Here is a 115,343-nt window from a genome sequence, read left to right as displayed (position 1 = left end):
CTCGGCCAGGGCCACGCGTTCGTCGTTGGCGCGTCCCTCCAGCCCGCCGACGCGGATCGCGGAGAACACGAAGTCGGCGCCGCGCAGGGCGTCGTCGAGGTCGGTGGTGGCGGTCACCTCGGGCGCGTCGGCCACTCCGGCCGCCTGCTCCGCGAGGACACGGGTCACCGCCGACAGGCGCCCGGCGTCCAGATCGTGCAGGACGACATGGGTGACGCGGCCCTCGGCGTGGTCCTGGAGGAGCGCTCCGTACACCAGCGGCACGCGGAATCCTCCGCCGCCCAGAATCGTCAGCTTCACCGGGTTCCTCCGATACGGCGGGCCGCGTGCGGCCTGTGGCGGGAACCGAACACGCGCCACCTCCTTGAGCGTGCTTCAGGACCCCGGGCTGGTGCCAGCCCGGCTGGTGTCGAGGATGGGGGACCTTGCTGTGCACCGAACGGCGGGGCGGCCTGAGCCGGCGGTCCTCCCGCCCCGGCCGGGGGTGGGTTCAAGCTTGCCCCTTTCCCGTCACGACCACCTCGACGCCCGCCTCCTGCAAGGAGGCCCGCGTCGCGGCGTCGACCGGCTCGTTCGTCACCACCGCGTCCAGTTCCTCGGGACCGCAGACCTTCGCCATCCCGTGCCCCGGGAACTTCGCCGCGTCGGCGAGCAGCACCACCTTCTCGCCGGCCTTGATCATGGCGCGCTTGACCGGCACCTCCACGACCGTCGTGTCCATGACCTGGCCGCCGGGCCGCACCCCGCTGGTGCCGAGGAAGAGCCAGTCGGCGTGCAGCTGGCGCAGGTTGTCCTCGGTGAGGAAGCCGACCAGGGAGCGGTACTCGCGGCGGACCATGCCGCCGAGCAGGACCAGCTCGATGCCCTCGTCGTCGGCGAGTTCCTCGTAGACCACCAGGTTGCTGGTGATCACGGTGAGCCGGCGGCCGTGCAGCTGCCGGGCCAGGCGGTAGGCCGTCGTCCCGATGTCCAGCAGCACCGACTGGCCGTCCCTGATCATCGCGGCGGCGTGTTCGGCTATGGCGTCCTTCTCGTTGACGCGCACCTCGGCGACCTCGGCGAAGGGCTGGTCGCCCTCCTCCACGACGGCGCCGCCGTGCACGCGCGTGAGCAGTCCGTCTTCTTCCAGTTTGACCAGGTCACGCCTGATAGTGGCGGGACTCACCCCCAGCTGCTCTGAGAGGTCGGTCACGGCCGCGGGCCCGCCGGCGCGCAGGGCCCGCAGGATGAGTTGGTGTCGTCGTTCTGCCAGCACGGCGTGCACATTACTCGTCATCTCCAATCATCGCCATGCTTATTTCTGCTCGGGTATTGACCAATCTCTCTGGATCAGCGCACGATTCCGGTCACCGAAATGAAGAGTTTTGACGATCTCCGTCGAAGCCGTGAGCGAGAGGACACATCCGTGGACGGTGACCGGCCCGATGTGCTGCTGACCGGCCTGCTCTTCTACGACCTCGTCCTGACGGGACTCGGCAAGCCGCCGACGCCGGGCGAGGAGATCTGGACCCGGGGTATGGGCTGCGGCCCGGGCGGCATCGCGAACCTCGCGGTGGCCGCCTCCCGCTTCGGCCTCAGGACCTCCCTGGCCACGGTGTTCGGCGACGACTTCTACGGCGCGTACTGCCGGGACGTCCTGGGCGACCAGGAAGGCGTCGACCTCTCGCTCTCCCGTACCGCGGACGGCTGGCCGACCCCGGTCACCGTCTCCGTCGCCTACGGCCACGACCGGGCCCTGCTCACCCACGGCCAGGAGCCGCCGTACTCGCAGGACGCGCTGGTGGGCGACCCGCCCGACGCGCTGAGCGCCCTGGTGCACATCGAGGCCCGGCCGCGCGAATGGCTCGCCAAGGCCGCGGCGAACGGTACGCAGATCTACGCCGACGTCGGCTGGGACCCCACCCAGAAGTGGTCGCCGGCCCTGCTGGAGCAACTGGCCCTGTGCCACGCCTTCCTCCCGAACGAGACCGAGGCGATGGCCTACACCCGCACCGACAGCGCGCTGGCCGCGCTCGGCACGCTGTCGGAGCTGGTGCCGGTCGCCGTGGTGACGCGGGGCGGGGACGGCGCCATCGCCGTCGACCAGATCACCGGCGAGTACGCCGAGGTCCCGGCCCTGGACGCCGGCGTCCTGGACGCGACGGGCGCCGGTGACGTCTTCGGCGCGAGCTTCGTCGCGGCGTCCCTCGGCGGCTGGCCGCTGGCGGAACGGCTGCGGTTCGCGGTGCTCGCGGCCGGGCTGTCCGTCGGGCACCACGGCGGCGCCCTCGCGGCCCCCGGCTGGCACGGCGTCGCACGCTGGTGGAGCTCCCTGAGCGATCCCGGGCTGCGCCGCGCCTACGGCTTCCTGGCCGACCGCATCCCGGCCGATCCCGGGCCGCCCGTGCACCACGCCCCCGTCACCCCGCCCGCCCCTGACACCCCCGTCGGTCCGCGCGCCTGAGAAGGGCCGCACCGACCCTCCCGCCCCTCTCCACGTCGAACAGGAACAACAGGAGTGACCCGTGGACCTTTCTCGTAGAGGCTTCCTCCAGGCCGCCGCGCTCACCGCGGCCGCCTCCGGTCTGACCGTCGCCTGCGGCGGCGGTTCCGGCTCGACCGGCAGCAAGAACGGCAAGAACCTCACCCTGTGGTACTGGGGAGGCGCGCTCAGCGACAAGGTGGTCGCCGATGCGAAGACGCACTTCAGCGGCCAGGTGAAGCTGACCGCCGCCTCCATCGGCGGCGACTTCAAGCAGAAGCTGACGACCACCCTCGCGGCGGGCGCATCCGTGCCCGACATCACCGGCATCAAGGGCGAGGACATGGCGTCCTTCCTGCCCAACGCGAACCGCTTCCTCGACCTGAACGACCTGGGCTTCGAGAAGCTCGCGCCGCAGTACCTGGACTGGAAGACGAAGCTCGCCCGGACCGAGGACGGCAAGCAGATCGGCTTCCCGATCGACATCGGCCCGACCGCGCTCTTCTACCGCGCGGACATGTTCGACGAGGCCGGGCTGCCCACCGACCCCGAGAAGGTCGCCGCCCGGGCCGGGACCTGGGAGGAGTACTTCGCGCTGGGCACCGAGCTGCGCGCGAAGGTGCCGGGCACCTACCTGGTCAACAACATCGGCTCGGTCTTCAATATGGCGGTCGGGCAGGGCACCGAGCGGTTCATCGACAGGGACAACCGCTTCATCGGCGACCAGGACCACATCCGCAAGGCGTGGACGACGGCGGTCCGCCCCTACACCCTCGGCCTCGACGCCAAGATCAACGACAACACCTGGAACGCCGCCGTCGGCAAGAACCTCAGCACCGAACTCGGTGCGGCCTGGCACGCCCTGGACATCGAGCAGGCGGCCCCGAAGACCAAGGGCAAGTGGCGGGTGTGTGCGATGCCCGGCGGACCGGCCAACCAGGGCGGCTCCTACCTGGCCCTGCCCAAGCAGTGCCGGAACCCCGAAGAGGCGTTCAAGATCATCAGCTGGATCCTCAGCCCGGAGAACGACGCCCGCGGCTTCGCCGACGCCGCCATCTTCCCGGCCGCGCCGGCGGCGTACGCCATGCCGGCCATGACGGGCGGCGACCCCTTCTTCGGCGGGCAGAAGGTCATCGAGGTGTTCGGCCCCGCCGCCAAGGCCATCCCGGCCGCCTACGAGGCACCCGCCGACGCCGCCGTCATGGCGCCCTTCATGACCGAGCTGTCCAGCATCGAGGCCAAGGGCAAGAAGCCCGACGCCGCCTGGAAGGACGCGGTCGCCCAGGCCCAGCAGATCGCCCGGCGACAGGGGGTGAACTGAGGTGTCCTCACCTCCGGTCACCGGTTCCGCCGCGGTGCCCCGGCACCACGGCGGGCCCGGCCCGGCCCGCTTTCGCCCGCGGCGCACGCCGCCCGCGGGCGCCGTGCGGCCAGAGCGTCGCGGGGTGCTGTCCCACTGGCGGCAGTACCTCGCGATCTCGCCCTTCTTCCTGATCTTCGGCGTCTTCTCGCTCTTCCCGGTCTTCTACTCGCTCTACCTCGCCTTCCAGCGCTGGGACGGCATGGGCACCGTGCAGTTCGTGGGACTGGACCAGTTCCGGTTCCTTCTGGACGACCCGGTCTTCTGGCTGTCGATCCGCAACACCCTGGCGATCTGGGTGCTGTCCACCGTCCCCACCCTGTTCGGCGCCCTGGTGCTGGCGACGCTGCTGCATTCGGTGCGCCGCTTCAAGGGCTTCTACCGCATCGCCCTGTACATACCGAACGTCACCTCGATCGTCGCCGTGTCGATCTTCTTCGGGGCGGTGTTCAGCAACAACTTCGGCCTGGTCAACGCGATCCTGGGCACGGTCGGCATCTCGCCGGTGCCGTGGCTGAGCAACCCGTGGCTGATCAAGCTGGTCATCGCGCTGCTGATGACCTGGATGTGGACCGGCTACAACATGATCATCTACCTGGCCGGCCTCCAGGCCATCCCCACCCAGATCTATGAGGCGGCCAGGCTGGACGGCGCCGGTCCGATCCGTACGTTCTTCCAGATCACCATGCCGATCATGCGGCCCATCATCCTGTTCACGGTGATCATCTCGACCATCAACGGCCTGCAGAGCTTCAGCGAACCCCAGGTCCTGTTCGGCAGCAACGCCGCCAACCCGAACCTCGGCGGTCCCGGCCAGGCGGGCCTGACCACGCTTCTGTACTTCTACCAGTCGGCCTTCGTCAACAACGACTACGGCTACGGCGCGGCCATCGTGTGGGCCTTCTTCGTACTGATCATGGTGCTGGTCGTCGTCAACTGGCGCGTCGTGCAGCGCGGGAGGAAGTCATGACCGCAGTGGTCCCCAGGCGGTCACGGCGTCCCAAGGGACTGACCGCGCACATCGTCCTCGTCCTGGCCGTCCTGATCTCGGTCTTCCCGTTCGCGTGGACGATCGTCATGGCGACGAACACCACCGAGGACATCTACAAGAGCCCGCCGAAACTGACCTTCGGCTCCCATCTGCTGGAGAACGTCCGGCACGTGCTCGACACCATCGACTTCTTCGGGTCGATGCTGAACACGGTCGTGGTCGCGTCCGTCACCACCGTGCTGGTCCTGTTCGTCGACTCCCTGGCGGCGTTCGTGTTCGCCAAGTTCGACTTCCCCGGCCGCAGGGTGCTGTTCGCGACGCTGGTCGGCTTCATGATGCTGCCGCTGCAGCTGGCCGTCCTCCCCCAGTTCATCCTCATGTCGGACATCGGCTGGGTCGGCACGCTCAAGGCGCTGGTCCTGCCCGCCCTCGCCAACGCCTTCGGCATCTTCTGGCTGCGCCAGTACATAGAGAACGGCGTCCCGGACGAACTCCTCGACGCCGCGCGCATCGACGGCGCGGGGTTCTTCCGCCAGTACTGGAACATCGTGCTGCCGATGATCAAACCCGCGCTCTCGTTCCTCGCCATCTACGCCTTCGTCGGCGCCTGGAACGACTACATCTGGCCGCTGGTCGTGCTCAACGACCCCGCCCACCTCACCCTCCAGGTGGCGCTGGCCCAGCTCCACGTCGGCCACACCACCGACTACAGCATGGTCATGGCCGGTGTGCTCATGGCGTCCGTGCCGCTGGTCGTGGTCTTCACGATCTTCGCCCGCGGGTTCATCGCGGGCGCCACGGAGGGGGCGGTGCAGGGCAGTTGACGCCCTGAAGGGGCTGCTCCAGGGGCGCGGGGAACTGCGCGACCAGCCACCGCGGACGCGCGCCCGGGACTCGACAGCCGGTCCCGAGCTCTTGGCCACCACACGAGAGAGGCACCCCAGTGACGGACGCCGACGCCAAGAGCCGACGCGCCAAGGTACTCGTCGTCGGCATGGACGGCCTGCGCTACGACCGGCTGACCCACTCACCGGCCAACGCCCCGGTCCTGCACGCCCTGATGGCCGAAGGCGCCGTCGGCACGAGCCTGCTGCCCTACGGCCGAGCCGACGACGGGCCCTCGGCCGGCCCGGCCTACACCGATTCCGGACCCGGCTGGTCGAGCATCCTCACCGGGGTGTGGCCCGACCGCCACGGGGTCACCGGCAACGATTTCAAAGGTGCCGACTACACCCGCTACCCCGACTTCCTGACCCGCGCCGGAACCGCCCGGCCCGGTCTGCGCACGGCGGCCGCCGTGTCCTGGCCGGCCCTGGTGCGCCGCGGCACACTCGGCCGGTCCATCGGCCGACGGGTGCGCCACAACGGTGAACGCCGGGGATACGGAACCGCGGACCGCCGCGTCGCCCGCACCGTCCTGCGCTGGCTCACCGAGGACGACCCGGACGCCCTGTTCGTGTACTTCGGCGCCACCGACGAGGCCGGCCACGCCACGGGCCCGCTCTCCCCCGCCTACGACCGGGCCCTCCTCGACCAGGACGCCCACCTCGGACGGCTGCTGGAGGCGATCGACGCCCGCCGCGCGGACCCGGGGCGCGCCGAGGAGCGCTGGACCGTGCTGGTCACCACCGACCACGGGCACCTCGACTCCGGTGGTCACGGTGGCGACTCGCGTGCCGAACGGGAGGTCTTCGTCATCCTCGCCGAGCCCGGCGGGCCCGCGGGCACCCGGCTCGACACGCCCCGCCTCATCGACATCGCCCCCACGGTCCTGGACCGTCTCGGCATCCCCCTCGACCCCGCCTGGGACCTGCAGGGCCGTGTCCTGCCCGGTCCCGCCGCACCGACTCCGGAATGGTCATGACCGACGCGCACCTCGACCCCCTGATCGCCCTCCGCCCCTGGCAGGCACCCGAGGTGACCTCCTGGGGCCGGCTGCCGATGAGCGCCGTCGACCGGCGCTCCGGAGCCGTCCCGCTCGACGGCGACTGGCGCTTCCAGCTGCTGCCCGCGCCGGACGCCCAGCCCGGGGAGGTCTGGTCGTCGTCGTACGTACCCGGCGTGTGGACCCTGCAGGGCACGGACGATCTTCCGCAGTACCTCAACGTGCGCATGCCGTTCGCCGAGTTCCCGCCGCACGTGCCCGCGGCCAACCCGACCGGGGTCTACGAGCGAGAGGTGGACGTGCCCGCCGAGTGGGCCGGGCGGCGGATCGTGCTTCAGGTCGGGGCCGCCGAGAGCGTGCTGCTGGTGCACGTGGACGGGCGGCCCGTCGGGATCTCCAAGGACTCGCACCTGGCCGCCGAGTTCGACCTCACGCCGGTGGTGCGCCCCGGGGACCGGGCCACCGTGCGCCTGACGGTCGTGAAGTGGTCGGACGCCTCGCACATCGAGGACCAGGACCAGTGGTGGCACGGCGGGATCACCCGCTCGGTGCTGCTGTACGCGACCGACCCGCTGCATCTCGCGGACGTCACCGTGCGGGCCCGGCGGGGCGGCGACCTGCTGGTGGAGTGCCGGGTGCGGGACGCGGGCGGGGCGCTGCCCGAGGGCTGGTACGTCAGCGGGGAGCTGGACGGGCAGCTGCTCACGCAGGACGCGGAGTTCGACCGGGCCAACGCCGAGGACGAGCGGGTCTCCGGCTTCCTCGGCGAGGCCCGGCTGCGCGCCGCCGTGCCGGGGGTGCGCACCTGGAACGCCGAGACGCCCGAGCTGTACGGCCTGACCGTCCGCCTGCACCGCGCCGACGGCACCGTCGCCGACACCTCACGGCACCGCGTCGGCTTCCGCGACGTCGAGATCGTCGGCCGGGACCTGCTGGTCAACGGCGAGCGGGTGTTCATCCGGGGCGTGAACCGGCACGACTTCCATCCGCTGACGGGGCGCACGGTGTCGTACGACGACATGCGCGCGGACCTCGTCCTGCTGAAGCGTTTCGGCTTCAACGCGATCCGCACCGCGCACTACCCGAACGACCCGGCCCTGTACGACCTGGCCGACGAACTCGGCTTCTACGTCGTCGACGAGGCGGACATCGAGTCCCACGACCACGCGCACGAGATCGCCGACGACCCGCGCTATCTGGGCGCGTTCGTGGACCGGGTCGCGCGGATGGTGCTGCGGGACAAGAACCACCCGTCCGTCGTCATCTGGTCGCTGGGCAACGAGTCGGACTACGGCGCGAACCACGACGCGGCGGCGGGGTGGGGGCGCCGGCACGACCCGACCCGGCCGGTGCAGTACGAGGGCGCCGCCAAGCGCGGCTGGGCGGATCCGGATCTGGCCTCCGACATCGCCTGCCCGATGTACGCGCCGCTGGAGGAATGCCTGGCGCACGCCCTGTCCGGCACGCAGACCAAGCCGCTCATCCAGTGCGAGTACTCGCACGCCATGGGCAACAGCAACGGCACGCTGGCGGACCATTGGGCGGCCATCGAGGCCACCCCGGGTCTTCAGGGCGGGTTCATCTGGGAGTTCTGGGACCACGGCATCCTCCAGCGTGTGAACGACGGCAGACCGGCCGGGCGTGGGGGCGCCGGGCTCTATGACAACGGTGTCGCCGCGCCCGGGCATCGCTGGGCCTACGGCGGCGACTTCGGGGAGACGGACCACGACGGCGCCTTCATCGCCGACGGTGTCGTCTTCCCCGACCGGACCCCCAAGCCGGTGATGTTCGAGCACCGCGAGATCGCCGCGCCGGTGCGCATCGCCTGCTTCCGGCACGAGGGCGTCGTGCTGGCCAACCACCAGCACTTCCGGGGCCTGGACTGGCTGTCCGGCGAGTGGGAGCTGTCCCTCGCCGACGGCACCACACGTACGGCGCCCGCCGAGCTGCCCGGGCTCAGGCCGGGTGAGACGGCCGCGGTGCCGCTGCCGTTCGAGCTGCCCGCGGAGGGCGGCGAGGCGTGGCTGACGCTGCGGGTCACGACGGCCGGGGACGAGCCGTGGGCGCCGCGCGGGACGGTCGTGTGCCTGCCGCAGGTGCGGCTGCGGGCAGCGCTCCCGTCGGCGCACACCCGGGTCCCGGACGGTGTGGTCGAGGTCGACGAGGAGGGGCTGCTCGTCCATCCGCTGCTGACGGCCGCGCCCGTGCTGTCGCTGTGGCGGGCGCCGACCGACAACGACGAACTGGGCGGCATGGCGGCCCGCTGGCGGGACTGGGGGCTGGAGGCGCCCGCCCGCAAGGTCGTCTCCGTGCGGCGTGACCCGGGCCGGGTGGCCGTGGTGTCCGAATACGTCTGCGCGGGCGGGACCGTCCGGCACGAGCAGGCGCTGACGGCCATGGACGGCGGGCTCATCGTCGACGAGAGCGCCGAACTGCCCGAGGCGCTGCACGACGTGGCCCGGGTGGGGACCGTGTTCGAGACGGTCCCCGGGCTGAACCTGCTGGAGTGGTTCGGGCAGGGCCCCTGGGAGTCGTATCCGGACCGGGCCGCCGGCGCGCCCGTCGGCCACCACTGCCTCCCGGTGGACGAGCTGTTCACGCCCTATCTGCGGCCGCAGGAGAGCGGCGGGCGGCACGGCGTACGGCGGTTCACGCTGTCCGCGCCGGACGCCACCGGGCTCGCGGTGCGGCTGGACCGCCCCCGGCAGGTCTCCGTGACCCGGCACCGCGCGGCCGGTCTCGCCGCCGTCGCACACCATGACGAACTGGTGCCGCGGGCCGGGTGCGTGGTGCACATCGACGCGGCGCACCGCGGGCTCGGCACGGCGTCGTGCGGGCCCGACACCTTCGCTTCCTACCTCGTCGCGGCAGGCGTGCATCGCTGGAGCTGGTCGCTGCGCGTTCTCTGAGTTCTCCCCTCTCCCGATCACCGTCTCAGTCACCTCCTGGAGCACCCGTGTGCACTTCGCATGACCACGACCTGGGCGAGGCGCCCCAGGCCGGTGCCGGAAGACGCGGTTTCCTCCGCGCCACCGCCCTGCTCGGCGTGACCGCCGCCGTGACCGCGCTGCCGGCCGTCACCGCCGGGGCGGCGGCCTCGGCGTGGCGCCCCGATCCCGACAGGCGCCGCTTCACGCTCGCGGTGATGCCGGACACGCAGTACCTCTTCGACGGCCCGAGCATCGACAAGGCGCCGGTCGAGGCCTCGCTGCGCTATCTGCTGGAGCACGGCCGGGAGGAGAACATCGTCTTCCTGTCCCACCTCGGCGACCTCACGCAGAACGGCGTGCAGGAGGAGTTCGCGGCGATCGGCGAGGCGTTCCGGCTGCTGGACCGGCGGGGCGTCGGCTACAGCGTCCTGGCCGGCAACCACGACGTGAAATCGTCGACGACCGACCAGCGCGGCGCGACACCGTACCTGGACGCCTTCGGGCCGCAGCGGTTCGCGGGGCAGCGGACGTTCGGCGGGGCCTCCCCGGACGGTTACAACACCGTCCACCGGTTCACCGCGGGCGGCCGCGAGTGGCTGGTGCTGGCCCTGGACTGGCGGCTGTCGCCGCAGGGCTACGCGTGGGCGAAGGACGTCCTGGCGAAGCATCCGAAGACGCCGGTGATCCTCACGACGCACGAACTGGTCATGGCGGACGACACCTTGTCGGACTACGGGCAGCAGCTGTGGGACCGGCTGATCGAGGACCACGACCAGATCTTCCTGGCGCTCGGCGGGCACTACTGGCCCGCCGGCCGCGCGACGCGGAAGAACGCGGCCGGGCACGATGTCCATCTGCATCTGACGAACTACCAGAACCGGTACTTCGGCGGCGCGGCCATGATCCGTCTGTACCGGTTCGACCTGGACCGCGGGGTCATCGACGTGGAGACGCTCTCGCCGTGGATCCTGGGCCGGGCCGCGAAGGGGCTCAACGAGCTGGAGCGGCAGGAGATGGAACTGAGCGGCGACGCCGACCGGTTCTCCGTCGAGATCGACTTCGAGCGGCGCTTCGCCGGATTCGCGCCCGTGCCCGCCCGTGCGGCCCGGCCCGTCTCGAAGCTGCTCGTCCCGGGCACGATGGCGTACTGGCGCTTCGACAAGCCCGTGGACGGCACGGCCGGCACGGTCCGTGACCTGTCCGGGCGGGGCAACGACCTCTCCCTCGTGTCGGTCGGCGGCGGCGCGCTGGGCTGGTCGGCCGACCACCACCCCGACCAGCCGGGCCACGGCAGCCTGGAGTTCCAGGGCCTGAAGTCCCCGCTGAAGGGCGCGTATCTGAAGACGGTCGACGGCGCCCCGCTCAACTCGGTGACGTTCCAGGACGGTTACACCATCGAAGCCTTCTATCGGCTCCCCGCCGACTGGGACCCGGACCACAACGCCTGGTCGGGTCTGGTCTCCCGCACGGGCACGGGCGGTGCCGCCGGGAAGACCGCCGACGACCCGGACGAGCCGCTGGCCACGCTGTCGCTGTCCAACGACCGGGAACCGCAGTGGGCGATGCGCCCGCTCAACCAGCAGGGCATCGCCACCAACTGGGGCCAGGAGACGCCGCTGGAGACCTGGTGGCACCTCGCGGTCGTCAACGACGGCAGACACACCACGCTGTACGTCGAGGGCTGCCCGGTGCTCCGCAACCCCAAGGCCCCCTCCGTCGGCATCACCTCCGTGGGGCTGCCGTGGCTGCTGGGCGGCTACGAGTACGGCGGGAAGATCGACCAGATCTTCCACGGCCGGCTCGGCGACGTCCGGATCGTCGCCAGGGCGCTGCCCGTCACCTCTTTCATGAGCCACTGACCTCACAGAACGCCGAGGATCCGTCATGACCGAGCAGCAACTGCCCGCCTGGGCCGACCCGTCCGTCTCCCCCGCCGCCCTCGATCCGCAGGGCGTGTCCCGCCGCGGGCTCCTGCGCCGCGCGGGCCTGTTCGGCGCGGCGTTCGTCCTGGGCCCGGCGGCGACCCCAACCCTGGCCGCCGACGGCAGCGGCACACGGCTGGGCGGCGAGGACCCCCGCCTCGTCTACCTCGTCGGCGACCACCACATCCACTCCGTCTACAGCCACGACGCCAAGTACACCTTCTCCCAGCTGGCCGCCCAGGGCGCGAAGTACGGCCTGGACTGGATGGTGTTCACCGAACACTCCAACTTCGGGCACGCCGACTTCGGGGCCGCGCTGGAGCACCGGGAGATCCTCGACGCGCGGGCGGAGAACCCGCGTCAGCTGATCTTCCAGGGCCTGGAGTGGTACATCCCGGCGGCCGAGCACTGCACGGTGTTCACCGCGCCCGGCCCGCACGAGGTCGACGTGCTGACCCGCTTCGAGAGCGCCTACGACGGCAAGCTCCTCGCCTACGACAAGGGCGGCGCCGCCGACGCGGACACCGCCCGCAACGAGGCGCACGCGGTGAAAGCGATCAAGTGGCTGGCCGAGCAGCGGCGTTCGGGCTACGTCGACGACGTGCTGGTACTGGCCAACCATCCGATGCGCCTGGGCATCGACTCCCCGCACGAGATGCGCAACTGGCGGGACGCGGCGCCCGGGATCGTGATCGGCATGGAGGGCGCGCCGGGCGCCCAGGGCGCCGCCATCCCCGGCTGGCGCGGCGCCACGTCCATCCGCGGAGAGTACGAGAACAAGCCGTCCGCGCAGTCCTGGCCGGGCTATCCGGCGGACGCCTACCTGACCTACGGCGGCTTCGACTGGGCGACCGCGACCGTCGGCGGACTGTGGGACTCGATGCTGGCCGAGGGCCGGCTGTTCTCGGTCACCACCAACTCCGACGCCCACCGGATCGTCTTCGACACCTGGAAGAACGGCGACTGGCAGCCCGGGCAGACCTTCGACAGCACCGGCAGGCTGCCCGACCCGGTGAACACCGACACCCCGCAGCCGGGCAGCGACTTCTGGCCCGGCCAGTTCAGCCGCACCCACGTGGGCGTGATGCGCTACGGCTACCGCGCGGTCATGGCGGGGATGCGCGCGGGCAGGGTGTGGCTGGACCACGGGCATCTGCTCGACGGGCTGGAGGTGCGCCTGACCCGCGACTGCGACCGGGGCCGGGGCGTGACGCTCGGCGGCCGGCTGCGGGTCCGCAAGGGTGAGAGGCTCACCCTGAACGTCACGGTGACGACCGCCTCCCGGCCCAACCCGCAGGGGATCCTGCCCCAGCTGGCGCATGTGGACGTCATCCGCGGCGCGGTGCGCGGCCCGGTCACCGACCGCGACACCTGGAAGGCCCCGGACACGCGGGTCGTGCGGACGCAGGACGTCTCCGGCCGCAAGGGCACCTACACCCTGCGCATCCCGCTGACCGCGGGCGAGGAGTCCTTCTACGTCCGGCTGCGCGGCAGCGACGGCAACCGGAACGGCACCGGGTACCTCGGCGCCTCGGTCGATCCGCACGGGCCGGTCCCGCACGCGCCCGGGGACGGCGACCCGTGGGCGGACACGTGGTTCTACTCCAACCCCGTGTTCGTCGACGTCGAGGGGGCCTGATCCCCGGGTACCAGCAGGTCACGGACTGATCGGGCGGAGGTACGGTGGGCCGCGTGACCGGTGAAGAGTCGCTGCGGCCCCAGTCCCTCATGCTGACGTTCCTGGGCGACCAGGTGCTCGGCCGTGACGTGTGCGTGTACTCCGGCAGCGTCATCGACGTGTTCGCCCGCGCCGGGATCGGCGAGCAGGCCACCCGCTCGACACTGACCCGCATGGTGGGCCGTGACCTGCTGCGCCGCCAGCGTGAGGGCCGCCGCATGTACTTCGGGCTCACCGAGCGCTCGGAGGCGGTGCTGCACGACGGCGCGCAGCGGATCTGGCAGACGGGTGCCGTCAACCGGCGGTGGGACGGCACCTGGACGCTGCTCGGCTTCTCCCTGCCGGAGTCCTGGCAGCGTCAGCGCCACGACCTGCGCTCCCAGCTGACCTGGAGCGGCTTCGGCCCGCTCTTCAACGGCCTGTGGATCGCCCCGGCCGAGGTCGACGTGTCGGCCCTGGTGGCCGAGCTCGGTCTGTCGGCCCACGTCAAGGTCTTCCGGGCGCACGCCGACACCGGCATGGACATCGGCCGGATGATCGAGGAGACCTGGGAGCTGTCCGAACTGGCCGACCGCTACCAGGGGTTCGCGGGGCGCTGGCAGCACTGGGAGGACGACCTGCCGGACGCCGACGACGCCCTCGTGCTGCGCCTGCGCCTCCAGACGGAGTGGCTGCAGATCGTCCGCCGCGACCCACGGCTGCCGGTCGAGCACCTGCCCGCCGACTGGCCGGCCGAACCGGCCGAGAAGACGTTCCGGACCGTGCACGAACGGCTCTCCCCCCTCGCCGAGGAGGCCTCGGAACGCCTTCTGGACCTGGTGCCGGCCCGCCAGTCCGGATGATCTGCGCCTGGTGGACCGGGCAGGCTCAGGCGTAGAACCGCGACAGGCTCTGCAGCACCGCGGCCGGCTTGGTGGCGCCCTCGATCTCGATGGCGCCCTCGACGGTGATCTGCACGCCGCCCGGTACCTCCTCGACCTCGGCGAGTTTCGCCGTCAGGCGGATGCGGGAGCCCACCTTCACGGGGGACGGGAAACGCACCTTGTTGAGGCCGTAGTTGACCTTCGTCGTCACGCCCTGGACGTCCAGGAGCTCGGTGAACAGCGGGATGAAGAGGGAGAGCGTGAGGTAGCCGTGCGCGATGGGGGCGCCGAAGGGGCCGTCCTTGGCGCGCTCGGGGTCCACGTGGATCCACTGGTGGTCGCCCGTGGCGTCGGCGAAGGTGTCGATACGCTCCTGCGTCACCTCGATCCACTCGCTGGTGCCGAGGTCGCTGCCGGCCAGCTTCTTCAGTTCGTCGAGGCCGTTGACGGTGAGGCTCATGCGGATCCTTCCTGGGTGCCGTAGCGCGTACGGACACGGGACTTGAGGAGTTTTCCGGAGGCGGTGCGCGGGAGTTCGTCCGCGAGGACCACCGACTTCGGGATCTTGTACTTGGCGAGGCGGCCGGCCAGTGACGCGAGCACCTCGTCGGGGTCGAGGTCGGCGCCCTCGCGGGGCACGACAACGGCGCGCGGCACCTCGCCCCACTTGTCGTCCGGCACCCCGATCACCGCGCACTCGACGATGTCCGGGTGGGCGAGGAGCTGGTCCTCGATCTCGGCGGGGTAGATGTTCTCGCCGCCGGAGATGATCATGTCCTTGATGCGGTCGACGATGTGGACGTAGCCGTCCTCGTCGATCTGGGCGGCGTCGCCGCTGCGGAACCAGCCGTCCGCGAAGGACGCGGCCGTCTCCTCGGGCAGCCCCCAGTAGCCGGGCATGACGTGCGGACCGCGCACCACGACCTCGCCCACCTCGCCCACGCCGGCCGGTGCCAGGTCGGGCCGGACGACGCGGACGTCGCTGAAGAAGTGCGGCACGCCCGCCGATCCCGCCTTGCTCACGGCGTGCTCGGCGTCCAGGAACAGCGTGCCGGGGGCGGCCTCGGTCATGCCGTAGCCCTGGAGGAAGGTCAGGCCGCGTTCCTGGTAGGCGGCGATGAGCGGGGTGGGGACCGGGGAGCCGCCACAGGTGAGGATGCGGAGCGAGGAGAGGTCGGCCCGCGGCCAGCGCGGGTGCCTGGCCACCTGGTCGAACATCGTGGGCACGCCGAACATGAAGGTGATCCGGTGCCGTTCGATGAGGTCGAAGGTGGCGTCCGGGTCGAAGGCGTCGACCAGGACGCAGGTGCCGCCCTTCAGCAGCACCGGCAGGGTCAGCATGTTCAGGCCCGCCGTGTGGAACAGCGGGGCGGAGACCAGGGCGCGTTCGTCGGCGATCAGGTCGGTGTCGACGAGGACGTTGACCGCGTTCCAGGTGAGGTTGCCGTGGGTGAGCATGGCGCCCTTGGGACGGCCGGTCGTGCCCGAGGTGTACATGATGATGCAGGTGTCGTCGGCGCCGACCGGTTCGTCGACCGGCTCCTCGGACGCCTCGGCGAGGGCCGCCTCGTACTCGCCGCCGACCTCCAGGTAGACGCGTACGTCGGTGCTGCCGGGCAGGCCCGCGACCAGACCGGCGTAGGACGGGCCGTAGACGAGGGCACGGGCGCCGGAGTCGGCGAGCTGGTAGGCGATCTCGGGCCCGGCGAGGCGGATGTTGAGGGGGACGAAGACCGCGCCGAGCGTGCCGGCCGCGAACAGGGTCTCCAGGTAGGAGGGGTGGTTCGGGCCGAGGTAGGCGATGCGGTCACCGCGGCGCACGCCCCGGGCGCGCAGGGCGTGGGCCAGGCGGCTGGTGCGGGTGTGGAGCGTGCCGTAGTCGGTGGCGTCCTCGCCGTGGATCAGGGCGGTGCGGTGCGGGGTCTTGCGGGCCCGGCGTGCGGGCCATGACCCCAGTCCCTCGTTGCGCATGTCACGCCCCTTACGGTTTCGTCAGCCCGAGCAGGCGGGCCGCGTTCTCCTTGAGGATCTTCGGCCGCACCTCGTCCTTGATCGTCAGCTTGCCGAAGTCGGCGAGCCACCGGTCGGGGGTGAGGACGGGGAAGTCGGAGCCGAAGAGGACCTTGTCCTTCAGCAGCGTGTTGGCGTACTGCACGAGCTGCGGCGGGAAGTACTTCGGCGACCAGCCGGACAGGTCGATGTGCACGCCCGGCTTGTGCGTGGCGACGGCCAGGGCCTCGTCCTGCCAGGGGAAGGACGGGTGGGCCAGGATGATCTTCAGATGCGGGAAGTCGGCCGCGACGTCGTCCACGTGGAGCGGGTTGGAGTACTTCAGCCTGATCCCGCCCCCGCCGGGGACTCCGGCGCCGATGCCCGTCTGGCCGGTGTGGAAGAGGGCGATCGTGCCCGTCTCCTCGATCACCTCGTACAGGTCGTACGCCACCGAGCGGTCGTTGGGGAAGAAGCCCTGGATGCTGGGGTGGAACTTGAAGCCCTTCACCCCGTACTCCTCGACCAGCCGCCTCGCCTGCCTGACGCCCGCCTTGCCCCGGAAGGGGTCGATGGAGGCGAAGGGGATGAGGACGTCGGCGTTGGCGGCGGCCGCCTCGGCGACCTCCTCGTTCGGCACGGGCGGGGTGCCGGTCGCGGACTCGGCGTCCACCGTGAAGATCACGGCGGCCATGTTCCGTTCGCGGTAGTAGGCCGCCGTCTCCTGAAGGGTCGGCTTCCGCTTGCCCTCGACCTTGAAGTAGGCGGAGGAGGCGTCGTGCAGGTCGTCGTCCAGGGAGGAGTGGCCCTTGGAGGACACCTCGGCGTGGGTGTGGACGTCGATCGCGACCAGGTCGTCGACGTTCATCGAGGGGTCCATCACGCCTCCGGGAACTTCGGCGCCGGGATGCCGACCGACTGGAGCTCGGCACCGACCGAGGTGGGCCAGGCGTCGGCCAGGGCTGCGGGGGTCCAGCCGCCGTCGGCGTAGGCCGCCCTGATCTCCTGCGGATGCGACCAGAGTGCCACCTTGTCGCCGCCGATGCCGATGGCCTGGCCGGTGACGCCGCGGGCGGCCTCGGAGGCGAGGAACGGGACCAGGGCCGCGCAGTCCTCGGGGGTGCCGAAGCCCTCGCCCTTGCGCAGGAAGTCCGGCAGCGGCTCGCCGCCGCGCATGGCCTCGATGTACGGGGCGAAGGCCGGGATGGTCTCGGTCATCGCGGTGGCGGCGACCGGCACGATGGCGTTGACCGTGATGCCCGCGCGGCCCAGCTCCATCGACCAGGTGCGGGCCATCGCCGCGATGCCCGCCTTGGCGGCGGCGTAGTTCGTCTGGCCGAAGTTGCCGCGCTGGCCGGCCGGGGAGCCGACCAGGATCAGCGAGCCGCCCTCGCCCTGCTCGCGCATCCGGACGGCGGCGGCGCGGGCGCAGGTGAAGGTGCCCTTGAGGTGGGTGGTGAGCACCGCGTCGAAGTCCTCGTCGGTCATCTTCCACAGGACCTTGTCGCGCAGGATGCCCGCGTTGGTGACGAGGACGTCCAGCCGGCCGAACTCCTCGACCGCGCGGTTCACCAGCCGCTCGGCGGCCTCGGTGGTGCCGACCGGGACGACCTCGGCGACGGCCTTGCCGCCCGCTTCCGCGATGGACTTCACGGCCGCCTCGGCCACGGCCTCGTCGACGTCGTTGACGACCACGGAGGCGCCGTGGGCGGCCAGGGCGTGGGCATAGGCGAGGCCGAGGCCCCGGCCACTGCCGGTGACGACGGCGGCCTTGCCGGAGAGATCGATGCTGGGCACGGGCGGGTCCCTTCACGAGCTGATGCGGGTGGTGCGGCTTCGAGATCGAAGCTAAGAGCAATAATTGTTGCCGTCAATAGTTGTTCGCGACCTGCCGGTGCGGGATGCTGGAATCACCGGCAAGCAGCACCGAGCACAGGGAGCCCGCCATCACACGCCAGAACGTCACCGCGAAGCCCATCGACGCCCACGAGCCGTGGATGCGCGGACTGCACGCCGACACGGGCTACCTCCTGTACCGGCTGGGCCTGCGCTCGGGGCAGCTCTTCAACGCCTGCCTCCAGGAGTCGGGTCTGCGCCTGCGCCACTACGCCGTGCTGCGCTACCTCGCCACCACGGACGGCGCCCTGCAGCGCGAGCTGAGCGCGCGGCTCGGCTACGACCCGAGCGCGATCGTCGGCCTGGTCGACGACCTGGAGAAACTGGGCTTCGCCGAGCGCCGCCCCTCCCCCGACGACCGCCGCAGCCGGATCGTCGTCCTGACCGAGAGCGGCAGCGGCTTCCTGCGCGACACCGACGAGGCCGGCCTGCGGGTGACCGGCGAACTGCTGGGCCCGCTGGACCCGGCCGAGCGGGAGACCCTGCACGCGCTGCTGTTGCGCATCGCCGAGGACGGCCTGAACTGATGTTGTGCAAATGATTGACGGCTGCACGATGGATGCATAACTTCACGGACCAACCGCGCCCCGTCCCCAGGGAGCCCACCGTGCAGCCATCCCCGCCCGTCCCCCAAGCCTCCTCCGATTCAAGGCAGTTGCGCCGCGTCGCCGTCTCCGGCCTGCTCGGCACCACCGTCGAGTTCTACGACTTTCTCGTCTACGGCACGGTCGCCGCGCTCGTCTTCGGCGAACTGTTCTTCCCGCGGGCCGACCCGGCGGTCGGCACCATCGCGGCGTTCGGCACCTTCGCCGCGGGCTATCTCGCCCGTCCGCTCGGCGGCATCGTCTTCGGGCACTTCGGCGACCGGATCGGCCGCAAGTCGATGATGCTGCTGACCATGGTCCTGATGGGGACCGGCAGCTTCCTCATCGGCCTGCTGCCGACGTACGACACCATCGGCGTCTGGGCCCCGGTGCTGCTGGTCGTCCTGCGCGTGGTGCAGGGCATCGCGATCGGCGGCGAGTGGGGCGGCGCGATGCTGATGGTCGTCGAGCACGCCGAACACGCGCGGGGTTCCCGGCGCGGCCTGTGGTCCAGCTTCACCCAGCTCGGCGCCCCGCTCGGTTCCGTGCTGTCGGCCGGTGTGGTCACCCTGGTCGCCACCCTGCCGGACGAGCAGTTCCGCTCCTGGGGCTGGCGGGTGCCGTTCCTGCTGAGCATCGTGCTGCTGGGCGTCGGCCTGTTCGTGCGGCTGAAAGTCGCCGAGAGCCCGCTGTTCACGCAGGTCAAGCGGGACCCGGTGGCCCGGCCGCCGATCGTGGAGGTGCTGCGCCGCCCGAAGCCGGTGCTGCTGGCCGCCTGCGTCGGCATCGGCGCGTTCACCGCGCAGTCCCTGCTGACGAGCTTCATGATCTCCTACGCCGTCGACGAGGGGTACACCCGCCCGCAGGTGCTGACCGCGGTCACCGTCGCCTCCTGCGTGGCCCTCGTCGTACTGCCCGCCGCGTCCGTTCTGTCGGACCGGGTCGGCCGCCGGCCCGTCGTGCTGGCCGGTGCCGTCGCCTCGGCGGCACTCGCCTTCCCGGTGCTGGCCCTGGTCGACTCCGGCTCCCCCGGCCTGCTGATCCTCGCCCTGGCACTCGGCCACGGCGTCGCCCAGTCCACGATGTACGGGCCTCTGGGCGCGCTGCTCACCGAGATGTTCGGCACCCGCGTCCGCTACACCGGCGCCTCCCTCGGCTACCAGGGCGCGACCCTGATCGGCGCCGGGTTCTCCCCGCTCATCGCCGGCAGTCTCCTGGCCTCCTTCGGCGGCGGCAGCACTCCGGTGTCGCTGCTGCTGTGCGCCGGCGCGGCCGTCACCGCGGTCACCGTGTGGCGGCTGCGCGAGACGCACACGGACGCGCTGGACTCCCCCGCCGCCGCCCCCGCCCTGGAAGGAACCCCGCGTTGAGGATCCGCCTCGCCTTGCTGACGACCGCCTGCCTGTCCCTGGCAGCGACCGCCCTGCCCGCGCAGGCCGCCACCGCGGACACCCATCTGGAGGGCCGGCTCCCGTCCGGCGCCGCCTACGTGATGGACGTCCCCGCGTCCTTCAACGGCACGGTCCTGCTCTACAGCCACGGCTACACCCCGGCCGGAGCCCCCAACCCGGCCCAGAACACCCCCGGTCCGGCCGCCCGCGACACCCTGCTGGCCGAGGGTTACGCCCTGATCGGCTCCTCGTACGCGACGAACGGCTGGGCGATCACGGAGGCGGTGCCCGACCAGCTCGCCACGCTGGACCTGTTCACCCAGAAGTTCGGCTCGGCCCGGCGGACGCTGGCCTGGGGCACCTCCTACGGCGGCTTCGTCACCAGCGTGCTCGCCGAGCGGCACGCCGGCCGGTTCGACGGTTCACTGTCGATGTGCGGACTGGTGCAGGGCGGTGCCGCCAACTGGAACAGCACCCTGGACCCGGTGTTCGCGCTGCGCACGCTGCTCGCCCCGGACTCCGGCGTGCGGCTCGCGGGGTTCGCCGACCAGGCCGAGGCGGTCGCCGCCGGCAAGGCGCTCACGTCGAAGGTGGACGCGGCCCAGCGGAGCCCAGGAGGCCGGGCGCGGATCGCCCTGGCCGCCGCGCTGCACAACATCCCCGGCTACAACGACCCTTCGCAGACGCGCCCGGGGCCCACGGACTTCGAGACGGCCCAGGCCAACCAGTACGCCGCCGTCCGTGGCCTGCTCCAGCTGCCCGCGTTCAGCTGGCGGCAGGAGGCCGAGAGCCGGGCGGGCGGCAACCCGTCCTGGAACACGGGCGTCGACTACCGCTCGATGCTCGCACGCTCCCCGCTGTACAAAGAGGTGACGGAGCTCTACAAGGAGGCGGGACTGTCCTTGCGCACCGACCTCTCGGCCCTGGACCGGGCGCCCCGGATCGCCGCCGACCCGTCGGCGGTGCGGTGGATGCGCAACACCAGCGTGCTCTCAGGCCGCCTCACCGACCCCCAGCTGAACATCCACACGACCGGTGACGCCCTGATCCCGGTGCAGTCGGAGAGCGCCTACCGGCGGGCCGCCACGGCGGCGGGATCCGCCGGGCTCCTCCGCCAGGCCTACGTCGACCGCCCGGGCCACTGCACCTTCACCCCGGGCGAGACACTGGCCGCCCTGCACACCCTGGAGCACCGCCTGGACACCGGCCGCTGGGACACCTCGCCGGGTGCCCTCAACTCCCGTGCGGAGGCGGCGGACCCGACGGCGGAGCCCCGCTACCTTCCGTACCGCCCGGCCGCCTACCCCCGCCCCTACGATCTAGGGGGCTCCTGATGGATTTCCGCGGCGTCACGGCGTCCGGCACGCCCGCTCGCCGCACGCCGCAAACGGACAGGTGGCTCCGCCGCATGACCGTTCACAGCGCACGCCGGTCGCACGCACCGGACGCCGCTCCTTCTTCCACGGAAACCCATCAGAAACCCCCTGCCCACCCGGGAGACGCCCGGCCATGACCGCCCCCACCGCGCCCGACCGCCTGCTGTCCGTGCTCGCGGCCTTCGACCACGAGCATCCGGCGCTGTGCCTGACGGACATCAGCCGGCGGGCCGGGCTGAGCCTGACCACCGCGCACCGGCTGGTGGGCGCGCTCACCGAGTGGGGCGCCCTGGAGCGGGACGAGTCCGGCGTCTACCACGTCGGACTGCGGCTGTGGGAGCTCGCCGCGCTGGCCCCGCGCGGCCTCGCCCTGCGGCAGATCGCGCTGCCGTACCTGGAGGACCTGTACGAGGCGACGCACGAGAACGTGCAGCTGGCCGTGCGGGACGGCCGGGACGTCGTCTACATCGAGTGGCTGTCGGGGCGGTCGGCGGTCGGCGTGCACATCCGCATCGGCGCCCGCTGGCCGCTGCACGCCACCGGGGTCGGGCTCGCCCTGCTGGCCCACGGCGACCCGGTCTTCCGGAAGGAGTACTGCGAGGGCGAACTCGCGTCCTTCACCCCGTACACCATCACCGAACCGGAGCGGCTGCGGCGGGTGCTGGCCGAGGTACGCAGGTCGGGGGTGGCGGTGAGCGACCGCCAGGTCACGGAGGACGCCCTGTCGGTGGCCGCGCCGGTGCGCGGCGCGGACGGCACCGTGACCGCCGCCGTGTCGATCGTGGTGCCCCACGCGGACGCCCAGGTGCCGGTCCTGGGCCCGGCGGTGCGGATGGCGGCGCGCGGGATCTCGCGGGCGCTGGGGTGGCAGCCCTGAGCGCTCAGGCCGCCCGGGCCGGGGTCATGGCCCAGCGGATGGTCCGGGTCAGGGCCCGGCCGGTGGGGCGTACCGCGAGGTCCTCGACGACCGGCACCCGGGGCAGCCACAGCATCCCGCGCGCCCAGGGCGGGAGCAGGGTGACGGCGTTCGCGGCCAGCCCGCCGTAGAAGGGCCGCACGGCCAGCGGCAGCGGGGGCTGGAACAGCAGGAAGCGGGCGGCTGCCCGGGCCTCGGGTGTGGCCCGCAGCTCGGGGCGGTAGGCGCTCAGGCGCTCCGCCAGTCCGCCACGATCGCGGGGTGGGTCGGTCACCCCCAGGGCCTCGGCGACGCGCGCGGTGTCGGTGACGTAGGCGTCGTAGCCGGCGGCGTCCAGGGGCCGGGCACCGTAGCGTTCGTGGGCCCGCAGGAAGCTGTCCGTCTCGGCGGCGTGCACCCAGCCGAGCAGATGCGGGTCGGCCGCGTGGTACGGCACACCGTCGGCCGTCGTGCCGCGGATCCGGGCGTGGATGCCGCGCACGTGGTCGACGGCCTGCTGGGCGTCCGCGGCGGTGCCGTACGTCGTCACCGCCAGGAAGGTGCTGGTGCGCTGCAACCGGCCCCACGGGTCGCCACGGAAGCCGGAGTGCCCGGCGACGGCCGCCATCGCGAGCGGATGCAGCGACTGCAGCAGCAGGGCGGTCAGCCCGCCGATGAACATCGAGGCGTCGCCGTGGACCGTGCGGATCGGGCGGTCCGGCTCGAACCAGCGCGGCCCCGGCGTGTGGTGGATCCGGGCACGGGTCGCGGGTCCGCCGGGGCCCGCGACCCGGCGGAACAGGGCCTGGCCCAGCTGTTCACGGACTCCGGTCAGCACGGTCGGCCTCCCTTCTCCTGCTGACCAGTGTCCGCCATGTCCGTGCCCGCCCGGGCCTGCCGGACCGCCTTCGTCAGGAGCCCGGCCCCGCCGCGGCACGGTCGGCCAGGCCACCGGCGCCGAGCGGCCCGGTGTAGCGGACCGGGCCCGAGGCCTCCAGGCGGGGCAGTTCGCGGCGTGCCACGCGCAGGACCACCGGGGGCATGGCCGGGCGTATCGGCTGCGCCAGCCGCAGCCACGCCGGTGCGTACACGGCCGTACGACGGCGCTCCATGCCCCTGACCAGGCGGGCGACGACCGTCTCCACCGGGTACACGCGGCGGGCCGGCGGGGGCATGTGCCTGCGCAGCTCCCGCAGGACGGCGTACCGGTCGGCGTCGCGGATCATGTCGGTGTCCGTCCAGTTGAGGTAGGCGATACCCACCCCGACCCCCCGGTGCGCGACCTCCGCCCGCAACGAGTGCGCGAAGGCCTCGACCCCCGCCTTGGATGCGCAGTAGGCGCTCATGAGCGGGGCGGCGCCGATCGAGGCCAGTGAGGCGACCTGGAGGAAGTAGCCCGCCGTGCCGATCAGGTCCGGCAGGAACGCCCGGGCTGTCTGGGCGCTGCCGGTGAGGTTGACGTCGATCACACGGCGCCAGGCGGCCGGGTCCGAGGCGAGCAGGGAGCCGCCCTCGGCGATGCCGGCGTTCGCCACCACGGCCGAGGGACGGCCGAGCCGGGCCCGCACGGTGGTCACCGCCGCCTCCAGCGCGGAGAGGTCGGTGACGTCGGCCTCCAGCGCGAGGGCCGGGCCGGGCAGCGAGGCGGCCACCGCGTCCAGGACGGGCTTCTCGTGGCCGACGAGAGCCACCCGGGCCCCGCGCCGGGCGGCCTCACGGGCCAGTGCCGCGCCCACGCCGCGGGCGGCTCCGGTGATGACGACGGTGCGCTCGGCGAGCGGGCTGCTGTTCATGGGCTGCACTTCCTTCCGGAGTCGGCCCCTTCCCGGCGGGGCCGGGTCAGCGTCTGGCTCCGGTGCGGTCGCGGTGTGCGAGGAGCCGCTGGGCGCGGGCCAGACCGGGGGGCCGGTTGCGGCGCAGGGCGGCCCGGGCGGCGTTGGCTCCGGGAGCACCGTGCACCCCGCCGCCGGGGTGGGCTCCGGAGGAGGCGAGGTACAGGCCGGGCAGCGGGGTCTCCGGGCGGCCGGTGCCGGGCAGGGGGCGGAAGACGAGCTGCTGGTGCATCGCGGTGGTGCCCCCGTTGATGGCGCCCCCCGCGAGGTTGCCGTCGAGCGCCTCCAGCGTCGGGGGCGCCAGGATGCGGCGGCCTCGGACGAGGGAGCGGAAGCCGGGCGCGAAGCGCTCCACCTGGCGTTCGACGCGGTCGGCCATGAGCTCCTGGTCCTTGGTGTCCCAGCGGCCGGTGATGCCCTCGTCTGCGGCGTCGGCGCGGATCTCGTGCGGGATGTGCGTGTAGGCCCAGGCCGATTCGGTGCCCTGGGGCGAGCGGGTGGCGTCGGAGGTGGTCATCTGGCCGAAGATCAGGAACGGCCGGTCCGGGACCTGCCGCATGGCGATCTGCGCGGTGAAGCGGGTCAGCTCGTCCATGCCGTCGGCGAGGTGCACGGTGCCGGCCCGGGATGCCTGCTCGGCCTGCCAGGGCACCGGGCCGTCGAGCGCCCAGTCGACCTTGAACGTGGCGAAGTCCCACTGGAAGCGCCGCAGGTCGTCCAGGAGCTGCGCGGGCAGGTGCTCGGGGTCGAGTAGCTCGCCGTACAGGGCGGGCACCGACACGTCGGCCAGCACCGCACGGCGGGCCGGCACCGCGTCCCCGCCCGCCGTGCGGACGCCGACGGCCCGCCCGCCGCGGACGACGACGTGCTCGACGCGCTGCCCGCAGCGCACCCGCCCGCCCCGGGTCTCCAGCCGCCGGACCAGGGCGGAGGTGAGCGCGCCGGAGCCGCCGACCGGGACCGGGAAGCCGTAGGTCTGGCCCAGCATGGCCATCAGCCAGCCGAAGCCGCCGCTGCCCGCCGACTCGGGGGCGAGGTCCGCGTGCAGGGCGTTGCCGGCCAGCAGCAGGCGGCCGCCCTGGCCGCGGAACTCCTCCTCTCCGAGGCGCCGCACCGGCAGCACCAGGGAGCGGGCCATGCGCAGCCCGCCCGCCGCCCGCAGCCGCAGCGCCAGCCGCGCCGTGGCGCGCACGGGCGGGAACGGGGTGAACAGGGCCTCCAGAAGGCCGGGGCGCAGGTTCTGCCACACGTCGTGCAGCCGCCGCCAAGCCGCTCCGTCGCCCGGCTCGAAGGTGTCGAGGGACGCGGCGGTGGTGCCGATGTTCCGGTCCAGGACGGCGCAGCTGCCGTCGGTGAGGGGGTGGGCCAGCACACCGGGGGCGTGGCTCCAGCGCAGTCCGTGCTCCTCGGGGTGGAGCGCGGCCAGGACGGGCGAGGCGGCCGCGAGGGGGTAGAAGGAGCTGAAGAGGTCGTTGACGAAGGCGGGGTCGACGCCCCGGTCGTGGCGGACGGCGCCGCCAGGTTCGGGCTGCTCCTCCAGCACCTCGACGCTCCATCCGGCGTCCGCGAGGACATTGGCGGCGACCAGTCCGTTGGGGCCCGCGCCGATCACCACGGCGTCAGGCACGGTCGGCTCCGTCCGCCTCGGATCCCACGGTCACCTGGCCCAGAGGGCGACGGCGGCCGCTGCCCGGGGTCTGTGAATCGGACTCGCAGAGCTTGGTCAGGCGGGCCAGCATCGTGCGGTGGCGCAGCTGGATCAGCGCTTCGAAGCCGACGTTGTGCAGCCGGCCGCCCGCGCCCCGCAGGGGATGCTCGTCCACGATCACCAGGCAGTGCTCGCCCCAGGGCCGCAGCTCGATGGCGATGCGTGCCGTGCCCAGCACACCGGCGTGGGCCTCCAGCTCCAGCACGCGGCCTTCCTCGCAGTGGCGGACGACCGTCTCGTTGACGAGCCGCAGGGGTCCGAGCCGGACCTCATAGCGGATGGCCGCGCCGGTGCGGGGCCACTGTCCGCGCACGGGGTGGGACCCGGAGGTCCCCACCACCCACTCCGCGTAGCGGTGGCCGTCGGCGAGGACGTCCCACACGGCGCCCGGACCGACTCGGATCAGGTGATGGCGTTTGGCCACGGATGCCTCCTGCTGCCTCGACCGGTAGTCCGTCGTCCACCCCGAGTGCCCCGCGACCCCGTGTTCAACAGCGCGGAGTGCCGAAGGCCCGGCCGGACAACCGTCGCGGCCCGCCGTGCGTCGGACTCTGCGGGGTGCCCGGCGGCACACGCGGCGAGGGGAGCCGGCGATGACACGGCCGGGCGGGGCGCGGTGGCGGCTGCTGGTGCTGCTGGTCCTCGCGGGGGCTGCCGGACTCGTCTTCGCCTGGGCCGAACCTCCGGAGTGGACCATGGGTGTGGCTGTCGTCCTGATGCTGATGGTCGACGACGTGCTGCGTCACTGGGCGAAGAAGCGCGAAGCGGGTCCCGGCGAACCAGCTGAGAGCGCTCTCGCAGGTACCCGCCTCCCGCACGCCGCCACCCCTAGCTCCCGCGCAGCTCACCGGGCGTTCAAGCTGTGCACACACCACAACCCCAGCACTTTTCCTGGCTTTACCTCTTGACGCCCCGGACGGCGTGGAGCACATTGACGACACTTTGAGAGCGCTCTCACCCCCTTCCCCGAGAGGCCCCACATGAGCGGAACCTCAAGCACCCTCCGCAGACCCCGTCCCTTCCGACGGGCCTTCGTCGCCGTCGTCAGCACCCTCGGCCTCGCGGCGGCCGCCTCAGCGGTCGCCACCCCGTCCGCGAACGCCTCCGCGCCTCCACCCCCGTCGGGCTGGACGCAGCTGTTCGTGGACGACTTCAACGGCGCCGCCGGCTCCGGCGTCAACACCTCCGACTGGCGGTACGCGACCGGCAAGGGCTATCCCGGCGGTCCCGCCAACTGGGGCACCGGCGAGATCGAGACGATGACGAACAGCACGGCCAACGTCTCGCTCGACGGCAACGGCAACCTCCGGATCACGCCCCGGCGGGACGCCGCCGGCAACTGGACCTCCGGCCGCATCGAGACCAACCGCACGGACTTCCAGCCCCCGGCCGGCGGCAAGCTCCGCGTCGAGTCGCGCATCCAGGTGCCGAACGTCACCGGGGCGGCCGCCAAGGGCTACTGGCCGGCGTTCTGGATGCTGGGGGCGCCGTACCGCGGCAACTACTGGAACTGGCCGGCGGTCGGCGAGCTGGACATCATGGAGAACACCCAGGGCATGAACACGGTGTTCGCGACGATGCACTGCGGCACCTCCCCGGGCGGCCCCTGCAACGAGACCAGTGGCATCGGCGGTTCGACCACCTGTCAGGGCACCTCCTGCCAGGCCGGCTTCCACACCTACCGGATGGAGTGGGACCGCTCCACGAGCGTCGAGGAGATCCGCTTCTACCTCGACGGCGTCAACTTCCACACCGTGCGCGCCAACCAGGTCGACGCGACGACCTGGAAGAACGCCACCGACCACGGCTTCTTCATCATCCTGAACGTCGCGATGGGCGGCGGCTTCCCCGACGCGTTCGGCGGCGGCCCGGACGCCGGGACGCAGCCGGGTCACGCGATGGTCGTCGACTACGTGCAGGTGCTGTCGTCCGGCGGCGGCACCACACCCCCGCCGACCGGGAACCGCGACGCCTACTCCGCCATCCAGGCCGAGTCCTACGACGGCCAGTCCGGCGTGATCACCGAGACGACGGCCGACTCCGGCGGCGGCCAGAACGTCGGCTCGCTGGCCAATGGCGACTGGCTGCACTTCAAGGGCGTGAACTTCGGTTCCTCGGCGGCCCGGCAGTTCAGCGCCCGGGTCGCGAGCGGAGCGGCGGGAGGCGTCAGCGGGCTGGTCGAGGTGCGGCTGGACAGCCGCAGCAACGCGCCCGTCGGGAGCTTCGCGGTGGGCAGCACCGGGGGCTGGCAGTCATGGCGGACCGTCCCGGCGAACATCAGTGGCGTGACCGGCACGCACGACGTGTATCTGACCTTCACCAGCGGGCAGCCGGCGGACTTCGTGAACGTCAACTGGTTCACCTTCGGGCACTGAGAACGCGCGAAGAGGGGCTCCACGCGCGCGTGGGGCCCCTTTTCACCGCCCTCAGCGCAGCTCCGCCCGGAAGGCCGCCGGGGTCTGGTCCGTGTGCATGTGGAAGAACTTGGAGAAGTTGGCGGCCTCGGGGAAGCCGACCGCCGCGCCGACGCGGCCGATCGGCAGTTCGGTGTGGGCGAGGAGCCGTTTGGCCTCCAGGACGACGCGCTTGTCGATGAAGGCCTTGGGGGTCTCGCCGGTCGCGGCGCGCACCGCGCGGACCAGCGTGCGGCGGGAGTAGCCGAGCGCGTCGGCGTAGGCGCTGACGCTGTGGTTGGTGGCGAAGTCCCGCTCCACGGCGTCCCGGAAGAGGGTGAAGGTGGAGTCGGTCCGCCGGGGCAGGGCCGGGGCCGAACTCGCCGCGAGATGGGCGAGCCGCAGCAGGAACGCCGTCAGCGTGTGGCGCAGGACGGCGGTGTGCAGGCTCAGCGGGAGGGTGGCCGCGTCCTCGTACTCACGCCGCACTTGTGCGAGCGCGGCTTGCAGACCGGCGAGTTGGGCCGCGTCGGGGCGCAGCAGCGGCGGCAGGTCGTAGCGGTAGAGGCCGGTGGCCTCCACGGTCGAGCGGGGCAGGAAGCCGGGTTGCATGGTCAGCGCGGTTCCGCGGTACTCGCCGGTGCGCGAGAAGCGGTGGACCTGCCCCGGGCGGATCCACAGCAGGTCCCCGGCCGTGGCCTCGTACTCGGTGAAGTCGACCATGTGCCGGACCGGGCCCGCGCCGAACAGCATCACGACATGGAAGTCGATGCGGTGCACACGCTCCAGGGGGGCGTCGGCGTGCCAGGTGCGGCCGGTCCCCATCGGCCCGACCTGCATGCCGACACCGCCGACGCTCAGCTCGACCGGGAAGGGGAACGTATCGATCCCGTCGCCGCCTTGGATGCTTCTGTCCGCCATGTCCGCCTCGCGCTGCCCGCCGGTGTCCCACTTTCACCACAGGCTGGCACACGCCGACCTTCCGCCGTAAAAGTCAGACTTTTAGTTTTGAACGCGTCAGACCAGCCACTCCGCTCCGATCGAGGACTTCTTGAAGATGAGCACGCAGACAGCGGACAGTTTCGAATGGACCGAACTCGACCGGCGTGCCGTCGACACCGCCCGTCTCCTCGCGGCCGATGCCGTACAGCGGGTGGGCAACGGACACCCCGGTACCGCGATGAGCCTCGCACCGGCCGCCTACACGATCTTTCAGAAGGTGATGCGGCACGATCCCGCCGATCCCGAGTGGGCCGGCCGTGACCGCTTCGTCCTGTCCCCCGGTCACACCTCGCTGACTCTCTACACGCAGCTCTACCTCGCGGGCTACGAGCTGGGCCTGGACGACCTGAAGGCCTTCCGCACGCGCGGCTCCAAGACGCCGGGCCACCCCGAGTACGGGCACACCGCGGGGGTGGAGACCACCACGGGCCCGCTCGGCCAGGGCGTCGCGAACGCCGTCGGCATGGCGATGGCCGCCCGTTACGAGCGCGGCCTGTTCGACCCGGACGCCCCGGAGGGCGACTCCCCCTTCGACCACACGATCTGGGCGATCGTCTCCGACGGCGACCTCCAGGAGGGCGTCTCCGCGGAGGCCTCCTCGCTCGCCGGCCACCAGAAGCTCGACAACCTGGTCTTCCTCTACGACGACAACCACATCTCCATCGAGGGCGACACCGCGACCGCCTTCTCCGAGGACGTGCTGAAGCGCTACGAGGCCTACGGCTGGCACGTGCAGCGGATCGAGCCGCAGGAGGACGGTGACGTCGACGTGCGGGCGCTGTACGCGGCCCTGAGGGCGGCTCAGGCGGAGACCGAGCGCCCCTCGATCATCGCGATGCGCACGATCATCGCCTGGCCGGCCCCGAACGCGCGCAACACCGAGGCCTCCCACGGCTCGGCGCTCGGCGAGGACGAGGTCGCCGCCACCAAGCGCCTCCTCGGCTTCGACCCGGAGCGGTCCTTCGAGGTCGCCGACGAGGTGCTGACCCACACCCGCCGGGCCCTGGACCGGGGCGCCGAGGCGCACACCGCCTGGGACAAGCGGATCGCCGCTTGGCGGGGCGACAACCCGGAGCGGGCCGCCACGTTCGACCGGGTCAGCAAGGGCGAGCTGCCCGAGGGCTGGCAGGACGCCCTGCCGGTGTTCGAGCCCGGCAAGGCGGTGGCCACCCGTGCCGCCTCCGGCAAGGTCCTCCAGGCGCTCGGCCCGGTCGTGCCCGAGCTGTGGGGCGGTTCCGCCGATCTGGCCGGCTCGAACAACACCACCATCGACAAGACCAGTTCGTTCCTCCCGAAGGGCAACCCGCTGCCGGAGGCCGACCCGTACGGCCGCACCGTCCACTTCGGCATCCGCGAGTTCTCCATGGCCGCGGAGATGAACGGCATCGCGCTGCACGGCAACACCCGGATCTACGGCGGCACGTTCCTGGTCTTCTCCGACTACATGCGCAACGCGGTGCGGATGTCCGCCCTGATGCAGCTGCCGGTGACGTACGTGTGGACGCACGACTCCATCGGCCTCGGCGAGGACGGCCCGACCCACCAGCCGGTCGAGCACCTGGCCGCGCTGCGGGCCATCCCGGGCCTGAACGTCGTACGCCCGGCCGACGCCAACGAGACCGCGGTCGTCTGGGCCGAGATCCTCGAGCGCCACAGCACCGCCCCGGCTCCGCACGGCCTCGCGCTCACCCGTCAGGGCGTGCCCACGTACGAGCCGGACTCGGACGCGGCGCGCGGCGGTTACGTGAGGTTCGAGGCGGAGGGCGGCGTGCCTCAGGTGATCCTGATCGCGACCGGTTCCGAGGTGCACGTCGCCGCCGGGGCGCGCGAGCTGCTCCAGGGCGCCGGTGTGCCCACCCGCGTGGTGTCGATGCCGTCCGTGGAGTGGTTCGAGGAGCAGCCGCGCTCCTACCGCGACAGCGTGCTCCCGCCGTCGGTGAGGGCCCGGGTCGCCGTCGAGGCCGGCATCGGCCTGACCTGGCACCGGTTCGTCGGGGACGCGGGACGCATCGTCTCCCTGGAGCACTTCGGCGCCTCCGCCGACGCGAAGACCCTGTTCGCCGAGTACGGCTTCACCCCCGAGAACGTCGTCGCCGCCGCGCGGGAATCCCTCGCCGCCGCCCGCGGCTGATCCGACCGCCCGAAAGAAGATGATCACTGTGACCGAAGCGACCGCGACCGCGGGAGCACTGAAGCGCCTGTCCGACGAGGGCGTGTCGATCTGGCTCGACGACCTGTCGCGCCGGCGGATCGAGTCCGGCGGCCTGGCCGGGCTCGTCGCCACGAGGAACGTCGTCGGCGTCACCACCAACCCGTCCATCTTCCAGGCCGCCATCGGCTCGGGGGTGGGCTACGAGGAGCAGCTCGCCGACCTGGCGGTGCGCGGTGTCACCGTCGACGAGGCCGTCCGGATGATGACGACCTCCGACGTCCGGTCCGCCGCCGACGTGCTGCGGCCGGTGTACGAGGCGAGTGGCGGCCAGGACGGCCGGGTTTCCATCGAGGTCGACCCGCGCCTCGCCCACGACACGGCGGCGACCGTCGCCGAGGCCCGGCAGCTGGCCTGGCTGGTGGACCGCCCGAACGTGATGATCAAGATCCCGGCGACGAAGGCGGGCCTGCCGGCGATCACGGAAGTGATCGGAGCGGGTATCAGTGTCAATGTGACGCTGATCTTCTCCCTGGAGCGCTACCGCGAGGTGATGGACGCCTACCTCGCCGGCCTGGAGAAGGCGCGGGCGGCCGGGCTCGGCCTGTCGGGCATTCACTCGGTCGCGTCGTTCTTCGTCTCCCGCGTGGACTCCGAGATCGACAAGCGGCTGACGCTGCTGGGCACGGACGAGGCCCTCGCCCTGAAGGGCCGGGCGGCCCTCGCCAACGCCCGGCTCGCCTACGAGGCGTACGAACAGGCCTTCGACGGGGAGCGCTGGCAGGCCCTGGAAGGCGCCGGAGCCAACCGGCAGCGCCCCCTTTGGGCCTCCACCGGTGTGAAGGACCCCGCCTACAAGGACACCCTGTACGTGGACGAACTGGTGGCCCCCGGCACGGTCAACACCATGCCGGAGGCCACGCTGAACGCCGTCGCCGACCACGGCGACGTCCGGGGCGACACCGTCACCGGCGGCTACGACCGGGCCCGCGCGGACCTGGCGGCCGTCGAACGGCTCGGCATTGCATACGACGAGGTGGTGCGGCAACTGGAGGACGAGGGCGTTGCCAAGTTCGAGGCGGCCTGGCAGGACCTGCTGGACGCGGTCACCAAGTCCTTGAACAACAAGGGAGTTGACGCGGAATGAGCGAGGGCATCGAGGGCATCCCCCAGACGGCCGAACAGGAGACCAAGGGAACCAAGGAGGACAAGGAGGCCCGGGCTGCGCAGGAGGCGGCCGGGGTCGAGCAGACCGGGGTGAGCGGCACGGCGGAGGCCGCCCCGTCCACGGACCGCGCCGACACCGGCACCGGCACCGACACCGACACCGACTTCGTCAACCCGCTGCGCGACCCGCAGGACCGTCGGCTGCCCAGGATCGCGGGCCCCTCCGGGCTGGTCATCTTCGGCGTCACCGGCGACCTGTCCCGCAAGAAGCTGATGCCGGCCGTGTACGACCTGGCCAACCGCGGCCTGCTGCCGCCGGGCTTCTCCCTGGTGGGCTTCGCCCGCCGGGACTGGGAGGACCAGGACTTCGCGCAGGTGGTGCACGACGCGGTCCGTGAGCACGCCCGCACCCCGTTCCGCGAGGAGGTCTGGCAGCAGCTCGCCGAGGGCATGCGGTTCATCCCGGGCGACTTCGACGACGACACGGCGTTCAAGCAGCTGCGCTCCGCCGTCGAAGAGCTGGACGCCTCGCGGGGCACCAGCGGCAACTACGCCTTCTACCTCTCGGTGCCGCCGAAGTTCTTCCCGAAGGTCGTCCAGCAGCTGAAGAAGCACAAGCTGGCGAGCGCCCCCGAGGGTTCCTGGCGCCGCGCGGTCATCGAGAAGCCGTTCGGGCACGATCTGCGGTCGGCCGAGGAACTCAACCGCATCGTGCACGAGGTGTTCGATCCGGAGCAGGTCTTCCGCATCGACCACTACCTGGGCAAGGAGACCGTCCAGAACCTGCTGGCCCTGCGCTTCGCCAACCAGATGTTCGAGCCGATCTGGAACCGGTCCTTCGTGGACCACGTGCAGATCACCATGGCCGAGGACATCGGCATCGGCGGCAGGGCCGGGTACTACGACGGCATCGGCGCCGCCCGTGACGTCATCCAGAACCACCTGCTCCAGCTGATGGCGCTCACCGCGATGGAGGAACCGGCCGCCTTCGACGCCGCCGCGCTGCTCGCCGAGAAGCTGAAGGTCCTCAAGGCCGTGCGGCTGCCGCAGGACCTGGGGCAGGGCACCGTGCGCGGGCAGTACGCGGCGGCCTGGCAGGGCGGCACGAAGGTGCGCGGCTATCTGGAGGAGGACGGCATCGACCAGTCGTCCACCACCGACACGTACGCCGCGGTCCGGCTCCAGGTGGACAACCGCCGCTGGGCCGGCGTCCCGTTCTACCTGCGCACCGGCAAGCGCCTCGGCCGCCGGGTGACGGAGATCGCGGTGGTCTTCCAGCGGGCCCCGCACTCCCCCTTCGACTCCACCGCGACCGAGGAGCTGGGCTCCAACGCCATCGTCATCCGCGTCCAGCCGGATGAGGGCATGACGGTCCGCTTCGGCTCCAAGGTGCCGGGTACGTCGATGGAGATCCGGGACGTCACGATGGACTTCGCCTACGGCGAGTCGTTCACCGAGTCGAGCCCCGAGGCGTACGAACGGCTGATCCTCGACGTCCTCCTGGGCGACGCCAACCTGTTCCCCCGTCACCAGGAAGTGGAAGAGTCCTGGAAGATCCTCGACCCGATCGAGCAGTACTGGGCCACGCACGGCCGGCCCGCGCAGTACGCCTCGGGCAGCTGGGGACCCGAGGAAGCCGACGAGATGCTCGCACGAGACGGACGGAGCTGGCGCAGGCCATGAAGATCGACCTGACCGACACCACGGCAAGCAAGATCAACAAGGCGCTGGTGCAGGGGCGCCGTGCCATCGGCACGCCTGCCGTGGGCATGGTCCTGACGATGGTGATCGTCACGGACGAGGAGAACGCCTACGACGCGATCAAGGCGGCCGAGGAGGCCTCGCACGAGCACCCCTCGCGCACCCTGGTCGTCATCAAGCGGCACGCCCGCACCCCGCGCGACCGCCAGTCCTCCCGCCTGGACGCCGAGGTCCGGGTGGGCGCCGACGCGGGCACCGGCGAGACGGTGATCCTGCGGACCTACGGCGAGGTGTCCGAGCACGCCGATTCGGTGGTGCTGCCGCTGCTGCTGCCGGACGCGCCGGTGGTGGTGTGGTGGCCGGTGGACGCCCCCGAGGTGCCTTCCAAGGACCCGCTCGGGGCGCTGGCCCAGCGGCGGATCACCGACCTGTACGCCGTCGAGAACCCCCTGGAGACGCTCCAGGCCCGGGTCCGCGCCTACGCGCCCGGTGACACCGACCTCGCCTGGACCCGGCTGACGCCCTGGCGTTCGATGCTGGCGGCGGCGCTGGACCAGGCCCGGGCGCGGATCACCTCGGCGGCGGTGGAGGCCGAGGCCGAGAACCCGGCCGCCGAGCTGCTGGCCCGCTGGCTGGAGGCGCGGCTGCACGTCCGGGTGGACCGCGTGGTCACCGCCGGGCCGGTGGTGACGGCCGTGCGCCTGGGCACGGAGAACGGGGAGATCGTCATCGACCGCCCGGAAGGACCGCTCGCCACACTGACCCTGCCGGGCCAGCCGTCGCGCACTCTCGCGCTGAAGGTCCGTGCCACCTCCGAACTCATCGCCGAGGAGCTGCGGCGCCTCGACGCGGACGAGATGTACGCCATCGCCCTGAACGGCGCGGCGACCGAGGAGACCCCTGCCCATGTCTGACTCCCCCGCCGGAACCCCCCGGCTCACCCTGCGGCCCGAGTGGACCGCCCTGGAGGACCACCGCAAGGACGCCCTGCCGCAGCCCGGTCTGCGTGAGCTGTTCGCGGCGGACCCCGGGCGTGCCGAGCGTTACGTCGTACACGTGGGCGACCTGCGGATCGACTACTCCAAGCACCTCGTCACCGACGAGACGCTGGCCCTGCTGCAGGAGCTGGCCGCCGCGGCCGACGTGTCCGGACTGCGCGACGCCATGTTCCGCGGCGAGAAGATCAACGTCACCGAGGACCGGGCCGTGCTGCACACCGCGCTGCGCGCCCCGCGGGACGCGGTGATCGAGGTCGACGGCGAGAACGTCGTGCCCGACGTGCACGCCGTGCTCGACAAGATGGCCGCCTTCGCGGACCGGGTGCGCTCCGGCGAGTGGACCGGCCACACCGGCAAGCGGATCCGCAACGTCGTCAACATCGGCATCGGCGGCTCCGACCTCGGCCCGGCGATGGCCTACGAGGCGCTGCGGCCCTTCACGGACCGGGAGCTGACGTTCCGTTTCGTGTCGAACGTGGACGGCTCCGACCTGCACGAGGCGGTGCGGGACCTGGATCCGGCGGAGACGCTGTTCATCGTCGCGTCCAAGACCTTCACCACGATCGAGACGATCACGAACGCCACGTCCGCGCGCTCCTGGCTGCTGGACGGGCTCGGGGGCGACGAGAAGGCGGTGGCGAAGCACTTCGTCGCCCTGTCGACCAACGCGGAGAAGGTCGCCGGCTTCGGCATCGACGTCGACAATATGTTCGAGTTCTGGGACTGGGTCGGCGGCCGCTACTCGTACGACTCCGCGATCGGCCTGTCCCTGATGATCGCGATCGGCCCGGACCGCTTCCGGGAGATGCTCGACGGCTTCCGCATCGTCGACGAGCACTTCCGCAACGCCCCGGCGGAGGCCAACGCCCCGCTCATCATGGGCCTGCTGGGCATCTGGTACGGCAACTTCCACGACGCCCAGTCGCACGCCGTGCTGCCGTACAGCCACTACCTGTCCAAGTTCACCGCCTACCTCCAGCAGCTCGACATGGAGTCCAACGGCAAGTCGGTGGACCGCGAGGGGAACCCGGTGGACTGGCAGACCGGGCCGGTCGTGTGGGGCACGCCCGGCACCAACGGGCAGCACGCCTACTACCAGCTCATCCACCAGGGCACGAAGCTCATCCCGGCGGACTTCATCGGCTTCGCCCGGCCGGTCGACGAGCTGAGCGACGAACTGAAGGCCCAGCACGACCTGCTGATGGCCAATCTGTTCGCACAGGGGCAGGCGCTCGCCTTCGGCAAGACCGCCGAGGAGGTGCGGGCCGAGGGCGTGCCCGAGGAGCAGGTGCCGCACCGCACGTTCCGCGGCAACCACCCGACCACGACGATCCTCGCCACCGCACTGACCCCGTCGGTCCTCGGCCAGCTGGTCGCCCTCTACGAGCACAAGGTGTTCGTACAGGGCGCCGTGTGGAACATCGACTCCTTCGACCAGTGGGGCGTCGAGCTCGGCAAGGTCCTCGCCAAGCGCGTCGAGCCCGCCCTGACCGAGGGCGCTGACGTCCCCGGTCTCGACCCGTCCACGGCCGCGCTGGTGGCCGCCTACCGCACTCTTCGGGAAGTGAACTGACATGCAGATCGGTCTTGTGGGTCTCGGCAAGATGGGCGGCAACATGCGCGAGCGCCTGCGCAACGCCGGCCACACCGTCATCGGCTACGACACCAACCCGGACAAGTCCGACGTCGCCAGCCTGGCCGACCTCGTCAACCAGCTGGAGGCGCCGCGCACGGTCTGGGTCATGGTCCCGGCCGGCGACCCCACCCAGCACGTCATCGACCGTCTGGCGGACCTCCTCAAGCCCTACGACACGGTGGTCGACGGCGGCAACTCCCGCTGGACGGACGACGAGAAGCACGCCGAGGAGCTGAGCAAGCGCGGCATCGGATTCGTCGACGCGGGCGTCTCCGGCGGCGTGTGGGGCCTGAAGAACGGCTACGCCCTGATGGTCGGCGGAGAGAAGGAGTACGTCGACCGGCTCCGGCCGATCTTCGAGGCGCTCAAGCCGGAAGGCCCGTACGGCTTCGTCCACGCGGGCAGCGTGGGCGCCGGGCACTTCGCGAAGATGGTCCACAACGGCATCGAGTACGCGATGATGCAGGCCTACGCCGAGGGCTGGGAGCTGCTGGAGGCCGTGGACTCGGTGGACAACGTCCGCGAGGTGTTCCGCTCCTGGCAGGACGGCACCGTCATCCGCTCGTGGCTGCTGGACCTCGCGGTCAACGCCCTCGACGAGGACGAGCACCTGGAGGGCCTGCGGGGCTACGCCCAGGACTCCGGCGAGGGACGCTGGACCGTGGAGGCCGCGATCGACAACTCCGTGCCGCTGCCCGCCATCACCGCCTCCCTGTTCTCCCGGTTCGCCTCCCGGCAGGACGACTCGCCGCAGATGAAGATGATCGCGGCGCTGCGCAACCAGTTCGGCGGACACGCCGTCGAGTCCGCGAAGAAGGCGTAGGACGTGGGAGATCTGCTGTTGGTCCGCCACGGCGAAACGGAGTGGAGCCGGAGCGGACAGCACACCAGCTTCACGGACCTGCCCCTCACACCGCACGGTGAGAAGCAGGCCATGTCCCTCGCCCCGCTCCTGGCGGGCCGTACCTTCGCGCTGGTCCTCACCAGCCCGCTCGCCCGCGCGGTGCGCACCGCCGAGCTCGCGGGCCTGACCGGGACCGTGCGGGACGCGGACCTGCACGAGTGGTACTACGGCGCCTACGAGGGCGTCACCACCGAGGAGATACACCGCACCCGGCCCGACTGGGACCTGTGGACCGACGGGGGGCCGCCCGGCCCCGACGGCCGGCCCGGCGAGTCCCCCGAGGAGGTGGGCGAACGCGCCGACCGAGTGCTGGCCCGGGCGGAGAGGTCGCTGCCCGAGGGCGATGTGATGCTGGTGGCGCACGGGCACTTCCTCCGCGTCCTGACGGCCCGCCGGCTGGGCCTGCCCCCGGCGCGGGGGCAGTTGTTCCGGCTGGAGACCGGCACGGTCAGCCGGCTGTCGACCGAGCACGGCCGGCCCGTGATCGCGGAGTGGAACTCCAGGGCGTAACGAGCCCCGGCCGGAGGTGAGTTGACAGCCTCCGGCCGGGCGCGTCAGAGTCCCCGCTGATGGAGATCACCGACATGACACCCGCCGAGGAGCGGGTGTGGCGTGCCTTTCCGCGCGGGCAGGACGTGGACTTCCGCAGCCCGGCCGGCGAGGACCCGGCGCGGGGCGCGGACTGGGGCCCCGAACGGACCGTGCGCGCGTCCGTGGTGCGGGCCCTGCTGCTGAACTCCCCGCAGGAGGACGGGGAGACCGCCTCCCTCCGCTTGGCGGGCGCCCGGATCACCGGGGTGCTGAACCTCCAGTACAGCGACATCGACCACGCCGTGCGGCTCAGTGACTGCTTCTTCGAGGACGTGCCCGTCCTGTACGCGGCCCGGCTGCGCCAGCTGAATCTGCGCCGGTCCGTACTGCCCGGCCTGGACGCCGCCACCCTGCGCGTGGACGGCGTCCTGCGCCTGTCGGACTGCCTCTTCGACGGGCCCGTCAAGCTCGGCGGCGCGCAGCTCTCCGGCGCCCTGTTCCTGGACGGGGCCGACATCGGCGAGCCGCCCCCGGGCCAGCCCGCGCTCCAGCTCAATCACGTCACCATCGGGGACGGCCTGTCCGCCCCGGGCCTGCGGACCCGCGGCGAAGTGCGGCTGACGGGCGCCTCGGTCGCCGGGACGATCGACTTCAACGAGACGCGGCTGGAGGCCGGGGCCGGAGAGATCGTCCTGGACGCGGAGACGCTCACGGCGGAGGGCGACGTCCTCCTGCGCAGCGCGTCCGTGCTCGGCTGGATCGGCCTGCGCGGCGCCCGCGTCGCGGGACGGCTCAACCTGTCGCACGCCCGCCTGGTGAACCCCGGGGGCCCGGCGCTGCGCGCCGGAAGCTGTGTCATCGGGGAACTCTGGCTGCGGGAGAGCCCTCCGTTGGAGGGCACGCTCAATCTGCGCCGCGCCCAGGTGGACGTCCTGTGGCTGGAGCCGGAGGTGATCCCGGAGAGGGTCCTGCTCGACGGCCTCGTCTACACCTCGCTCACCCCGCACGTGCCCGCCGGGCGGCGCCTGACGATGCTGGAGCGGGACGGCGACGGCTATGTCCCGCACGCCTACGAGCAGTTGACCGCCGCTTACCGGAGGATCGGCGACGACCACGCCGCCCGGCTCGTCCAGCTCGCCAAGCAGCGCCGCCACCGCGGCACCCTGCCCTGGTACGGCCGGCTGTGGGGCTATGTGCAGGACGCCACCGTCGGCTACGGCTTCCGCCCGCTGCGGGCGGCGGGCTGGCTGATGTCGCTGCTCGTGATCGGCTCCCTCGCCTTCGCGCTGCACCCTCCCCGGCCGCTGAAGGCGGACGAGGCCCCGCAGTTCAACCCGGTGTTCTACACGCTCGACCTGCTCCTGCCCGTGATCTCCTTCGGGCAGGAGGGCGCGTTCGCGCCCGCCGACCGGTACCAGTGGCTCTCCTACGCCCTGGTCGTCACGGGCTGGACGCTGGCCACCACCGTCGTCACCGGCATCACCCGGACCGTCAGCCGCCAGTGAGCGCCCGCACCGCGTGCTGCGCGGCCAGCCGCACCGGGGCGTTGGCGGCGCCGTAGCCCCGGTAGCCGCCGTCGCGCTGGACCAGTTCGAAGAAGACCCGGCCGACGGTGCGGGTGTAGCAGTGGCGGAAGACGCCGTGCGCGTCGCGGTCGTAGAGGATGCCGAGGTCGAGGTAGGTCTCCAGCTCGCCGTCGGCGAACTCGAAGCGGGCGGCGAGGTCGTCGTAGTAGTTCGCCGGGACCGGCAGCGGACTGCCGCCCGCGTCCCGGAAGCGGCGGGCCGCGGCGACCACGTCGTCGGTGGCCAGGGCGATGTGCTGGGCGTGGACGGTGTCGTCCGTGGGCGCGGCGCCGACGGTGAGGGCGATCCGGACGCTGCCGCCGGGATCGGTGACGGCACGGCTGCGCATCAGGCCGTAGGGGTCGGCGACGTCCACACTCTCCTGGGCGTGCAGGCCGAGCACCCCGCGGTGGAAGAGGGCCGCCTCGTCGAACTGGTGCCAGGGCTGGGTGAGGGCGAGGTGGTCGATGCCCCGGATGCCCTCCTGCCCCGGGGGCCGGCCCGTGTCCTCGAAGTCGGCCCGCCAGCCGGGCCGTTCCGGGCGATCGTCGGCGCAGAAGAACAGCTCCGTGCCGTCGGGGGCGGCGACCGCGTCCAGCGGGGCGTCCTGCGGCGCGCGGCGCCGCGGCAGTACGGGCGCGAGCAGCGCCTCGGCCCGCCGGGCCGCCGCGGCCGGGTCCGGTGACTCCAGGCCGATCGCGGCGAGCCGGGCGCCCTCCCGGCGGACGGCGGGCCCGGTATTGACCAGGATCCGGGCGTCGCCCTGCTCCCACAGGCCGACGGGTTTGCCGCGGTGGCGTGCGGTGCGGGTGAAGCCCAGGGCACCGAGCAGCGCGGCCAGGGGTTCGGCGTCGGGCGTGACCAGTTCGGCGAAGGCGACGCCGGTGGGGACGACGGGGCCGGGCAGGGACGCCTCGCCCACCTCCTCCTGGAGGAGCAGCAGGGAACGCCGGGCGTCGACGGCGGTCGGTCCGGCCTCGGACTGCCGGAACACGTCGTTGAAGACCTCCAGGGACAGCGGGCCGTCGTAGCCGGTGGCCAGCACGTGCCGCACCAGTCCCGCGACGTCGAAGCCGCCCTGTCCGGGGAAGCAGCGGTAGTGGCGGCTCCACTGCAGCACGTCCATGGCGAGCAGCGGGGCGTCGGCGAGCTGGAGGAAGAAGATCTTCTCGCCGGGGATGTCCTCGATGCCTTGTGTGCCGGTGCCGCGGGAGAGGATGTGGAAGCTGTCCAGGCAGGTGCCGAGCGCCGGGTGCCCGGCCGTCTCGACGATGCGCCAGGCGTGGTCGTAGGTGCTGACGTGCCGGCCCCAGGCGAGGGCCTCGTAGGCCACCCGGACACCGGACTCCCGGGCCGCGTCGGCGAGCCGGCTCAGCTGCTCGGCGGCGAGGGCGTCGTCGTCCACCGCCTGCGGGGAGACGCTGGAGCAGACGAGGACCGTGTCGGCGCCGAGCCGGCGCATCAGCTCGAACTTGTGCCGGGCCCGCCGCAGGTTCCGGGCGAACTCGGCCTCGGGGACGGCCTCGATGTCCCGCATCGGCTGGTAGAGGTCGATCCGCAGACCGAGGTCGGCGCAGCGGGTGCGGACGTCCTCGGGGGTGAGGGGGCTGGCCAGCAGGTCGTTCTCGAAGATCTCCACCCCGTCGAAGCCGGCCCGGGCGGCGGCGTCGAGTTTCTCGGTGAGGGAGCCGCTGAGGGAGACGGTGGCGATGGACGTACGCAACGGCGGTACCTCTCTCTAGTTCGAAGCCCCGACGGCGCCGGCCAGTTCGGTCAGATCCGTCAGCATCCGCGCGGCGTCGGGTTCCCGGCCGGTGAACAGGCGGAACGCGTCGGCGGCCTGGAAAGCGGCCATGCCGCCGCCGTCGAGGGTGGCGCAGCCCAGGGCCCGGGCGGTGCGCAGCAGCTCGGTCTCCAGCGGCCGGTAGACCACCTCGGCGACCCACAGACCGGAGTGGAGCAGCTCGGCGGGCAGGGGCAGGCCGGGGTGGGCCGCCATGCCGGTGGGCGTGGCGTGGACGATGCCGTCGGCGTGCGCGAGCAGCTCGGTCCGCCGTTCCGGGGGCGCGGCGACGGCGCGTCCTTCCCCGAAGGCGCGGTTGAGGGAACCGGCCAGGGCGGCGGCCCGCTCGGGCAGGGCGTCGACGAGCGTGACGCGCTCGGCGCCGAGGGTGAGCGTGGCGTGGGCGACGGCCGCGCCCGCACCGCCGGCGCCCAGCTGCACGACCCGTTCCAGTGGTGCGTCGGGCAGTCCGCGCGCGAAGGAGGCGGCGAAGCCGGTGACGTCCGTGTTGTGGCCGACCGCGCGGCCGTCCTCGAAGACGACGGTGTTGACCGCGCCCAGCGCCTCGGCCTGCGGGGCGAGCGCGTCCAGGTGCTCGATGACGAGCTGTTTGCAGGGGTGCGTGATGTTGAGCCCGTCGAAGCCCAGGTCGCGGGCGGCCCCCAGCAGATCGCCCACCGCCTCGGGCGGCACCCCGAGGGCGTCGATGTCGATCAGCCGGTACACCAGGCGCAGGCCCTGCCGGCCGGCCTCCCGCTCGTGCAGGGCCGGACTGAGCGACGGGCCGATGCCGGAACCGATCAGCCCGACGAGATACGACCTGTGGGGCACGCGCGCCTCCTGAGGGGCTCACTAATGTACGAACCAGTACGTTAGCTATATCAGCCGGAGACGGGCCCGGGAAGACCCCCGCGGCCGGGCGGGCCCCTGCTTCTAGAATCACCGGCACCGGCCCCTCCGCCCTAAGGAACCTGATGACCAGCGTCGAAGAACCGGCACGGCCTGGCGAGCGCATCCGTGACGCGGCCCGCACCCGGGCAGAGATCCTCGACGTCGCCACCCAGGAGTTCGCGCGGGCCGGCTACGACGGGGCCCGGGTGGACGAGATCGCCGCCCGCACCCGCACCACCAAGCGGATGATCTACTACTACTTCGGCGGTAAGGAGCAGCTGTTCACGGCCGTGCTGGAGCGCGCGTACGGCGTGATCCGGGAGGCCGAGCAGCAGCTCGACGTCGACCATCTGGACCCGGTGGCGGCCATCCGGCGCCTGGCGGAGCTGACCTTCGACCACCACGAGCAGCACCCCGACTTCATCCGCCTGGTCAGCATCGAGAACATCCACGAGGCGCACCACATCGCGGCCTCCGAGAAGCTCGCAAAGATCGGCTCCCCCGCCCTGGACGTGATCCGCCGGATCCTGGCGTCGGGCCAGGAGTCGGGCCTGTTCACGGCAGACGTCGACGCGGTCGACCTGCACGCGATGATCTCCTCGTTCTGCTTCTTCCGGGTCTCCAACCGGCACACCTTCGGCGCGCTGTTCGGCCGCGACCTCCTCGACCGGGCGCAGCGCGCGCACTACCGCGCCATGCTGGGCGACATGGTGATCGCGTACCTGACGGCGGAACGGACGACGGACTGAACGCGCGCAGCGCGACCCCTTGACACCGGCGGCACTCCGGCGCAGCATCACTGGCCATCCCCTGTTAACTACCCAGTGGGTTAATTAGCCGCGATCCGGCACACCCCCCTCTGCTCTCCGTTCATCTCACTCCGCCCAGGGTGGAGCCCGCCAAGGAGCCGCCGTGTCCGTCCCCGCCATGCCCTCAGGGTCCGCCGCCCCGCCCGGCCAGCCCAGGAAAGCCGCGACCGCCGCCTGGATCGGCAGTGCCCTGGAGTACTACGACTTCTTCATCTACGGCAGCGCCGCCGCGCTGATCTTCCCGGAGGTGTTCTTCGACGAGTCCGACCCGGCCACGGCGACCCTGCTGTCGCTGGCCACGTTCGGTGTCGCGTACGCCGCCCGCCCCGTCGGCGCGTTGGTACTCGGGCACTTCGGGGACAAGCTCGGCCGCAAGAAGATCATGGTCTTCACGCTGATGCTGATGGGCCTGTCGACGTTCCTCATCGGCTGTCTGCCGACCCGGGACCAGGTCGGCGGCCTCGCCCCGGTCCTGCTGGTGCTGTGCCGGGTGCTGCAGGGCATCTCGGCGGCCGGAGAGCAGGCCAGCGCCAACTCCATGACGCTGGAACACGCGCCACCGGGCCGGCGCGGCTTCTTCACCAGCTTCACCCTCAGCGGCACCCAGGGCGGCCAGCTGCTGGCCACGCTCGTCTTCATCCCGGTCGCCGCGATGCCCGAGGACCAGTTGCTGTCGTGGGGCTGGCGGCTGCCGTTCTGGCTGAGCGTCGCGGTCGCCGTCGTCGGCTGGATCATCCGCCGCAAGCTGGACGAGACACCGGCCTTCGCCCAGCAGGCCGCGGCGGAGGGTGTGGCCAGGATGCCGCTCGTGGTCCTGCTCCGCGAGCACTGGGCGGACGTGCTGCGGGTGATCGCGGCTGCCCTGGTCGCCTCGGTCAGCACGATCTTCACGGTGTGGGCGCTGGCCTACGCCACGAGCGACGCGGTCGGCATGTCGCGTACGGCCATGCTGTGGGTGGGCGCCCTGGCCAATGTCGTCGCGCTCGCCGCGATCCCGCTGTGGGCGACGCTGTCCGACCGGATCGGGCGCCGCCCGGTGTTCCTGATCGGCGCCGTCGGCAGCGCGGTGACGATGTTCCTGTACCTGTGGGCGGTCTCCACGGGCTCCTACCCGCTGACGTTCCTGACGGGCATCGTCTGCTTCGGTGTGGTCTACAGCGCCGCGAACGGTGTGTGGCCCGCCTTCTACGGCGAGATGTTCACGACCCGGGTGCGGTTGTCCGGCGTGGCCGTCGGCACGCAGATCGGCTTCGCGGCGGCCGGGTTCGCGGTGACGTTCGCGGCGCAGATCGCGGGGCCGGGCGGCGACGACTGGTCGGCGGTGGCCCTGTTCACGGCGGCGTTGTGCGTGCCGCCCGTGATCGCGGCGGTGTCGGCGCGGGAGACCCACCGGGTCCCGACGGAGTCACTGGGGGAACGCGCCGAACCCGGGGCTGTGCAGCCGGAGAGGGTGACGGCCTGACGCCACCGCTCCCCCCGGTTGCTGTCGAGGCCCGGCGGTGGGTGCTCCTCGGGTGCGGGTGCGTGGGGGCTGGTCGCGCCGTTCCCCGCGCCCCTGAGGAGCCTTGCCCCGGGCCTCGATGCGTTCAGCCACAGGACGCCGAGCCGAACCCTCCGTCCCGGAGCCCTCGCTCACGTGTCCCCCCACGATCACGAACCGTTCCTGCACCACGATGGGGGTCTGAGGCGGCCCGGGCGGGGTATGCCGGATCTCATCTCGACCAGCGCGACGGGAGAAGGTCCATGGCACAGCTGCGACAAGAGATCGATCCGGGTGAGGCCGGGCTGGATCCGCAGGTGCTGGGCCGCCTGGACCGGCACTTCGCCCGGCTGGTCGACGACGGGCGTCTGCCGGGCTTCCTCGTCTCCGTCGCCCGGGCCGGGCGCGTCGCGCATCTCGCCACGCACGGCCTGCGCGACATCGCGGCCGGGCTCCCGGTGGAGCCCGACACGCTGTGGCGGGTCTACTCCATGACGAAGCCGGTCACCGCGGTCGCCGCGCTGCTGCTGGTGGAGGAGGGCCGGCTCTCGCTGGACGACCCCGTCGCCGACCACCTGCCCGCCTTCGCCGCCCCGCGGGTCTACGTCGGCGGCTCCGGAGCGGGCGTCGAGACCCGCCCCGCCGAAGGCCCGATACTCGTCCGGCATCTGATGACCCACACCGCGGGTCTGACCTTCGGCTTCTACCACACCCACCCCGTCGACGCCCTGTACCGCGCGGCCGGCCTGGAGTCGTCGGTGCCGCCGGGCGCGGACCTGGCCGAGACCATCGAGGTGTACGCGAGCCTGCCGCTGCAGTTCGAGCCGGGCACCGAGTGGAACTACTCGGTGGCGAGCAACGTCCTGGGCCGGATCATCGAGGTCGTCTCAGGGCAGCCGCTCGACGCGTTCTGCGCCGAGCGGATCTTCACACCGCTCGGCATGACGGACGCGGGCTTCCACGTCACGCCGGCCCAGGCGCCCCGCCTGTCCGAGATGTACGGGGAGAGGGAGGGCGGTGGCATCGAGCCGACGCCGGGGCTCCCGCTGCACGGCCGGCCGCGGTTCCTGTCGGGCAGCGGCGGCATGGTGTGCTCGGCCCACGACTACCACCGCTTCATGGAGTTGCTGCGCCGCCGCGGCGAACTCGACGGCGTGCGGCTGCTCGCCCCGCGGACCATGGAGCTCATGACCCGCAACCACCTGCCCGGCGGCGCCGACCTGCGGGCCTTCGGCAGCCGTCCCGCCCACGACGAGCCCGGCAACGAGGGGCTCGGCTTCGGCTTCAACTGCTCCGTGGTGATCGACCCGTCCCGCACCCTGGTGCCGTCCGGGCCCGGCGCCTTCGGCTGGAGCGGCGTGGCCACGACGACGTTCTGGGTGGACCCGGGCCGCGACCTGACGGTGCAGTTCATGACACAGGTGCGGCCCAGGACCTCCCACTCTGTCTTCAAGGACCTGAAGCGGCTGGTTCACGAGGCCCTCTCGGACTGATGCCCGCTACTGGTCGACGCGCAGGGTGAACTCCACGCCGTCCCGGGCGAGTTCCCGCAGCCACTGCCCGGAGCGGGCGGCCGTTTCGGCTGCGCGGTTCAGGCCCGGCGGCAGGGAGCCGTCCAGGACGTGCCGGACGCCCAGCGCGAGGGTCCGCGAGACGCATCGGGCCATCGCGCTCTCCTCGGCGTCGCCCACCAGGTCGAGGAGGTAACCGCCCTGCCACGACCGCCCCGACGGGGCGCGCACGTCCAGCGAGACGGCCAGGACGACCCGGTCGTGGTCGTCGTCCGTGGTGGGGTGGGCGGCGGCCAGTTCACGTGCGAGGGCGGCGATGCGCCCGTCGTCGCCGGCCTTGAGCTCCTCGAAGACGCCGTCCCAGGCGCGCAGCCAGCCCTCGAGACGCAGCGTGCCGCGCACGAACGTCCGGGGCGTCCAGGCGTCCGGCAGCCCGTACTGCGCGACGAAGGGGACGCTGTCGCGGTTGGGGTAGACCTCGAAGGTCTCCCCGTCGACGACATGCCGCCGGGTGGCCTCCCAGGGCCGCTCGGCGAGCGTCTGCGCACCGCCCTCGATGTAGCGGGCCGGGGAACGCAGGGCGCCCAGGACACCCGCGGGTGCCCAGCTGAAGCGGTACGTGAAGTCGTTCGGAACGGCGGGGACTCCGCCGCAGTACGACGTGAGGGTGTACGAGGCGGGCGTCTCGTCGCCGATCGCCTCACGGGCCCGGGCGACCAGGTCATGGGCGAACAGGTGGTCGATGCCCGGGTCGAGCCCGGCCTCGGTGAGGACGACGAGCCCGGCCCGCTCAGCGGCCGGCACCTGCTCCAGCACCGCGTCCGACACATAGCTGGAGCAGGCGAAGTGCGCCCCCTGCCGTACGCACTCGGCGAGCAGCGGGGCGTGCTCCGGCGCGGGCAGCATCGACACGACGACGTCGCCCGGCGCGAGTTCGGAGGCGAGCGCGGGCAGCGTGTACGCGCGGGGTTCGGCCCGGCCGGTGAGACCCAGCCTGCCGAGGGCGTCTGCGGCACGGGCCTCGGTGCGGTGCCAGAGCCGGACGCGCTCGGCGGTGTCGCACAGCGCGGCGAGGCCGCTGCCCGTGGACAGTCCGGCGCCGATCCAGTGGACGGTGCCGCTCGCCGCCGCCGGTTCAGTGGTCATGGGGCTCCCCCTTGTCGAGGCCGAGTGCACGGGACGCGTCACGGAACCGGTCCAGGCAGCGCCCCCACGCTCCGGAGACGCCGAAGTCGAGCAGGTGGGGCAGCAGGGCGGCCGAGAAGTCGGCGCTGGACTCCAGCGGCAGCAGGGAGGGCAGGTTGTCGATGGCGACGAGGTCGAGCGGGGGCTCGTCGCGCAGTCGGCGAACCGGCTCGTCCCAGTCGGTGGTCTCGTCGTACACCGGAAGGACGTTGAGCGGGGAACCGACGTCGCAGGTCACGTCGCACAGGGTCCGCAGGCGGCGGTCGGGGGTGTCGAGGTCCTGCTCACGGAGGAAGGGCGGGACGGGGGTGGTGGCGAGCACCGCGTTCACCATCACGTCGTGCCGCAGCAGCGCGCGACGGTCCAGGTCCCGGGTCTCGGCGAGGTCCCAGCAGGTGGGGTCGACGCCGGCGGTGGCGAAGGCCGCGCGGGCGCCGCGGCCGCTGCGGCCCAGGGCGCCGATGACGAGGCCGGTGAACTCGGCGTCGTCTGCGGCGGGTTGCAGCGTCGCGTCCAGGTCTTCCTTGGTGGTCGGCGTCAGCGGTGCCCGCAGCCGGCCCCGGTGCCGGAGCACGGCCAGGGCGGCGCCGAGATAGCCGGCCCAGAAGCCGAAGGCGGCGAGGCGCCTCCCGGTGTCGTCCACCAGGTACTCCAGGTCGAACAGCGCCCCGCCTCCGGCGGCGAACCGGCCCAGCAGCTCCGCCGCTCCCGGCTGGCCCTTGTAGGCGTGGCCGAAGAAGACGTGCCGGTGCGTCAGCCCGGCGGGTTCCCCGGGCAGTTCCTTCAGGCCGAGCACGACGGCGTCCCGGGGCGCCGTCGCCCAGGAGCCCGCGGGGGCGACACGGCAGCCGGCCGCCTCGTACTCCTCGATCGGGAAGACCCGCTGCGGGGACTCCTCGACGGTCAGTTCCACTCCGTGCCCGACGAGCCGCCGGGCGTCGTCGGGCACGATCGGAGTGCGTCGCTCGGTCGTTCGGGCCTCGTGGCGCAGCCACAGATGGAGCTCGGTCATACCAGGTGGGCCTCCGGCGTGAGGCGTCGGCCGCCGAGGGCCGACGCTTCTGGGGCGGACGTCCACGAAGCGTACGCGGCCCGCCTGCGGGTCGCGCACGGATTCGCCCAGGTCACGTCGGGGAGCCCGGACCGGGCCGAGGTGGTCAGGAGGAGCTGACCACCGCGTCCAGGTGCGGCAGGTGATGGTCGAGGCGCTCCCGCTTGGTGCGCAGGTAGGTGATGTTGTTCTCGCACGGCGGGATCAGCAGCGGGACCTGCTCGGCGACCTCGATGCCGTGGTCCACCAGCGCCTCGCGCTTGCGCGGGTTGTTGGACATCAGGCGCACCGACCGCACGCCGAGGTCCTCCAGGATCCGGGCGGCGACACCGTAGTCACGGGCGTCGACCGGCAGGCCGAGGGCGAGGTTGGCCTCGACGGTGTCGAGCCCCTCCGCCTGCAGGGCCATCGCGCGCAGCTTGGCGAGCAGGCCGATGCCGCGGCCTTCATGCCCTCTGAGGTAGACCACGATGCCCGCGCCCTCGGTGACGACCGCGCGCAGGGCGGCGTCGAGCTGGTCGCCGCACTCGCAGTGCTGGGAGCCGAAGGCGTCGCCCGTCAGGCACTCCGAGTGCAGTCGGATGAGGACGTCGTCCGTGCCGATCTCGCCATGGACCAGCGCGACCTGTTCGTCGCCGCGGTCGTGGTCCATGTAGCCGATCGCCTGGAATTTCCCGTACACGGTGGGCAAGGGGGCATTCACGACGCGTTCCACGCCGGTCCGCTGCGGTGCCTTCTTGCCGAGTACGCCAATGTTGTCTGTCATGATTCTCGAGTTCCTAAGCAGAGACGAAAGGCCGTGACGTTATGAGTGATCTGGTGCCGGCGGACACCACGGAAGACGTACGGACGCGAGCTGCCGGCGTCTCACGGCAGGTCGCGGTGCTTCCCGTGGGGAGCTTCGAACAGCACGGCGCGTATCTTCCGTTGGCGACCGACACACTCGTCGCCTGTGCCGTCGCGCGGGAGATAGCCGGCGCGTACCCGGTGCACCTCCTTCCTCCGGTGACGATCTCGTGCTCGCACGAGCACGCGGCCTGGCCGGGGACCGTCAGCATCTCCTCGGTGACCCTTCATGCGGTGGTACGGGACATTGCGGCTTCGCTGCGCCGGTCCGGGGTCGACGCCCTGGTGGTGGTCAACGGGCACGGCGGCAACTACGTGCTGGGCAACGTGGTCCAGGAGTCCTCCGCGCGCGGCGAGCGGATGGCGCTCTTCCCGGCCGCGGAGGACTGGGAGGCGGCGCGCGAGCGGGCGGGAGTGGTCACCTCGCTGCTCACCGACATGCACGCGGGGGAAATAGAGACCTCCATCCTTCTGCACGCTCATCCCGAAATGCTCCGACCCGGTTATGAGACCACTGATTTCGTCGCTGACGACCGGCGTCATCTGCTCACCCTCGGCATGTCCGGCTATACCGATTCCGGTGTCATCGGTCGTCCTTCGCTGGGTTCGGCGGTAAAGGGGAAGGAACTCCTGGCGAGCCTGGCGGATTCCTTCGGGGCGTATTTCTCGATGCTGACCTCCGACGCGTAGTCACCCTGCGGCGCGGGAGCGGGTTCCTGGGCCTGTGCGGAGGCCCGGGACCCGGCCCGCAGGCCCGTGTACCAGCGCGCGACGAGCACGATCAGGCCGGGCAGGCTGGCCACGAGGCTGAGCACCCCGTAGACGACCGCCACGGCCAGCCCCCGGCCCGCGCCGAGCCCCGCGGCGCCGAACGCCCAGGCGGTGACGCCCTCTCTGGGCCCCCAGCCGCCGACGTTCAGCGGCAGGCCCATCGCCAGCAGGGCGAGCACCGCGAGGGGCAGCAGGACGGCCACGGAGGCGGCGGTCCCGGCGACACGGGCGGCGAGTACGAACATCGCGACGTAACCTGCCAGCACCACCGCGGAGGAGACAACCACTCCGGGCCCGTTCCGGCGCGACAGCAGCCCTTCGCGGGCCTCGGCGAGGACCGCGCGCAGCCTGCGGCCGCGGGGGGAGGGCGCCGGGCGGTTCATGCGCAGGGCGAGGACGACGGCGAGTGCGCCCAGGGCGGCCAGGACCGCGAGCGGGGCGATGTGCCGGGCCTCGTCCAGCACCGGGGACGGCATGACCAGCAGGACGACGGCGCCGACCGCGAACAACGCGATCTGCCCGGCGGTCCGTTCGAGGACGACGGCCTTCACGCCCCGCCGCAGGTCCCCCTCGCTCTGCCCGTGCCGCACGGCCCGGTGCACATCGCCGAGGACGCCGCCGGGCAGGGCCGCGTTCAGGAACAGCGCGCGGTAGTAGTCGGCGACCGCCGGCCCGAACGGCAGCCGGATCCTGAGCCCCCGGGCGACGATGGCCCACCGCCACGCGCTGCACACGGTGGTGACGAGCCCGATGCCGAGCGCGAGCAGCAGTGACACGCCGTCGATCCGCCGCAGCCCGTCCAGGAAGACTCCGGTACCGAGCCGCCAGAACAGCACCGCCAGGATGGCGATTCCGGCGACGGTGCCGAGATGCGTACGGACCGCGGGAGTGGCGAGCCGGGCGAGGGCGGTACGGATGGCTCCGCGCGGAGTGGGAGCGGGGTTGTCCGTGCCGGGGTCCTCCGTGCCGGTGCCGACCGGGCCGCCGCTGCCCCTGTCGGTAGCGGTCGGGCCCGTGCTGTCGGTGTCGGTGCAGGTCGTGCCGACGCCGTTCAGGGCGGTGCCGATAGAGCCGACGCCGTTCAGGCCGTTCAGGCCGTTCACGCCGTCCAGGCCGTCCAGGCCCTCCAGGCCGGTGGCCGGTGGTGGGACTTCGGTCGGCCGGGCCGGGCCGGACGGGGTCGAGGCGGCGGGGGCGCTGCTGCCGCCCACGGCCGGACGCGGCACGGCCGTGCCCGCCCGGGCCGTGCCCGCCGCACCGGACACCGGCACCGCGCGGGTGCCGCTGCCGGTCGCGGGACGGTTCTCGGCGGGCGTGGTGCGCGGGCGCGTTCCCGTCGCCTGGGGGGTCATGACGCTCCGCCCACCGGGCGGGTCAGGGCCAGGAGGTCGACGTGGTGGACGGTGACGCGCAACTCGCCCGCGGCCAGGGCCGCCAGCCGCTTGGTCAGGTAGACGTCGGCTTCGGCCCGCAGCTCGGGGCGCTCCTCGACGGCGGCGCCGACCCAGCCGCGCAGCCACTGCTCGGTGAGCGCGGCCTGCTCGGGGCCGAGCCGCCAAGGGCTCGGGTGCAGCCGTACGGTCGCGCCGTGCTCGGAGAACGCCTCGGCCGCCGCCGTGACCGCGTCGGGGCCGAGCAGGCCGTCGCGGCGCTGGTGGTCGTTGAACGCCTGGGCGAGCTCCGCGTCCAGCGGGTGCGACGGGGTCAGTTCCACGCGCCCGGCGACGGACAGCGTCAGCAGGGCGGGGCAGCCGGCTCCGGCGCACGCGGCGGCGAAGGTGTCGATCTCCTCGCGGGTGAGGACGTCCAGCAGGGCGGACGCCGTGACCAGGGACGCGCCCTGCAGGGCGTCCGGGGTGAGACGGGCGATGTCACCGCGCCGCGTCTCCACGGAGACCCGGCTGCCGTCGGCGGCCGAGCGCGGGGAGGCGACGGCGGCGAAGTGCAGCAGGTAGGGGTCGCGGTCGTGCAGGATCCAGTGCTGGGCGCCGTCCAGGCGGGGCGCTAGCCAGCGGCCCATGGAGCCGGTGCCGCAGCCCAGGTCGTGGATGACGATGCCCGACCTGCCCGGCAGGTTGGCGAGCCGGATCCGCAGCGGGTCGAGCAGGTCGTGCGCCCGCGCTGCCGCATCGGCCGGCTCCCGCAGTTCCAGCCACTCGGGCGCGTAGCGGGGCGGATCGTCCGGGTCCGCTTCGCGCAGTTTGACGGTCGGCCGCGAGCCGGGCTTGCCGCTGGGCCCTGCACCGGGGATGACGCCTCCGGGGGCCTGCCCCGGACCGAACTCGATGCTGGAGCCCAGGCCCGGAATCATGCCGTCCGTCACTCCCGTGACCTCCCTCGGCCCGGGCTGGGCCGGAATCGCCCCGCCCTGCTGGGTCGTCGTCGCCGGGTTCGTCATGCTGACCTCCGGGGTTCGGTCGGGAGCCGGCGCAGCACCGCCGCCAGGCTCTGTGCGGTCGTCGCCCAGCCGTCGAGGGCGGCGCGGCGGCTGCGGGCGGCGGCCTTCAGCCGGCGTCGCACGTCCGCCTCGCCGAACCAGCCGCGCAGTTCGGCGGCGATGGCCGCGGGGTTCTCCGGCGGGACGAGGATGCCGGGGACACCGCCGTCGGGCGCACGGCCGACGGCCTCCGGCAGCCCGCCGACGTCCGTGGCCATCACGGGGATGCCGCGTGCCAGGGCCTCGGTCACCGCCATGCCGTACGTCTCGGCGTAGGAGGTGAGGACCATCAGGTCGGCGGTGGCGTAGCTGGCGTCGAGCGCTGGGCCGGACTTCGGGCCGGCCAGCTCCAGCCGGTCCTGCAGGCCGTGCTCGGCGATGAGGGACCGCAGATGGGCGACGTACTCCGGGTCCTGGGTGAGCGCACCGACGCACACGCAGCTCCACGGCAGTTCGCGGACCGCGGCCAGCGCCTCCACCAGCCGGTGCTGGCCCTTGCGCGGGGTCACGGCGGCTACGCACAGCAGGCGCGACACACCGTCGGTGCCCGGCGCGAGCGGCGCGATGTCGGCGCCGGGGGCCGCGACGTGGACCCGCTCGGGCGGCAGGCCGTGGTGGGAGACCAGGCGGCGGACGGCCCAGTCGCTGGTGCCGATCACCGCCGGCACCGCCCGCAGCACCGTCCGCTCCTTGGCGTCCAGTTCGGCCGCGACCGCCGCGTCCAGTCCCGTCTCGTCGCCGAGCGGGAGATGGACGAGGACGGCCATGCTCAGCCGTTCCGCCTCGGGCACCACGATCTCCGGCACGCCGCAGGCCACCAGCCCGTCGAGCAGGACGGCGGCCCCGTCGGGCAACCCGCTCAGGGTGCGGGCGAGTTCCGTGCGGGCGTCGGCCCCCGGCCGGGGCCAGTCACCGGCCACGGCGTGCTTGGTCACCTGCCAGCCGAAGCCGGGCAGGTCCAGGCAGACCCGCCGGTCGTAGGCGTTGCCGCCGCTGGGCACCGCCGGGTCGTCGACGCCGCCCGGCAGCACGAAGTGCACGGTGCGCAGGGACATGGGGATGATCTCGGCGTTCTTCAGGGAAGCGTGCTGCACGGGAACATAATTCAGCCGCGCCGGCGCCGGACCCATGTGCTCGGGCCGCTCGATGGTCGTGTCGGTCACAACGCACGCTCGTAACTCGCCCAGGCGATGTGCGACTCGTGCAGCGTGACGGTGAGGCCCGCGATGCCCTTGGCCCCCTCGCCCAGCGCCCCCTTGTGGATGCGCTCGGCGAGCCGGTCGGCGATGACCTTGGCGAGGAACTCCGTGGAGGTGTTGACTCCGGCGAAGTCGGGCTCGTTGTCGAGGTTGCGGTAGTTCAGCTCGCTGACGACCGCGCCGAGTTCCTGGGTGGCCAGGCCGATGTCGACGACGATGTTGTCGTCGTCCAGCTGCTCGCGCCGGAAGGTGGCGTCCACGAGGAACGTGGCCCCGTGCAGGCGCTGGGCCGGTCCGAAGACGTCGCCACGGAAGCTGTGGGCGATCATGATGTGATCGCGGACGGTGATGCTGAACAACGGACGACCCTCCAGGTGCGGCGCGTCTGCTCCCCGCTCTCGGGTGCCGGGGATGCCGAGTAGTACGGCTCGTTGCCTTCCCCTGTTCAGCCTTCCGTACGTCTTTTCTCAGGTCAGGCGCTCTTGTCGTGGCGGAACTCGTACCGGATGGAACGAATCGTCAGCCGATGCGTCAATCGCTCTCGTCGTAACGGACCCGGTGGCACAGCGCGGGGACCTCGCCGGAGACCAGCTTGGGCAGCACGTCCGGCAGGTCCTCGAAGGGGGATTCGCCGGTGACGAGGGCGTCGAGCGCGGGGTCGGCGAGCAGGTCAAGGGCGACCGCGAGCCGGTCGGCGTAGGTGCGGTTGGGGCGGGCCGGGGAGACGGTGCCGACCTGGCTGCTGCGGATGACGAGCCGCCGGGAGTGGAAGGCCTCACCGAGCGGGAGGCTGACCTGCCGGTCGCCGTACCAGCTCAGTTCGAGGACGGTCCCCTCGGCGGTGAGGAGTTCCAGGGACCTGGCGAGGCCCGCTTCCGTGGCGCTGGCGTGGACGACCAGGTCGCGGTCCCCGTCGGCGTCCTCGGGGGTGGCGAAGCCGACGCCGAGCGCTTCGGCGATCTTCGCGCGGGACGGGTCGGCGTCGACCAGCTGGACGCGGACTCCGGGGAACCGGGCGAGGAGGGCGGCCACCGAGCAGCCGACCATGCCGCCGCCGACCACGGCGATCCGGTCTCCGACCAGGGGGGCGGCGTCCCAGAGGGCGTTGACGGCGGTCTCCACGGTCCCGGCGAGCACGGCCCGCTCGGCGGGCACGGTGTCCGGGACGGGGGTGACCGCGGTGGCCGGTACGACGTAGCGCGTCTGGTGCGGGTAGAGGCAGAAGACGGTGCGGCCGGTGAGTTCCCGGGGTCCTTCCTCCACCACGCCGACGTTGAGGTAGCCGTACTTGACCGGGGCCGGGAAGTCGCCCTCCTGGAACGGCGCGCGCATGGCGGTGTGCTGGCTGACAGGCACGCCGCCGCGGAAGACGAGCGTTTCGGTGCCGCGGCTCACGCCGGAGAACAGCGTGCGGACCAGCACCTCGCCCTCGCCGGGCGGGGGCAGGGTGACGTCCCGGATGCCGCCTCGCCCAGGCGAGTCGATCCAGAACGCCCGTGCGGTGTGCTTCATCGAAGTCCTCCTGAACGATCGGGAAGCTGCTTGCGTACCGAGGGGTGCACAGGCCGCGCACAAGGTAGCGGCGTTGATCGACTCTGTCACACGGCCGGAGGGTGTTCGGTGGCCCTGAACAACACTTACGACGCGAGGCTCCAGCAGGAGACCGCCCTGGGGGCGGGAGTGCAGGTCCTGCTGCTGGCCCTGATCGGCACGGCGATCGGGATGGGGCCGGCGGGATGGCTGACCGGCCTCGCGTTCGCGATCGCCACCTGGGCGGTGCTCTCGCGGGCCCTGCACCGCTCCCGGCTGCGCTCGTTCGGCGCGGCCAACCGCGTCACCCTCGGCCGGGCCACCCTCGTCGGCGGGGTCACGGCCCTGGTGGCCGACTCCTTCCAGAGCTCACCGCCCGTGTCGCTGTTCGTCGGTCTGACGGCGGTGGCGCTGATCCTCGACGGCGTCGACGGCAAGGTCGCCCGCCGCACCGGCACGTCGACGCCGCTGGGCGCGCGCTTCGACATGGAGGTCGACGCGTTCCTGATCCTGGTACTGAGCGTGTACGTGTCGATGCAACTGGGCCCGTGGGTGCTGCTGATCGGCGGCATGCGGTACGTCTTCGTCGCCGCCGCGCGGGTGTGGCCCTGGCTGACCGCCGCGCTCCCGCCGAGCACCGCCCGCAAGACCGTCGCCGCCCTCCAGGGCGTGCTCCTGCTGGTCGCGGGCGCCGATCTGCTGCCGTACGCGGGCAACTTCGGCGTGGCGGCCCTGGCCCTGGGCCTGCTGGTCTGGTCGTTCGGGCGTGACGTGCTGTGGCTGTACCGGACCTCGCGCGTCGAGGAGCCGGTGGCGCCCCGTCAGGTGCGGGAACTGGTCGCCGGCTGACGGCAGCAACGGCGGGGCGGTCAGTCGTCGAACCGGCCGCGCGCCGCCTCGATGTGGCCGAGGTACCGGTGGGTCCAGCCGCAGATCGCGTCGACCGTGGCGCGCAGGGCCCGGCCCGGCTCGGTCAGGGTGTACTCGACCCTGGGCGGCACGGTGGGGTACACCGTCCGGTCGACCAGGCCGTTGCGCTCCAGCATCCGCAGGTTCTGGGTCAGCATCTTGTGGCTGACGCCCTCGACCTCGTCGCGCAACTCGCTGAAGCGCAGGGTGCGTTCGCCGAGGGCCTCGATGATCAGAAGCGCCCACTTGTTGGCCACGTCGGAGAAGATCTCCCGCGCCAGGGAGTCCGCCCGCCGCAGGTCCGCGTTCTCGGGCAGGTCCCTCAACTGCTTGGTCACCATCTGGTTCCCCCGTTACCGAAAAGTGCGTTCTTCCAGGTCGGCGCTCACTCTCCTACGGTTTCCCAGTAACCGCAAGAGAGCGCAGATGCGCGCTCGACGGAAGGACACCGCCTGTGACCACCATCGACGTCTACGACCACGGCATCCCCGCCGAGAGCCACTTCGGCTACGCCCAGGCGATCAGGTCCGGTGACCTGATCCATGTCTCCGGACAGCTCGCGTTCGACGAGGCGGGCGGCTTCCGTCCCGAGGACGACCTCACCGCCCAACTGGAGCGGACCTACATCAACCTCGACAGGGTCCTGTCCCGCTACGGCGTGACGCGCAACCAGATCGTGTCCCAGACGCTGTACGCGGTGGACCTGGTGCGCAACGCCGAGGTCGTGGCGAAGTCGAACCGGGCGTACTTCGGCGCCCACCGCCCGGTCAGCACGGCCCTGGGCGTCACCGAACTGACGTTTCCCGGGCAGCTCATCGAGATCAGCTGCGTGATCGACACGCGGCTGCCCGCCTGAACGGGCCGGTCAGCGACGCGTCCCGGTACCGACCAGGGTCCGCTCGTACGGGTCGAGCAGCACACCCCGCACCTTGGCCGAGACGCCGGCGATGATCCGCTGGTGAGCCAGCGGCACGACCGCGTCCGTGCCGAGGATCGCCGCCTCGGCGGCCATGGCGGCGTCCTGCCGCTCACCGGTGCCGTCGGTTCCGACGGCCTCGGCGACGGCCCGGTCGGTCTTCTCGTCGCACAGCCGGGCCAGGTTGTAGCCGCCGTCGCAGGTGTAGTCGCTGCCCAGGACTCCGACGGGGTCGCCGGTGTCCAGGAGGCTGTTGCGGGCGCCGATGAACGCGTCGAACTTCCCGGCGAGCGCGTCGCTCTCCAGCCGTGAGTACTCGCGCACTTCCAGTTTCACCGCGAATCCGGCCTTCCGCAGCTGCTGTTGCACGACCTGGGCGACCTCGGGAAGCTCGGGCCGGTTGTCGTAGGTGGCCAGGGTGATCGACGTGCCGTCGGGCCGGGCGGGCTCGGCACGGCCGGCCGGCTCCACCCGCTTGCTCTCGGCCCAGGTGACGGCGGGTCCGAAGAGACCGGCGCCCGGGTCGGCGTACCCCTCGAAGACGCCTTTGACGAGGGCGGAGGGCGCGATCGCCGTGCGGGCGGCGGCGCGCAGCTCCGGGTCCTTGAAGGGCCCGGACTCCGTGTTGAGCTGCAGGCTGGTGGTCCGGGTGGTGCCGGCTTCCTTGAGCGTCGCTTTGTCGAGGGTCGCGGCCTGGGCGACGGGGATCGCCTCGGCGATGTCGACGTCACCGGTGCGGACGGCGTTGGCCCGGGCGGTGCCGTCCTTGACGAAGCGCACGTCGATACCGGTGGCGTGGGCGAGGCCGTCCCAGTAGTCGTCGTAGCGGTCGAGGGTGGCGGAGCCGCCGCCGCTGACCTCCGTGATCTCGAAAGGGCCGGTGGCGGTGCCGACCGGGGTGGGGCTGCCCTTCTTCCGGTACGCCTTCGGGGAGAGGATCGCCAGGCTCGGACCGGCCAGGCGCATGGGCAGGACGGGGTCGGGCTCCCGGGTGGTGATGCGGATGCCGCGCTCGCCGTCGGCCTTCGCGCCGAGGGTGACGCCGGCGAGGGCCGCGGGGGCGGGCTCTGCCCGGGTGGCGTGGGTGAGCGCGGCGGCCACGGCGGCAGGCGTGACGTCCGTGCCGTCCTGGAACGTGGCCTCGCGCAGGGTGAACCGCCAGGTGCGGTCGTCCTCCCGGTGCCAGGACCGGGCGAGCGCGGGGGCCGCGGCGCCGTTGGCGTCCAGGGCGGTGAGTCCCTCGGTGACGCCGAGGCGGCTGAGCAGGGTGGCGTCGGCTCCGTACGGCGAGAGATTCTCGGCGGGCGGGAAGGCGAGGGCGACGCGCAGCCGCGAGCCCGACGGCCCGCCCTGCGACGACGGCTCCCCGCCGGGGGACACGAAGCAGCCGGCCAGACACGGCGCGAGGGCGAGGGCGGCGAGAAACCGGAGGCGGCTCTTGATGCTCTGATGACGCACTTGCACAGCATATGCATCAAGCGGAACACGCCGGTCAACCGGGTGATCCACGTCGAGGACGCCTCAGATCCCGTACGGAGCAGGAGATTTGACATGGGTGCGGACCACTCCCTAAACCTATCCACATGACATCCATTTTCAAAAAGGTGGGACGATCGTGAGGGTCGCGTTCGTCGGCAAGGGCGGCAGCGGCAAGACCACGCTGTCCGCGCTCTTCTCCCGCCACCTGGCGCGCTCCGGCGCACCGGTCCTCGCCATCGACGGCGACATCAACCAGCACCTGGCCGAGGCGCTCGGCGGCTCGGAGGTTTCCGCCCCTCCCCTGGGCGCGCACGTGCCCGAGATCAAGACCCTCCTGCGGGGCGACAATCCCCGCATTCCCTCCCCCGAGGCGATGATCAAGACGACCCCGCCGGGTCGCGGGTCCCGCCTCCTGCGCCCGCTCGGCGACGACGAGCTGCACACGCGGCACGTCGGCCGGGCGGGCGGCGTCCCCCTCATGGTGACGGGCGAGTTCGACGAGTCCGACCTGGGCGTGGCCTGCTACCACTCCAAGCTGGGTGCGGTGGAGCTGTACCTCGGCCACCTGCTGGACGGCCCCGGCGAGTACGTCGTGGTCGACATGACAGCGGGCGCGGACGCCTTCGCGTCGGGCCTGTTCACCCGCTTCGACCTGACGTTCCTGGTGGCGGAACCCACCCGCAAGGGCGTCTCGGTGTACCGCCAGTACCGTGACCACGCGGAACGGTTCGGCATCCGCATCGCGGTCGTCGGCAACAAGGTGACCGGCGAGGACGACCTGCTCTTCCTCAAGGAGCAGGTGGGCGACGACCTCCTGACCCACCTGGTGCACTCCCCCTGGGTCCGCGCGGCGGAACAGGGCCGAGCAGGGTCCGGCCCGGACGCACTGGCGTCACTGGAGCCGCACAACCGCCACGCCCTCGCGATCCTGCGCGAGGCGGTCGACTCCGAGGTCCGCGACTGGAATCGGCTCCACCGCCACGCGGTCGAGTTCCACCTGCGCAACGTCCACGCCTGGGCGGACGCACGTACGGGCGGGGATCTGGCGGCGCAGGTGGACCCCGACTATGTGCCGGGCAGCGGGGCGGACGCCTGATCCAGGAAGGCCGCCAGGGCCGTCACAAACGCACCCGCCCCGTCCCGCCACGGAAAGTGCCCCGCTCGGCTCTGCACGACGAGTTCCGCCTGCGGGAACAAGGCGGCGTACTCCTTCATCACCCGCACGGGCGCGGCGATGTCGTACTCCCCGGCGAGGACGAGCACCGGTGAGGGCGACTCGGCGAGAGCGGCACGCGTGGCGCTGGGATCGAAGGCACCTTCGGAGGCGTAGCGGGCCGCGGCCTCGTCGTTGCGCTGCTGATGCTCCGCAGCGCGGAACCGGCGCGCCTCGTCGTCCCACCGGCCGAACCAGAAGGGGGCGACGGTGTCCCAGTCGGCGGGCTTCGCCCGGCCGGACGTGATCGCTTCCAGGGAAGCCTGCGCCGGTGCGAACCACGGTTCGTCCCGGCGCAGTCGGGCCGTCTCCAGCCGGTCCTCGGCGGTGACGTCGAGGCCGACGGCGAAGACGCTCGGTGTGACGACCACGAGCCGGCCCACCCGCTCCGGATGCCGGGCCGCGTACAGCACGGCCAGGTTCGCCCCGGCCGAGTGCCCGAGCAGGTCGACCCGCTCCAGGCCCAACTCCGCACGCAGCGCCTCGACGTCGCCGACCTGCCGGTCACAGCGGTATGACGCCGGGTCCCGCGGAACCGTGGAGCGGCCCGTGCCCCGGAGGTCCAGCCGGATCAGGGTACGGCGGGCCGTCAGACCGCCGAGGTCCCCCAGGTACACGGAGTCCTGCATGGGGCCACCCGGGAGGCAGACCAGGGGCGGTCCGTCTCCCGTCACGTGGTAGGCCAGGGTGGTGCCGTCGAGTGCGGTGAAGGCGGGCATGGGCGCGACCTTGTCAGGAGGTGACGTACCGGACAACGGGATTTCCGCGGGCGTCGGTCCCCGCCGACCAAGGCGTTCCACTACTCGATCCCCGTGGCGTCGAGCAGCCGGACCACGTCCTTGCGCCCGTATCCGAGCAGCCGGGCGCGGTCAGCGGCCATCAGCACGACATGCGCGACGATCTTCGCGGCGTACCCGTCCTTGCTGTCCGCGTCGAACCGTTCCTGGGGCTTCTCGACCCCCAGGCTGTTCATCACCAGCCCGTGCTCCCGGCGAACCTCCGCGACGGTACCGGCGACCGCCTCCAGGAGCGTCTTCCCAGGCCGTTCGCACTCCAGGGCGAAGCAGCCCCAGTCGACCGGCACACACCCCTCGGGCGGATGCGCCCGCAGTCCCGCGTACCTCTCGTCCTCGAAGCCGGAGGCCCGGAACTCGTCGTGCACCAAGGAGAACCTGTGAAACCCGGGCGGCACCGGGGGCGGTGGAGGCGAGTACTCCCACCCGGCGTCCTCGTACAACTGCCGCTTCACCTCTTCTTCTTCGGCATGCGTCACGGTGAAGCCGTTGGCCTCGTTGCGCCCGGTCGTCGTGCCGTCGGGGTTGCGGTGGAAGTGCAGGCCCATGGTGTGCTCCCGTCACCGTGCTGAGAATGGACGACAAGTCCCGTCACCAGGTCGAACGGCCCGCAGGCAGGGCAGGTGCCCGCTCCCCGAAGCACCATCCGATCGCGTGAAAAGGGCCGCTGCGGGAACTTCCCGGCTCAGCCGGACGAACGGTTGTTACGCTCCCCCGATGAGGATTCCGGGCCCCGCAGAGATCCGGGCGCTGCACGAGAAGTACGCGCCCACCACCGAGGCGTTCGCCCTCGTCCACACGCACTGCGAGATCGTCTGGGACATCGCCGAGCAGCTCCTGTCGGCGCCTCACCTCGCGCACCTCGACGCCGATCTGGTCCGCGCCGGCTGTCTCCTCCACGACATCGGCGTCTACCGCCTCTACGGGCACGACGGACGGCTGGACCACCGCAACTACGTCCGGCACGGCCTGCTCGGCCACGAGATCCTCGAAGCGGAGGGCTTCCCCGAAGCCCTCCGCCGCTTCTGTTCCCACCACACCGGAGTGGGACTCACGCGGCACGACATCGTGAGCCAGGGACTGCCCCTGCCTCCCGCCGACTACGTGGCGGTGACGGAAGAGGAGAGGCTCGTGATGTACGCCGACAAGTTCCACACCAAGTCCCGGCCGTCGGCATACCTCTCCCCCGAGGAATACGCCGCCCACGTCCGGCGCTTCGGCGAGGACAAGGTGACCGCATTCCAGGCGCTGCGCGCGGAGTTCGGCGACCCGGATCTCGAACGGCCGATGCCGCGCACGCCCGTCCGGCCGTGACCGTCGGAGTCGTTTCGCCGCCGTGATCAAGGACGGAAAGCGATCCCCTCCTCGCGACCGGCGACGCCCTTCCGTCGAAAGGAACACCGTGCCGTTGGTGCCGTCTCCGTCGTCGTGACGGCCGTCGAGCCCGGGTTCACCGAAACGGACGGCGTTGTCACCCGAAAGCCCTCACCCTGTGCTGTTTCATCCCCCCTCACCTCTGTGCCGCATACCGTGGACCCGCCACCCGAACACCTCTCGGCACAACGGGAAGCAGCGGTGACATGCAGGTCACGGAAGACGGAGGAAGAACGGGATGTCACAGGCCGCCGCAGGGAGCGAGCTGGACGAACGGGTGCCGGGGCGCCGGTGGACCGTGCGTCTGAACCCCGTAGGCCGAGGGAGCGCGGAGGTGCGCGTCTCGTGCAGCCGACCCGCCTGTGCCGAGCAGCGTCTGCCCTCCGCGGCGGCAGGCCGTACGGCCGCGGTCGCCCACCTGAAGGCGCACCTGCGCGCCACCCCCTCCCCCAGAGCCGATTCCTACTGCGCCTGCCTGGCCGACGGCTGCCGGGCCCACCTCCCCGGCACCGGCAGGCTTGCGCGTACCGAACAACCCTGGCGGTGCGGCGGACCGGTCGTCCTGACCGTGATCACCGACCGGGCAGGGCGCTGGTGGCAGGCCCTGGAGTGTTGTTCGAGGTGTGCCGCCGCCACTCCCGGGGCCCGGACCGCGGCCACCTCCCATCCGTCCGCGCCCCGGACCGCCGACCGCCCGGCCCCCGCAGCGGCAGGCGCCGGCGCGGACACGCCGCAGTTCTCCGACCAGCAGGCCACCACCCGGACGGGATGTCCGGCGCCCCTCCCCGTACCCGCACGGCGCCGCCGCCCGCCGGAGGCGAGGATCGCCCAGCGTGTCATTCCGCGCGACCTGCGGCCCGTGTCCCTGCGGGACGAACTCGCCGAGCTCGGTGACCTCTTCCGCGCCTACCAGAAGCGCCCCGAGCCCGACCTGGCGCTGCTGGCCGACCTCCAGGAACGTAAAGCCCTCGCCTTCCTCACCTGGTCCGACGTCAGCTGCGACGTCACCCTGCGGCTGGAAGCCCAGCGTGCCGAGCAGGCCGCCGCCGTCATCCGGCGCCAGCACCGGCACCGCACCGGCTGCGTGGCGGACGCCGACGAACCGGGCGTGGTGCGCCTGCTGACCGTACCGAAGCAGTGGGAGTACGCGCGCTCCGTCCTGGCGCACGTGGCCGGCCACGCACCGCTTCCCGGACCGGAAGCACGGCTGCTGGTGCTGCTGCTGACCCTGCGCGCCGCGCACACCGGCACCGGCAACCTCGTCGGCCAGGACGTCAACGCGCTGGGCCTGACCGACCCGGAGGACCTGGTCGAGCAGCTCACCGGCTGCGGCTGGCTGTCCCTCCCCGGCACCGTCGGCGAGCTGCTCGCCTCCCGGCCGGAGAACCCCACCCCGATCACCGTCCCCTCCCTGGTGCCCGGCGAGGACGGGACGGGCCCGTTCACGTTCGGCAGGAAGACTCGGCCCAAGCTCTCCGGCTGGGCCCGGAGAGTCGTCTCGGACAAGAAGCTCCGCAAGGCCAAGGCGCCCGCCGGCACCCGGCTGCTCGCCCTGACGCTGGCCACGTGGACGGACGGCGTGGGACGCCTCGGACCCGGCGGCCGGGGCGTCACCCTGAATGCCCTCACCACCCGGGTCCCGGTCGGCTCCGGCGAACTGCGGGACCTGATCGACCGGCTGACCGCTGCGGACTGGCTCACCGGCGCCGCCCTCACCGACACCCACCTCACCGGCCGGCTGACCGAACGCGTCCTACCCCTCACCTGCCCCCTGCTGAATTGAGCTCCGCCCTGCCCTCGTCCGCGACCGCGCCCGTGGGCAGGGCGGCCGTCGCCCCGCCCACGGGTTCACCACCACTCCGCCGAGCCCGCGGACACCTCCGCGCCGCTCAACGTTGAAGACCCAGAAATCAGGGAGTTGTCCGGCCGCGCACTGAACCCCTTCCGCACATTGCGCATCTTCAGGTGCGTAGGCGCGCGCTGACCTCGCGCGCCGATCCACAGGGGAGGGGAACCCTCATGATGAAGAACAAGCTGACCGTTGTGGCCCTTGCGGGTGTCGTCGTCGTGGGCGCTGCGGCTGCCGCCGTCCCGGCGTCGGCCGCCCCCGCCAAAGCGGAGCCGACCCGCTGTCACACCGCCGACCTGAAGGCCGGCTTCGCCACGGGGGGTGACGCGAGGCCGGAGATGGGACAGAGCGAGAAGCAGACCCAGGCGTACATCTGGTTCACCAACCAGAGCAAGCGCACCTGCACCCTGTCCGGTTTCGCCGGTGTCGACATGGTCGGTGCTCAGCAGAGCGACGGCACCTGGTCGCTGGCGCGCTCTTCCAAGGCGCCCGTGAAGATGACCCTGGAGCAGGGCGACACGGTGGACTTCAGCATCACCCTGCTCCCCGTGGCCGAGTCCACGCCGCAGAAGGAGAAGTTCGTGCCGGCGAAGTTCCTGGTCACTCCTCCGAACGAGACCAAGCACTTCACGCTGACGTGGCCGTTCGGCGGCCAGATCCTCAAGCAGGACGGCGCCACCCACCCGGCCACCTACCTCAACCCGATCGGTAGGTAACCGGTTGGACAGCTTCTGAGCTGCCTTCAGCCCGGTGGCCACCGCAGGACCCCGACATCAGTGGATGGCTCAGGGCGTGCGGTGGCCACCTCTGCTTGCCGCCCTCTGCTGAGGCCGGCCGCAACGACGTCACCGACCCACTGCGCTTGGACAGCGTCCGGGTGCGATACCTGCCGAACGCGGCGGGGGCAGGGCAAGGACGGCGTCCCATGCCGGATCTGGGCGTGAACCTGCGGATCGCTCGGCCGGGCCCGGCGCACGCCCCGGCCCGGGCGCTCAACGTCGCGTCACGGAGCAGGCGTTCGCCCACCTGTAGCGGTTCCGCCGCCTGCGGATCCGCTGATGGCATGTCTCGACACGCGACACCCAGGAGGCGATCGTCGCCTACTCCGCGCAACACAGCGCCGAAGAGCAGGCCCATCGCCTCATCGACCTCCTCATGGACGCGCTGACCAAGGACTCCCCCGCGAGCTGAACCCCGACTGCAACTGGCCGGCCGGTTCGTCGGGACAGACGCAGGACACCTGGTCGGTCGAGGTCTCGGGGCTGAACAGCGTGCGTCGAGTCGTCACCGACCTCCTCGTCCGCTCCGGGACACACGTCCACCGGCCAGAGGAATCACTCCGCGTCGCGATGCGCCACCCCGAGGGCGATGTCGCGATGCGCGTCGTGTTCGGCCAGCCGGGCGACGAGCGATGCCCGTACGTCCTCGAAGGTGTCGGACCCCAGGGGCAGACGCAGCGGCGCGTCTGCCGAGTCGACGAGGTCGATCATGGCCTGCGCGATCCTGTGCGGGTCGTTCGGCAAGGGGAAGTCGCCCGATGCGATGGCGCGCCGCACCTCGCCTGCCGGGGTGTTCACGTACTCCGGCATCACGGGTGCGGTGTCGAGAGCACCGGCGAACCCGGTCGGGGTGGCGCCGGGTTCGACAATGGTCAGGCCGATGCCGAACGGGGCGATCTCGCGAGCCACCGTCTCGCAGAAGCCCTCGATTCCCCACTTCGACGCGTGGTAGTAGCTGAAGTTCGGATAGGCCGTCTGGCCGCCGGCGGTCGACACCTGCACGATGCGTCCGTGCCCCTGCGCGCGCAGATGCGGCAGAGCTGCGCGGATGACGTGGATCGACCCGAGGAGATTGGTGTCGACCACACGTCGGATCTGCTCGTCAGTGGCCTCCTCCACGGAGGCGAAGACGCCGTAGCCGGCGTTGTTGACGACCGCGTCGATCGTGCCGAGCGCCTTGAAGGCGTCCGCTACGACTTGGTGGATCTGCTCGGTGTCAGTGACGTCGAGCCGGGCCGACCAGAGGCGCTCACCATACTGAGCACGCAGATCGTCCAGTACCTCGGGCCGACGTGCGGTGGCGGCGACCCGGTCACCGCGAGCCAGCAGCCTCTCGGTGAGCAGACGCCCGAAACCCGAGGAAGTACCGGTGATGAACCATGTGGTTGACATGGCGCTCCCTTCATCGATGACAGCCACGTCAGGAGTCCGGATGGGGGCGTGACGGCCCCAGCTGCGACCGACGCCGTGACCGCGTAGGTGACTTGCGGAACCGTTCGGCCGTTTCAGGGCGCGATGCCCACGCCCTCGATGCGGCTCCACGCCCGTTCCCGCGCCGCGGACATGGCGGGCCAGTGCAGGCCCCCGGGCCGGGGACGGACCCGGGAGGCGAGCGGGTCGGGGCCGAAAGCCGGATCGTGGAAGCAACCGCCACCGTGGGCGGTGTCGAACGCGCTGCACGAACGCGCGATCGACCTGGGAGTGGGCTTCTTCCCGGTGCGAGACCATGTGTCCAATGCCGCCAGGGAGTTGGCGTACTCCGCGTTGCTGAGCGCGCTGTGCTCGCTCTCCCTCGTGAAGGTCTGGACGAGGTTCCCGCTTCGGCCGGCGGCCTGGACCGTCGCGCGGTAGGCCGCCTCGTGCTCGACGAAGACCTGTGGGTCGTCGATCGCGTGCAGCGTGAGGACCGGCAGTGGTATCCGTCCGGTGAGGTCACTGTCGTAGGAGAGGTCGCGGCGCGCGGCGGGGTCAGCCGAGAAGCGGGCCACCCCTGCGTTGAGCGCCTTGTCGTCGTGTGAACCGTCGTAGCGGACCCCACGGTTGCTGAAGGGGTTACGGCCGTCGAGCCGCTTGTGCACGATGTCCTGGAGGAGGAAGGCCGCGTACTGCATGTTCGTGGCGAGCGAGTGTTCCGGGATGCGGGTGACGGACAGGATGTCGTCGAGGTTGCGCTGCTGTCGCGCCGTCCGGCCGGCCGGCTCGGAGTCGATGCCGGTGCACTCATGGAGTCGGGCGTGGACCTTGTCCGGTGCCATCGTGGAGTCGGCGGGCAGTCCTTGCCACAGCGGGTACTGCGTCTCGGTGGGACGGGGCAGGTTGCGGCAGTAGTACTGGTAGACCAACCGCAGGTCCACGCGCGTGTCGTAGCCGCGCGAGCCGCCGGCCAGGAAGCCGTTGGTCAGGAGCACCCCGTCGTAGGCGCCAGGCTTCCCACCGTAGGTCTCGGCGGCCTTGGCGGCGACATTGCCGCCCCAGGACTGGCCGTGGAGGTAGGTACGGTCGGGGCGGCCGAAGTGGCTGACGAACAGGCGGCGTACGTTCTCCGTGTCGGCGGCGGCCATCCTCACCCCGTAACCGCCGCGCCGGTACGAGGAACCCGCCCATGCATAGCCCTCGTCGGCCATCACCGCCCAGCGTTCCAGGTCCTCGGTGGGGGTGGACTCATCGTAGGAGAAGTCGGGACCGCCGTGGGCGTGGACGACGAGGGAACCGTTCCAGTCTTCGGGGACGGCCATGGTGTAGTAGGCGCCGTTGGCGTCCCGGCCGGTGTGGCACGTGGCCTTCTCCGCCAAGTGGCCCGGGCAGGTGGCGGCGGTGGGGTGCGGGGCGGCGGACGGGGTGGCGGGCGCGGCGCCCACGGTGCCCACGGCCGCGGCCACGGCCGCGAGCAGTGCCGTCAACTTTGCCGAGCGGCGTGCGCGGGCCCGGGGTCGGGCACGGGTAACCGGTTCGGGCACGGCAAGGGGGTTCAAGGAACTGCTCCTTCAGATGCTGGTGGGGAGGGTGAGTCTGTGAAGTGCCGCGTCCGGACGGTGTCAGGTGGCGGGCAGGGGCAGCACCGCCAACGGCACATGGTGCTGACCGGAGTGGACGTCACGGTCTCGCAGGGATGCCTGGCTGACAGGACGCGGGAAGGAGATCTTGACGACGTTCAGCGAGGGGATGCGGAACATCTGCACGTCGGCCTCGTCGATTCCGTAGAGCCGGGCGACGGTTCCCTCGTTGAGGAACGTCTCGTCGGCCGCGATGCGATAGCCGTCCGCGTCACGCAGGAACAGCTCCATGGTGACCCAGAACGGTCCGGCGTTCTTGGACCGGACCTCGTACGCCAGGTCTCCCAGGGTGGTGGGGGTGGCCTCAGCCATGGTGGGGGACTTCCTCGATCTCGGTGCGGAACATGTCGACGGGGGCGAGGGTGTCGACGACGTGGTTGAGTACGAACTCGTACGCCGGACCGCGCTCGACTTCCGCCGGTGAGGTGGCGAACGCGAGGCTCGGCAGGTGGTCCATGTCGGCCGTCGGCAGGTGCAGCATCAAGGGATTGGCGATTTTCGCGACGGCGGTGGCGGTGCTCTGGTCCGGTGCGTTGACGAGGAGCATGACTCCCACCTCGCGAGGCGGCCCCCATGCCGGATCGAGATCCCCGAGGATGGCGTTGTGCCCGTAGAGGCGCAGGTCGAAGGCGTATTTGTCCTCGCTCAGGCCGATCGTCTGTTCCACCCGCTGTGTGATCATCGTGCGCATGAGATCGGCCCAGTCGTCGATGTTCGCCAGGATGTGCGGGTCCCGGATCGCGCTGAACGACATGGTCTCGTAGCCGGTGATCCGGGCGCCTTCGAGCTTGATGGTGTGCTGGTCGGCGACCTGGAACTGCGAACCCTCGACTCGCACCGTGCGCTCGTCCAGGGCGGTGTAGACGGCGTCACGGACGTCCAGCGTCCCGTCCGGCTCCCGCATCTGAAACGGGTTCACCGTCTCGTACAGCATGTGGGCGGCCACCAGTATCGGGGTGCAGGCGACCGTCGGGTCGAGCGGCTCGATGGTGAAGCCGTCGGCGTCGATCGTGGCCAGCACCCCGCCCGCGCGCGGATCGCTGGTGCACTGCCCACCGCACTCGATGATTTTCGCTGCATGCCAGGCCGGCCCGGCGGGCATCCCCTTCATCAGCGGATGGGCGGCGGCGATGGCGGTGTCCGTGGCGCGCCCGGCGAGCACGACCTGTGCCCCGGTCTCGAGGGCAGCGACGATCGGCTCGTGCCCCATGGCTCCGACGATGTGTGTACAGCTCCGCAGCGTTTCCGGCTCCAGTTCGCCCAGTGGGGGCAGGGCGTGGATCCGCCCCTCGGCCAGGCGTTCCAGGAGTGCGCCGGTGTCCTGCTCGCTGTAGATCCGCGCCACCCGCAGCCGCAGTCCCTCGGCCGCCAGGATGTCGGCGACGATGCCGGCGACCCAGTCGACACCGGCATCGGTTCCACTGGTGCCGCACGAGCCCACGATCAGCGGAATACCGGCGCCTGCCGCGGCTTTGAGCAGGATTCGGAGGTCACGGGCGACCGCAGCCCGGGTGGTCTTGGGCTGTGACGCGCCGAGATAGTAGGGACCGGAGTCGGTGCTGCCCCCGTCGACGGAGATGACATCGGCGCCGAGCGCCAGGCCTCGCTCGATCGTGGCCTCGGGAAAGCCGGCTCCGAGCATGCCGGTCGGTGCCAGGACCTTGACCTGGTCAACCCGTTCGTTTTCCGTTTCGTTTTCCATGTTCCTCTTTCCTCTTGGTGCCGGGCGCGTGGCGGGTGGGTGTCACCCGTCGGACCGGGCGGTGGCCGTGCGGGGCAGCAGATGGGCGTTCACCGCGAAACGGGGGCGGCCCTCGAGGGCGGCCACCACCTCGGCGGCCCCTGCCAGGCCCGCGGCGGCACGGGCTTCGGCGGTCTGGCCCGCGAGATGGGAGAAGACGACGATTCCCTCGACGTCCCGCAGCGGGCTGTCGACCGGGAGCGGCTCCTCAGTCACCACGTCGAGGGCCGCCGCTGCGATCTCGCCGGTGCGCACGGCGTCGGCCAGGGCCCGTTCGTCGACGACGGCGCCCCGCGCGGTGTTGACCAGTACCGCAGTCGACTTCATCCGCCGGAAGGCGGAGGCGTCCAGGAGACCTCGTGTGCGGTCCGTCAACGCGGTGTGCACCGACACGTAGTCGGACGCCGCCAGCAGTTCGGGGAGCTCGACGAACCGCACCGACGGGTCCGGCCGTTGGTCCTCCGGCACACCGGTCGTGCAGAGCACCTTCATGCCGAAGGCCCGGGCCAGCGGCACCACGGCGCGCGCAGCCGACCCGTACCCGATCAGGCCGAGCGTGGAGCCACGCAGTTCGTGACCGTCCTCCCTCGGCCACCGGCCGGCAGCGACCCCCGCCGCGCTCTGCACCAGCCGCCGCGCGGCCGCCAGCAGCAGACCCAGGGTGTACTCGGCCACGGCGTTCGCGTTGATTCCCGGCAGGTTGCTCACCGTGATGCCGAGCCGGCCGGCGGCGGTGATGTCGATCGAGTCGTAGCCGACGCCGGTTCGCACGATGGCGCGCAGGCGAGGCGCCTCACGAAGGACCTGGGCGGTCAGGGACTCATGGCCGACGAGCGCGGCGTCGATCCCGTCGAGGGCGGCGACGAGTTGCTCGGGCCCAGGCCGTCCGATGAACGGCACGTGTACCGTCGTGTGGCCGTGCGCCCGGAGATGGTGATCGGCCTCGTCGTCGGGCCGCAGATGGTCGGTGGTGATCAGAATGCGGGGCACGGTTTCCTCGTCTCTGGCTGCGCCGGGCGCCGAATGGGCGCCGCGCTGCGTGGAGGGGCTGACTACTTCGCGAGGGTCGGGACGGCGCGCCGCTGCAGCACACCTATCCTGGCTACGACGACGATCGACAGCGCGGCGACGATGGCGATGTCCATGAGCATCAGGGGCCAGCCGCTGATGTCGACCATCCCGCCGACCACCGCCGGGCCCACGAAGCCGCCGCCGGCCCAGCCGACGGTGTACATACCGGCGTAGGTCCCGAAGACCCGCGCCGAAGGTGCCAGGTTCCACAGGACGACCACCGCGTTGACCAGGAAGCAGGCCGCGCCGGCGGCCGCGAGGCACAGGGTCACGGTGGCCCCCGTCGGCGTCTGGATGAGCGTCCCCAGGACCATGGCGCCGGCGAAGACCGACATGCCCAGGGCCATGACCCGGAGCCGTCCGTGACGCTCGGCGAGCACGGCCGCCGGGTAGGCCGCCAGGATGAAGGCGATGCCGCTGGGCAGGGTGATGCCGCCCGCGTCTCCTCGTGACATGTCCAGGGCTTCCATCCCGTACGGCGTGATCAGGGAGCGGGACGCGGCCCATGCACTGCCGAAGAGGAGGATCGCGAGGAGCAGTAGGAGCCGGCTGCGGTCGGAGTCCTTGACGATCTCGATGAAGGTGTCCCGGACCCGTGGTTCGATGCGCTCGGCATCGCCCTCCTCTTCGCACTCGGCCACCGCCGCCTGGTAGGCCGGGGACCGGTTGTCGCGCACGGTGGCCGCGAGCACCCCGATCGAGATCAGCATGATGACAGCGGGGATCGCGAAGGCCAGGCTCAGGTGGTTGTCGACCAGGAAGATGCTGATGAACGCGGCGACGATGGCCGTGACGCTCGAAGCGATCTTGACCACGGCGTTGGCCCGGCTCCGTCGCTCGGGTGCGATGAAGTCCGGTACGAGCGCCTCGGCGATCGGCTTGAAGGTGTTGGCGACGAGCGCGTACGAGAACAGCACCGCGATCAGGAGCGGCAAGGACCCCGCGCTGTGCGGGATGAGGATGAACAGCGCGGCAGCGGTCGGCATCCCGACCACCAGGTAGGGCATCCGCCGGCCCCAGGAGGTCCTCGTCCGGTCGGACCTGTTGCCGATCCACGGCTGGATGAAGATGCCGAGCAGGTTGTCCATCCCCATCAGCAGACCCACGACGGCCGCGCTGGTGAGGTGCTCCCGCAGGAGCGGCGGAACCTGGGATTCGTAGAAGTTCCAGGTCGACTCCTGTGCGAAGACCGCGAGTGCGACCAGGAACGTGATGCGCCGGGTACGCGTCGGCCGGCCTGCTGACACCGTCGTCATACGGGTCGTCCCTTCGCGCCGCCACCGTGCTGGACAGCTGCTGGACAGGTTGTGCGTGCTGGTGGCGTGGAACGTTCAGCGTCGAGTTCGTCGTGAAGGGCACCTGGGGAACCGCCGGTGCAGTCGATCCCGATCTCCTCGCCGCGAACGGTCACCGTGCAGTCGATGGGGGTGGGGTGGCCGTCGACGCCGTCCGCGTCCAGGGCTGCGCGATGGACACCGTCGGGCAGGTCTCGGACACCTGCCCGCATCGCGGCGTCGGTCACCGCGTGGACCTGGGCCGCGAACGCCTCGAAGTCCTGCTCACGGAAGTCGGTGAGAACTTCCCGGGCGCGTCGGCGGCACACGGCGTGCACCGCGGCCTGCGCCTCCAAGCCGCCCCAGACCTGGTCCGCCCGTCGCACGCTCGCCGACGGCAGGTCCTTGACCCCCGGCTCGACCCACCCGGCAGGGAACAGCCGCAGCGAAGGAATCAGGACGCCCTCGCAGAGCGGCTCGATGGCGTTCATCGAGGGCGTGCCGCCGATGCCCTGTGAGTGCGCCACGGTGCCCGCGAACGCGACGAGCCGTCCGCGGTGCAAGACCGGGGAGATCATGGCGATGTCGGGCACGTGCCCGGTGGCGATCCACGGGGCGTTCGTGATGACGCTGTCGCCGTCCTGCCAGTCGTCCGCCGGGAACCGTTCGAGGACCAGCTCGGTCAGTGAACTCATCAGGGCGGGGACGCCGGCCCGCGGCTCGGCCATCGCGCAATCCGCGCGGTCCATCAGGAAGACGGTGCAGCCGTTCGACTCCCGGGTGATCGCGGGGAACGCCGTGCCCAGCATCGTCGAGGCCGCCTCGTCGGTGGCGGCTGCGAGCCGGTCCCAGCACAGCTCAACGCCGACCGGGTCGGAGACAGATCTGGTCATAACGCCGGGATCCCTCCTTCGACCGCGCGACCGGCCGGGTCGCCGGCCGCCCCTCCCCCGCCATGGCCGGCGAGCGGCCTCGCCGCGATCCGGGCCGCGATGGCCTTCCCCAGCCCCACCGTGGTCCCCGGGCCCCCGAGGTCGGGGGTGACCACATGGGGCTGCTCGTCCAGGACGTTCTCGATCGCCGCCACGACGTGCGCGGCCGCCTGGTGCTCGCCGAGGTGGGCGAGCATCATGGCACCGCTCCAGATCTGACCGACGGGGTTGGCGACACCGAGACCGGCGATGTCCGGCGCCGAGCCGTGCACCGGCTCGAAGAGGCTGGGGAAGGAGCGGTCGGGGTTGATGTTGGCGCTGGGGGCGATGCCGATCGTTCCGGTACAGGCCGGGCCCAGGTCCGAGAGGATGTCACCGAACAGGTTGCTGGCGACGACCACGTCGTACCGGTCGGGCTGGAGGACGAACTTCGCGGACAGGATGTCGATGTGGTCCTTGTCGGCGGTCACGTCCGGGTATCGGGCGGCCATCTCGGTGGCGCGCTCGTCCCAGTAGGGCATGGAGATCGAGATCCCGTTGCTCTTCGTCGCCCAGGTCAGGTGCTTGCCCGGGCGCGACGAGGCGAGTTCGAAGGCATAGCGCAGCACGCGGTCGACGCCGGTCCGTGTCATGACCGTTTCCTGGACCACCGTCTCGCGGTCGGTGCCCTCGAAGATCCGGCCGCCGATGCTGGAGTACTCGCCTTCGGTGTTCTCCCGCACGACGTAGAAGTCGATGTCGCCCGGCCGGTGGTCACGCAGCGGACTGCGGACGCCGCGCAACAGCCGGACGGGACGCAGGTTGACGTACTGGTCGAAGCCCCGCCGCAGCTGGAGCAGGCTGCCCCACAGCGACACATGGTCCGGGACCACCTCCGGCCATCCGACCGCGCCGAAGAAGATCGCGTCGAACGCACCGAGTACGTCCCGCCAGTTCTCGGGCAGCATCGTGCCGTGGTTCAGCCAGTAGTCGGCACTGGCGAACTCGAAGTCCGTGACGTCGAGTTCGAAGCCGTGCGCCTCGGCAGCGGCTCGCAGGCACCGCAGTCCCTCCGGGACGACCTCGCGGCCGATTCCGTCACCCGGAATCGCCGCGATGCGATAGGTCTGCGGCACGACATCACTCCCCGTCCATGTGATTGATGCGCAAGTGAAGTGGCGGGCACTGCCTGCGGAGGCGTCCCGGCCACAGCGCGACTGGGTCCTACCTTGGCCAGCGGCGACAGCCGTTACAAGCCCGTAATCGGCAAGGTACGTTTTCCCCCATGGAAAGCTCTCGGCGTTCTGGCCGCCCCTGGCCCAAGAGCCGTTCAGTCGTGGATGACTTGCGGTTCTTCCACGTGGTCGCGTCGAGCGAGACGCTGACGGCCGCGTCGCGTGAACTCGGTTGCTCGCTGCCCGTCGTCAGCAAGCGCCTCAGCGCACTGGAGCACCGCCTGGACGTCCGGCTCGTGCAGCGCGGCGCCCGCCGGCTCGTGCTGACGTCGGAAGGCGAGCTGTACGCGGCGCGCGTCGAGGCGATCCTCGACCAGGTACGCGAACTGGAAGACACCATCACCGACACGGCCGGGGGGCTGCGCGGGTCGCTGGTCGTCGAAGCCACCCTGGGCCTCGGCCGTGCGCACATCGCGCCGCTGCTCGGCGAGTTCGCCGCGGCCCATCCCGAACTGCACGTCCGGATGCAGACGTCCGCGCTTCCGCTGCGGCCCCACCAGCGTGAGTTCGACGTGGCCGTCCACGTCGGCATGCCGCCCGATTCCTCACTGCGCATGAGGCGCCTTGCCAGGAACCGGCGGGTGCCCTGCGCGTCGCCGTCCTATCTCGCCAGGCACGGCACCCCGGCGGGGATCGAGGATCTGGCGCACCACGACTGCATCGTGCTGCGGGAGAACGAGAGCGATTTCGCGCTGTGGCGCTTCGGGGACGCGGACTGTCCCCGGCATGTGCGGGTGCAGGGCAGCCTGTCCAGCAACGACGGTGACGTGGTGACCGGCTGGGCGCTGGAGGGCCGTGGTGTGATCATGCGCTCCGAGTGGCACGTCGGACCACATCTGGAGCGAGGCGAGCTGGTCAGGGTCCTGCCGCACCTGCCGACACCGGCCGCCGACATCTATGCCCTGCTGGAGGAGGACGGGCACGTCCCGCGACGGGTCAGCGCACTCCTCGACCACCTCGCCGCACGGCTCCCGCTCCGGCTGGAACAGGCACAGGAGCGGCCCGCGGGGTCGCGGAGCGCCGACTAGAGCCCGGCTGCCCCAACGAGAACTACGACCTCCTCGAATGGGCAGAGAACCAGGCCGAAGACCTGGAAGACCTGTGGGAATTCGAGAAGAAGCCGACGCAACCGGAGGTCGCAGGGTCCCGGGTCATCCCATGGGCGACCACGGACAACGGAGAATGCCTCAACCGGCTTGTCCGACGCCTCTCGGCCTCGTTCCCCGTGCTGCGTTCCCCGTGCTGCACCTGAGTTCCGTCAGCTCGGTGGGAGGTTGGATCACTCTGTCGGACGGCCGGGTCACGGTGTACGGGGTGTGCCCGCCGGACAGATCGCAGCGCTGCCGGATCGAGCACTGTCTGGCGTGCTCGAAGCAGCCGGCGCCGGATCTCTGGCCGTGTCTGACGGCCCTGCGCGCGGAGCATGCCCGGGCGGCGCAGCGACGGACCGGTCCGGAACCGCCCCGCCCGCCGCAGGAGTGGCCCAACGCCGGGTAGACGCGGCTCACCCGTGTGGCGGAGCCGAGGGCGCGAAGGCCGGCCCGGGCCCTCAGAGGCCCGGGCCGGACCACTACTCCGGCGGAGTAGGCGTGTCATGGGTGCGGTACATAGCCTGGACGTCGAGCTCCAGTTGGACGGTCGGGCCGACCACGGCGATGCCCCGGGCGAGCATGGAACGCCAGTTGAGCGTGTAGTCCTCGCGGTGCAGTTCCGCCGTCGCCAGGGCCGCGCAGCGCAACTCCTGGCCGTAGCCGCCGTTCACGGTGCCGAGGTACGTCGTGTCCAGGGCCACCGAGCGGCTGACGCCGTGCATCGTGAGAGAGCCCTGCAGTGTCCACTTGCTGCCGCCCCGGTAGGCGAAGCGCGCGCTCGTGAAGTCGATGTGCGGGAAGCGCTCGACGTCGAGGAAGTCGGCGGACCGCAGGTGGTTGTCGCGGGTGCTGTTGCCGGTGGTGATGCTGGATGCGTCGATGCGGACGTGGACGCGGGAGTCGGTCATGTCCGGGGCTATCCGGATGCCGCCCTCGAAGCGTTCGAAGCGGCCGTGCACATGGGCCATGCCGACGTGCTTGGCGATGAACCGGATCGCCGTGTGCGGCGGGTCGAAGAGCCAGGTTCCGGGCGTCGGCAACTGGAGCGCCTCGGCGGGCTGCAGCCAGACGCGTTCGGTGGCCGGGGTGCCCGGGCCCGTCTCGATCGTCTCGCGGTGCGGCCGCAGGCCCTCCGCCGAGATGAGCAGGCTGTAGCGGCCGGGCGGCAGCGTCGCGAGGAAGTAGCCGTACGGGTCGGTCGTGCCGCGGGCGGCGACGCGGTGGGTGTCCAGGGCGGTGACGGTGACGTCCGCCGCGGCCAGCGGCGAGCCCATCGGGTCGACGACCTCGCGGGCGACTGCACCCGCGCCGGCGGGGAGGGGGAGGGCGAGGCCCGCCGCTGCGGCGGGGGTGCTCTTGAGCCACCGGCGCCGGAGCAGTGCGAGGGCCATGGTGGTCACCTTTCTTCGGGTGTGCGGCCGGCCGACGGCGGTTCATCGCACGCCTACGGCCGCACCTTGCTGCGGTCACACCCCCTTGTCGATCTTGACGGACCGGGCTCCGGCGCGGGTGTCTCAATACGAGACAGTCAGGACTGCCCCCTGAAGGCGTCCGCGTGTTCGGCGGCCCACTGGGCGAAGGTGCGCGCGGGGCGGCCGGTGACCTTCTCGACGGTGCCGGAGACCGTACGGCCCACCTCCGGTGTGTTCCCGTATGCCTCCAGCAGGAAGCCGATGACGTCCTCGGGGAGGCCCGCCGCCCGCCACTGCGCGAGGGCCTGCTGCTGCGTCAGCTCGATCAGGGTGACCTCCCGGCCGACGGCTGCGGCGATCGTCTTCACCTTGTCGCCGACGGTCAGCACCTCGGGGCCGGTGATCACGTACTCCTGGCCGCCGTGTCCCTCCTGCGTGAGCGCGACCGCGGCGACGGCGCCGATGTCGCCCTCGTGGACCATGGCGCTCAGCCGGTCGACGAACGGCTCTCGCACCTCGCCGGCTGCCACGATCCCGTCGGCCCACTCCAGGGCGTTGGCCATGAACTCGACCGGCATGAGCACGGTCCAGTCCACGCCGTCGTCGGCACGTACCGCGTCCTCCAGCGGGGTGGGACCGCCGCCGTGCAGCACGGTGACGCGGCGGACTCCGGCGGAGCGGGCGAGCTCCAGGAGCCGGGGGCCGGTCTCCAGCGGGCTGAAGGCCGCACCGCCGAAGGTGATCAGATGGAGGCCGGTGACACCCTCCAGGGCCGCGGCCAGGCCGTCCGGCTCGGTGAGGTCGCCCTCGACGACCTCGACACCGGCCGGAAAGGAGGCCTTCGCGGCGTCACGCGTCAGGGCACGCACCTCGTGGCCCCGGTCGAGCAGCTCGGCGACGATCTGACGGCCGACGGTTCCGGTGGCGCCGGTGACAAGAATCTTCTGCGTCTGGGTCATGTCGCGACCCTAGGAAGGCTTGCGGTCATCTTCTGTCCGTAAGTCTGAGAAGAGATGCCCCGTGTTCCCATACTGATGCGCAGGGGGTGGGCGCATTGGCGGAACGACGGCTCACGCGGCAGGACTTGGTCCGCCGTCGACGACGAAGCGGCTTCGTCGGAAGACGTGATGAGATCAGCACCTTCCGGACCAATCTCGGCCGGAATCCGGAGGCGGACGACTACCGGTTCCTCCACCATGTGCACGGCATCGCCGGTGTGGGCAAGACGTCTTTGCTGCGGCAGTGGGTCGCCATCGCCGACGAGCACGGCGCTGCCGCGGTGCACCTCGCCGATCCCGTTCACAGTGCTGTCGAGGCGATGGCGGCCATCAGCGAGCGGCTGAGCCGTCACGAGCTTCCGATGAAGAGGTTCGACAAGCGGTTGGCGCACTATCAGCAGCGGCTGCATGAGGCCCAGCAGGCGCTGAGAGCGCAGCCTCCTCAGGAGGAGAGCATCGGGGAACAGTCACCCCCGCCGTCCCTGCCCCGGACCATCGCGGCGCAGGTCGGTCTCGCGGGCCTCGGGATGGTACCCGTGGTGGGCGCGCTCGCCGGGGCGGTGGACGCGGCGCAGGTCGTCGAGGGGGCACATCGTTTGAGTTCCGCGGTCGGCGGCCGTCTGCGCTCCCCCGACGACGTGCGGCTGCTTCTGGATCCCGTCGGGGTGCTCACGCCGGTATTCCTGGCGGACCTGGCGGAGCTGGCGGAGCGGCGGCCGTGGGTCGTCCTCTTCATCGACGTGTACGAACGCACCGGCCCCGCACTGGATGCCTGGCTGCGCGACATCGCCTTCACCGATGTACACGGTGCGCTGGCGGCGAACGTGCAGATCGTGCTGGCCGGGCAGGGGCGTCTCGACACACGGTTCTGGGGCGACTGGCTGGACCTGGTCAACGACGTCAGCCTGGACGTCTTCACCGAGCAGGAGGCGCGGGCGCTCCTGGCCTTGCAAGGCATCACCGTCGAGCAAGTGGTGGAGGTGATCCTGCATCTGTCGGGCCGGCTGCCCGTTCTCGTCCACACGCTCGCGCAGGCGCGGCCTTCCGACGCGGGGGCGGTGGCTGACCCGTCCGGTACCGCGGTCGAGCGCTTCCTCAAGTGGGAGACCGACCCGGCTCGACGCACCGCTGCCCTGGCCTGCGCCCTTCCCCTTCGCTTCAACGAGGACGTCTACCGTTCCGTAGTCCCGCCGGAGGCCGTCGACCAGTATCCCTGGGTGCGCGGACTCGCCTTCGTGACCGACCGGGCCGGCCAGTGCCGGTACCACGACGTCGTCCGTACGCCCATGCTGCGTCTGCAACGGACGCAGTCACCCTCGCGCTGGCAGCAGGACCACACGTCTCTTGCCGAGCTCTACCGCTCGTGGCGAGTGCGGTGCGAGGAGGGGCTGCCCGAAGAGGACCGCTGGACCGATCCCCTGTGGCGTGACTACCGCTGCAACGAGACGTATCACCGGCTGTGCGCCGATCCCCGGCAAGCCCTTCCCGAGGCGCTGGAGGAGATCACCGAGGCATGTGAGCACGACGGAGGCGCGGTGCGCCGCTGGGCCCAGTTGTTGGCACAGGCGGCGGCGGACACGGCGGACGAAGCCCTGACCACGTGGGGGGACAGGCTGACGTCCGCTCCTGGGCAGGAAGCGTCGGCCGCGGTGGGCACGCTGGACGTTCTGCTGCGACATCCGGGGCTGCCCGCCCCCGGCCAGTTGCGGGCCAGACTCGTTCGTGGCCGGGCCCATCGCCGCGCTGAGCGATATGCCCAGGCACACGCGGACTTCGCCGCGGCTCTCACGCTGGCACCGGACCATGCGGTGGCCCACGTGGAGCGCGCCCTCACGTACCTGCTGACCGGCCGGCCGGAGCAGGCACGAGCGGACTACACACGCGCCATCGAGCTGGACCCGGAACTCGACTGGGCCTACGTCGGGCGTGCTCAGGCGCTGCGGATGCAGGGGCACGTCGCGGCGGCGCTGTCCGATCTGGACCGTGCCCTGGCGATCGACCCCGCATACGCGGCGGCCCACGCCGAACGCTCGCTGATCCTGTGGGAGACCCAGCGTCGGGACGAGGCCCTGCGGGGCATGACGCGAGCGGCACAGTACGCTCCGCCGGGCTCCTGGTACCGGCTGGCGATGCTTCAGTTCCTCGGCCAACTGGGCCGCCACACGGAGGTCGTCAAACACACCGACGGACTGCTGGCCGAGACCTTCCTTCCCTCCCCGCACCGGAGCGCACTCCTCGCCTACCGGGGCTGGGCACTGCACTGCCTGGGACGGGACGACGAGGCTCTGCCCCGGCTGGCACAGGCGACGGAGCTCGCCGAAGCACCGCCCGTCGCCTTCGCCCGCTACGGATGGGTGCTGTGGGAGGCCCACCGGCTGGAGGAGGCGGAGCAGTCGTTCAGTCGTGCCTTGGCCATGGCGCCCGACCACACATGGTGCCTCGGAGGGCGGGGCATCACCCGTCTCTACGACGGTCGCGCGGACGAGGCGATCGATGACCTCGCACGGTCGTTCGCCCTGCAGTTGGACCTCCCCGCCTCGACCGCGGAGGAACGGTGGGCGAGACCCCTCGTCGCACTCCTGCGCGAGCACATGGACACGGATCGTGCCGCCCTTGGCGCCGCGATCCGCCTTTCTGCCATCGTCTGTGTGCAACAGGAGTGGCCGGGACTGGCCCGTTCCGTCGCATCGGTACTTCTGCTGCGCCCCAGCCCGCGGCTCCTGGCGGGCGGCGTCAGGCTCATACGCCAGGTCGACGATACGGTTGCAGGCCATTCGGAAGACCGCCACGCCTGGATCATGAGACTCGCCGGGTCCGTCCTGCGTCTCATCGCCCGGCACTCCCCGGGTGGGAACGCGGCCGGCCCCACGGCGGGTCCGTAGAGCGGTTCCTGGCTAAGGGACGCTCCGTCGGGTGCGCTCCGGCGGGCCCCCTTCGTACGCGGCGAGCAGCACCCCCCGTACCCCCTCCGCCGTCACCTCCCGCGGGTTGGCGTACGGCTCGCCCGCGGCCCGGGCCGCCGCCGGGGTCACGTCGGCCTTCGCGAGGCCCAGTTCGGCGAGGGAGCGGGGGGCGCCGAGGCGGCCGGCCAGGTCCCAGAGGGCGCGGGGCACGTCGTCGGTGCCTCCGAGGGCGCGGCTCAGTACGGTCAACGCCTGCGGGGCGGCGGGGGCGTTGTGGGCGAGGGCGTGGGGCAGGACGACGGTGTGGGTCTCGGCGTGGGGCAGGCCGTAGGTGCCGCCGAGGACGTGGCACAGCTTGTGGTGCAGCCCCATCGTGGTCGTGCCGAGGCACGCGCCGCACAGCCACGCCGCGTACAGGGCCCGGCCACGTGCGTCCAGGTCCTCCGGGTCCGCGGCCAGCCGCGGCAGCGCCTCGGTCATCGCCCGGACGCCCTGCTCCGCCATGACCGAGACCAGCGGGGAGACGTCCGGGGCGTACAGCGCCTCGACGGCGTGCGCGAGCGCGTTGATCCCGCTGGTGACGGTCAGGGGGAGGGGCAGGGAGAGGGTGAGGCGGGGGTCGTAGACGACGCTGCGGGGCTGGACGACCGGGTCGCGGCCGGTGCGTTTGGCACCGTGCTCGGTCAGGCCCCACACCGGGGTCATCTCGGAGCCCGAGTACGTCGACGGCACGGCGATCAGCGGCAGTCCGGTGCGCAGGGCGATGGCCTTGCCGAGCCCGATGGCGGAGCCGCCGCCGACCGCGACGCTGCCGTCCGCACCGGCCGCCCGGACGGCAGCGACGGCCCGGTCGGCGTCCTCGACGGGCACGTGCATCCGCGCCCCGGGGTGCAGTCCGGCGCACCTGCCGCCGAGGGCGTCCGCCACCGTCCGTGCCACGGACCCGCCACGGCTGCCGCACACCACGAGCAGGCGCCTCAGGCCCAGGCGTGCCGCCTCGTCCGGGGTCGCCGTGACGGCCGCGCCGGGCCGGAAGACGACCCGCACGGGCCGGGTCTCGTACGTGAACTGCTCCTGGAACGTCATGCGGTCCGCTCCAGGACGAGGTCGAAGCTTGCGTGCCGGAAGGGGTTCGTCACGCCGAACTCCTGGGCCAGGGACGGGTCGTCGGTCTCTGTGAAGTCCTGGACCAGGCTCTGCTTGACGGCGAACACCGCGTCGGAGTCGAGGTAGTCGCCGCCGGCCACGAAGATGTGCGTGGTGACGGGCGTGTGGCCCTCGGCCTCGGCGATGAAGTGGATGTGCGCGGGGCGGTAGGGGTGCCGCCGTGTAGCGCGCAGCAACTCGCCGACCGGGCCGTCGGTCGGGATCGGATACGCCGCCGGGACGCAGGTGCGGAACCAGAAGCGGCCCTCGGCGTCTGCGGTGAACAGCCCGCGTCCGTTGCCCGCGGGCTGGACGCCGGGCTGCTGGACGTCGTAGTAGCCCTTGTCGTCGGCCTGCCAGACGTCGACGACGGCGCCGGGCAGGGGCGTGCCGTCTGCGGACCGCACCCGGCCGCTGACCACGCACCTCTCGCCGCCGCCCACCAGGTCGATGTCGTCGCCGAGCGCGCGGACCGGCGACTCGGTCAGGTGGAAGGGGCCCAGCACGGTCGACTCGGTCGCCTCCGCCGCGCGATCGCCGTTCAGGGTCTCCACCAGCATGGACAGGCCCAGGACGTCCGACAACAGGATGAACTCCTGCCGGGTGTCGGTGCAGGCCCGGCCGGTCGCCGTCAGGAAGGCGATCGCCCGCTCCCACTCCTCCCGGGTGAGCCGGGTCTCGCGTGCGAAGTCGTGCAGGTGGCGGACGAGGCCGGTGAGCAGCTCGCCCAGCCTCGGGTCCGCGGTCCCGCGCAGGCCGGCGAGGGCCTGCTCGGTGACATCGGCCCCGGTCGCGTCGGTGGTCATCCCGGCTCCTCGTCGTCGACGTCCGCTTCGTCCGGCACTTCCGAAGCAGCTTCCGGCTCTTCCGAAGCTCCCGGCTCTTCCGAGGCTTCGGACTCTTCCGAGGCTTCGGACTCTTCCGCAGCTCCCATGATGGCGCGCTCAGGCATGCCCGAGGATGCGCCGCAGCGCGTCGGTGAGCAGTTTTCCCGCGTCCTCGGCGAGCAGTTTCCCGGTGTCCGGACCGGCGCCGGCGTGCCGGAAGGCGACGAACCCGTCCGGGCGTACGAGGAGGGCGCCCGCGTCCGGGATCTCCCGCAGCCGCGCCCAGTCGCCGTACGGGTCCTCGTACGGCTGCCCGGGGCCGATCACCACCGTGGCGATCTCCACCTCCTGCGCCTCGGCCGCCCGCACCCAGGCCTCTCCCCCGATGCCGGTCAGCAGGGTGAAGCGGCCCCGGCCGATGGTGTCGAGGGTGGAGAGCGTGCGGGTGCCGGAGGTGATCCAGGCGTGGGGCAGCCGGGCGCCGGGCCGGGAGGACGACTGGTGGTACAGCTCGGGGTCCCGGGCAAAGCCGGGGTCGGGGGTGCCGTCCGGGACGATCGCGGCAGAACCGTCGGCGGGGTAGCGCTGGTTGAGGTCGACGCCGTGCGCGTTGAACTCGTAGACCTTGAAGGCGATCGCCTCGCGCAGCTTGGCCCGCTGCTTCTCGGCGGCCTCGGTGGCGTCCTTGCGGGCGGCGATGTTGGCCCACAGCTGCTCGGGGGTCTGCGGGGAGAGGCCGTCGAGGGCCTCGAAGACCGGGGCGGTCTCCCGGATGGACTGGTTGGCCCGGGTGACGATCTGCCGGCCGACCGGTGCGCGCTCGGCGGTGTAGCTGTCGAGCAGCCTGGGGTGGGCGGTGCCGTCGAGGACCAGTTTGAGCTTCCAGGCGAGGTTGTAGGCGTCCTGGATCGAGGTGTTGGAGCCGAGGCCGTTGGACGGCGGATGCCGGTGCACGGCGTCGCCCGCGCAGAAGACACGGCCGTTCGCATACGACTCGGCGTACATTTCGTTGACGGTCCACGCCGACGACGACCTGACGGTCACGGGGATGTCGTCGTCGCCGACGAGCTGCCGGACGACCGACTCGGCGTACTCGGTGGTCAGGTCGGGCGCCCCGGCGCTCACGTCGTAGCCCCAGACGATCAGCCACTCGTTCCACGGGCGCACGCAGCGCACCAGCCCCGCGCCGATGCCGCCGACCGTCGCGCCCGGGGCGAGGACCCAGTAGAGGGTGGACGGGCGGTGGGCGGTGTACTTGCTCAGGTCCGCCTCGAAGACGATGTTGATGCTGCCGGCCACACCCATCTGACCGCCCATCGGCAGCCCGGCGTCCGCGGCGACCTTCGACCGTCCGCCGTCGGCGCCGATCAGGTACTTGGCGCGGATCTCGTACGTGTCCCCGCGCAGCCGGTCGCGGACGGTGGCCGTGACGCCGTCGGCGTCCTGGGTGTGGGAGAGGTACTCGTTCTGGAAGCGGAGCCGGGTGCCGCGGGCGACGGCGGCGTTGACGAGGACGGGTTCCATGAGGTGCTGCGGCATGTCGCACATGCGGGTGGGGCTGGCGAGTTCGTGCTCGGCCTGCACGAGCGGGTCGTTGCCCCAGGAGCGCACCCGGCCCAGTTCCTCGCCCGCCAGGCTGGTGCAGAACGTCGTGTTGCCCATCAGGTGCTGCGGGGTGGCCTGGGCGACGACCTCCCGCTCCACGCCGAGGTCGCGCAGCACCTCCATGGTGCGCTGGTTGGTGATGTGCGCCCGGGGGGTGTCGGCGAGGCTCGCGTAGCGGGTCACCACGATGTTGGGGACACCGTAGGTGCTCAGGGCGAGCGCGGCCGAGGCACCGGCCGGGCCGCTGCCCACGATCAGGACGTCGGTCTCGACGACGGTGGACACGGGTGCTCCTGCGGAGGGGTCGGGCGGCGTGGAGTCATACGGTGGGGGAGTCGGATGTCCGTGATCATGGCGTGCTCCGGCGGGCCGCGGGTGTCTCATTACGAGACACCCGGTGCGGCGGGCCGTCTCCCTGCGAGTCCGCAAGTGGGGCGCGCCGTCCCTGCGAGTCCGCAAGTGGGGCGCGCCGTCCCTGCGAGTCCGCAAGTGGGGCGCGCCGTCCCTGCGAGTCCGCAAGTGGGGCGCGCCGTCCCTGCGAGTCCGCATGTGGGGCAGGCCGTCCCATCACGAGACCGTGCGGCGGGCCGTCTCCCTACGAGTCCGCAAGTGGGGCGCGCCGTCCCTGCGAGTCCGCATGTGGGGCAGGCCGTCCCATCACGAGACCGTGCGGCGGGCCGTCTTCCTCCGAGATCGCCGGTAGGGCGGGCCGTCCCATGACGGACACCGTGAGGCGGGCCGGACCCAGCAGTTGTTGCCCGTTCAACCGAACCCGCTACGGTGGTCCGTGCCGTGACCGCCACAGACCCCTCCCCCGCAGCCGCCGCCCGGCCCTCGCTGAGCGCCGCCCGCGAGCGGTTCCTGTCGGAGCGTCCGCTGCCCCCGGACGTCCCGGAGGAGGTCCTCGCGGCGTGGCGGCGGGCGCGGTTCTTCGGTGTGCCGCACGACTTGGCGGAGCCGGTGACGTCTGTGCCGCTCCCCGGGGAGTCGGTACTGCTCGATGCCGCCCGGCCGGTGCTCGACCGGATCGCCCCCGCACTGAGCCTGGACGGGTCGCTGCTCCTGCTGACCGACGAACGACTGCGCGTGCTGTGGACGGCGGGGAGCGTGCCCGGGCTGGATGGGTGCGCCGTGCTGTCGGAGCAGGAGGTCGGCAACAACAGCGCGGCCCTCGCCCTGCGCGCCCGGAGCCGGGCCGAGGTGCACGGGCCCGAGCACTTCCTCGACCGGTGGCAGGACGTGTCCGCGGTCAGCGTCCCGGTGCTCGGCCCGGAGAGCGGGCAGGTGCTGGGCACGTTGACGGTCGCGTCCCGGCTGTCCGCCGCGGGCCGGCCGCATCCACAGGCGGCGCTCGCCGAGGCGACGGTCGCCGCGGTCGAGACCGAGCTGCGGGCGCGGGCAGGGCGGGGCGAGCGGGTGCTGCTGGACGCCTACGTGCGGGCGGCGCGGGGGCAGAACCGGGCGGTGGCGGCCCTCGACGGCCGCAACCGGCTGGTCAGCGACGCGGCCCAGCGGCTGCTGACGCCCGAGGTCCTCGCGGTGCTGGAGCGTGCGGCGACCGGCGCCCGGGGCACGGACGTCACGGGCTTCGCGGAGCTGCCGGAGGGAGCCGGGTGCACCGCGCATGTCACGCCGGTACGCCTGAACGGCAGGACCCTCGGGATCGTGGCCGCACTGGACCCCCTCGACGATCCGGCGCCCCCGGCCCCGGCCTCGCCCTCGCCGGTCGCACTGACCGGCTCCTCGGTCCCCTGGCGGCACGCCGTCGGCCATGCCGTCGAACTGGCCCGCTCCCGGGAGCCCCTGCTGCTCACCGGCGAGCGCGGCACGGGCAAGTCGGCGCTGGCGCGGGAGCTGTTCGGCCCGGGCCCCGTCCAGGCCGCCGACGCGGCGCGGGACCCCGGCCTCGGCGAGGCTCTGCCCGCGTGGCAGCCCGGCCGCCCGCTCCTCCTCCGTCACGCCGAGCGCCTGGCGCAGCCCGGCGTGGCGGCGCTGAACTCCCTGCTCGACCAGCACCCGGACACCCGGCTGCTGATCACCTACACGCCCGGCGCACCGGTCGGCCCCTGCCTCGCGCGTCTGCTGGACAAACTGTCCGCCCGCTCGGTGACCCTGCCGCCGCTCCGCGAACGCACCGAGGACATACGGGAACTCCTGCCGGCCCTCGCACCCCGCACGGCGCCCGGGCAGCCGCCGCTGACCTGGACCCTGGACGCCCTGCGTGCGCTCCAGCAGTACCCCTGGCCCGGGAACGTCACCGAGCTGGCCCATGTCGTACGGGCCCTGGCGGAGCGGCGGCGGGCGACCGGGCCGGTGCGCCGGGCGGAGCTGCCGGACGCCGTCCGCGAGGGGCCGGCCGCGCGCCCGCTCAGCCCGATGGAGCACGCCGAGCGCGCCGCGATCCTGGAGGCGCTGCGCCGCCACGGCGGCAACAAGGCACGCGCGGCGGCCGCGCTGGGGATCGGCCGGGCGACGCTGTACCGCAAGCTGCGGGAGTACCGGCGCTGAGGTGCGGGAGGGATGACGCACAACAGCTCGGGCGGATCGAGAAGATCTCGACCCGCCCGAGCTGGTCTGTGTCCGAGGGGGGACTTGAACCCCCACGCCCGATAAAGGGCACTAGCACCTCAAGCTAGCGCGTCTGCCATTCCGCCACCCGGACCAGGTGTCTGCCGCCTTGCCAGGGGTGTTCCCCGCGGCGACACGGACAACAATACCAAGGTTTCGGAGTGCCTTTCACCTGCGTTTCCGTCCCCCTGGCGGGGGTCCCGGACCTCACGCTCCGATACCTCTAGGGTCGCACCATGAGTGACTGGATGGTTACGCAGAGCTCCTCGGCGGGGCGTCGCCCACGTGCGCTGTCACCGCTCAGGGAACATCTGCGGGACACGTTCTGGTTCGCCCCGACCGCTGCGATGGTGAGCGTGTTCGTGGTCTGGGTGGGGGCGCAGGCGCTCGACACGGCGATCGTCGACGCGCTCCAGGAGGACCGGGACTACGAGACGCTCGACGAGCTGCTGCGGTTCGCGGAGGACGCGAAGGCCGTGGTGAGCGCGGTCGGCTCGGCGATGATGACCTTCATCGGTGTGGTCTTCAGCATCTCGCTGGTGGCCGTGCAGATGGCGAGCGGGCAGTTCACGCCGCGCGTCGTGCGGCTCTTCGTCCGGAGCCGGATCACCAAGGCGACCTTCGCGGTGTTCCTGGCCACCTTCGTGCTGACCCTGCTGGTCCTGACGAGCTTCGACAGTGTCGAGGACCCCCGGGCCGTCACGTCGGTGCCCTTGGTGCAGTCGGTGCTCACCCTCTGCATGGTCGGGCTGAGCCTGCTGCTCTTCGTGCTGTACGTGAACTCCACGCTGAGGCTGATGCGGATCAGCCATGTGATCGCGCGGATCGCCTCGGAGTCGTTCCGGGTGATCGCCTCGACGCCCGTGCCGGCGGTCGGGCAGGAGACCCCCGGCCTGGACGCCGTGACCGCGTGGGTGCCGCACGAGGGCCGGGCCGGGGTGCTGCGGGACGTGCACGTCGCGCGGCTGGTGCGGGCGGCGCGCAGGCACGGGGTCGTGCTGCGGCTGATCCCGCGGATCGGGGACTTCGTCGTGCCGGGCATGCCCGTGCTGGCGGTCCACGGCGGCCCGGTCCCGCCGCGCCGGGTGCTGCGGTACGCGGTCTCGGTGGGGGTGGAGCGGACCTACCACCAGGATCTCGGTTTCGGGCTGCGGCAGTTGTCCGACATCGCGTTGCGCGCCCTGTCGCCCGCGATCAACGATCCGACGACCGCCGTGCAGGCGCTGGACCGTGTCGTCCAGTTCCTGGCAGCGCTGAGCCGACGGCCGCTGGACGCCGCCCTGCACCGGGACCGGGCCGGTGCGGTGCGACTCGTGCAGCCGGTGCCGGACTGGACCGAGCTGGTGGATCTCGGGTTCGCCGAGGTACGGGGATGCGCCGTCGACAGTCCGCAAATCTCCCGGCGCATGCTGGCCGGTCTCGACGACCTGCTCCTGCTCGCACCACCGGAACGCCGCGAGCCGCTGCTGCGTCATCGCGAACTGCTCCGGCAGGCCGTCGACCTGGCGGCCCCGACCGCGTCGGACCGGGACTTCGCCCTGCGCCCGGACCGGCAGGGCATCGGCTGAGCGACGCCTCGGAGCGCCGCGCCGCGTCGCGCCGCGCGCCCGGGACCGGTCCGGGGAGGCCAGGCCCGGGGGCCCGGCCGTGGAGGCCTGGCCCGCCGTGGCAGGCCGCTTACAGACAACAGGCCGCACAGATACGGCGGGCCACGCCCCGTCGGACCGCCACGGCGTCCGACGCCGGCTCCTCACAGCGAACCGCGGGGAACCGGCGCCGGACGCGCCCCCCTACGTCAGGGCAGCAACTGGTACTCCGGGAAGTTCCCCGGCAGCCGCTCCCCCTCAGGACCCCGCGTCACGGCGCGCACCAGCAGGTCACCGCCGACGAACGCGCCGCGCCACGAAGCTCCGAGCCCGCCGAACAGTTCGTCGCGGTCGCCCCGGGAGCGGGGCCTGCCGTGGCCGACCTTGAACGCGCGGATGTGCGGGGCGAGCCGGTCGTACGTCGCCCGGTCGTCCGTGGACAGCGTGGCGACCAGTGCACCGTTGGAGGCGTTCATCGCGGCCAGCAGCTCCGCCTCCGTGTCGACCAGGACGATCGTGTCGACCGGGCCGAACGGCTCCGCGTGGTGCAGCGGAGAGGACGAGGGCGGGTTGAGGAGCGTGACAGGCTGGACGTAGGCGGAGGTGTCCTGGCCGGGCAGGAAGCGGGCGTCGTCGGGCGTGGCGCGGTGCAGCGGTACGGCGCCGCGCTCGATCGCCTCGGCGACCTGGTCCTGCAGTTCCTTCGCCTTGGCCACGTTGATCACCGGCCCGAAGTCCAGCTCCGGGTGAGGGTCGTGCGGGTGCTCCACGGCGAGCGGATGCCCGACCCTGAGCGTACGCACCGCCGGGAGGTACGCCGCCAGGAACGCGTCGAACAGGTGCCGCTGGACGACGAAGCGCGGGTACGCCGTGCAGCGCTGCTTGCCGTAGTCGAAGAGCTTGGGAATCACCGCGGTGAGCGTGTCCCAGTCCGAGTAGTTCCAGATGCCCCAGGTGTTGAGTCCTTCCTGTTCGAGGACGTGTCGTTTGCCGAGGTCGGCGACGGCCGTGGCAACGTCGGCGCCGGTGTCACGGCCGCCGACGAAGGAGACGCAGCCGATCTCGGGCGCCCGCACCAGCGCCTGCGACAGCTCGCCTCCGCTGCCGCTGACGAGGGTCACGGGGATCCCCTCGCGGGCGGCGAGGGCACAGGCCAGGGTCAGACAGGCGACACCGCCGTCGGTCGGGGTCTTGGCGATGACCGCGTTACCTGCCAGTGCCTGGACCAGCACTGCGTGAACGAGCACGCTCATCGGGTAGTTCCAACTGGCGATGTTGGACACCGGGCCGTCCAGCGGGGCGCGCCCGGCGAGCATCGGTTCGATGCCGTCGACGTACCAGCGGACTCCGTCGATGGCCCGGTCGACGTCCGCCTGGGCGAGCCGCCAGGGCTTGCCGATCTCCCAGACGAGCAGCAGCGCGAGCAGACCGCGGTGTTCGGCGAGGGCGTCGAGGGTGGCCGCGACCCGGGCCCGGCGCTCCTCCAGGGGGAGGTGCCGCCAGGCGCGGTGCTGGTCGAGTGCGGCGCAGACGGCCCGGTGGGCGGTGGTTCCGTCCAGGCGTGGCGGGCCGGCGACCGGGCTGCCGTCGACGGGGCTGACGGCGGGCAGGACCCGGCCGTCGTCCTGCCAGGCGCCGTTCCAGAGGTTGAGCGCCCGGTCGTCGCGGAAGGCCTCGGGGGCGACGGCGAGACAACGCCGCCACGCGTCGGGCCAGGACGTGCCGGTCTTGAGGGTGAGGGTGGGTGCCATGCGTTGCTCCGCTCTCGGTGCACAGTCGGGGCGGGGAATTCGGCGGGGGTGGGTGGCCCGGCAATCGGCCGGGGAATCGGCGCGAGTGGGGCGGTGCCGGCCAGGGGGTCGGCGTGCGTGGGCTGGTAAGGGGCCGGGGAGTCGGCGCGGGTGGGCCGACCGGTCATCGGCCAGGGAGTCGGCGCGGGTAGGCCCACCGGTCATCGGCCAGGGAGTCGGCGCGGGTAGGCCCACCGGTCATCGGCCAGGGAGTCGGCGCGGGTAGGCCCACCGGTCATCGGCCAGGGAGTCGGCGCGGGTAGGCCCACCGGTCATCGGCCAGGGAGTCGGCGCGGGTGAACCGACCGGTAAGCGGCGGAGTCGGCGCGGCGGGCCTGCTAGCGACCTTCGAGCCGCGCGAGCACCAGCTTCGCCGTCTCGGTCGGTGTGCTGCCCACGCTCACCCCCACCGCCTCCAGGGCCTCCTTCTTCGCGGCGGCCGTGCCGGAGGAACCGGACACGATCGCGCCCGCGTGCCCCATGGTCTTGCCCTCGGGTGCGGTGAAACCGGCGATGTAGCCGACGACCGGCTTGGTGACGTGCTCACGGATGTACGCCGCCGCCCGTTCCTCCGCGTCGCCGCCGATCTCCCCGATGAGGACGATCAGTTCGGTGTCGGGGTCGTCCTGGAAGGCGGCGAGACAGTCGATGTGCGTGGTGCCGACGACGGGGTCGCCGCCGATGCCGACGCAGGTGGAGAAGCCGATGTCCCGCAGCTCGTACATGAGCTGGTACGTCAGAGTGCCCGACTTGGAGACCAGTCCGATACGGCCCGGCTTGGTGATGTCGGCCGGGATGATGCCCGCGTTGGACTGGCCGGGTGTGATGAGGCCCGGGCAGTTGGGGCCGACGATGCGGGTGCCCTTGTCCTTCGCGTAGGCGGTGAAGGCGACGGAGTCGTGGACGGGGATGCCCTCGGTGATGACGACTGCGAGGCCGATGCCGGCGTCGGCGGCCTCGACGACGGCCGCCTTGGCGAAGGCGGGCGGCACGAAGACCACGGTGACGTCCGCTCCCGTCGCACGCATGCCGTCGGCGACCGAGCCGAAGACGGGCACGGCCCGGTCGTCGAAGTCGACGGTGCGGCCCGCCTTGCGCGGGTTCACCCCGCCGACGACGTTCGTGCCGGCGGCGAGCATCCGCCGCGTGTGCTTCATGCCCTCGCCGCCGGTCATGCCCTGGACGAGGACCTTGCTCTCCTTGGTGAGGTAGATGGCCATGACGTTCCCTCTCCTCAGGCCGTGGTGGCGAGTTCGGCGGCACGGGCGGCGGCGCCGTCCATGGTGGTGACCTGCTGGACCAGCGGATGCGCGTGCTCGTCGAGAACGGCCCGGCCCCGGGCCGCGTTGTTGCCGTCCAGGCGGACGACGAGCGGCTTGGTCAGCCGGACGGTTTCCAGGGCCTGCACGATGCCGTCGGCGACCGCGTCGCAGGCGGTGATCCCGCCGAAGACGTTGACGAAGACGGATTTCACGGCCGGGTCGGAGAGGATGACCGACAGCCCGTCCGCCATCACCTGGGCGCTCGCCCCACCGCCGATGTCGAGGAAGTTGGCCGGCCGCGCGCCACACCCGGCGACCACGTCGAGGGTCGACATGACGAGGCCGGCGCCGTTGCCGATGATGCCGACCTCGCCGTCCAGCTTGACGTAGTTGAGGCCCTTCGCGGCGGCGGCCGCCTCCAGCGGGTCGTCGTGCCCGGTGTCGTCCGCGCCCCAGCGTGCCTGCCGGAAGCGCGCGTTGTCGTCGAGGGTGACCTTGCCGTCGAGCGCGAGGATCCGGCCCTGCGTCGTGCGGACGAGAGGGTTGACCTCGACGAGGAGGGCGTCCTCGCGGACCAGGACCTGCCACAGGCGGACGAGGACGTCGACGGCCTGGGGCGGCAGCCCGGCCGCGTCGGCGATCTCGGTGGCCCTGGCCGAGGTCACGCCCTCGGCCGGGTCGACGGGGATGCGGGCGACCGCCTCCGGCCTCGTGGCGGCGACCTCCTCGATCTCCATGCCGCCCTCGGCCGAGGCGATCGCGAGGAAGCGGCCCGCCGCGCGGTCGAGTACGTAGGACACGTAGAACTCGTCCGCTATGTCCACGGGTTGGGCCAGCATGACCTTGCCGACCGTGTGGCCCTTGATGTCCATGCCGAGGATCTGGCGTGCTGTCAGCTCCGCGGCGGCCGGGTCAGCTGCGAGTTTCACGCCACCGGCCTTGCCGCGTCCGCCGGTCTTCACCTGGGCTTTCACCACGACTCGCCCGCCGAGCCGGCGTGCGATCTCGCGTGCTTCCTTGGGCGAGCCGGTCACCTCGGCCGGCGGCACCAAGATGCCGTGTTCCTCGAAGAGTTCCCTTGCCTGGTGTTCGTACAGGTCCATTTCGGCTCCTGACTGCTGTGTCTTCTGGGGAACGACCCCCAGTCGCCCGAAAATGCCGCACGCCCCCTGGACACCACCCATCGGATGCGGGATAACAAGCTTCATACAGTATTCGTCGACTGTATGCAATGTACTGCGAGCCGCTCCAACCCCCTACGAAGGGACAGGACTTCGCCATGCCCGACGACACCCAGGACTTGATTTCCGGTGGTCATCTCGTAGCCAAGGCGCTGAAGGCCGAGGGAGTCGACCGCATCTACACGCTCTGCGGCGGCCACATCATCGACATCTACGACGGTTGCGTCGACGAGGGCATCGAGGTCGTCGACGTACGCCACGAGCAGGTCGCCGCCCACGCCGCCGACGGTTACGCGCGCATCACCGGCAAGCCCGGTTGCGCGGTGGTCACCGCGGGGCCGGGAACGACCGACGCCGTCACCGGTGTCGCCAACGCCTTCCGCGCAGAGTCACCGATGCTGCTGATCGGCGGCCAGGGAGCCCTCACACAGCACAAGATGGGGTCCCTCCAGGACCTGCCGCACGTCGACATGATGAACCCCATCACCAAGTTCGCGGCGACCGTGCCCGACACGGCCCGTGCCGCGGACATGGTGTCCATGGCGTTCCGCGAGTGCTTCCACGGCGCGCCCGGCCCCTCCTTCCTGGAGATCCCGCGCGACGTGCTGGACGCCAAGGTCCCCGCCGCCAAGGCGCGCGTGCCGCAGGACGGCGCCTACCGCGCCTCGACCCGCTCGGCCGGCGACCCCGAGGCGATCGAGAAGCTCGCCGACCTGCTGGTGCACGCCGAGAAGCCGGCCATCCTGCTCGGCAGCCAGGTGTGGACCACCCGGGGCACCGAGTCGGCCATCGAACTCGTCAGGACCCTCAACATCCCCGCCTACATGAACGGCGCGGGACGCGGCACCCTCCCGCCCGGCGACCCACACCACTTCCAGCTCTCGCGCCGGTACGCCTTCTCCAACGCCGACGTCATCGTCATCGTCGGTACGCCCTTCGACTTCCGCATGGGCTACGGCAAGCGGCTGTCGCCGGACGCGACCGTCGTGCAGATCGACCTCGACTACCGCACCGTCGGCAAGAACCGCGACATCGACCTCGGCATCGTGGGCGACGCCGGGCTGGTCCTGAAGTCCGTGACCGAGGCGGCCTCCGGGCGCATCAACGGCGGCGCCTCCCAGCGCAAGGAGTGGCTGGACGAGCTGCGGGCCGCCGAGCAGACCGCCCTGGAGAAGCGGCAGCCGAATCTGAAGTCCGACGCCTCACCCATCCACCCCTACCGCCTGGTCAGCGAGATCAACGACTTCCTCACCGAGGACTCCATCTACATCGGCGACGGCGGCGACATCGTCACCTTCTCCGGGCAGGTCGTCCAGCCCAAGTCGCCCGGGCACTGGATGGACCCGGGGCCCCTCGGCACGCTCGGCGTCGGCGTCCCCTTCGTGCTCGCGGCCAAGCAGGCGCGGCCCGACAAGGAGGTCGTCGCGCTCTTCGGCGACGGCGCCTTCTCCCTGACCGGCTGGGACTTCGAGACGCTCGTCCGCTACAACCTCCCGTTCGTCGGCATCGTCGGCAACAACTCCTCCATGAACCAGATCCGCTACGGCCAGGCCGCCAAGTACGGCAAGGACCGCGACCGGGTCGGCAACACCCTCGGCGACGTCCACTACGACAAGTTCGCCCAGATGCTGGGCGGTTACGGCGAGGAGGTCCGCGACCCCGCCGACATCGGCCCGGCCCTGCGGCGCGCCCGCGAGTCCGGCAAGCCGTCGCTGATCAACGTCTGGGTCGACCCCGACGCGTACGCCCCCGGAACCATGAACCAGACCATGTACAAGTGAGGTGCCCCCGATGACAGCTACCTCCACCAAGGCCCTCGAAGGCGTCCGTGTCCTGGACATGACCCACGTCCAGTCCGGGCCGTCGGCGACCCAGCTGCTCGCCTGGCTCGGCGCGGACGTCGTCAAGCTGGAGGCTCCGACCGGCGACATCACGCGCAAGCAGCTGCGTGACCTCCCGGACGTCGACTCCCTCTACTTCACGATGCTCAACTGCAACAAGCGGAGCATCACCCTCAACACCAAGACCGAGCGCGGCAAGGAGATCCTCACCGAGCTGATCCGGCGCTCCGACGTCATGGTCGAGAACTTCGGCCCGGGCGCGGTGGACCGGATGGGCTTCACCTGGGATCGCATCCAGGAGATCAATCCACGAATCGTCTACGCCTCCATCAAGGGGTTCGGCGAGGGCCCGTACACCAACTTCAAGGCGTACGAGGTCGTCGCGCAGGCCATGGGCGGGTCGATGTCGACCACCGGTTTCGAGGACGGACCGCCGCTGGCGACGGGGGCCCAGATCGGGGACTCGGGGACGGGTGTGCACGCCGTGGCGGGCATCCTCGCCGCGCTCTATCAACGGGAGCGCACCGGGCGCGGGCAGCGGGTCAACGTGGCCATGCAGCACGCCGTACTGAACCTGTGCCGGGTGAAGCTGCGGGACCAGCAGCGCCTGGCACACGGGCCGCTCGCTGAATATCCCAACGACGACTTCGGCGACGAGGTTCCCAGGTCCGGAAACGCGTCCGGCGGCGGCCAGCCGGGCTGGGCGGTCAAGTGCGCGCCGGGCGGCCCGAACGACTACGTGTATGTCATCGTGCAGCCCGTCGGCTGGCAGCCGATCAGCGAGCTCATCGGCCGGCCCGAGCTGGCCGACGACCCCGAGTGGGCGACACCCGAGGCGCGGCTGCCCAAGCTCGGCAAGATGTTCCAGCTGATCGAGGAGTGGTCCTCGACGCTGCCCAAGTGGGAGGTGCTGGAGCGGCTCAACGCGCGCAACATCCCGTGCGGGCCGATCCTGTCCACCCGGGAGATCATCGAGGACCGTTCGCTCGCCGCCAACGACATGGTCGTCACCGTCCCCCACCCCGAGCGCGGCGACTTCGTGACCGTCGGCAGCCCGCTCAAACTGTCCGACTCCCCCGTCGAGGTGACCAGCTCCCCCTTGCTCGGCGAGCACAACGAAGAGGTCTACGTCGGCGAACTCGGCCTCGGCGACGAGGAAGTGCGCCTGCTCAAGTCGAACGGAGTGATCTGACGTGATGGCGGAAGACCGGGTCCTGCGGGTGCGGTCCCTCCTGCAGTCCGTGCGGGCCGAGGGACGGACCGCGCTGACCGCGCCCGAGGGCAAGGTGATCGCCGACGCGTACGGGATCGCCGTGCCGGGCGAGGAACTGGCGACGGACGTCGACGAGGCCGTGGCGTTCGCGGCACGCTTCGGCGGGCCCGTCGTGATGAAGATCGTCTCGCCGGACATCCTGCACAAGACCGACGCCGGCGGGGTGATCGTCGGGGTCGAGGGCGCGACCGACGTACGGGCCGCCTTCCACACCATCATCGACAACGCACGCGCCTACGACGCCGATGCCCGCATCTCGGGCGTGCAGGTGCAGGAGCTGCTGCCGAAGGGGCAGGAGGTCATCGTCGGCGCGGTCACGGACCCGACGTTCGGGAAGGTGGTCGCCTTCGGGCTCGGCGGGGTGCTCGTCGAGGTCCTGAAGGACGTCACCTTCCGGCTCGCGCCGGTGACCGCCGACGAGGCGCTGTCGATGCTGGACTCGATCCGGTCGGCGGAGATCCTGCGCGGGGTGCGCGGCCAGGCGGCCGTGGACCGGTGGGCCGTCGCCGAGCAGATCCGCCGGGTCTCGCAACTCGTCGCGGACTTCCCAGAGATCGCCGAGGTGGACCTCAACCCGGTGATCGCGACGGCGGAGGGTGCCGTCGCGGCCGACATCCGGGTGATCCTCGCCGAGTCGCAGCCCGCGCCGCGCCGAAAGTACTCGCGCGACGAGATCCTCGCGTCGATGAGCCGACTGATGCAGCCGGGCTCGGTCGCCGTGATCGGCGCCTCCAACGAGCAGGGCAAGATCGGCAATTCGGTGATGCGCAACCTCATCGACGGAGGGTTCGCCGGGGAGATCCATCCGGTGAATCCCAAGGCCGATGACATTCTGGGCCGCAAGGCGTACAAGAGTGTCACGGACGTTCCCGGTGAGGTGGATGTGGCGGTCTTCGCGATTCCCGCCAAGTTCGTGGCCTCGGCCCTGGAGGAGGTGGGACGCAAGAAGATCCCGAACGCCGTGCTCATCCCCTCCGGGTTCGCGGAGACCGGCGAGCACGAACTCCAGGCGGAGATCGTGGCGATCGCCGAGCGGCACGGCGTACGGCTGCTGGGGCCGAACATCTACGGCTACTACTCCACCTGGCAGGACCTGTGCGCCACGTTCTGCACGCCGTACGACGTCAAGGGCGGGGTGGCGCTGACCTCGCAGTCGGGCGGCATCGGCATGGCCATCCTGGGCTTCGCCCGCACCACCAAGACGGGGGTGTCGGCGATCGTCGGGCTCGGCAACAAGTCGGACCTGGACGAGGACGACCTGCTGACCTGGTTCGGCGAGGACCCGCACACCGACTGCATCGCGATGCATCTGGAGGACCTCAAGGACGGCCGCGCCTTCGTGGAGGCCGCCCGGGCGACCGTGCCGAAGAAGCCGGTGGTCGTGCTGAAGGCCGGGCGGACGGCGGCGGGGGCCAAGGCGGCCGGTTCGCACACCGGGGCCCTGGCCGGCGACGACGCCGTGTACGACGACATCCTGCGGCAGGCCGGGGTGATCCGGGCGCCGGGGCTGAACGAGATGCTGGAGTACGCGCGCGCGTTGCCGGTGCTGCCCGCTCCCCAGGGCGACAACGTCGTGATCATCACGGGCGCCGGCGGCAGCGGTGTGCTGCTCTCCGACGCGGTGACCGACAACGGGCTGTCCCTGATGGAGATCCCGCCTGACCTGGACGAGGCGTTCCGGAAGTTCATCCCGCCCTTCGGGGCCGCGGGCAACCCGGTGGACATCACCGGGGGCGAGCCGCCGTCGACGTACGAGGCGACGATCCGGTTGGGTCTGGAGGACCCGCGCATCCACGCGCTCGTCCTCGGCTACTGGCACACCATCGTCACTCCTCCCATGGTCTTCGCGGAGCTCACCGCGCGCGTGGTGGCCGAGTTCCGGGAGCGCGGGATCGAGAAGCCCGTGGTGGCGTCGCTCGCGGGGGACGTGGAGGTCGAGGAGGCCTGCCAGTACCTCTTCGAGCGCGGGGTCGTGGCGTATCCGTACACGACCGAGAAGCCGGTGGCCGTGCTCGGCGCGAAGTACCGCTGGGCGCGGGAGGCGGGGCGGCTGGGGGGCGGTACATGAGGTGAGTGAGCGGGGGCCGGCCGACGGTGCGCGTCGGCCGGCCCCGGGAGCCGCACGCGCACGAAAGGCATGGGACAGGGGGCGCTGGCCAGATCTTTCGACGCAAGGGGTGCGACACGACATGACAACGACCGATCTGCCCACAACGGTTCCCTACCGGGAGGTCACCGACGCGAACGGTCGCGTCTACCGCCTCGGTGAGACCGACATCGACATCATGGGGCGCAAACGCAAGTGGATGGTGATCCTGCCCTGGATCGGCATGATGGGCATCTCCTCCGCCGAGTACGCGTTCGCGTCGGCCGAGGAGACCCTGCACACGGCGCACAGCTGGAACAGCATGCACATCTTCTGGATGATGACCGTGTGGGTCTTCTTCCAGGCGGCAGTGGCCTTCCCCGCGGGCAAACTGCGTGAGAGCGGGAAACTGCCGGCCCGCTGGGCCATGATGCTCGGCGCCGTCGGCACGCTGCTGGGCTACCTGTCCCTCGCCTTCGCGCCGCACGTGGTCTTCGCCTACATCGGCTTCAGCATGTTCAGCGGCATGGGCGCGGGCATGGTGTACGCCACCTGCGTCAACATGGTCGGCAAGTGGTACCCGGAGCGCAAGGGCGGCAAGACCGGCTTCGTCAACGGCGGTTTCGCCTACGGCTCGGTGCCCTTCGTCTTCCTCTTCAACGGCTACATGGACCTGACCAACTTCCGCTGGGTGCTGGTCGCGGTGGGTGTGTTCCTGGCCGGGATGGTCGCGTTCTCGGGCTACTTCTTCAAGGACCCGCCGAAGAACTGGTGGCCCTCCACGATCGACCCGCTGAACCCGCCGGACGACCCGCGCGCGGCCCGTTCGATGCGCATGAACCCGCCGGCGGTGCGCCAGTACTCCCCGAAGGAGGCCTGGAAGACCGGCCGGGTCGCCCTGATGTGGTTCTGCCTGGCGTGCACGTCCGGCGTGAACATCTTCGGTATCGCCTTCCAGGTGGAGATCGGCGAGGAGGCCGGGTTCGCGGGCGGGATCGTCGCCACGGCCATGTCCCTGAAGGCCATCGTCAACGGCACCGGCCGCGGTGTCATCGGCTGGCTCTCCGACCTGTACGGCCGCAAGCGGTGCCTGCTCGTCGTCTGCGTGATCCTGGGCCTGTCCCAGTACGGCATCCTCTGGTCGGCGAACGCCGAGAACCTTCCGCTGTTCCTGGTCTTCTCCTCGATCTCCGGCTTCGGCGGCGGCGCCATCTTCCCGATGTTCGCCGCGCTGACCGCCGACTACTTCGGTGAGAACAACAACGCGTCCAACTACGGCATGGTCTACAGCGCCAAGCTCGTCTCCGGCCTGGGCGCCGGCATGGGTGCCGTGGTGGTCGGTGCCTGGGGGCACTCCGGTGCCTTCATCCTGGCCGGCTCCATCTCCCTCTTCGCCGGCTGCGTGGCACTGTTCCTGACCCCGCCGGGACGCGACAAGGAAACGCACATCTCCCCCAACCCGCAACCGCTCGGCGAGGACACGACCTGACATGACGTCGGATCCGACCGCTGCACGCAGTCCTTTCGCACCGTCCGCCGCCGTACACCGTCCCCGTCGTCGAACGACCGACAGCCACCCCCTCGTCCACCGCCTCGGCAGGACGCTCGGGGTCGTCCCGGGCCGGGTGCGGCCCGCGGGCTGACGACCTCCCGAACGTGAGGAGGCCCTTCCCCGGCCGGGGAAGGGCCTCCTCACGTTCGGGAGGTCGTCAGCACTTCTCCCTCAGGGAATGCAGGTGCGCGCTGGAGCGGCGCGCGAACGTGAAGGACTCGGCCGGGTTGTCGTGCTCGGCCTGCCAGTGGTGGGCCATGCGGTGGCCGCGCAGCCGGGTCACGGCGGAGATGAACCGCTGGTAGTCGATGTCGCCGTCGCCGACGTCGGTCATGCGGTAGCCGTACGGGTTCGACGGGTCGCTCTCGCCGTCCTTCACGTGGAAGAGCGGGTAGCGGTCGGGCTGTCGCAGGACGTAGTTCAGCGGTTCGAAGGGCGCGGGCGTGCCGTCGGGCCGCGTGGAGAAGCGGAACTGGCCGACGTACGCCCAGTAGATGTCCATCTCCAGGTACACGAGGTCGGGGTCGGTCTCCTTGAGCAGGATGTCGTAGAGGCGGATCTTGGGGTTGTCGGTGGCGAAGGAGAACTCCTCGGAGTGGTTGTGCTGGTAGAACTTCATGCCCCGGGCCTTCGCCGCCGCGCCGTACGTGTTGAAGTCCTCGGCGGCGCGCTTCCAGGCGTCGACGGTCGAGCCGTAGCGGAACGGGCCGGCGGCCGTGCCGATGTGCCGGAGGCCGAGGGCCTGGGCGTCGTCGAGGACCTTGGTGAGGTTCTGGGCGAACGTGTAGGCGCCCGGGTCGGAGGAGTAGTAGCCGACGTGGCTGCCGATCGGGTTGAGGCCGTGGTTGCGGGCCAGCCGCTTGAGCTGGGCGAGGGTGATGGGGCCCGCCGAGCCCTGCGTGTAGCCGGCGAACTCGACCTCGTCGTAGCCGTATCGCTCCAGTTCGGCGAAGACGGGGCCGAAGCCGAGGGTGGAGACCTTGTCGCGCAGGCTGTACAGCTGGATGCCGAGGCGGCCGGGCGGCAGGACGGGGCGGCCCCGGCCCTTGGCGCCGGACGCGGTGCCGGTGGATGCCGTCGCGGCGGCGGCGGTCCCGGGGGCCGCGGCGCCGAGCAGGGCAGCGGCTGTGGCACCGGCGGCCACGCCGAGCATGCCTCGTCTGCTGAGGCGGTGGCCGAGTTCGGGGTCGGGCTGGGAGAAGCGGCTCATGCGTGGAACTCCTCGTGATCGCGGGGCGTTGTCAGTGGTGAGTGCTTCACTTGTGACCAGTCGGTACTGAGGGCTGTGACCTCAGGCGAGACCGGCGAGTCGGAGCAGCAGTGACTTCACATCGGTGGCCGCGACGCGGTCGCCGACAGCACGGGGGGTGGAGCAGATGAGGAGCGGACCGTCGTCGTCGCTCGCCGGAAGGCGGCCGTGGCTGCCGCGAATAGGTGAGGGGTCCAGCGGCACGACCGCCATGCGGTAGCGCATGCCGAGCTTCTTGCGCGCCAGTGCGGTGGCCGCCTTGACCTTGACATACGGGTCGAGGGGATCCATGAAGAGTTCGACCGGGTCGTAGCCGGGTTTGCGGTGGATCTCGACGAGTTGCGCGAAGTCGGGCGCGCGGTCGTCGTCGAGCCAGTAGTAGTACGTGAACCAGGCGTCGGGTTCCGCCACGGCGACGAGCTCGCCGGCGCGCGGATGGTCGAGATGATGGCTCTTCTTGCCCTCGTCGTCCAGGAGTTGAGCGATGCCGGGCAGGCCGTCGAGTGCGGCCCTGGTGGCGTCGAGGTCCTCGGGGCGGCGCACGTAGACATGGGCGATCTGGTGGTCGGCGACCGCGAAGGCGCGGGACGCCATCGGGTCGAGGTACTCCATCCCGTCCTGTGTGTGCACCTCCAGCAGACCGGCCCTGCGCAGGGCACGGTTGATGTCGACGTGCCGGTTCACACGGGTGATGCCGTACTCGGACAGTGCGACGACGGTACGGCCTTCGGCGCGGGCGTCGTCGAGCAGCGGGGCCAGGGCGGCGTCCAGGTCGGCGGCCGCCTTCAGGGAGCGCGGGTCGTCGGGGCCGAACCGCTGCAGGTCGTAGTCGAGATGAGGGAGGTAACAGAGCGTCAGGTCGGGGTGCCGGGTGCGGATGATGTGGCGGGTTGCGTCGATGATCCACCGGCTGGAGACGAGGTCGGCTCCGGGCCCCCAGAAGTGGAACAGGGGGAATGTGCCGAACATGTCGGTGAGTTCGTCGTGCAGTGCGGCCGGCCGGGTGTAGCAGTCGGGTTCCTTGCGTCCGTCGGCGTAGTAGACCGGACGGGGGGTGACGGTGATGTCGGTGTCCGCGCCCATGGCGTACCACCAGCAGATGTTCGCGACGGTGTAGCCGGGGTGGGCGCGGCGGGCGGCGTCCCAGAGCTTGTCGCCGGCCACGAGCCCGTTGTGCTGGCGCCACAGGAGGACGTCACCGAGTTCGCGGAAGTACCAGCCGTTGCCGACGATGCCGTGCTCCGAGGGCATGGTGCCGGTGAGGAACGTGGACTGGGCTGCGCAGGTGACGGCGGGCAGGACGGTGCCCAGCGGGGCGCGGGAGCCGGACTGGCCGAGCGTCTTGAGATGGGGCATGTGGTCGATGAGACGGGGGGTGAGGCCGACGACGTCGAGGACGAGGGGCGGGGTGGGGCGGTCCGTGGCGGCCGGGAGCGTGGCGGCAGGGCCCGGGTGCTCATGGGGGCCGGTGCTCATGGCAGCTCCTTCAGGCCGAGGTCGGTCAGCAGGTCGCGGGCGAGGGTGAGTTCGGCGGCGATGCCCTCGGCGAGCTGGGTGCGGCTCCTGGGGCGGGACTCGGGCGGAAGGGCCTGCCAGGTGTAGGTCTCGACCTCCAGGTGGCGGGTGAGCGGGGCCGGGCCGCCGACGAGCCGGGTCAGTGCGGATTTCAGGACCGGGAGGGTGGAGGTGAGAGGTGCGGCGGGGGCCGCGTGCAGCGGGACGTGGAAGTGGGCGCGCCAGGGTGAGGCGTCCGGCAGGGCGTGTCCGGTGAGGGCTTCGTCGAGGTCGTCCGTGGCGCGCAGACCGGCCGCCGTGGCGGTGCGGGTCTGGTGCAGGAAGCGGGGTTCGGCGAAGGCGGCGAGGGCATCGCGGCCCTCGGGGAGATGGGGGTGTTCGGCGTGCAGGGCGGCGGAGAGCTGGGATTTGACGACGCGGACGCGCGCCTCGGTGAGGGCGTCGAAGGCGGCGTGCGGGTCTTCGAAGGAGGTGGCGAGATGGCAGGTGTCGACGCAGATGCCGATACGGTCGTGGCCGATCGCGGTGAGCGGGGCGATGGCGTCGCGGGTGGTCTCGACGACGCAGCCCGGTTCCGGTTCCAGGCCGACGCGGATGGAGCGGCCGGTCAGCTCCTCTATGGCGTCGAGGCGTTCGGCGAGGGTGCGCAGGGCGGTGCGGGCGGTGTCCGCGCGCTCGTCGTCGTACGCGGTGCGCCAGGCGAGGGGCAGCGTGGAGATGGTCCCGTCGGTGACGTCGTCGGGGAGGAGCCCGGCGAGGACGCGGGCCAGGGCGCTCGTGTGGTCGAGGCGTTCCGGGTCGGCCCAGTCCGGCTTGTAGACGCGGTACTTGACCTCCTCGGCCCCGAAGCCCTCATAGGGGAAGCCGTTGAGGGTGACGACCTCAAGGCCGCGCCGGTCCAGCTCCGTGCGCAGCCTGCGCAGTGCGGAGGGGTCGGTGACGAGGGCGTGGGCGGCGTCCTTCGCCAGCCACAGCCCGATGCCGAGCCGGTCGCGGCCCAGGCGGCGGCGGACGGGTTCGCAGTGGTCACGGAGCTGGGCGAGGACGCCGTCGAGGGTTTCGGCGGGGTGGACGTTGGTGCAGTAGGCGAGGTGGACGGTGGAGCCGTCGGGGTGGCGGAAGCGCATGGTTCACGCCTCCGCGGGGGTCACGCGGGCCGGCGTGCCGGGGCCGGTGACCGGCTCGTGCGGATCCCGCGGGGCACCACGCAGGACGGAGTTGCCTTCGTGGGTGGCCTCCGTGCCGGTGACGTCCAGATTCAGGCGGCCGCTGAGCCCGTAGAAGGCGACGGGGTTGCGCCACAGCACCTGGTCGACGTCGTCCTCGTCGAAGCCCTCGGCCAGCATCAGGTCGCCGACCTTGCGGGTCTTGAGGGGGTCGCTCTTTCCCCAGTCGGCGGCGGAGTTCACCAGGACCTGTTCCGTCCCGTGGGAGCGCAGGATCGCGAGCATGCGTTCCTCGTCCATCTTGGTGTCGGGATAGACGGAGAAGCCCAGCCAGCAGCCGCTGTCCCTGGCCTCCTTGACGGTGGTCTCGTTGAGGTGGTCGACCAGGACGCGGTCCGCGGGCAAGGCGGACTCCCGGACGACGTCGAGGGTGCGACGCAGCCCGGCGAGCTTGTCGCGGTGGGGGGTGTGCACGAGGGCGGGCAGTCCGTGGTCGGCCGCGAGCTGCAATTGCGCGGCGAGGGCGGTGTCCTCCGCGGGGGTCATGGAGTCATAGCCGATCTCCCCGACCGCCACGACGTTGTCCTTGACGAGATAACGGGGCAGCTCGTCGAGGACGGGCGCGCAGCGCGGGTCGTTCGCCTCCTTGGGATTGAGGGCGATCGTGCAGTGGTGGGCGATGCCGTACTGCGCTGCGCGGAAGGGCTCCCAGCCGAGGAGCGAGTCGAAGTAGTCGCGGAAGGAGGCGGGCGAGGTCCGGGGCTGGCCCAGCCAGAAGGAAGGCTCGACGACGGCACGCACACCGGCGGCGTACATGGCCTCGTAGTCGTCGGTGGTCCGGGACGTCATGTGGATGTGGGGGTCGAAGATGCGCATCAGGATTCCTTGCCGTGGGGGTGGTCCGTGCCGGGGGCCGGGGTGACGGACTCGGTCAGGTCCAGGACGCGGTACAGGTCCTCGGGGACGGAGCGGCCGGCGGCGGTGCGTTCGGCGGCGTAGTCGGCCAGCATGCGGGCGAGTTCGCCGTCGCCGGAGGCGCGCCGGGGCAGGTCCGCCACGTGGTCGACGGGGACGCCGGTGAACAGGCACTTCAGCACGGCATGACGCCAGGCGTGGGCCGCCAGGTGCCGGGCGGCGTAGGGGCCGACGGCGGCGCTGAGGAGCCGGGTGTCGTTGGTGCGCAGGGCGTCCTCGATCAGCGGGAGGGCTCCCGGGCCGGAGACGAGGTGGGGCAGGGCGTGCAGCACGGCTCGGCGCTCGTCGGCGGTGCCCTGGAAGTACACCCGGGTCAGCGCGTCGGTGCCGGCGCGGGCCGCGTCGAGGATCAGGACCCGTGCCGCGTCGGCGTGTGCGGGACCGCAGCGTCGGCCGGCTTCGGCGAGCCGCAGCTCCCATACGGAGATGGGTCCGTGGAGGCCGGGGTGGGCGGCCGCCTCGTCGAGGGCGTGGTCGAGCCAGGTGCGGGCGGGTGGGTCCAGCTGGGTGGTGAGGTGGTGGCGGAGGTCTGTGAGCGAGGGGCGGGTGGAGGTGGAGACGGTGCCAGGGATGGGTTCGCCGGCGCGGGTTCTGGCGCTCGGAGTGTCCTGGGCGCTCTCGGTTCTCGCCGTGGGAGTGGTGCGGGGGTGGCTCATCTGCTGCTCCCTTCAGGGGCGGTGGAGGGAGCGCCGTGGGGTGGCGCGGTCTGCTGGAAGGCCTCAGCGGGACCGGACGGCACGGTGGCCGCCGTCCGCTCGGCGTGGCGGAGGAACGGCAGGGAGTGCGCGGCGTAGTGAGGGCCGGCATGGGAGTGGCGGGGCAGTTCGACGACGGTCAGGCCCTGGTAACCGGTGGTGGCGAGGGCCGCGAGGACGGGCGGGAAGTCGATCTCCCCCTCGCCGAACGGGAGGTGTTCGTGGACACCGCGCCGCATGTCCTCGATCTGGACGTGCCGCAGCCAGGGGGCGGCTGCCCGCACGCAGTCGGCGGGAGAGAGCGGTTCGAGGCACTGACAGTGGCCGATGTCCAGGGTGAGGCCGAGGGGTTCGGGGTCACCCAGGGCACGGCGGAGGTGGTGGAAGTCGGCCAGGGTGGCGAGGAGGTGGCCCGGCTCGGGTTCGACGGCGAGCGGGGTGCCTGCGGAGGCGGCGGCGTCCAGGACGGGCGCGAGGGACTCGGCGAGGCGCTTCCAAGCGGTGTCGGTGTCGGTTCCCTCCGGCACGATCCCGCTGAAGCAGTGCACCGCGTGCGCGCCGAGGTCGGCGGCGACCCGGACGGCCCGGGTGAGCAGGTCGGTGCGGCGGGCCCGGTCGTCGGGATCGGGGTCCAGTAGGGACGGGCCGTGCTTGCGGCGGGGGTCGAGCACATAGCGGGCACCCGTCTCGACGGTGACGCCCAGCCCGAGGGCGTCCAGCCGCGCTGCGACCCGTCGGGTGCGGGCGGCGAGGTCGGGGGCGAGCGGGTCGAGGTGCATGTGGTCGAGGGTCAGTCCGACGCCGTCGTAGCCGAGGTCGGCGAGGAGCGAGAGGGCGTCGTCGAGCCGGAGATCGGCGAGACCGTTGGTGCCGTAGCCGAAGCGGAGGGAAGGGAGGGTGCCCGGCGGGGCGGTAGTGGTGGCGGCATCCGGCTGCGGGCCGGCGGGGGCTGTTCGCGCAGTTCCCCGCGCCCCTTGAGGCCGGTGGGTCGAAGCGGGCGAGGCAGCAGCCCGAGCGCTGGGCTCGGAGGAGGAGGAAGCGCCCTGGGTGGGGCTGGTGGGAGAGACAGCCCGGGTTGCGTGTGAGGCCCTGGCCTCGCTGGTCTCCGACGTCCGGGCTTCGGGGCTCATGTGACGCTCACCTTCTTCGCGAACCTCGCTCCGAGCGGGGCCAGGGCCGCGATGAGGAGGGCGGTGGCGGTGCCCCGGGAGCGGGCAGCAAGGGTGGCCTGGAGGGGGATGGTGGCGCGGATGCCGGCGCCGACAGCGCGTTGGGTGAGAGGGGGTGAGGGATTCAGGGCGGCGTGGAAGTAGGGCCGGGCGGCCGTCGCCGCGTAGGCGGCTCCGAGGGCGGTGGTGAGCAGCGTCGCGGACTCCTGCCCGGGGTGCCGGGCCGGCCAACGGGGACCCGTCAGCCGCTGGGCGGTCCCAGTCTCCGGCCGGCGGCCTCTCGTCGGCGGGGCGGAGCGACGCGTCACCTGTCGGGTCAGCAGGGCCGTCGTCGCGAGGGCCGCCAAGGGGGCCAGCGGTGAGCCGCCCCGGGCCTCCTGGCGGGAGACCGTGGTGACGGCCAGGGTGTGGGTGCCGAGGAGGGCCGCTGAGGGCAGGGCCGGGCGGGCATCGCCCGTCGTGGCAGCGGCTCCCAGGAGCAGGTCGAGGCCGCGGGCGGCGCCCATGGCCACGGGTCCGGCGGGCGTGTGCTTCAGGCCGAGGTCGTACGCCCAGACGGTTGCCGCCAGGGGCGCGGCGACGGCCAGCGCGGGGCGCCCCGCACGCGCGGCCAGGGCCAGTCCGGCGCCGGTGAGGGCGCAGGCCGCCGTGAGTGCGGCGGCGGGCCGGACGCGGCCGGAGGGCAAGGGGCGGTGCGGGCGTTCGACGGCGTCGAGGTCGCGGTCAGCCCAGTCGTTGAGGGCCATGCCGGCTTCGTAGAGGCAGAGGGAGGAGCCGATGGCGAGCAGGGTGCGGGGACCGGGTGCCGAACCGGCGGCGGCCGCGCCGGCCAGGGCGTCCCCAGGGACGCTGAACAGGGCTGGCAGACGGAGGAGTTCGGCCCAGGCGCGGCGAGGCCGTGAGCGGCCTGCGCCTGGGCAGGGGGCCGTGCCGTCGGCGATGCGACCGGCGGTGCCACTGACAAGGCCACGGGCGGTAACACTGGCGACGCCACGGGCGGTAGCACCACCGCCAGCACCACCGGCGACATCGCCGCGGGCGCCACCGGCAAGGGCACCGTGGGCACCACCGACGAGGCCACCGTCGGTGTCACTGGCTACGCCGTCCTGGGACCCACTGGCGACGCCATCATGGGCCCCACGCGCGACGCCATCATGGGCCCCACGCGCGACGCCATCATGGGCCCCACGCGCGACGCCACCATGGACCCCACAGGCAATGCCTCCAGGGGCGGGGCCCCCGGACGCTCCGTCGAGGCGTCCGCGGGAGTTCCGGCGCAGTGTCACAGCGCTTCCCCCGTCTCCCTCTCCCCGGTGTCCCTCTCCCTCGTCTCCCTCTCCCCGGTGTCCGTCATCGACCGCGCGCCAAGGCCCTCTCCGTCGGCCCGCCCGAGTCTGTGCCCGAACCGGACGAGTTCCTCGTACTGCCCGGACAGTCCCGCGGGCCCCTCCCCCACCGGGTCCTTGAAGTAGAAGCCGAGCGCGCCGAGCGGACCGGACAGCCCTGCCTCGTGGGCGCGGGCGGTCAGTCGGGCCAGGTCCAGCACCAGGGGTGCCGCGAGCGCCGAGTCGCAGCCCTGCCAGGTGGTCTGGAGGACCATGCGGGTGCCGAGGAAGCCGTCGAAGGCGATGTGGTCCCAGGCGGTCTTCCAGTCGCCGAGGGCCGGGACGTCGTCGATGTGGACCTCGCCCTCGGGGACGGTGCCGAGGGTGTCGGCGAGGACGCGTTCCTTGCCGGCGTTCTTCGCCGCCGCGGCGGCCGGATCGGCGAGGGCGGCGCCGTCTCCGCCGCCGAGCAGGTTCGTGCCGGACCAGGCCCGGACCCTCAGCGCCCGCTGCGCGAACATCGGGCCCAGCACGGCTCGCAGCAGCGTCTGCCCGGTCTTGCCGTCCCGGCCGGCGTACGGCAGGCCGCTGTGCTCGGCCTCTCGGGCGGCGACGGGGTGGTGCATGCCCTCGGAGGGGGTGAAGTTGACATAGGGGCAGCCCGCGCGCAGAGCCGCCAGCGCGTACAGGGTGCTGGCCGCGAGTGCGGCGCCGGGCCCCTGGGAGGCGGGTTCGGTGGAGGCGACGTTCACGACCACGGCCCGTTCCAGTGCGTGGCGGTGCACGAAGTCGCGTATGTCGTCGGCGAAGGCCGTGATCAGTTCGGCCTCGCTCCTGGTGTCCCCCGGTGTGGGGCCGCCGGGTCTGATCTCCCGGTCGGCGATGGCCAGTTCGGCCGAGACGGCGGTGGCGACGCCCGGGGGGAGGACGCCTCCGGCGGTGAGGGTCTCGGCGCGTTTGGGCAGGGGGCAGTCGAGCGTGTCGTGACCGCCGAAGACGAGGTCGGACAGCGCGGGCAGGCCGCTGTCGGTGAACGCCGGAGTCTCGGTGACCATGCCGGTGGGCGGGTGCAGGCCCGCGGTGACGGCGGCGCACCCCGTGACGACGGTGGTGGCGACGGAGCCTCTGGCTCCGATCAGCCACACCCCCACACGCGGTCGGGAGAGGGACGCGGACATGGGCAGCCTCCTGATCGTGCGCGAGCCCTGGGGGGAGGGACGGAGACGGCGGGCGGGGGTCCGGCGTCCCCCGCCCGCCGCCGTTCACTGGCCCTGGACGGGCAGTTCCTTGAGCTGGATGTTGCGGAAGGAGACATGGTCGGCGGCGCCGTGGTTCTGCAGGCCGATGTAGCCGTCGGTCAGGCTCCGCTGGGGGGCCTTGTTGGTGAAGTCGTTGATCTTGACTCCATTGAGGAACACCTGGAGGCGTTCGCCCTGGACCTTGATCTCGTAGGAGTTCCACTGGCCGGGCGGCCGCAGAACCTGGTCACGGGCCTTGATGTCGGCCGACTTGAAGGAGTAGACGGAGCCCGTGGTGCGGTCGGCGGCGTCGGTGGCGTCGATCTGGATCTCGTAGCCCTTGTTCACCGCGGACCAGGGGTCGTCGGAGGCGGGGAAGCCCACGAAGATCCCGGAGTTGTCGTCGCCCCGCATCTTCCAGTCGAGTTTGAGCGAGTACGACTTGAGTTCCTTGGCCTGGTACCAGAGCAGTCCCATGCCGCCCTCGGACTCCATCACGCCGTCCTTGACGGTGAACTTGCCGGGTCCGGCCTGCTTCCAGCCGTCCAGGGTCCGGCCGTTGAAGATCTTCCGGTAGTCCTTGCCCGGCTTGCAGTCCGCCTTCACCTGGCCGGTGGCGTACTGGAGGCCGCCGAGCAGGTGGGCGCGGAAGGCTTCCTCGGCGTAGGACTCCTTGGTGTGGCCGCCGCCGGTGTAGAAGGAACGGCCGCCGCCGTAGCTCTGGCACCAGGCGATCGGGTGGTCGCCCTTCATGGTGCCGCCCTGGTAGGTGGTCTCGTCGAGGGTGGCGAGGACCTTGGCCTTCTCACGCGGGTTGGTGCGGTAGTTGTACCACTCGTCGGTGCGCTCCCAGGCGTCGTCCAGGTGCCCGGTGGACGGGTGGTCGTGGTCCTCGACGCGGACGGTGGCCTTCTGGATGGCCGGGTGCGAGTCGAAGTAGGCGCCGACGAGACCGCCGTAGAACTCCCAGTCGTACTCGGTGTCGGCGGCGGCGTGGATGCCCATGTAGCCGCCGCCACCCGCGACGTACTTCTCGAACGCCTGCTGCTGGTCGGCGTTCAGCACGTCACCGGTCGTGGACAGGAAGGCGACCGCGTCGTACTTGGCGAGGTTGGCCGTGGTGAACTGCCGGGGCTCCTCGGTGGCGTCGACCGTGATGCCGGCCGGGCCGCCGAGCTCCTTCAGCGCGGCGATGCCGGCCGGGATGGAGTCGTGCCGGAAGCCTGCGGTCCTGGAGAAGACCAGGACCTTCTTGCCGCCCTTGAAGGGCTCCTTGGAGAACTCGAAGTCGTCCACGTCGAACAGCGCGCCCTCGCCGCCCTTGAAGACCAGGTAGATGTCCGTGGTCTTCTTCGGCAGCGACCGCAGGGGCACGTCGACGTTCTGGAACGTCTCCCAGCCGCCGGTCGGCGGAATGTAGGCCGAGCCGTGCAGCGGCCCGTCGGGCGAGCCGGTGCGCAGCTCGACGAAGCCGCCCGCGCCGCCGGAGGAGGCCCGCACGGTCATCTTCTTCTGCCCGTCGAACCGGTAGGGGGTGAAGGAGATCCAGTCGCCGTCGTTGATGTCGCCGACGGTCTTGCCGCCGTGGGCGCCGGTCTTGGTGATGACCGACACGCCCGCCTGGGTGGTGAAATGCTCGCCCTGGCGGTGCAGCGGCTGGAGGACGGTGCGGGCCGTGCCGGTCAGCTCCTCCTGACCGTTGGCCCCGCCGTCGGTGTAGCCGGCGCCGACGACGCCGTAGATGTTGGCGTTGGGGTCGTGGCCGCCGTCACCGGGGGGCGGGGTCAGGGTGCCCTCACAGCCCATCTCGCTGGTCAGTTCGTGGGCGTGGGAGTCGTGACCCAGGCTGTAGGTGACCTTGACCTTGGAGCAGTCGACGGTCTCCTCGGGGTCGGTGACGGTCACCTTGAACGGAACGGGCTTGCCGAATTCGGCCAGGGCGCCGTTGCCCGGGATGTCGATCCTCACCTTGGGTTCGGTGTTGCCGACGACGATCCGGATGCTGGCGTTGCCGGTGTTGCCCTCGGGGTCCTTGGCGGTGAAGGTCGCGCTGTAGGTGCCGACCTTCTTGTAGCGGTGGGTGGGGTTGAGCCCCTCGCCCTTGGTACCGTCGCCGAAGTCCCAGCTGTAGGTGAGGTTCGTGGAATCGGCGTCCTTGGCGGAGGCGGTGAACTTCACCTTCAGGCCGGCCGCGCCGGACGTCTTGTCGGCGCTGACCTCGGCGATCGGCGAGAAGCCGTCCTCGGCGTTCTCGATCCGGTACAGGGCGGAGTTCTCGTCGCCCTGGAACCAGGAGACACCGTAGTCGAGGACGTAGAGCGCGCCGTCGGGGCCGAACTCCATGTCCATGATCTGGGTGCCGGTCCACGGAAAGTCGTTGATCTTCGCGACGGAGCCGTCCGCGTTCTGCTCGATGCGCTTGATCCAGCGGCGGCCGAACTCACCGGCGAAGAAGTCACCGTCGTACGCCTCGGGGAACTTCACGCTGGAGTTCAGCTCGGGGTCGTAGCGGTAGACCGGGCCGGCCATCGGGGACTCGGAGCCGCTGCCGAACTCGGGCAGGGATCCGCCGTCGTACGGGATCCAGGCGGCCTGCGCGGGCGGCAGGTCGGTGAGGCCCGTGTTGTACGGCGAGGTGTTCTTGGGGGCTGCGCAGTCGAACGGTTCGCCGGACTCCTTGGTGGCGAAGTCGTAGTCGACGTAGGCGTCGTTGTCGCCGGTGCAGAAGGGCCAGCCGAAGTTGGCGGGCTCGGTCACCTTGGCGAACTCGACCTGGCCGCCGGGGCCGCGCTTGGGGTCGGCGGCGCCGGCGTCCGGGCCGTAGTCGCCGACGTAGACGGTGCCGGTCTTGTCGTCGACGCTCATCCGGAAGGGGTTGCGGAAGCCCATCGCGTAGATCTCGGGGCGGGTCTTCTCGGTGCCCGGGGCGAAGAGGTTCCCCTCCGGGACGGTGTACGAGCCGTCCTCGGCGACCTTGATGCGGAGGATCTTGCCGCGCAGGTCGTTGGTGTTGCCCGAGCTGCGGCGGGCGTCGAAGGCCGGGTTGCGGTTCGGCCGGTCGTCGATCGGCGTGTAGCCGTCGGAGGCGAAGGGGTTGGTGTCGTCGCCGGTCGACAGGTAGAGGTTGCCGTCCGCGTCGAAGTCGATGTCACCGCCGACGTGACAGCAGATGCCCCGGGAGGCCGCGACGTCCAGGACCTTCTTCTCGCTGGACATGTTCAGCGTGCCGTTGGCATTGAGCACGAAGCGGGAGAGGCGGTTGACGCCGTCGAACTTCTTGAAGTCCTCGGCGGTCCCGGTCTCCGGGGCGTCGCCCGCGGGGGTGTCGAGCGGCGGGGCGTAGTAGAGGTAGATCGCCCGGTTGTTCTTGAAGTCCGGGTCGATGCCGACGCCCTGGAGGCCTTCCTCGTCGTGGCTGTAGACAGGGATCTTGCCGGCGACCTTGGTGACGCCGCCCTGGTCGGTGAGGCGCAGCGTGCCGTCGCGTGAGGTGTGCAGCACGCTGCGGTCCGGGAGCACGGCGAGCGACATCGGCTCGCCCGTCTCGGGCTCGCCCTTGGCGAGTGGTACCTGCTGGAACTGGCCCTCGGCTGCTGCCGGTTCGTCGTGCTCCGGGTGGCCGGGGTGGGCACCGGCGAAGGTGGCCGGGGTGCCCACGGCGAGGAGCAGGCCGGTGAACAGGGCGACGGTGGTGCGAAGTCCGGGCCGCCTGGGGGCGGCGGTGCTTCTGGATCTGGTTCTGTGCACGAAGTCCCTCCGGGAACGGGGTGGGCCGTACGGGGTGGGTGCGAAGACGTGCGGTGCGGGCGCCGGGGTGCGCCGTCACCCCGGAGGTGCATGTGTCCTGAACACATCAAGGACGGTAACCGCGTCCGTCCGGGGCGAACACCCCTTGGGACGGACTCGGCCGTACTTTCTCCCAGCACGGGACAAAGCAGGATCCGTGCAGATCGGAGAGGGGACCGGCGGTGCTGCCGGTCCCCGTCCCCGACCTGCGCCGGGAGCGTGGTTCAGCTGTTGAACGCGGCGTCGAAGGACGCGCTGGGCGGCTCGAAGTCGAAGGCCTTGAGACGGGTCAGCGCCTCGGGCGCTCCCTGGAGGCGGTCCATGCCGGCGTCCTCCCACTCGACGGAGACCGGACCCTGGTAGTCGATGGAGCGCAGCATCCGGAAGACGTCCTCCCACGGCACGTCACCGTGCCCGGCGGAGACGAAGTCCCAGCCCCGCCGCGGATCGCCCCAGGGCAGGTGGGAACCGAGCCGGCCGTTGCGTCCGTCCAGGCGCTTGCGGGCCTCCTTGCAGTCGACGTGGTAGATCCGGTCGCGGAAGTCCCAGAGGAAGCCGACCGGGTCGAGGTCCTGCCACACGAAGTGGGAGGGGTCGAAGTTGAGACCGAAGGCCGGGCGCCGGCCGACGGCGTCGAGGGCGCGCTGCGTGGTCCAGTAGTCGTAGGCGATCTCGCTCGGGTGGACCTCGTGCGCGAACCGCACGCCCTCGGCGTCGAAGACGTCCAGGATCGGGTTCCAGCGGTCGGCGAAGTCCTGGTAGCCCCGTTCGATCATCGCGTCGGGGGCGGGCGGGAACATGGCGACCAGGTGCCAGATGGCGGAGCCCGTGAACCCGATGACGGTGTTCACCCCGAGGGCGGCCGCGGCCCGGGCGGTGTCCTTCATGCGTTCGGCGGCCCGCTGCCTGACCCCTTCCGGGTCTCCGTCGCCCCACACCACGTCGGGCACGATGGCCTGGTGGCGTTCGTCGATGATGGCGTCGCAGACGGCCTGGCCGACCAGGTGGTTCGAGATCGCCCAGCACTTCAGGCCGTACTTGTCGAGCAGGGCCCGGCGACCGTCGAGGTACCCCGGGTCGGAAAGCGCCTTGTCGACTTCGAAGTGGTCTCCCCAGCAGGCGAGTTCGAGACCGTCGTAGCCGAAGTCGCGGGCCAGGCGGCAGACCTCCTCCAGGGGCAGGTCCGCCCACTGGCCGGTGAAGAGCGTGAAAGTGCGCGGCATCGAAATGTGCCTCCTCAGACCGCGATCGGCGTGTAGACGGAGTTCTTCTCGGCGCTCTCCTCCACCGCCGCGAGCACGCGCTGCACCTGCAGCCCGTCGGCGAAGGAGGGTTCGGGGCGCCGGCCCTCGGCGATGGCGTGGACGAGGTCGCGGGCCTGGTGGACGAAGGTGTGCTCGTAGCCGAGGCCGTGCCCCGGCGGCCACCAGGCCTCCAGGTAGGGGTGCTCGGGTTCGGTGACGAGGATCCGGCGGAAGCCCGCTTCCGCGCCCGGCTCGGTGGCGTCGTGGAAGGACAGCTCGTTGAGCCGCTCCAGATCGAAGGCGAGCGAGCCGCGCTCGCCGTTGAGTTCGATGCGCAGGGCGTTCTTGCGGCCGGTGGCGTAGCGGGTGGCCTCGAAGGAGGCGAGGGCGCCGGAGGGGAAGCGGGCGGTGAACAGCGCGGCGTCGTCGACGGTGACCTGGCCGGTGCCGGCGGACGTGACGGCGGACAGCCCGCTCGTCGCGCCGGTGGGCAGGGGCCGTTCCCGTACGAAGGTCTCCGTCAGCGCGGAGACACCCGCCAGCGGCTCCCCCACCAGGTACTGCGCGAGGTCGACGATGTGCGCCCCCAGGTCGCCGAGCGAGCCCGAGCCGGCCTGCTCCCTGCGCAGCCGCCAGGTCAGCGGGAACTGCGGGTCGACCAGCCAGTCCTGGAGGTACGTCACGCGCACGTGCCGCAGCCTGCCCAGGCGGCCCTCGGCGACCATGCGGCGGGCCTGGGCGGTGGCGGGCACCCGGCGGTAGTTGAAGCCGACCATGGCCACCTGGCCGCGTGCGTGCGCCTCCTCGGCCGCCAGGACCATCGAGGTGGCTTCCTCGACGGTGTTGGCGAGGGGCTTCTCGCACAGCACGTGCTTGCCCGCGGCCAGGGCGGCCAGCGCGATCTCGGCGTGGCTGTCGCCGGGGGTGCAGATGTCGACGAGGTCGACGTCGTCGCGTTCGACGAGGGCCCGCCAGTCGGTCTCGGTGGAGGCCCAGCCGTGCCGGGAGGCCGCCGCGCGGACGGCGGCGGCGTCCCGGCCGCAGATCACGGCCTGCACGGGGTTCAGCGGCAGGTCGAAGACGCGGCCCGCGGTGCGCCAGCCCTGGGAGTGGGCGGCGCCCATGAAGGCGTAGCCCACCATCCCCACGCGTAGGGGTGGCTTGCCTGCCTCGGTCCCCTCTGGCTGCTCCTGCGGCTGTCCCATACGGGTGTCCTCCTCGTCCTGGTCGGGGTGGCGCACGTGGGGGGTGCGGGGTGGCTCACTTGAAGCCGGTGGACATGTACTGGTCGACGTTGGTCTTGTCGACGACGGCCGAGTAGAGCGTGAGCGACGACGGGATCTCGAACTCGGCGAGGCCTCCGATGCCCTTGCTCTGGCCGAGGGCGCGGGCGAGGTCGATCGCGGAGGCGGCCATGGTCGGCGGGTACAGCACGGTCGCCTTGAGCACGCCGTCGTCCTGCTTGATGGCCTGGAAGGCGGAGAGCGCGCCGGCGCCGCCGACCATCAGGAAGTCGTCGCGCCCGGCCTGCTCGATGGCGCGCAGCGCCCCCACGCCCTGGTCGTCGTCGTGGTTCCACAGCGCGTCGAACTTCGGCTGGGCCTGTAGCAGTTGGGCCATCTTGGCCTGGCCGGACTCGACGGTGAACTCGGCGGCCTGGCGGGCGACCTTCTTGATGTCGGGGTAGTTCTTCAGGGCGTCGTCGAAGCCCTGGGTGCGCTGCTTGGTGAGCTCCAGGTTGTCCAGGCCGGCCAGCTCGATGACGCGGGCGCCGGACTTGCCCTTGAGCTTCTCGCCGATGTAGTGCCCGGCGTTGAGGCCCATGCCGTAGTTGTCGCCGCCGATCCAGCAGCGGTACGCCTGCGGGGTGTTGAAGATCCGGTCGAGGTTGACGACGGGGATGCCGGCGCGCATCGCCTTCAGGCCGACCTGGGTGAGGGCCTTGCCGTCGGCGGGCAGCAC

Annotated in this window: 95 protein-coding genes, 1 tRNA gene and 1 pseudogene (2 of these 97 running past the window's edge); 42 read left to right on the top strand and 55 right to left on the bottom strand. The window is 71.7% G+C overall.

Annotated features, from left to right (window positions below; all coding sequences use genetic code 11):
- Window positions 1-300, bottom strand: the 5' end (the start) of a protein-coding gene (locus A4E84_RS34235; protein ID WP_062930251.1) for a 6-phospho-beta-glucosidase. Its footprint begins 1,041 nt before the window's first position; only the first 300 of its 1,341 coding nucleotides appear in the window; the start codon lies at window positions 298-300; its stop codon lies off the left edge, out of view.
- 190 nt (window positions 301-490) lie between these two features.
- A complete protein-coding gene (locus tag A4E84_RS34230) occupies window positions 491-1,255 on the bottom strand; it encodes a DeoR/GlpR family DNA-binding transcription regulator (RefSeq protein WP_062931725.1) in 765 nt (254 codons plus the stop codon).
- 150 nt (window positions 1,256-1,405) lie between these two features.
- Here A4E84_RS34230 and A4E84_RS34225 point away from each other — a divergent pair, with 150 nt between their 5' ends.
- From A4E84_RS34225 to A4E84_RS34185, 9 genes are all read left to right on the top strand, one after another.
- On the top strand, window positions 1,406-2,443 hold the full coding sequence (locus tag A4E84_RS34225) for a carbohydrate kinase family protein (RefSeq protein ID WP_062930250.1): 1,038 nt from the start codon (window positions 1,406-1,408) through the stop codon (window positions 2,441-2,443).
- A 61-nt stretch (window positions 2,444-2,504) separates the two neighbouring features.
- Entirely contained in the window at window positions 2,505-3,782 is a 1,278-nt protein-coding gene (locus A4E84_RS34220; RefSeq protein ID WP_062930249.1) for an ABC transporter substrate-binding protein, read from the top strand.
- A gap of 124 nt (window positions 3,783-3,906) precedes the next feature.
- Window positions 3,907-4,791, top strand: coding sequence for a carbohydrate ABC transporter permease (locus tag A4E84_RS34215; protein ID WP_062930248.1), 885 nt, complete (start codon window positions 3,907-3,909; stop codon window positions 4,789-4,791).
- Window positions 4,788-5,636 carry a carbohydrate ABC transporter permease gene (locus A4E84_RS34210; protein ID WP_062930247.1) on the top strand — a complete coding sequence of 283 codons (849 nt, stop codon included), beginning with the start codon at window positions 4,788-4,790 and terminating at the stop codon, window positions 5,634-5,636. The genes A4E84_RS34215 and A4E84_RS34210 overlap by 4 nt, the downstream gene beginning before the upstream one ends.
- 119 nt (window positions 5,637-5,755) lie before the next feature.
- Window positions 5,756-6,676: an alkaline phosphatase family protein gene (locus A4E84_RS34205; RefSeq protein ID WP_261340624.1), complete on the top strand. Its 921-nt coding sequence runs from the start codon at window positions 5,756-5,758 to the stop codon at window positions 6,674-6,676.
- Window positions 6,673-9,606, top strand: a complete 2,934-nt coding sequence (locus A4E84_RS34200; RefSeq protein ID WP_062930246.1) for a glycoside hydrolase family 2 TIM barrel-domain containing protein — start codon at window positions 6,673-6,675, stop codon at window positions 9,604-9,606. The genes A4E84_RS34205 and A4E84_RS34200 overlap by 4 nt, the downstream gene beginning before the upstream one ends.
- Window positions 9,607-9,653: 47 nt before the next feature.
- Entirely contained in the window at window positions 9,654-11,486 is a 1,833-nt protein-coding gene (locus A4E84_RS34195; RefSeq protein ID WP_062930245.1) for a LamG-like jellyroll fold domain-containing protein, read from the top strand.
- A gap of 25 nt (window positions 11,487-11,511) precedes the next feature.
- Window positions 11,512-13,188: a PHP domain-containing protein gene (locus A4E84_RS34190; RefSeq protein WP_062930244.1), complete on the top strand. Its 1,677-nt coding sequence runs from the start codon at window positions 11,512-11,514 to the stop codon at window positions 13,186-13,188.
- Between the two features lie 53 nt (window positions 13,189-13,241).
- Entirely contained in the window at window positions 13,242-14,069 is an 828-nt protein-coding gene (locus tag A4E84_RS34185; protein ID WP_062931723.1) for a PaaX family transcriptional regulator, read from the top strand.
- A gap of 25 nt (window positions 14,070-14,094) precedes the next feature.
- On the opposite strand, the gene A4E84_RS34180 is transcribed toward A4E84_RS34185, so the two are convergent.
- The 4 genes from A4E84_RS34180 to A4E84_RS34165 are packed head-to-tail and all read right to left on the bottom strand — an operon-like array spanning window position 14,095 to window position 17,876.
- Window positions 14,095-14,550: a MaoC family dehydratase gene (locus A4E84_RS34180; RefSeq protein WP_062930243.1), complete on the bottom strand. Its 456-nt coding sequence runs from the start codon at window positions 14,548-14,550 to the stop codon at window positions 14,095-14,097.
- A complete protein-coding gene (locus tag A4E84_RS34175) occupies window positions 14,547-16,061 on the bottom strand; it encodes an acyl-CoA synthetase (RefSeq protein WP_062930242.1) in 1,515 nt (504 codons plus the stop codon). The genes A4E84_RS34180 and A4E84_RS34175 overlap by 4 nt, the downstream gene beginning before the upstream one ends.
- A gap of 10 nt (window positions 16,062-16,071) precedes the next feature.
- Window positions 16,072-16,947 carry an amidohydrolase family protein gene (locus A4E84_RS34170; protein WP_062931722.1) on the bottom strand — a complete coding sequence of 292 codons (876 nt, stop codon included), beginning with the start codon at window positions 16,945-16,947 and terminating at the stop codon, window positions 16,072-16,074.
- A gap of 11 nt (window positions 16,948-16,958) precedes the next feature.
- Window positions 16,959-17,876: an SDR family NAD(P)-dependent oxidoreductase gene (locus A4E84_RS34165; RefSeq protein ID WP_062930241.1), complete on the bottom strand. Its 918-nt coding sequence runs from the start codon at window positions 17,874-17,876 to the stop codon at window positions 16,959-16,961.
- Window positions 17,877-18,076: 200 nt separating this feature from the next.
- Here A4E84_RS34165 and A4E84_RS34160 point away from each other — a divergent pair, with 200 nt between their 5' ends.
- From A4E84_RS34160 to A4E84_RS34145, 4 genes are all read left to right on the top strand, one after another.
- Entirely contained in the window at window positions 18,077-18,502 is a 426-nt protein-coding gene (locus A4E84_RS34160) for a MarR family winged helix-turn-helix transcriptional regulator (RefSeq protein WP_062931721.1), read from the top strand.
- Between the two features lie 80 nt (window positions 18,503-18,582).
- On the top strand, window positions 18,583-19,929 hold the full coding sequence (locus A4E84_RS34155) for an MFS transporter (RefSeq protein WP_062930240.1): 1,347 nt from the start codon (window positions 18,583-18,585) through the stop codon (window positions 19,927-19,929).
- On the top strand, window positions 19,926-21,284 hold the full coding sequence (locus A4E84_RS34150; protein ID WP_062930239.1) for an alpha/beta hydrolase family protein: 1,359 nt from the start codon (window positions 19,926-19,928) through the stop codon (window positions 21,282-21,284). Before A4E84_RS34155 ends, A4E84_RS34150 begins: the two co-directional genes overlap by 4 nt.
- A gap of 175 nt (window positions 21,285-21,459) precedes the next feature.
- A complete protein-coding gene (locus A4E84_RS34145) occupies window positions 21,460-22,203 on the top strand; it encodes an IclR family transcriptional regulator (protein ID WP_062930238.1) in 744 nt (247 codons plus the stop codon).
- A gap of 4 nt (window positions 22,204-22,207) precedes the next feature.
- Here the strand turns inward: A4E84_RS34145 and A4E84_RS34140 are convergent, their stop codons facing one another.
- The 4 genes from A4E84_RS34140 to A4E84_RS34125 form a co-directional block, all read right to left on the bottom strand.
- Window positions 22,208-23,059: an oxygenase MpaB family protein gene (locus A4E84_RS34140; RefSeq protein ID WP_062930237.1), complete on the bottom strand. Its 852-nt coding sequence runs from the start codon at window positions 23,057-23,059 to the stop codon at window positions 22,208-22,210.
- A gap of 73 nt (window positions 23,060-23,132) precedes the next feature.
- Window positions 23,133-24,014: an SDR family oxidoreductase gene (locus tag A4E84_RS34135; protein ID WP_062930236.1), complete on the bottom strand. Its 882-nt coding sequence runs from the start codon at window positions 24,012-24,014 to the stop codon at window positions 23,133-23,135.
- A 46-nt stretch (window positions 24,015-24,060) separates the two neighbouring features.
- On the bottom strand, window positions 24,061-25,680 hold the full coding sequence (locus A4E84_RS34130; RefSeq protein ID WP_062930235.1) for a phytoene desaturase family protein: 1,620 nt from the start codon (window positions 25,678-25,680) through the stop codon (window positions 24,061-24,063).
- On the bottom strand, window positions 25,673-26,185 hold the full coding sequence (locus A4E84_RS34125) for an SRPBCC family protein (protein WP_062930234.1): 513 nt from the start codon (window positions 26,183-26,185) through the stop codon (window positions 25,673-25,675). The genes A4E84_RS34130 and A4E84_RS34125 overlap by 8 nt, the downstream gene beginning before the upstream one ends.
- A 169-nt stretch (window positions 26,186-26,354) precedes the next feature.
- On the opposite strand from A4E84_RS34125, the gene A4E84_RS34120 reads away from it, so the two are divergent.
- Both A4E84_RS34120 and A4E84_RS34115 read left to right on the top strand, forming a co-directional pair.
- Window positions 26,355-26,669, top strand: a complete 315-nt coding sequence (locus A4E84_RS34120) for a hypothetical protein (RefSeq protein WP_062930233.1) — start codon at window positions 26,355-26,357, stop codon at window positions 26,667-26,669.
- Between the two features lie 72 nt (window positions 26,670-26,741).
- Window positions 26,742-28,136, top strand: coding sequence for a glycoside hydrolase family 16 protein (locus A4E84_RS34115; RefSeq protein ID WP_062930232.1), 1,395 nt, complete (start codon window positions 26,742-26,744; stop codon window positions 28,134-28,136).
- Window positions 28,137-28,187: 51 nt separating this feature from the next.
- On the opposite strand, the gene A4E84_RS34110 is transcribed toward A4E84_RS34115, so the two are convergent.
- Window positions 28,188-29,075 (bottom strand): helix-turn-helix domain-containing protein, encoded by an 888-nt coding sequence (locus A4E84_RS34110; RefSeq protein ID WP_062930231.1) that lies wholly within the window; start codon window positions 29,073-29,075, stop codon window positions 28,188-28,190.
- A gap of 136 nt (window positions 29,076-29,211) precedes the next feature.
- Here A4E84_RS34110 and tkt point away from each other — a divergent pair, with 136 nt between their 5' ends.
- From tkt to A4E84_RS34070, 8 genes are read left to right on the top strand one after another with little or no spacing between them, the layout of a single operon-like run.
- Entirely contained in the window at window positions 29,212-31,287 is a 2,076-nt protein-coding gene (gene tkt / locus A4E84_RS34105) for a transketolase (protein ID WP_062930230.1), read from the top strand.
- Window positions 31,288-31,306: 19 nt separating this feature from the next.
- The gene (gene tal, locus A4E84_RS34100) at window positions 31,307-32,452 is read left to right on the top strand and encodes a transaldolase (protein WP_062930229.1); all 1,146 of its coding nucleotides are present in this window, start codon (window positions 31,307-31,309) and stop codon (window positions 32,450-32,452) included.
- Window positions 32,449-34,155: a glucose-6-phosphate dehydrogenase gene (gene zwf, locus A4E84_RS34095; protein ID WP_062930228.1), complete on the top strand. Its 1,707-nt coding sequence runs from the start codon at window positions 32,449-32,451 to the stop codon at window positions 34,153-34,155. Before tal ends, zwf begins: the two co-directional genes overlap by 4 nt.
- A complete protein-coding gene (gene opcA, locus A4E84_RS34090) occupies window positions 34,152-35,087 on the top strand; it encodes a glucose-6-phosphate dehydrogenase assembly protein OpcA (protein WP_062930227.1) in 936 nt (311 codons plus the stop codon). Before zwf ends, opcA begins: the two co-directional genes overlap by 4 nt.
- Window positions 35,080-36,744, top strand: a complete 1,665-nt coding sequence (gene pgi, locus A4E84_RS34085) for a glucose-6-phosphate isomerase (protein ID WP_062930226.1) — start codon at window positions 35,080-35,082, stop codon at window positions 36,742-36,744. The genes opcA and pgi overlap by 8 nt, the downstream gene beginning before the upstream one ends.
- 1 nt (window position 36,745) lies before the next feature.
- Window positions 36,746-37,630 (top strand): phosphogluconate dehydrogenase (NAD(+)-dependent, decarboxylating), encoded by an 885-nt coding sequence (gene gnd, locus A4E84_RS34080; protein ID WP_020277652.1) that lies wholly within the window; start codon window positions 36,746-36,748, stop codon window positions 37,628-37,630.
- Window positions 37,631-37,633: 3 nt separating this feature from the next.
- Window positions 37,634-38,221, top strand: a complete 588-nt coding sequence (locus A4E84_RS34075; RefSeq protein ID WP_062930225.1) for a histidine phosphatase family protein — start codon at window positions 37,634-37,636, stop codon at window positions 38,219-38,221.
- A gap of 59 nt (window positions 38,222-38,280) precedes the next feature.
- Entirely contained in the window at window positions 38,281-39,747 is a 1,467-nt protein-coding gene (locus tag A4E84_RS34070) for a hypothetical protein (protein ID WP_062930224.1), read from the top strand.
- Here the strand turns inward: A4E84_RS34070 and A4E84_RS34065 are convergent.
- Both A4E84_RS34065 and A4E84_RS34060 read right to left on the bottom strand, forming a co-directional pair.
- Complete coding sequence (locus A4E84_RS34065) at window positions 39,734-41,530, bottom strand: bifunctional sugar phosphate isomerase/epimerase/4-hydroxyphenylpyruvate dioxygenase family protein (protein ID WP_062930223.1); 1,797 nt, start codon at window positions 41,528-41,530, stop codon at window positions 39,734-39,736. The two genes, A4E84_RS34070 and A4E84_RS34065, sit on opposite strands and share 14 nt — an antisense overlap.
- Before the next feature lie 15 nt (window positions 41,531-41,545).
- Complete coding sequence (locus A4E84_RS34060; RefSeq protein ID WP_062930222.1) at window positions 41,546-42,421, bottom strand: shikimate dehydrogenase; 876 nt, start codon at window positions 42,419-42,421, stop codon at window positions 41,546-41,548.
- Window positions 42,422-42,564: 143 nt separating this feature from the next.
- Between A4E84_RS34060 and A4E84_RS34055 the strand changes: the two genes are divergently transcribed.
- From A4E84_RS34055 to A4E84_RS34045, 3 genes are all read left to right on the top strand, one after another.
- A complete protein-coding gene (locus A4E84_RS34055; protein ID WP_062930221.1) occupies window positions 42,565-43,230 on the top strand; it encodes a TetR/AcrR family transcriptional regulator in 666 nt (221 codons plus the stop codon).
- Window positions 43,231-43,393: 163 nt separating this feature from the next.
- Window positions 43,394-44,752, top strand: a complete 1,359-nt coding sequence (locus A4E84_RS34050) for an MFS transporter (protein WP_062930220.1) — start codon at window positions 43,394-43,396, stop codon at window positions 44,750-44,752.
- 281 nt (window positions 44,753-45,033) lie between these two features.
- Window positions 45,034-46,263, top strand: a complete 1,230-nt coding sequence (locus A4E84_RS34045) for a serine hydrolase domain-containing protein (RefSeq protein ID WP_062930219.1) — start codon at window positions 45,034-45,036, stop codon at window positions 46,261-46,263.
- A 6-nt stretch (window positions 46,264-46,269) separates the two neighbouring features.
- Here A4E84_RS34045 and A4E84_RS34040 read toward each other — a convergent pair whose 3' ends face one another.
- The 3 genes from A4E84_RS34040 to ribA all read right to left on the bottom strand — a co-directional run bounded on the left by A4E84_RS34040 (window position 46,270) and on the right by ribA (window position 49,283).
- Entirely contained in the window at window positions 46,270-47,427 is a 1,158-nt protein-coding gene (locus A4E84_RS34040) for a saccharopine dehydrogenase family protein (protein WP_062930218.1), read from the bottom strand.
- Window positions 47,417-48,478, bottom strand: a complete 1,062-nt coding sequence (locus A4E84_RS34035) for a saccharopine dehydrogenase (protein ID WP_062930217.1) — start codon at window positions 48,476-48,478, stop codon at window positions 47,417-47,419. Before A4E84_RS34035 ends, A4E84_RS34040 begins: the two co-directional genes overlap by 11 nt.
- Window positions 48,479-48,623: 145 nt before the next feature.
- Entirely contained in the window at window positions 48,624-49,283 is a 660-nt protein-coding gene (gene ribA / locus A4E84_RS34030; protein WP_062930216.1) for a GTP cyclohydrolase II, read from the bottom strand.
- A gap of 41 nt (window positions 49,284-49,324) precedes the next feature.
- On the opposite strand from ribA, the gene A4E84_RS41535 reads away from it, so the two are divergent.
- Window positions 49,325-50,053 (top strand): creatininase family protein, encoded by a 729-nt coding sequence (locus A4E84_RS41535; protein WP_079129220.1) that lies wholly within the window; start codon window positions 49,325-49,327, stop codon window positions 50,051-50,053.
- A 158-nt stretch (window positions 50,054-50,211) separates the two neighbouring features.
- On the opposite strand, the pseudogene A4E84_RS44900 reads toward A4E84_RS41535, so the two are convergent.
- The 5 genes and pseudogenes from A4E84_RS44900 to A4E84_RS34005 form a co-directional block, all read right to left on the bottom strand.
- Window positions 50,212-51,486: pseudogene (locus A4E84_RS44900) on the bottom strand (lysylphosphatidylglycerol synthase transmembrane domain-containing protein); the annotation flags it as partial.
- On the bottom strand, window positions 51,483-52,532 hold the full coding sequence (locus A4E84_RS34020) for a methyltransferase domain-containing protein (protein ID WP_062930215.1): 1,050 nt from the start codon (window positions 52,530-52,532) through the stop codon (window positions 51,483-51,485). The gene A4E84_RS34020 and the pseudogene A4E84_RS44900, both read right to left, overlap by 4 nt.
- The gene (locus A4E84_RS34015; RefSeq protein ID WP_062930214.1) at window positions 52,529-53,734 is read right to left on the bottom strand and encodes a glycosyltransferase family 4 protein; all 1,206 of its coding nucleotides are present in this window, start codon (window positions 53,732-53,734) and stop codon (window positions 52,529-52,531) included. Before A4E84_RS34015 ends, A4E84_RS34020 begins: the two co-directional genes overlap by 4 nt.
- Window positions 53,731-54,129 carry a 6-pyruvoyl trahydropterin synthase family protein gene (locus tag A4E84_RS34010; protein WP_062930213.1) on the bottom strand — a complete coding sequence of 133 codons (399 nt, stop codon included), beginning with the start codon at window positions 54,127-54,129 and terminating at the stop codon, window positions 53,731-53,733. The genes A4E84_RS34015 and A4E84_RS34010 overlap by 4 nt, the downstream gene beginning before the upstream one ends.
- Before the next feature lie 172 nt (window positions 54,130-54,301).
- On the bottom strand, window positions 54,302-55,282 hold the full coding sequence (locus tag A4E84_RS34005) for a zinc-dependent alcohol dehydrogenase (protein ID WP_062930212.1): 981 nt from the start codon (window positions 55,280-55,282) through the stop codon (window positions 54,302-54,304).
- A 108-nt stretch (window positions 55,283-55,390) separates the two neighbouring features.
- Between A4E84_RS34005 and A4E84_RS34000 the strand changes: the two genes are divergently transcribed.
- Window positions 55,391-56,149, top strand: a complete 759-nt coding sequence (locus A4E84_RS34000; protein ID WP_062930211.1) for a CDP-alcohol phosphatidyltransferase family protein — start codon at window positions 55,391-55,393, stop codon at window positions 56,147-56,149.
- Between the two features lie 20 nt (window positions 56,150-56,169).
- Here the strand turns inward: A4E84_RS34000 and A4E84_RS33995 are convergent, their stop codons facing one another.
- The gene (locus tag A4E84_RS33995; protein WP_062930210.1) at window positions 56,170-56,550 is read right to left on the bottom strand and encodes a winged helix-turn-helix transcriptional regulator; all 381 of its coding nucleotides are present in this window, start codon (window positions 56,548-56,550) and stop codon (window positions 56,170-56,172) included.
- Between the two features lie 113 nt (window positions 56,551-56,663).
- Here A4E84_RS33995 and A4E84_RS33990 point away from each other — a divergent pair, with 113 nt between their 5' ends.
- Window positions 56,664-57,065, top strand: coding sequence for a RidA family protein (locus tag A4E84_RS33990; RefSeq protein WP_062930209.1), 402 nt, complete (start codon window positions 56,664-56,666; stop codon window positions 57,063-57,065).
- A gap of 9 nt (window positions 57,066-57,074) precedes the next feature.
- On the opposite strand, the gene A4E84_RS33985 is transcribed toward A4E84_RS33990, so the two are convergent.
- The gene (locus A4E84_RS33985) at window positions 57,075-58,589 is read right to left on the bottom strand and encodes an ABC transporter substrate-binding protein (protein ID WP_062930208.1); all 1,515 of its coding nucleotides are present in this window, start codon (window positions 58,587-58,589) and stop codon (window positions 57,075-57,077) included.
- A gap of 151 nt (window positions 58,590-58,740) precedes the next feature.
- Here A4E84_RS33985 and A4E84_RS33980 point away from each other — a divergent pair, with 151 nt between their 5' ends.
- Window positions 58,741-59,700, top strand: coding sequence for an ATP-binding protein (locus tag A4E84_RS33980; protein WP_062930207.1), 960 nt, complete (start codon window positions 58,741-58,743; stop codon window positions 59,698-59,700).
- On the opposite strand, the gene A4E84_RS33975 is transcribed toward A4E84_RS33980, so the two are convergent.
- Window positions 59,670-60,536 carry an alpha/beta fold hydrolase gene (locus tag A4E84_RS33975; RefSeq protein WP_062930206.1) on the bottom strand — a complete coding sequence of 289 codons (867 nt, stop codon included), beginning with the start codon at window positions 60,534-60,536 and terminating at the stop codon, window positions 59,670-59,672. The genes A4E84_RS33980 and A4E84_RS33975 overlap by 31 nt on opposite strands.
- A gap of 80 nt (window positions 60,537-60,616) precedes the next feature.
- The gene (locus A4E84_RS33970) at window positions 60,617-61,159 is read right to left on the bottom strand and encodes a hypothetical protein (RefSeq protein ID WP_062930205.1); all 543 of its coding nucleotides are present in this window, start codon (window positions 61,157-61,159) and stop codon (window positions 60,617-60,619) included.
- 169 nt (window positions 61,160-61,328) lie between these two features.
- Between A4E84_RS33970 and A4E84_RS33965 the strand changes: the two genes are divergently transcribed.
- The 3 genes from A4E84_RS33965 (at window position 61,329) to A4E84_RS33955 (ending at window position 64,550) form a co-directional block, all read left to right on the top strand.
- A complete protein-coding gene (locus tag A4E84_RS33965; RefSeq protein WP_062930204.1) occupies window positions 61,329-61,925 on the top strand; it encodes an HD domain-containing protein in 597 nt (198 codons plus the stop codon).
- A gap of 298 nt (window positions 61,926-62,223) precedes the next feature.
- A complete protein-coding gene (locus A4E84_RS33960; protein ID WP_062930203.1) occupies window positions 62,224-63,768 on the top strand; it encodes a hypothetical protein in 1,545 nt (514 codons plus the stop codon).
- Between the two features lie 239 nt (window positions 63,769-64,007).
- Window positions 64,008-64,550 carry a DUF4232 domain-containing protein gene (locus A4E84_RS33955; protein ID WP_062931719.1) on the top strand — a complete coding sequence of 181 codons (543 nt, stop codon included), beginning with the start codon at window positions 64,008-64,010 and terminating at the stop codon, window positions 64,548-64,550.
- A gap of 618 nt (window positions 64,551-65,168) precedes the next feature.
- Here the strand turns inward: A4E84_RS33955 and A4E84_RS33950 are convergent.
- From A4E84_RS33950 to A4E84_RS33915, 8 genes are all read right to left on the bottom strand, one after another.
- Window positions 65,169-66,005, bottom strand: a complete 837-nt coding sequence (locus A4E84_RS33950) for an SDR family oxidoreductase (RefSeq protein ID WP_062930202.1) — start codon at window positions 66,003-66,005, stop codon at window positions 65,169-65,171.
- A gap of 113 nt (window positions 66,006-66,118) precedes the next feature.
- Window positions 66,119-67,585 carry a DUF6351 family protein gene (locus A4E84_RS33945; protein ID WP_418082237.1) on the bottom strand — a complete coding sequence of 489 codons (1,467 nt, stop codon included), beginning with the start codon at window positions 67,583-67,585 and terminating at the stop codon, window positions 66,119-66,121.
- 63 nt (window positions 67,586-67,648) lie between these two features.
- Window positions 67,649-67,978 (bottom strand): DUF4387 domain-containing protein, encoded by a 330-nt coding sequence (locus tag A4E84_RS33940; protein ID WP_062930200.1) that lies wholly within the window; start codon window positions 67,976-67,978, stop codon window positions 67,649-67,651.
- Window positions 67,971-69,368 carry an acyclic terpene utilization AtuA family protein gene (locus A4E84_RS33935; RefSeq protein ID WP_062930199.1) on the bottom strand — a complete coding sequence of 466 codons (1,398 nt, stop codon included), beginning with the start codon at window positions 69,366-69,368 and terminating at the stop codon, window positions 67,971-67,973. Before A4E84_RS33935 ends, A4E84_RS33940 begins: the two co-directional genes overlap by 8 nt.
- A 42-nt stretch (window positions 69,369-69,410) precedes the next feature.
- Window positions 69,411-70,397 carry a phosphoglycerate dehydrogenase gene (locus tag A4E84_RS33930; RefSeq protein WP_062930198.1) on the bottom strand — a complete coding sequence of 329 codons (987 nt, stop codon included), beginning with the start codon at window positions 70,395-70,397 and terminating at the stop codon, window positions 69,411-69,413.
- 62 nt (window positions 70,398-70,459) lie between these two features.
- Window positions 70,460-71,734 (bottom strand): MFS transporter, encoded by a 1,275-nt coding sequence (locus A4E84_RS33925; protein WP_062930197.1) that lies wholly within the window; start codon window positions 71,732-71,734, stop codon window positions 70,460-70,462.
- Window positions 71,731-72,645: a hydantoinase B/oxoprolinase family protein gene (locus tag A4E84_RS33920; RefSeq protein WP_062930196.1), complete on the bottom strand. Its 915-nt coding sequence runs from the start codon at window positions 72,643-72,645 to the stop codon at window positions 71,731-71,733. The genes A4E84_RS33925 and A4E84_RS33920 overlap by 4 nt, the downstream gene beginning before the upstream one ends.
- On the bottom strand, window positions 72,642-73,799 hold the full coding sequence (locus A4E84_RS33915) for a tartrate dehydrogenase (RefSeq protein ID WP_079129218.1): 1,158 nt from the start codon (window positions 73,797-73,799) through the stop codon (window positions 72,642-72,644). The genes A4E84_RS33920 and A4E84_RS33915 overlap by 4 nt, the downstream gene beginning before the upstream one ends.
- A 200-nt stretch (window positions 73,800-73,999) precedes the next feature.
- On the opposite strand from A4E84_RS33915, the gene A4E84_RS33910 reads away from it, so the two are divergent.
- Both A4E84_RS33910 and A4E84_RS44065 read left to right on the top strand, forming a co-directional pair.
- Window positions 74,000-74,926: a LysR family transcriptional regulator gene (locus A4E84_RS33910; RefSeq protein WP_237305039.1), complete on the top strand. Its 927-nt coding sequence runs from the start codon at window positions 74,000-74,002 to the stop codon at window positions 74,924-74,926.
- Window positions 74,927-74,963: 37 nt separating this feature from the next.
- Window positions 74,964-75,395 carry a DUF6083 domain-containing protein gene (locus A4E84_RS44065; protein WP_335340847.1) on the top strand — a complete coding sequence of 144 codons (432 nt, stop codon included), beginning with the start codon at window positions 74,964-74,966 and terminating at the stop codon, window positions 75,393-75,395.
- A 73-nt stretch (window positions 75,396-75,468) separates the two neighbouring features.
- On the opposite strand, the gene A4E84_RS33905 is transcribed toward A4E84_RS44065, so the two are convergent.
- On the bottom strand, window positions 75,469-76,380 hold the full coding sequence (locus tag A4E84_RS33905; protein WP_062930194.1) for a YceI family protein: 912 nt from the start codon (window positions 76,378-76,380) through the stop codon (window positions 75,469-75,471).
- Between the two features lie 137 nt (window positions 76,381-76,517).
- On the bottom strand, window positions 76,518-77,360 hold the full coding sequence (locus A4E84_RS33900; RefSeq protein WP_062930193.1) for an NmrA family NAD(P)-binding protein: 843 nt from the start codon (window positions 77,358-77,360) through the stop codon (window positions 76,518-76,520).
- A 95-nt stretch (window positions 77,361-77,455) separates the two neighbouring features.
- Between A4E84_RS33900 and A4E84_RS33895 the strand changes: the two genes are divergently transcribed.
- A complete protein-coding gene (locus A4E84_RS33895) occupies window positions 77,456-80,281 on the top strand; it encodes a tetratricopeptide repeat protein (RefSeq protein WP_062930192.1) in 2,826 nt (941 codons plus the stop codon).
- Window positions 80,282-80,293: 12 nt separating this feature from the next.
- On the opposite strand, the gene A4E84_RS33890 is transcribed toward A4E84_RS33895, so the two are convergent.
- From A4E84_RS33890 to A4E84_RS33880, 4 genes are read right to left on the bottom strand one after another with little or no spacing between them, the layout of a single operon-like run.
- Window positions 80,294-81,388, bottom strand: a complete 1,095-nt coding sequence (locus tag A4E84_RS33890) for a maleylacetate reductase (RefSeq protein ID WP_062930191.1) — start codon at window positions 81,386-81,388, stop codon at window positions 80,294-80,296.
- Window positions 81,385-82,254: a dioxygenase family protein gene (locus tag A4E84_RS33885; protein ID WP_062930190.1), complete on the bottom strand. Its 870-nt coding sequence runs from the start codon at window positions 82,252-82,254 to the stop codon at window positions 81,385-81,387. Before A4E84_RS33885 ends, A4E84_RS33890 begins: the two co-directional genes overlap by 4 nt.
- The gene (locus A4E84_RS43105) at window positions 82,251-82,400 is read right to left on the bottom strand and encodes a hypothetical protein (protein ID WP_159029646.1); all 150 of its coding nucleotides are present in this window, start codon (window positions 82,398-82,400) and stop codon (window positions 82,251-82,253) included. Before A4E84_RS43105 ends, A4E84_RS33885 begins: the two co-directional genes overlap by 4 nt.
- Window positions 82,393-84,165: an FAD-dependent oxidoreductase gene (locus A4E84_RS33880; protein ID WP_062930189.1), complete on the bottom strand. Its 1,773-nt coding sequence runs from the start codon at window positions 84,163-84,165 to the stop codon at window positions 82,393-82,395. The genes A4E84_RS43105 and A4E84_RS33880 overlap by 8 nt, the downstream gene beginning before the upstream one ends.
- A gap of 507 nt (window positions 84,166-84,672) precedes the next feature.
- Here A4E84_RS33880 and A4E84_RS33875 point away from each other — a divergent pair.
- Window positions 84,673-86,388 carry a sigma-54-dependent Fis family transcriptional regulator gene (locus A4E84_RS33875; RefSeq protein WP_062931718.1) on the top strand — a complete coding sequence of 572 codons (1,716 nt, stop codon included), beginning with the start codon at window positions 84,673-84,675 and terminating at the stop codon, window positions 86,386-86,388.
- Window positions 86,389-86,457: 69 nt separating this feature from the next.
- On the opposite strand, the gene A4E84_RS33870 is transcribed toward A4E84_RS33875, so the two are convergent.
- A tRNA-Leu gene (locus A4E84_RS33870) sits at window positions 86,458-86,542 on the bottom strand.
- A gap of 142 nt (window positions 86,543-86,684) precedes the next feature.
- Between A4E84_RS33870 and A4E84_RS33865 the strand changes: the two genes are divergently transcribed.
- Window positions 86,685-88,016 carry a DUF2254 domain-containing protein gene (locus A4E84_RS33865; RefSeq protein ID WP_062930188.1) on the top strand — a complete coding sequence of 444 codons (1,332 nt, stop codon included), beginning with the start codon at window positions 86,685-86,687 and terminating at the stop codon, window positions 88,014-88,016.
- A gap of 227 nt (window positions 88,017-88,243) precedes the next feature.
- On the opposite strand, the gene A4E84_RS33860 is transcribed toward A4E84_RS33865, so the two are convergent.
- The 3 genes from A4E84_RS33860 to sucC all read right to left on the bottom strand — a co-directional run bounded on the left by A4E84_RS33860 (window position 88,244) and on the right by sucC (window position 92,189).
- A complete protein-coding gene (locus A4E84_RS33860) occupies window positions 88,244-89,785 on the bottom strand; it encodes an aldehyde dehydrogenase family protein (RefSeq protein ID WP_062930187.1) in 1,542 nt (513 codons plus the stop codon).
- A gap of 377 nt (window positions 89,786-90,162) precedes the next feature.
- Entirely contained in the window at window positions 90,163-91,044 is an 882-nt protein-coding gene (gene sucD / locus A4E84_RS33855; RefSeq protein ID WP_062930186.1) for a succinate--CoA ligase subunit alpha, read from the bottom strand.
- Window positions 91,045-91,058: 14 nt separating this feature from the next.
- On the bottom strand, window positions 91,059-92,189 hold the full coding sequence (gene sucC, locus A4E84_RS33850; protein ID WP_062930185.1) for an ADP-forming succinate--CoA ligase subunit beta: 1,131 nt from the start codon (window positions 92,187-92,189) through the stop codon (window positions 91,059-91,061).
- Window positions 92,190-92,365: 176 nt separating this feature from the next.
- On the opposite strand from sucC, the gene A4E84_RS33845 reads away from it, so the two are divergent.
- From A4E84_RS33845 to A4E84_RS33830, 4 genes are all read left to right on the top strand, one after another.
- Window positions 92,366-94,048, top strand: a complete 1,683-nt coding sequence (locus A4E84_RS33845) for a thiamine pyrophosphate-binding protein (RefSeq protein ID WP_062930184.1) — start codon at window positions 92,366-92,368, stop codon at window positions 94,046-94,048.
- 10 nt (window positions 94,049-94,058) lie between these two features.
- Complete coding sequence (frc, locus tag A4E84_RS33840) at window positions 94,059-95,300, top strand: formyl-CoA transferase (RefSeq protein ID WP_062930183.1); 1,242 nt, start codon at window positions 94,059-94,061, stop codon at window positions 95,298-95,300.
- A gap of 4 nt (window positions 95,301-95,304) precedes the next feature.
- Complete coding sequence (locus A4E84_RS33835; RefSeq protein ID WP_062931717.1) at window positions 95,305-97,449, top strand: acetate--CoA ligase family protein; 2,145 nt, start codon at window positions 95,305-95,307, stop codon at window positions 97,447-97,449.
- 121 nt (window positions 97,450-97,570) lie between these two features.
- Window positions 97,571-98,956 (top strand): OFA family MFS transporter, encoded by a 1,386-nt coding sequence (locus A4E84_RS33830; protein WP_062930182.1) that lies wholly within the window; start codon window positions 97,571-97,573, stop codon window positions 98,954-98,956.
- Window positions 98,957-99,176: 220 nt separating this feature from the next.
- On the opposite strand, the gene A4E84_RS33825 is transcribed toward A4E84_RS33830, so the two are convergent.
- The 12 genes from A4E84_RS33825 to A4E84_RS33770 all read right to left on the bottom strand — a co-directional run.
- Window positions 99,177-100,229: a sugar phosphate isomerase/epimerase family protein gene (locus A4E84_RS33825; protein WP_062930181.1), complete on the bottom strand. Its 1,053-nt coding sequence runs from the start codon at window positions 100,227-100,229 to the stop codon at window positions 99,177-99,179.
- Between the two features lie 81 nt (window positions 100,230-100,310).
- Window positions 100,311-101,744, bottom strand: a complete 1,434-nt coding sequence (locus A4E84_RS33820; protein WP_062930180.1) for an alkaline phosphatase family protein — start codon at window positions 101,742-101,744, stop codon at window positions 100,311-100,313.
- Window positions 101,741-102,910 (bottom strand): metabolite traffic protein EboE, encoded by a 1,170-nt coding sequence (eboE, locus tag A4E84_RS33815; RefSeq protein ID WP_062930179.1) that lies wholly within the window; start codon window positions 102,908-102,910, stop codon window positions 101,741-101,743. The genes A4E84_RS33820 and eboE overlap by 4 nt, the downstream gene beginning before the upstream one ends.
- 3 nt (window positions 102,911-102,913) lie before the next feature.
- Window positions 102,914-103,825, bottom strand: coding sequence for a TatD family hydrolase (locus A4E84_RS33810; protein ID WP_062930178.1), 912 nt, complete (start codon window positions 103,823-103,825; stop codon window positions 102,914-102,916).
- Window positions 103,825-104,580, bottom strand: coding sequence for an EboA domain-containing protein (locus tag A4E84_RS33805; protein ID WP_062930177.1), 756 nt, complete (start codon window positions 104,578-104,580; stop codon window positions 103,825-103,827). The genes A4E84_RS33810 and A4E84_RS33805 overlap by 1 nt, the downstream gene beginning before the upstream one ends.
- Window positions 104,577-105,749 carry a sugar phosphate isomerase/epimerase family protein gene (locus tag A4E84_RS33800; protein ID WP_237305038.1) on the bottom strand — a complete coding sequence of 391 codons (1,173 nt, stop codon included), beginning with the start codon at window positions 105,747-105,749 and terminating at the stop codon, window positions 104,577-104,579. Before A4E84_RS33800 ends, A4E84_RS33805 begins: the two co-directional genes overlap by 4 nt.
- Complete coding sequence (locus A4E84_RS33795) at window positions 105,746-106,729, bottom strand: SCO3242 family prenyltransferase (RefSeq protein WP_062931716.1); 984 nt, start codon at window positions 106,727-106,729, stop codon at window positions 105,746-105,748. The genes A4E84_RS33800 and A4E84_RS33795 overlap by 4 nt, the downstream gene beginning before the upstream one ends.
- Window positions 106,730-107,070: 341 nt before the next feature.
- The gene (locus A4E84_RS33790; protein WP_062930176.1) at window positions 107,071-108,291 is read right to left on the bottom strand and encodes an inositol-3-phosphate synthase; all 1,221 of its coding nucleotides are present in this window, start codon (window positions 108,289-108,291) and stop codon (window positions 107,071-107,073) included.
- An 84-nt stretch (window positions 108,292-108,375) separates the two neighbouring features.
- A complete protein-coding gene (locus tag A4E84_RS33785; protein ID WP_062930175.1) occupies window positions 108,376-112,098 on the bottom strand; it encodes a ThuA domain-containing protein in 3,723 nt (1,240 codons plus the stop codon).
- Window positions 112,099-112,361: 263 nt separating this feature from the next.
- The gene (locus A4E84_RS33780) at window positions 112,362-113,360 is read right to left on the bottom strand and encodes a sugar phosphate isomerase/epimerase family protein (protein ID WP_062930174.1); all 999 of its coding nucleotides are present in this window, start codon (window positions 113,358-113,360) and stop codon (window positions 112,362-112,364) included.
- Between the two features lie 14 nt (window positions 113,361-113,374).
- Complete coding sequence (locus A4E84_RS33775; protein ID WP_062931715.1) at window positions 113,375-114,586, bottom strand: Gfo/Idh/MocA family protein; 1,212 nt, start codon at window positions 114,584-114,586, stop codon at window positions 113,375-113,377.
- Window positions 114,587-114,641: 55 nt separating this feature from the next.
- On the bottom strand, window positions 114,642-115,343 hold the 3' portion of the coding sequence (locus A4E84_RS33770) for a substrate-binding domain-containing protein (RefSeq protein ID WP_062930173.1). 354 nt of this gene lie beyond the right edge of the window; 702 of the gene's 1,056 nt are visible here — the last part of the coding sequence; its start codon lies off the right edge, out of view; its stop codon occupies window positions 114,642-114,644.

Source organism: Streptomyces qaidamensis (assembly GCF_001611795.1).
Lineage (GTDB): Bacteria > Actinomycetota > Actinomycetes > Streptomycetales > Streptomycetaceae > Streptomyces > Streptomyces qaidamensis.
The sequence above is the reverse complement of the archived record's forward strand: the minus strand, read 5'-3'. Positions and strand labels throughout refer to the sequence as shown.

Coding starts and splice junctions, on each gene's coding strand:
- A4E84_RS34210 (WP_062930247.1), top strand. CDS start 4,788: ATGACCGCAGTGGTCCCCAGGCGGTCACGGCGTCCCAAGGGACTGACC.
- A4E84_RS34200 (WP_062930246.1), top strand. CDS start 6,673: ATGACCGACGCGCACCTCGACCCCCTGATCGCCCTCCGCCCCTGGCAG.
- A4E84_RS34190 (WP_062930244.1), top strand. CDS start 11,512: ATGACCGAGCAGCAACTGCCCGCCTGGGCCGACCCGTCCGTCTCCCCC.
- A4E84_RS34180 (WP_062930243.1), bottom strand. CDS start 14,550: ATGAGCCTCACCGTCAACGGCCTCGACGAACTGAAGAAGCTGGCCGGC.
- A4E84_RS34175 (WP_062930242.1), bottom strand. CDS start 16,061: ATGCGCAACGAGGGACTGGGGTCATGGCCCGCACGCCGGGCCCGCAAG.
- A4E84_RS34170 (WP_062931722.1), bottom strand. CDS start 16,947: ATGAACGTCGACGACCTGGTCGCGATCGACGTCCACACCCACGCCGAG.
- A4E84_RS34160 (WP_062931721.1), top strand. CDS start 18,077: ATGCGCGGACTGCACGCCGACACGGGCTACCTCCTGTACCGGCTGGGC.
- A4E84_RS34145 (WP_062930238.1), top strand. CDS start 21,460: ATGACCGCCCCCACCGCGCCCGACCGCCTGCTGTCCGTGCTCGCGGCC.
- A4E84_RS34135 (WP_062930236.1), bottom strand. CDS start 24,014: ATGAACAGCAGCCCGCTCGCCGAGCGCACCGTCGTCATCACCGGAGCC.
- A4E84_RS34120 (WP_062930233.1), top strand. CDS start 26,355: ATGACACGGCCGGGCGGGGCGCGGTGGCGGCTGCTGGTGCTGCTGGTC.
- A4E84_RS34115 (WP_062930232.1), top strand. CDS start 26,742: ATGAGCGGAACCTCAAGCACCCTCCGCAGACCCCGTCCCTTCCGACGG.
- A4E84_RS34110 (WP_062930231.1), bottom strand. CDS start 29,075: ATGGCGGACAGAAGCATCCAAGGCGGCGACGGGATCGATACGTTCCCC.
- tkt (WP_062930230.1), top strand. CDS start 29,212: ATGAGCACGCAGACAGCGGACAGTTTCGAATGGACCGAACTCGACCGG.
- tal (WP_062930229.1), top strand. CDS start 31,307: ATGATCACTGTGACCGAAGCGACCGCGACCGCGGGAGCACTGAAGCGC.
- zwf (WP_062930228.1), top strand. CDS start 32,449: ATGAGCGAGGGCATCGAGGGCATCCCCCAGACGGCCGAACAGGAGACC.
- opcA (WP_062930227.1), top strand. CDS start 34,152: ATGAAGATCGACCTGACCGACACCACGGCAAGCAAGATCAACAAGGCG.
- pgi (WP_062930226.1), top strand. CDS start 35,080: ATGTCTGACTCCCCCGCCGGAACCCCCCGGCTCACCCTGCGGCCCGAG.
- gnd (WP_020277652.1), top strand. CDS start 36,746: ATGCAGATCGGTCTTGTGGGTCTCGGCAAGATGGGCGGCAACATGCGC.
- A4E84_RS34070 (WP_062930224.1), top strand. CDS start 38,281: ATGGAGATCACCGACATGACACCCGCCGAGGAGCGGGTGTGGCGTGCC.
- A4E84_RS34055 (WP_062930221.1), top strand. CDS start 42,565: ATGACCAGCGTCGAAGAACCGGCACGGCCTGGCGAGCGCATCCGTGAC.
- A4E84_RS34045 (WP_062930219.1), top strand. CDS start 45,034: ATGGCACAGCTGCGACAAGAGATCGATCCGGGTGAGGCCGGGCTGGAT.
- A4E84_RS34040 (WP_062930218.1), bottom strand. CDS start 47,427: ATGACCACTGAACCGGCGGCGGCGAGCGGCACCGTCCACTGGATCGGC.
- A4E84_RS34035 (WP_062930217.1), bottom strand. CDS start 48,478: ATGACCGAGCTCCATCTGTGGCTGCGCCACGAGGCCCGAACGACCGAG.
- ribA (WP_062930216.1), bottom strand. CDS start 49,283: ATGACAGACAACATTGGCGTACTCGGCAAGAAGGCACCGCAGCGGACC.
- A4E84_RS41535 (WP_079129220.1), top strand. CDS start 49,325: ATGAGTGATCTGGTGCCGGCGGACACCACGGAAGACGTACGGACGCGA.
- A4E84_RS34020 (WP_062930215.1), bottom strand. CDS start 52,532: ATGACGAACCCGGCGACGACGACCCAGCAGGGCGGGGCGATTCCGGCC.
- A4E84_RS34005 (WP_062930212.1), bottom strand. CDS start 55,282: ATGAAGCACACCGCACGGGCGTTCTGGATCGACTCGCCTGGGCGAGGC.
- A4E84_RS33995 (WP_062930210.1), bottom strand. CDS start 56,550: ATGGTGACCAAGCAGTTGAGGGACCTGCCCGAGAACGCGGACCTGCGG.
- A4E84_RS33975 (WP_062930206.1), bottom strand. CDS start 60,536: ATGCCCGCCTTCACCGCACTCGACGGCACCACCCTGGCCTACCACGTG.
- A4E84_RS33970 (WP_062930205.1), bottom strand. CDS start 61,159: ATGGGCCTGCACTTCCACCGCAACCCCGACGGCACGACGACCGGGCGC.
- A4E84_RS33965 (WP_062930204.1), top strand. CDS start 61,329: ATGAGGATTCCGGGCCCCGCAGAGATCCGGGCGCTGCACGAGAAGTAC.
- A4E84_RS33960 (WP_062930203.1), top strand. CDS start 62,224: ATGTCACAGGCCGCCGCAGGGAGCGAGCTGGACGAACGGGTGCCGGGG.
- A4E84_RS33955 (WP_062931719.1), top strand. CDS start 64,008: ATGAAGAACAAGCTGACCGTTGTGGCCCTTGCGGGTGTCGTCGTCGTG.
- A4E84_RS33950 (WP_062930202.1), bottom strand. CDS start 66,005: ATGTCAACCACATGGTTCATCACCGGTACTTCCTCGGGTTTCGGGCGT.
- A4E84_RS33940 (WP_062930200.1), bottom strand. CDS start 67,978: ATGGCTGAGGCCACCCCCACCACCCTGGGAGACCTGGCGTACGAGGTC.
- A4E84_RS33935 (WP_062930199.1), bottom strand. CDS start 69,368: ATGGAAAACGAAACGGAAAACGAACGGGTTGACCAGGTCAAGGTCCTG.
- A4E84_RS33925 (WP_062930197.1), bottom strand. CDS start 71,734: ATGACGACGGTGTCAGCAGGCCGGCCGACGCGTACCCGGCGCATCACG.
- A4E84_RS33920 (WP_062930196.1), bottom strand. CDS start 72,645: ATGACCAGATCTGTCTCCGACCCGGTCGGCGTTGAGCTGTGCTGGGAC.
- A4E84_RS44065 (WP_335340847.1), top strand. CDS start 74,964: ATGGGCAGAGAACCAGGCCGAAGACCTGGAAGACCTGTGGGAATTCGA.
- A4E84_RS33905 (WP_062930194.1), bottom strand. CDS start 76,380: ATGGCCCTCGCACTGCTCCGGCGCCGGTGGCTCAAGAGCACCCCCGCC.
- A4E84_RS33900 (WP_062930193.1), bottom strand. CDS start 77,360: ATGACCCAGACGCAGAAGATTCTTGTCACCGGCGCCACCGGAACCGTC.
- A4E84_RS33890 (WP_062930191.1), bottom strand. CDS start 81,388: ATGACGTTCCAGGAGCAGTTCACGTACGAGACCCGGCCCGTGCGGGTC.
- A4E84_RS33885 (WP_062930190.1), bottom strand. CDS start 82,254: ATGACCACCGACGCGACCGGGGCCGATGTCACCGAGCAGGCCCTCGCC.
- A4E84_RS43105 (WP_159029646.1), bottom strand. CDS start 82,400: ATGCCTGAGCGCGCCATCATGGGAGCTGCGGAAGAGTCCGAAGCCTCG.
- A4E84_RS33865 (WP_062930188.1), top strand. CDS start 86,685: ATGAGTGACTGGATGGTTACGCAGAGCTCCTCGGCGGGGCGTCGCCCA.
- A4E84_RS33860 (WP_062930187.1), bottom strand. CDS start 89,785: ATGGCACCCACCCTCACCCTCAAGACCGGCACGTCCTGGCCCGACGCG.
- sucD (WP_062930186.1), bottom strand. CDS start 91,044: ATGGCCATCTACCTCACCAAGGAGAGCAAGGTCCTCGTCCAGGGCATG.
- sucC (WP_062930185.1), bottom strand. CDS start 92,189: ATGGACCTGTACGAACACCAGGCAAGGGAACTCTTCGAGGAACACGGC.
- A4E84_RS33845 (WP_062930184.1), top strand. CDS start 92,366: ATGCCCGACGACACCCAGGACTTGATTTCCGGTGGTCATCTCGTAGCC.
- frc (WP_062930183.1), top strand. CDS start 94,059: ATGACAGCTACCTCCACCAAGGCCCTCGAAGGCGTCCGTGTCCTGGAC.
- A4E84_RS33835 (WP_062931717.1), top strand. CDS start 95,305: ATGGCGGAAGACCGGGTCCTGCGGGTGCGGTCCCTCCTGCAGTCCGTG.
- A4E84_RS33830 (WP_062930182.1), top strand. CDS start 97,571: ATGACAACGACCGATCTGCCCACAACGGTTCCCTACCGGGAGGTCACC.
- A4E84_RS33825 (WP_062930181.1), bottom strand. CDS start 100,229: ATGAGCCGCTTCTCCCAGCCCGACCCCGAACTCGGCCACCGCCTCAGC.
- A4E84_RS33820 (WP_062930180.1), bottom strand. CDS start 101,744: ATGAGCACCGGCCCCCATGAGCACCCGGGCCCTGCCGCCACGCTCCCG.
- eboE (WP_062930179.1), bottom strand. CDS start 102,910: ATGCGCTTCCGCCACCCCGACGGCTCCACCGTCCACCTCGCCTACTGC.
- A4E84_RS33810 (WP_062930178.1), bottom strand. CDS start 103,825: ATGCGCATCTTCGACCCCCACATCCACATGACGTCCCGGACCACCGAC.
- A4E84_RS33805 (WP_062930177.1), bottom strand. CDS start 104,580: ATGAGCCACCCCCGCACCACTCCCACGGCGAGAACCGAGAGCGCCCAG.
- A4E84_RS33800 (WP_237305038.1), bottom strand. CDS start 105,749: ATGAGCCCCGAAGCCCGGACGTCGGAGACCAGCGAGGCCAGGGCCTCA.
- A4E84_RS33790 (WP_062930176.1), bottom strand. CDS start 108,291: ATGTCCGCGTCCCTCTCCCGACCGCGTGTGGGGGTGTGGCTGATCGGA.
- A4E84_RS33780 (WP_062930174.1), bottom strand. CDS start 113,360: ATGCCGCGCACTTTCACGCTCTTCACCGGCCAGTGGGCGGACCTGCCC.
- A4E84_RS33775 (WP_062931715.1), bottom strand. CDS start 114,586: ATGGGACAGCCGCAGGAGCAGCCAGAGGGGACCGAGGCAGGCAAGCCA.